The following is a 115,343-nucleotide window of genomic DNA, read 5'->3' on the forward strand; positions in this document are numbered from 1 at the left end:
TTGTAGAGGGTAACCGTGAACGTATTCAGGTGTTCGAAGGTGTCGTAATTAAACGTCAGAATGGTGGCATCAGCGAAACATTCACTGTACGTAAGATCTCTTACGGCGTAGGTGTTGAGCGTACATTCCCGATGCACTCTCCACGAATTGCTAAAATAGAGCGTTCCCGTCGCGGTAAAGTTCGTCGCGCGAAGCTTTATTATCTACGTAATCTGCGTGGTAAAGCAGCACGTATTAAAGAAATCATTTAATTACAGTGAGAAAGGAGCTTGCATTTGCAAAGCTCCTTTTTTTCTAACGACGAAGGGGACACTAGCATGAAAAAGCAATGGGTAGAATGGATAAAGGCTTTTGCGATCGCAGCTGTATTAGCTATCATTGTTCGTGTATTTCTTTTCGCACCTGTTGTGGTGGAAGGGCCTTCCATGTTACCGACCTTACATAATGGGGATCATTTAATTGTCAGTAAAATCAACTATACGTTGGGCTCGCCTGAGCGATTTGATATTGTCGTTTTTCACGCAACAGAGAGGAAAGATTATATAAAACGCGTAATCGGATTGCCGGGGGACAAAGTGGCTGTTAAAGACGATCAGCTGTATATTAATGGTGAACCAGTTGATGAACCCTTTTTAAATGAGGAAATTAGTCGGCTGCCAGGCGGCGAGAAGCTGACGCAAGATTTCACGATCAGTCAGCTCCCAGGAGGTTATGAAGAAGTACCTGAAGGGTATTTACTTGTGTTGGGAGATAATCGTGACAATTCTACAGACAGCCGAACGATTGGAATGGTTTCGAAAGATGAGCTCGTAGGAGAAGCGGTGTTTATTTATTGGCCATTTGATCGAATTGGCTTCGTGTAGTAAGGGAGGATTCTAGATGACGATACAATGGTATCCTGGTCACATGGCGAAAGCGAAACGAGAAGCGGAAGAGAAGCTTAAACTAGTCGATTTTGTAATTGAATTAGTCGATGCTAGAGCTCCGATATCCTCGGAAAATCCAGTCCTCCATGGTTTATTGCAAAATAAACCTAAAATGGTGGTGCTTATGAAGAAGGATTTAGCAGATCCCGCCATTACAAAAGCTTGGCTCGATGACTATAAGCGTAAGGGTATTCATGCCCTGGCCATTGAAGCGAACCAAAAGAAAGATATACAACTGATTGTTCAGATGGCGAAAGATCTTGCTCAGGATAAAATGGACAAGCTCCGTGCAAAGGGAGTTCGCCCTCGGGCGGCCCGTGCCATGATCCTTGGTATCCCCAATGTAGGAAAGTCAACCCTTATCAATCGACTTGCGAATAAAAAAGCTGCCAATACCGGAGACCGACCGGGAGTTACCCAAAAACAGCAGTGGATTAAAGTAAAGAAAGACTTTGAGTTGCTTGACACTCCTGGGATACTCTGGCCGAAATTTGAAGAAGAGGAAATTGGATATAAGCTGGCCGCTATTGGTACGATCAAAGATCAGATTTTACCAAAAGAAGATGTAGCAGCTTACATCTTGGATTTTATGAGTACGAATTATCCAGATTTCTTAGAGCAACGTTATGGATTTGCAGGGTACGACGACATCATGGGGGCTTTCGAACAAATAGGTCAGAAGCGAGGCTGTCTTGAAAGTGGCGGCCATGTGAACTTTGACAAAACTTCTGATGTGATTCTCCAAGACTTGCGAAGTGGAAAGCTTGGTTTGATTAGCTTCGATCAACCGGAATAGGGACAAGGAGAACGCAATCAGGGGCTTTGACTCCTGATTGCGTTCTTTCTTATAAACAGTGAATCCGAATTGTTCTAAAATTGTACATAATGAGCCCAAACGACCGATATACCAATTATAGAAGGAAGTCATATATGCGTGAATTAACGATAAAAGACATTAAATATAAATTAGACTCGAACCAATTCTCTAAGTCTGAACGTGATTTATTAAGAAAAGATCAGCGCAGAGGTGTACATAAACTTTTAAAGCAATATGATGTTAAGCAGCAAAGAAAGTTAGAATTAAAGAATCAATATGAGCGGATGCTTTCGATGGAAAACGAGGCTCGAACTTCGGGGAAAGTATGGATTGCAGGGATTGATGAAGCCGGGAGAGGTCCGCTCGCGGGCCCTGTTGTGGCGGCTGCCGTCATTTTACCAGCATCGTTTTATTTAGAAGGGCTAAATGACTCCAAGCAATTGTCCGCATTCCAAAGAGAGCAATTTTTTGAAAAAATAAAGATACAAGCAGATTATGGAATAGGTACGGCAAGTAACGAAGAAATTGATCAGTGGAATATTTATCAGGCAACAAAATTGGCTATGAAGCGGGCAGTGGAGCAGTTGCCACATGCACCTGATCATTTGTTAATTGATGCGATGACGCTAGAGAGGATGCCATGCACACAGCAATCGCTTGTGAAAGGTGACCAGCGAAGTGTGTCGATTGCAGCTGCGAGTATTATGGCAAAAGTTACACGTGATCGCGTTATGAAAAAGATAGGTGAACAGTATCCTGCCTATGACTTTGCTTCTAATCAAGGGTATGGCACGAAACATCATTTACATGCCCTGGAGACATATGGTCACACTCCTTATCATCGGAAAAGTTTCGCGCCGGTGAAGGACCTTATTCACTCTTAAAAGGAGGAAACTTCAATGAGCTTAAGTTCTTCCCCTCTGTTTAAAGGACTTCATCAGACTGCTGCGTTAAAATCAGAGCAGCCGCCTAAAGTTGGACAAATTATAGCGGGCAAAATGGTAAAACCGCTTCCTGACCAGCGTGCACTCGTACAAGTGGGGAAGCGCCAGTTTCCCGTACAACTCGAAGCCTCGTTACAACAAGGGAAGAGATATTTGTTTCAAGTAACAGCAGTCGGTGATGTATTAACATTGAAAGTACTCTCTAAACAGACAGCAGAATATAAGCCGCAGGCAATTGCAAGTTTGTTAAAGCAGCTAGGGGTAAAAGAAACTAAAGGCAATGCGGACTTCATGCTGCAGCTGATGCAGCATGGAGTCTCATTTACCAAAAAAGATCTTTCCTTTGCTTTTCAGGCGTTACAACACCACAGGGGCAACAGAGCAGCTGCTGAAACGTTGCTGCACATGTTTCAGAGACAATTACCGATCAAACAAGAAGTATTTGCTGCGCTGATTACGCACCAGACCACATCATTGACAGATCAGTTTGTGCAAATCTATGATCAACTCCGCCAATCAAAAGAACCCGTCCAGCGTCGCCTTCCTGATTTAATTGGATTATTAGCAGGAAAGCACCCCGGACGCACCTTCAAGGAAGAAGCGTTTACAAGACTTATATCTGACATGGAAAAAGGAAACAGAACGACCTTTCTCTTATTTAAACAATCCGGTATTGTGAACAAGCAAGTAAGCTTCGAACAATTTCAGCATAGTCTCAAGCATTTGATTCAACCACACATGGGGGCTGCTCAGAGTACAGAGACCCTCGTGAAAAACTTAATCAGTTCAGGTAAGTCTATCCCATTTACAGGTTCAGGGCCACAGGCTGAAGCTGCTTTACAAAAGCTGTTTGCTCAGCAGCTGCCACTGACATCAAAAGAATTGACTTTAGTAAGGGAGTGGAGCAAGCAGCTACATACAGTATATCTAAAGGAACAACTGCCAGGCGGTTCAACGCAAAGCAGGTTACAAACACAGTTTCAAACGCTTTCTTCAGCCGGGATATTAGAGAAACTGCTTCCTTTTATAGGGCAGCAGTTGTTGGATACCCTTACTGAAGCTTCGCAGCATCCATCTCCAAATTCGGATAGGACGCTGCCTGCTTTAGCAGCCCTTGAGAGTACACTGTCTAAACAGGTTCCTGACTTAGCTAAAACTGCTTTACTGGAGTGGATGGTTCGTCTTCAAACACTGCAGGCTAATATGGGTGGAAAAGAAGTGATGCTTGCTAAAATCAAGTTGATGCATTTGCTTTCAGGAATCAATCATGAAGCCCAAGTAAAAGCTGGTCTGCAAGGAGAAAATCAGCTGGCTAAAGAGGAAACCGTGAAATCTATGCTGCTGCAGCATGTGCAGGAAAATCCGACGAAAAGTCATGATTCAATCAGACAGCTTATCCAGCTTCTCAGCGGTATTCAACTAGTATCCCAGCAGGAAACCGGTCAAATGCTTCAACTCGCCTTTACTTTTCCAGGAGATGTGCTGAAAGTCGATCAAGATATCCATATAAACATGGAGGGAAAGAAGAATAAAGATGGTGAGATTGACCCGGATTCCTGTCATATTATGTTTTTCTTACGATTAGAGCATTTAAGGGATACAGTCATTGATTTGTCGATTGTTGAACGCCGGGTAGCAGTCACGATTTTTAATCAATTGGAGGTAGCTGAATCGATTGCCAACCATTATAAGAAAATGTTAAAAGACGGATTGGAAAAGTTAGGTTATGAATTGTCCTCACTTAGAGTACAGCAAACAAGTGAACAGCAGCAAGTCCAACAAATTTCTGCATCACGCCGGGATTATAGGGGAGTCGATATCCGTATATGAAGGATAAACGAAAAGAAGCGATCGCACTTGGTTATCAGGCAGAAAAGGACCAGGCGCCACAAGTACTGGCAAAGGGGAAAGGTATTGTAGCGGAAAATATATTGGAAAAAGCAAGAGAAAATGAGGTGCCAATTCAGGAGGATGCCACCTTAGTCGAACTGTTGTCCGAATTAAATATTAATGAACATATACCGGAAGAACTTTACCATGTCGTCGCAGAGGTATTTGCATTTATTTACCGTACAGATCAGGAATTGGAAAGAAACTAAGTCTACATAACCTGTTGAAGGTAAACTAATGAACGACTTTCGACATAAAAAGAGGTTACTGTGGACAATTGACAGCGTTTTTTTATACAATGGGAATGCAGTGAAATTTGATGGGAGGATGAAACATGAACATTCACGAGTATCAAGGAAAACAAATTATGCGCGATTTTGGCGTGTCAGTGCCAAATGGCCATGTGGCTTATACCGTAGATGAAGCTGTAGATGCAGCTAAGAAGCTGGGGAGCGATGTCACAGTCGTAAAAGCACAAATCCACGCAGGCGGACGCGGAAAAGCCGGCGGTGTTAAGATTGCTAAAAATCTTGATGAAGTGCGTACATACGCAAATGAAATCTTAGGTAAGAATCTAGTAACCCATCAGACCGGACCAGAAGGAAAAGAAGTAAAGCGTTTGCTAATCGAAGAAGGCTGCGACATTAAGAGCGAGTATTATGTCGGACTTGTTTTAGACCGTGCTACGAGCAAAGTAACGATGATGGCTTCGGAAGAGGGCGGAACTGAAATTGAAGAAGTAGCAGAGAAAACACCTGAGAAGATCTTTAAAGAGGTCATTGATCCTGTTACGGGTTTAACGCCATTCCAGGCACGTCGTCTGGCGTTTAATATTAATATTCCTAAAGAGTCTCTAGGCAAAGCTGTCAAATTCATGCTGGGTCTTTATGATGTTTTTGTTAAAAAGGACTGCTCCATTGCCGAAATTAACCCGCTTGTAACGACTGGAGACGGGGACGTATTGGCGCTTGACTCTAAACTGAACTTTGATGATAATGCCTTGTTCCGTCAGAAAGACGTAGCGGAACTTCGCGACCTTGAAGAAGAAGATCCAAAAGAAGTAGAAGCATCTAAGTATGACCTCAGCTACATCGCTTTAGATGGAAATATCGGCTGTATGGTTAATGGTGCCGGACTAGCTATGGCAACGATGGATACGATTAAGCATTACAGCGGCGATCCTGCTAACTTCCTTGATGTAGGCGGCGGAGCTACTACGGAAAAAGTTACCGAAGCATTTAAGATCATTCTGTCTGATGACAATGTAAAAGGTATCTTCGTTAACATTTTCGGTGGAATTATGAAGTGTGACATTATCGCTGAAGGAGTTGTCGAAGCGACGAAACAGATCGGATTAACATTGCCGCTTGTCGTACGTCTTGAAGGAACGAATGTTGAAGCTGGTAAGAAAATCCTAGAAGAGTCTGGATTAAATATTACGTCTGCTGATTCCATGGCAGATGGCGCTCAAAAAATCGTAGAACTAGTTAAGTAGGAAAGGCGGGGAATCTGATGAGTGTATATATTAATAAAAATACAAAAGTTATTGTGCAAGGGATTACAGGCTCTACAGCTTTATTCCATACAAAACAGATGGTTGAATACGGTACACAAATCGTTGGTGGAGTAACGCCTGGTAAAGGCGGTACCGAAGTGGAAGGAATTCCAGTATTTAATACGGTTTCTGAAGCTGTTGAAAAAACAGGTGCCAATGCGTCTGTCATTTACGTACCAGCTCCATTTGCTGCTGACGCGATCATGGAAGCAACAGATGCTGATATGGATCTAGCGATTTGCATCACGGAACATATTCCAGTTATGGACATGGTAAAAGTGAAACGTTATATGGAAGGAAAGAGAACTCGTCTGGTTGGTCCAAACTGCCCGGGAGTAATTACTCCTGATGAGTGTAAGATTGGTATCATGCCTGGCTATATCCATAATAAAGGTCATGTAGGTGTAGTTTCTCGTTCTGGTACGCTTACGTATGAAGCGGTTCATCAATTATCTGAAGCTGGAGTAGGTCAATCTACTGCTGTGGGAATCGGCGGCGACCCAGTAAATGGGACAGATTTCATTGACGTGCTGAAAGCCTTTAATGAAGATGAAGATACGGAAGCTGTCATTATGATTGGTGAAATCGGAGGTACAGCAGAAGAAGAAGCTGCTGAATGGGTTAAAGAAAATATGGATAAGCCAGTTGTCGGCTTTATTGGCGGACGTACTGCACCTCCAGGAAAACGCATGGGCCACGCTGGTGCGATTATTTCTGGCGGTAAAGGAACTGCTGATGAAAAGATCCGAGTTATGAATGATTGTGGCATCGCAGTTGCGGAAACACCATCCGTTATGGGTGAAACACTGATTAATGTTTTGAAAAAAGAAAACTTGTATGAAAAATGTAAAACACATTAATCATCCAATATTGGGGAGGACTGCGCTCATACGGCGCAGTTCTTCTTTATCCTATTAACATAAGAAAGAGGCTGATCGATGAACACGTTTAGGCAGCGCTTAATCCATTTACATGACTGTCCGTATGTATCACGTACATTACTAAGGGCCTGGTTGAAGAAAGACCCCAGCCTTTCATATCTCCCGAATATTTCCCCTAAAGAAATAGCCACTTCATTTCATCTATCACACGAAACAGCCCGTTCGATTTACAATCACATTCATGATTCAACTATAATGAAGAAACTCGACATAAATGAACAAACATACAATTGTGTGACGTATTTTGACGAAGCGTATCCTGCTTTATTAAAAATTATTCCTGACCCCCCGCTTGTCCTTTATATAAGGGGCGACTTGGCGCTGCTGCACCATCCATTAACTCTCAGTGTAGTCGGGACGCGAACCCCATCGAAATATGCCTTTCCAGCCATGGAGCAAATCCTGCTTCCACTCATCCAATCTAATTTCTGTATCGTAAGCGGAATGGCAGTTGGGGTAGACCAACATGCTCATCGTTTAGCCCTCCAGCATAAGGGCAGCACTATAGCTGTGATGGGCTCTGGTTTTGAACATCCCTACCCTCGAAACAATCCAGCATTATTTACTCATTTGTGCGAACGCCAGCTGGTTATTAGCGAATATCCTCCTTCTCAACCACCCAGAAAGTTTCATTTTCCTGAACGAAATCGAATTATCTCCGGACTATCTGAGGCGACGCTTGTGATTGAAGCAAGATTAAAAAGCGGGTCACTTATTACTGTAGATCAGGCTCTTGAACAAGGGCGGGAAGTTTTGTCACTGCCGGGACCGATCGGAAGCAAAACAAGTGAAGGTTGCCACGCGATCATTAAAGAAGGAGCGCGGTTGGTCCAAAGCCATCAGGATGTTCTGTCAGCATATAGGGAAAATTTTAATTAATTTCCTGATAATTGCATTTTGACAAAGGTTCACTCCCCTTGAAAAAGTAAAAATTAAAACGATGAAGTTTGACAAACGGTTTCATTGTATTTAATAATAGGGAAGATTTATAAAACGAAAAGCAAACAGAAATACACCTCTATGGGAGGAACCTAAATGGCAGACTATCTTGTAATTGTTGAATCACCCGCAAAAGCAAAAACAATTGAACGTTATCTCGGAAAAAAATATAAAGTAAAGGCTTCACTTGGACACGTACGTGACCTTCCCAGAAGTCAGATGGGTGTAAATGTAGAAGAAGAATTTGAACCTAAATATATTACGATTCGCGGCAAAGGGCCTGTATTAAAAGAATTAAAAGCAGCAGCTAAGAAAGCCAAACGCGTATATCTGGCAGCCGACCCCGATCGTGAAGGGGAAGCTATCGCCTGGCATCTCGCACATAGCTTGGACATTGATGATCAATCAAAATGCCGTGTCGTATTTAATGAAATCACAAAGGAAGCAATTAAAGACTCGTTTAAACAACCGCGATCGATTGATTCTGATTTAGTTGATGCCCAGCAGGCAAGGCGTATTTTAGACCGGCTCGTCGGGTACAACATCAGTCCTATTTTGTGGAAAAAAGTTAAAAAAGGCCTGAGTGCAGGACGTGTGCAATCCGTAGCTGTGAAGATTATTATCGATCGTGAGAATGAAATTAAACAATTCAAACCCGAAGAGTACTGGACGATCGAAGCGGATTTCCTTAAAGGCAAAGAAACCTTTGAAGGAGCATTTTACGGGGTAGACGGTAAAAAGAAAGAATTGAAAACGAAAGAGGATGTAGAAGCGATCCAGAAGAAGCTCAACGGTGATGAGTACTCGATTGAGAAAGTCAATAAGCGGGAACGTAAACGAAATCCTTCCTTACCCTTCACTACATCATCTCTCCAACAGGAAGCAGCGAGAAAGCTGAATTTTAGAGCTAAAAAGACTATGATGCTTGCTCAGCAGCTTTATGAAGGGATTGATCTTGGCGGCAAGCAAGGTACAGCAGGTTTAATTACCTACATGCGTACAGACTCAACCAGGCTATCAAATACAGCGAAGGAAGAAGCAAAGGATTACATTGAATCCACTTTTGGCAAAGAATTTTTAGGAAAAGGGAAAGCTTCTAAAAAACAGGAAGGGGCACAGGATGCTCACGAAGCAATTCGTCCTACAAGTGCTTCCCGAGACCCTAAATCAATGAAGAGTGCATTATCAAGAGACCAGCATCGTCTCTATAAACTCATTTGGGATCGGTTTATCTCAAGTCAAATGGCGCCGGCTATTCTTGACACTATGACCGTTCATTTGCTGAATCAAGGGGTCGAATTCAGAGCGACTGGCTCAAAAGTTAAATTCAAAGGATTTATGAAAGTCTATATTGAAGGCAATGATGATAATAAAAAAGAGAAAGATAAAATGCTTCCGGACCTGGAAGAAGGAATGACGGTAAAAGCGAAAGAAATTAAACCGAACCAGCACTTCACTCAGCCGCCGCCGCGGTATACAGAAGCTCGTTTAGTAAAGACCTTAGAGGAGCTTGGTATTGGCCGTCCATCCACTTACGCTCCGACGCTTGATGTCATCCAGCGGCGCGGTTATGTGGCCCTTGATAATAAACGATTCATTCCTACAGAACTCGGCGAGATTGTTTTGGAACAGCTCAAACAATATTTCCCGGAAATAATTGATGCCGGTTTTACGAAAGAAATGGAAGATGATCTTGACTCCATCGAAGAAGGAAAAAATAATTGGGTGTCGGTCATCGCCGAGTTTTACCAAGGTTTTGAACCAAGATTGGAAAAGGCAGAAAAAGAGATGGAAGAGATTGAGATTAAAGACGAACCTGCAGGAATAGATTGTGAGAAGTGCGGGCATGAAATGGTTTATAAAATGGGCCGGTACGGAAAGTTTTTAGCCTGCTCTAACTTTCCGGATTGCCGAAATACGAAGCCAATTCTTAAGACGGTTGGCGTTACTTGTCCTAAATGTAACGAAGGAGAGGTCGTAGAAAGAAAGAGCAAGAAGAATCGTAAATTTTATGGATGTGATCGGTACCCAGAATGCGACTTTATTTCCTGGGATAAGCCGATTTCAAGACCTTGTCCGCGATGTGAATCTTTACTCGTTGAAAAACGCTCTAAAAAAGGAACACAAATTCAATGTACGGAATGTGACTACAAAGAGCAGCCACAATCTTAACTTAATGACCCGCTTTTCGTTCAAATAAGAGCCAGCAGCTGGAATTCCAGCTGCTGGCTTTGTTTTTTTTAGGTTATGAATTGACACAAGCATTAGAGACAGCTATAATTACGGTTTGGTAAGTATGTTTACTTGACAGCTTAATGGGTTATTTTAATAAGTAGGCTTACATAAAATGATTCCTTGGTATGGCCGTTAAAATAAAAATGTTGGAAACAATTCAGAATTTTGTTACAGTTTTATTAAAGCCATTGAGATTCATAGGATAGTTGTGGTAAAATTTAAGCGCCTTTGCGGGGGTGAATCATGGCAGAACTGACTAGATTTAAACAATTATTTTTAGAATATCTCCAAATTGAAAAGAATGCATCGCCATTGACAGTAAGACATTATGGTGATGATATAACAGCTTTTTTTGTTTTTATGGAGTCAGAATCAATCAAGTCTTTAGAGGAAGTGGATTACTCGGTGATTCGGGTGTATCTTACAAAGCTTTTTGAGGAAAATATGGCGCGGAAAAGTATGGCAAGGAAAATTTCTTCGCTCCGCAGTTTTTGTCGGTTTTTAGAACGGGAAGAGATTATGAAACATAATCCATTTATAAACGTACGGTTACCTAAGAGTGAACAGCGGATCCCGGAGTTTTTCTATGAAGAAGAACTAAATCAGTTGTTTTCAGTAAGTGACTGCTCAACACCTTTGGGGCAGAGAAACCAGGCTATTCTTGAGCTGCTATATGGTACAGGAATCCGGGTAAGCGAATGTGTGCAGCTAGAAGAGTCTCATATCGACTTCTCGCTCTCCACTTTGCTCGTGTATGGAAAAGGCAGAAAAGAAAGGTATGTACCATTTGGTCAATTTGCAGAGAGAGCTTTGCGAAACTACCTTGACCATGCCCGGCCTCAGCTACTTAAAAAACAATCCCAGCCGGTGCAGAAGTTGTTCGTAAACGCAAAAGGCGGACCTCTTACCGCACGGGGGGTACGCTTAATTCTGGATAAGATGGTAAAAAAGGCAGCTTTAACTGTAGAGATCCATCCCCATAAGTTAAGACACTCCTTCGCGACTCATTTATTAAATGCAGGAGCTGACTTACGCTCCGTTCAGGAGTTGCTAGGGCATGAGCACTTATCGTCAACACAGATTTACACTCATGTAACGAAAGATAGGCTTCGGCAGGTGTATATGAACAGCCATCCCCGGGCCAATAAGTAACGAGGTGATGTTAGTGGACCAACAATTTCATGCGACGACAATTTTTGCTGTACAGCACAACGGAACATGTGCTATGAGTGGCGACGGTCAAGTGACGCTTGGGAATCAGGTTGTGATGAAGCATAAAGCTGTCAAAGTCCGCAAACTTTTTAATGACCAAGTCTTAGCAGGGTTTGCAGGATCTGTTGCGGACGCCTTTACTCTATTTGAAAAGTTTGAAGCAAAGCTCGAAACCTACGATGGAAATTTGGCGCGTGCGTCCGTCGAACTAGCAAAAGAATGGCGCAGTGACAAAGTGCTAAGAAAACTTGAAGCAATGCTGATTGTAATGGATAAAGGTAAAATGTTTCTCGTATCAGGAACAGGGGAAGTAATAGAACCGGATGACGGCATATTGGCAATTGGCTCAGGCGGTAATTTTGCTTTAAGTGCCGGCCGTGCTTTAAAAAGGTATGCACCAGATCAATCTGCTAGGCAAATTGCGCAGGCGGCTCTTGAAATCGCTGGTGAAATCTGTGTGTTTACGAATGATCAGATAACCCTTGAAGTTTTGGAATAGGAGGCTGATGAAATGTCTTTAGATTTAACGCCTAAACAAATTGTGGAGCGGCTCGATCAATATATCATCGGTCAAACGAATGCGAAGAAATCTGTAGCTGTTGCATTGCGAAACCGTTACAGAAGGATGAAGTTAACCGATGACATAAAAGAAGAGGTTGTACCTAAAAACATCCTTATGATGGGCCCTACCGGTGTCGGGAAAACAGAGGTTGCCCGCCGTCTGGCAAAGCTTGTCGGAGCCCCGTTTGTAAAAGTTGAAGCGACGAAGTTTACGGAGGTAGGCTACGTGGGACGTGATGTAGAATCCATGGTTCGGGACTTAGTGGAAATGGCTGTTCGGATGGTGAAAGAGGAAAAGATTGAATCAGTTCGGGAAACGGCAGAAGAACAGGCGAATAAGCGGCTGATCAAGCTGCTGGTCCCGTCTAAAGAAAAACAGTCATCCAATTTTAAAAATCCTTTAGAAATGTTGTTTCAGCAAGGTAATCAGCAGCAAACCGATTCCACTTCTGATCAGGAAGAAACAGAAATCAAAAACAAACGCAAGCGGATTAAGCATCAACTTGAACTGGGCGAACTTGAAGATCATATGGTGACGATTGAAGTCGAAGAATCTCAATCGTCCATGTTTGACATGCTGCAAGGTTCGGGAATGGAACAGATGGGTATGAACATGCAGGATGCTTTCAGCCAGTTCATGCCGAAGAAGAAAAAGAAACGTAAGCTTCCAGTAAGTGAAGCGCGAAAAGTACTTACTCAAGAAGAAGCCCAAAAACTCGTTGATATGGACGAAGTTGGACAGATGGCTGTGGAGAAAGTTGAGCAGTCAGGCATTATTTTTATTGACGAAATTGATAAAGTGGCGGCCAAAGGGGATAACCAGGCGAATGTATCGCGAGAAGGCGTACAGCGGGATATCCTTCCCATCGTTGAAGGTTCTACCATCGTTACAAAGTACGGTCCTGTGTCTACAGACCACATTTTGTTTGTAGCAGCCGGCGCTTTTCATATGGCAAAACCTTCAGATTTAATCCCGGAACTGCAGGGGCGCTTTCCGATCCGGGTGGAATTAAATAAACTAACAATAGAAGATTTTCGAAGCATCTTAGTAGAACCTTCCAATGCTCTGTTAAAGCAATATAAGGCACTTTTAGAAACTGAAGGTATAAAGGTCGAATTTTCTGACGATGCTATTACTAGAATTGCTGAAATTGCCTATGAAGTGAATCAGGAAACGGACAATATCGGAGCCAGACGCCTGCATACGATCTTAGAGAAGTTATTAGAAGATTTATCATTTGAAGCGCCTGATGTCACACTGGAAACCATAGACATAACCCCTCAATATGTAGACAGCAAACTATCTACTATTGTTAAAAATAAAGATTTAAGCAGGTTTATACTGTAATGAATTTACTCAAGGAGGAACAATAATGGAATTATTAAATCGTGCAAGAAGAATTAATGCAATGCTGCAAAAAACAACAGGGAAATCGGTGGACTTTAATGATATGTCTGCTACATTAAGAGATGTTATCGAGGCGAACACTTTTGTTGTCAGCCGACGAGGTAAACTGCTTGGATTTGCCATTAAGCAAGAAATAGAAAATGAGCGTATGCAGGCGATGTTGACTGAACGTCAATTTCCTCAGGAATACACACAAAATCTTTTTAATGTCCAGGAAACGACTCCTAACCTTGACATGAATAGCGAATACACAGCTTTCCCTGTGGAGAACAGAGAGTTATTTGAAGATGGCCTTACTACAATTGTACCGATCATTGGCGGTGGTCAACGCTTAGGAACATTGATTTTAAGCCGTCTCAACAGCAGTTTTGAGGAAGATGATCTTTTATTAGCCGAATATGGAGCTACTGTAGTTGGTATGGAAATTCTTCACGAGAAAACAGAAGAAATTGAGCAGGAAGCACGTAGCAAAGCCGTAGTACAAATGGCGATCAGTTCATTGTCCTACAGTGAACTTGAAGCTATCGAGCACATTTTTGAAGAGTTAGAAGGTAATGAAGGATTACTAGTAGCCAGTAAGATTGCAGACCGTGTTGGTATTACCCGTTCTGTTATCGTTAACGCTTTGCGTAAACTCGAAAGTGCAGGTGTAATTGAATCACGTTCACTGGGAATGAAAGGTACGTACATTAAAGTTCTTAATAACAATTTCTTAGTAGAACTTCAAAAACTTCGCTCAAATTAATAGAAACTTAGAAAAAGCCGCTGCCATTAAATTGGCAGCGGCTTTTTTTGTGTGAGGTTTAAGGCCTATAATAATTACAATTTATAACAAAAAGTATACACAAAAGTTATAGAAAGTGCTCCTTTTGTAGGCATTTTTTAAAGGAATTATAAATGTAATTTATTTTATCAATTAAATGTGTAATAATGTTCATTATAGTAGATTATTCGACAAGTGGTAACAATTACCGCAGAATTCGATCATATGTAATAAGAGAGAAGAACTATTTATGTTCATGATCAAAAGGGTTCGGGTTCAAAATGTACTAATATTTATATTGTATATAGAACCTATCCATGCCATTAGTATTGATAGGAGGTCATAAAGATTGAAACTGTTTAGTGAAACATTTACCCTTCTTGAAAACTCTCTAAACTACACAACTGAAAAAAATAGAGCGATTTCTAACAATATCGCTAATGTGGACACACCTGGCTATAAAGCGAAGGATGTTGTCTTTAAGCATGTGTTAGAAGGGGAAATGAACAGCTTAGAGGCAAAACGGACAAACTCCCGCCACATCCCATTTTCTAATGAGGGAAACAGTCCGTACAAAACGGTGATGAAGCAGGGCACTACGTATAATCACAACGGAAATAATGTGGATATTGATAAAGAAATGAATGAACTTGTGAAAAATCAAATTCTCTATCAAGCTCTAGTTGACCGCATGGGTGGAAAGTTTAGGAGTCTTGAAAATGTGCTTAAAGGAGGAAATTAATCCATGAGTATTTTTCATGCGATAAATACGAGCGCGAGTGCATTAACAGCTCAGCGATTAAGGATGGATATTTCTTCTTCGAACATAGCCAATGCGAATTCGACAAGAGCGACCATCAATGAAAATGGCGAGTGGGAACCTTACAGAAGAAAAATGGTTGTATTCGAACCGAAAGACAATTCGTTTCAATCCTATTTAAATACAGCGGCTAATCGTTCGAGCTCACCCGGAGAAGGCGTTAAAGTATCCGCAATCGCAGAGGATGAGGAACCATTTAAACGAATGTATAACCCGTCACACCCAGATGCAAATGAGAATGGCTATGTTCTGCTTCCGAATGTGGATCCTTTACAGGAAATGGTCGATCTTATGAGCGCAACACGTTCATACGAAGCTAATGTGACAGCAATTAACGCCACCAAAGGCATGTTAATGAAAGCCCTGGAAATTGGTAAGTAACAAGGAGGAATACATATGGTAAACGGTGTGCCCGTTACTAATGATCCATTCATTAAACCGATACAGTCTCAAACTTCAAAACCAGTCTCCACTGGTGAAGCGCATGAGGCATTCGCTAGCAGCTTGAAACAAGCTATTAATACAGTGAATGAGGCTCAAATTGCCTCAGATGCGAAGACAAAGGCCCTGGCACGCGGGGAAGTAAACGATTTGCATGACGTCATGATCGCCTCACAAAAAGCGAGTATTACGATGCAGACTACCATTGAAATTCGCAATAAAGTTATTGATGCTTATAAAGAAATGATGAGAATGCAAGTCTGATTGTACTCTCACCATTCGTTATCATACATATTCTCTTAACTTGTTCGTTTTATGGGGGCAATTATGAAAGAAAAAATAATAGTTTTTAAGAATAAAATAACTGCCTATTGGAGGGAAAGATCTTCGAAGCAAAAAGGGTTGTTTATTGGGGCAGCAGCAGGAATTATTCTGTTGCTGAGTATAGCCAGCTTTCTAGCGGCGCAGACCAATATGGTGCCACTCTATCGGGATTTGTCACTTCAGGAAGTAGGCCAAGTAAAAGCGGAGCTGGATACACGCGGCGTTCCTTATGAACTGGATCAAGGGGGAACAACGATCTCTGTTCCTGCAGAGCAGGCTGATTCATTGCTGGTAGATCTGGCAGCTGCAGGCTTGCCTGACAGCGGTAATATTGACTACAGCTTTTTCAGCGGAAATGTCTCGTGGGGCATGACAGATAATGAGTTTGATGTTATCAAACTTGATGCGATGCAAACAGAGCTCGCCAACTTAATGACAGAGATCACGGGAATTGAAGATGCCAAAGTGATGATTAATATACCGGAGGAACAAGTGTTTTTGTCTGAATCCACTCAGGATGCCTCTGCATCTGTAGTGCTTAACGTACAGCCAGGTTATGAACTCCAGCCGAACCAGGTGGAAGCCTTGTATAACTTAGCATCAAAATCGGTGCCCAATCTCTCTAAAGATAATATCGTCATTATGGATCAGAACTTTAATTATTTTGACTTGAATGAAAATCAAATGGATAGCGGCGCAGATACCTATACATATCAACAAACGATTAAAGAGGATATTGAGCGGGATATTCAGCAGCGCGTGCAAAAGATGCTCGGTATGATGATCGGGCACAATAAAGTGGTAGCCACAGTCACAGCAGATATTGATTTCACAAAAGAGAATCGAGTGGAAGAGTTAGTAGAGCCCGTTGATCCTGAAAGTATGGAAGGTTTGCCTGTCAGTGTGGAGCGAATTGAAGAAACTTACACTGGGGGTGCTCCTGCAGGTGGTGTTCCAGGAGCTGGTGAAGGCGAGGTTCCTAATTATCCAGCTGGAACCGAAGGAGATAGCGGCGACTACGAAATGACGAAAGAAACGATCAACAATGAGTTCAATCGAATTCGACGGGAAGTCGTTGAAAGTCCATACAAAGTTCGTGATTTAGGCATACAGGTCGCCATTGATAATACGAAGGATGCAAACGATGACGGTGAAGTACAGCAGCTTACTCAACAGGAACAGCAAACAGTACAAGAGAGTGTTCAGTCGATTCTGAGCTCCATGATTACCACGTCTATTAACGGAAGTTATGGCGAAGTCAATCCTGAGGAAAAAGTATCGATTGTCTTCCAGGAGTTTAGCGGTGAACCAGAATTTCCTGCAGAAACTACAGGAATTCCTCTTTGGATGTATCTCGTTGGAGGTGGACTTCTTCTTGTGATTCTTGTGCTGATTTTGATGCTGTTCAAGCGTAAGCGTAAGGTTGTAGAGGAAGAAGAAACAGTATTTGAAGAACCGGCTGTCCAACAGCCAGTCAGCATACCAGACATAGAAGAAAATGAAACGGAGTCGTCGGTCAGACGCAAACAGCTTGAACGTATGGCTAAAGAAAAGCCTGAGGAGTTTGCCAAGCTGCTTCGTTCATGGATTGCTGAAGATTAAGGAGGTCCTAATATGGCCTATCAGGCATCAAGGTTAACAGGAAAGCAAAAAGCAGCAGTGCTGTTAATCTCTCTCGGTCCAGATGTTGCTGCACAAATCTATAAACATTTGACAGAAGAAGAAATGGAAAAACTAACATTGGAGATTTCCTCTGTTCAGAAAGTAGATACAGCTCAAAAGGAAGAGGTGCTGGATCAATTCCACCAGATCGCCCTGGCACAGGATTATATTTCCCAAGGGGGAATTGGTTATGCGAAAACGGTCCTGGAGAAGGCGCTCGGCGAACAGGAGGCCTCCAATATAATCGGTCGTCTGACATCTTCATTGCAGGTCAAGCCTTTTGATTTCGCGAGACGAGCCGATCCTAATCAGATTTTAAATTTTATTCAAAATGAGCATCCGCAAACGATTGCACTTATTTTATCGTACTTGGATGCAGCACAGTCAGGACAAATTCTGTCAGAACTGCCTCAAGAGTTACAAGCGGACGTGGCACGAAGGATTGCAACAATGGATTCGACTTCGCCGGAAATCATCAACCAAATTGAAAGTATTCTTGAGAAGAAGCTTTCCGCAACTGTGACACAGGACTATACAGAAACTGGTGGAGTCCAGGCGGTAGTAGAAGTGTTAAATGGAGTGGATCGCAGTACTGAACGAACGATTCTTGATGCGCTGGAAATCCAAGATCCTGAGTTGGCAGAAGAAATCAAGAAACGAATGTTTGTCTTTGAAGATATTGTGACATTGGATAACCGTGCTATACAGCGTGTTATACGCGAAGTGGACAATGATGATCTGCGCTTGTCCTTGAAAGTATCCAGTGATGAAGTAAAAGCACTCGTGTTTACGAACATGTCTGAACGGATGGCTGAGACTTTTAAAGAAGAAATGGAAATTATGGGGCCAGTGCGGCTGCGTGATGTAGAAGAGGCACAAACACGTGTAGTCGGCACCATTAGGCGTCTTGAGGAAGTAGGAGAGATCGTGGTGGCACGCGGTGGGGGAGATGACATTATTGTCTAATCAGAATTCATGGCAAAAGCGTGTCATTGGGTTAAAGCCCGTAACGATTCAAAAACGCCAGCACGAAAAGGAAGCTTCCGAGCAACAGAGTAATGACGAAGCAAATCGGTTCTTAGCGGAAGCAGAACAAGAGCTGGCTATGGCAAAGCAGGAGGCGCAAAGCCAATTAAAAGCAGTCGAACAAGAGATTTCAGCGCAGCGAAATGCCTGGCAGGAGGAAAAGGAATCATTAGTTCAGGAAGCCTATCAGGAAGGTTTTGATAAAGGGGTTCGTGACGGACAATCACAAGGGTATCAGGAGTTTTCAGAACAGCTCACTCAGATCAATCACATTCTGACTCTGGCGCAAAAGGACTATGCGAGTACAGTCTCGGCTAGTGAAGAAATGATTTTAGAGCTTGCCGTCAACAGTACTGAAAAAATTATCAATCAACAGTTAAAGGATGATCCTGAAAGCTTTTTACCGGTCGTTAAGAAGGCGATTGAGGAAGTTCAAGATCATCCGGAAATTTTCGTGTACGTCCACCCGAATGATTATGAACTGATTCATTCCCAAAAAAGTGAATTAGTGTCTATAACTAGCTTTAAGGCCACATTGACTATTTATATTGATGAGTCGCTGGAACGGTTTAGCTGTATGGTTGAATCACCATTTGGCCGGGTGGAAGCAGGGATTGACCATCAGCTCACCCAGCTTCGTGAAAAGCTTCATCAGCTTGTGCAAGAGGAGAAGAATGATGAATAAACAGGTATATCTTGATGCGATCAAACGGATGGATACATACAAACGATATGGAAAAGTTCATCGGGTAATCGGATTGATGATTGAATCGAAAGGTCCGGAAGCTTCGATTGGCGATCTTTGTTATATTCATACATCTTCCTTTGATTCTAAAAAAATAGCAGCAGAAGTTGTAGGGTTTAATCATGAAAAAGTATTGCTGATGCCTTTTCGTGAAATTCGTGAAATTGGTCCAGGGAGCTTAGTAGAAGCAACAGGAGAGCCGCTTCAAATTAAAGCAGGTCTTGGGCTGATCGGAAACGTTCTGGATGCGATGGGACATCCGTTAGATCAGACGATGTTACCAAAAGGGTTAAAAACTTACCCAACCGAACAACACCCGCCAAACCCGTTGTCACGTCCGACGATCAAAGAGCCGATTCAAGTAGGTGTAAGGGCGATCGATTCGCTCCTGACGGTAGGGAAAGGCCAGAGGGTTGGTATTTTTGCCGGCAGCGGGGTAGGTAAGAGTACACTGCTCGGGATGATATCAAGGAATAGTGCTGCTGATATTAATGTAATTGCCCTAATTGGCGAACGTGGCCGAGAAGTACGTGAATTTATTGAGAACGACCTTGGAGAAGAAGGCTTGAAGCGATCGGTTGTCATTGTAGCTACGTCTGATCAGCCGGCGCTGATGCGGGTGAAGGGAGCCTATACTGCAACGGCGATCAGCGAATACTTCCGGGACCTTGGCTATAACGTTAACTTAATGATGGATTCCGTTACACGTTTTGCGATGGCGCAGCGGGAGATTGGTTTAGCTACTGGCGAGCCACCCACGACGAAGGGGTACACACCTTCTGTTTTCGCTATGCTGCCAAAGCTTCTGGAGCGCACGGGGACAAGCAGTCTAGGAACAATTACGGCTTTTTACACCGTACTCGTCGATGGAGATGACCTCAATGAACCGATTTCAGATACAGTTCGAGGGATTCTGGATGGTCACTTTGTGCTGGATAGGAAGCTGGCAGAACAGGGTCAGTTTCCTGCGATTAATATACTAAAATCTATCAGCCGGGTCATGAATCAAATTGCTTCCCCTTCCCATAAGCAAGCGGCTGAACGATTGCGGGCGCTGCTGGCAACGTATGAGGAAAATAACGAACTGATTCAAATTGGTGCTTATAAAAAAGGAAGCAGCCGTGAAGTTGATGAAGCCATCCATTACCATCCCTCTCTCATTCGTTTCTTAAAGCAAGGGGTTCATGAGCGATCGAGTTTTGAACAGTCCATTGAATCACTTGAAAAGCTGTTTACATAGGAGTGTAGATGAATGACAAACGTTCAAGCCTTTCATAAGATCAAGCAGTTACGCGAACGAGACAAAAAGGAAAAGCAAAAGTTGTATCAGGAGCAAATGGATGCCTTTGAATCCGTAGCTACCAGATTATATGAGAAATTGAAAAAACGGGAAGCAGCTGAGCAAAGTTTTCATGAAAGTCTTACTCATTCTAAGGTTAAGGCACATTCCTTCATATACCACCGACGCTATATTGACCAGCTTGACAGTGAAATCATGCAGCTCCAACCGCAAGTGCAGCAAGCAAGAACGCAAATGGAGAATGCTCAAGCACACCTTTCCTCAGCCCACATTGAAGTGAAAAAATTTGAGAAGCTGATCGATAACAAACTGGCACGACACGGACAATGGCTGAAGGAAGAAGAAACGAAGCAAATGGATGAATTATCAACCAGGCAATATTTAAATGAGAAAAACAGGTGATTACATGGCAAACAAAATGAAGCATGATCAGGAGAAAGGCAGTAAACTCCAATGGTTTTTCTTCGTTCTCGTTGTCCCTGCACTATTTGCATTAACCCTTACCGTTGTTGTGTTAACCATCATGGGTGTCAATGTAGTGGAAAAGGCAGAAAGCTATGCCAATCAAATCCCAGGATTGTCAACGTTCGTATCGACGGCGGATGAGAGTCAGAATACGAGACAAACGGAACAGTTTGAAACGGTTATTGCTGAGCACAATGAGAAAATCGACCAGCTTCAGCAGCAGGTCGAGGACAAGCAGCTAACGATTGATGAATTACATCAACAAATTGAACAACTTGAGACAGATCTTGAGTCGGCATTAGCTGCTTCTGATGAACAACAAACAGAAGATTCCTCCGCTGGCTCTGACCCAATGAAAGAAATGGCCGTTTCCTTTGAGGAAATGGATGAAGAGAAAGCAGCTCCCATTATTGAAAATATGGATCAGGATTTAGCTGTCCAGCTCCTGGCAGAGGTGGCAAGCAGCCAGCGAGGAGCGATTCTTGGGGCGATGACACCGGAAGCAGCCGCTAAGATTGCAAGTTTACTAACTGGTGCAGCTGCCAATTAACTAGTGATCGAATCTGAAAGGAGGTGAAAGAATGTGAACAGTATGGCGCTTTTTTCTTCTTTGTCTAAACCGTCTGTACAGCAAACAGGCATGACTGCCAACCATCCTGGTAAAAACCAAAATTCGATGCAAAACTTTCAATTATTGCTCTCAAAGGTTGCCAGCCAGCAATCAACAAGCAACATGACGAAACTGGAACAGCTGGTAACGGAGTTGAAAAAGTTGTTACACCAAATGGGAGGATCTTCAAGTTCAGCGGGGCAGCCCAGTACAAGTTCTATACATGGGGAACAAGTTATCGCAGCTCTAGAAAAATTAATCGGAAACCAGCTAACCGAAAAATGGCCAGAAGAAATCAAGAAATTACTGAATGCTAAAGTAGATGACTTACGTCAACTCTCCAGTCAGGATCAAACAATTCTCATTGAACAGTTGAGTGCGTTGCTAGAACAGGTGAATTCAGAGGATCTTCCACCTGTCACAATGATTAACGTTCAAGTCACTCCACAAGTAGACACAGTGAAGCAACCTGCCCAATCTGACGGTGTTTCACTTCATGCGGCTCCTTCCAAACAACTTGCTGACTTATGGAATCGTTTTGAACAAATCATGGGTAAACTGAATGATCAAATCCCGTTTAGCCAATCTGTTAAACCAGAACAGCTTGACCCAGCTCTCATGGTCAAATTGAAACAAGTGCTGCAACAATTAGCTGATTTACAAGCAGGATCAAGTCAAAAGGATGCTTTTCAACGAACGTTGACTCGCCTTAGTGACCAAAGTCCAGGCCTTCAGCAATTGCTGACAAACTTGCTGAATAATTTTACACGTAAGCAGTCTCTTCCAGCACCTTATCAACAACAAGCGGCCGTAACCAGTAAGGATGTGGCCAGATGGGCAGCACCATTACTCCATAAGCAGTATCAGGTTGAGTCTGCGCAAGGACAAGGTTTTACCCAGGTCATGACCAAAGTGGAACAGTATGTAATCCATATGAATCCAAATCAATCGTCCCACGGCATGCAGAAGCAGCTTATGGAACAGTTTGAACAACTCATCAAATCAAATCGCGTATTTTTAAACAATGCAGGCCATATGGAAATTAATATCCGGTTAAAGCCTCAACAGCTCGGAGACATGACCGTAAGGCTCGCTCAGCTGAATGGTGAAATGACGGTTAAGATTTTAGTCAGTACTCAGGCTGCTAAAGAGATGCTCGAAGGTAACATTCAACAGCTTAGACATATGTTTTCTCCTCAGCAGGTGGTCATTGAAAAGCATGATCCCTCAGCTCCGAGTCCATTTCTAAGTGAAGATGATCAACAAGCCGGAGAGTTTAATGAACGAGATCATGGTTCTGATCAGTCGCAAGACCAGCAGCAGAATGAGCATTCAGAGGAAGAGGTTTCATTTCATGAATTGTTAATGAATGAGAAAGTATAGGGGGTTACTATGACGAAAATTGATCCATCCTTATATTTGAACAACCAGCAATCCACAACAGGTCCTGGAAGTAATACGCTTGGAAAAGACGCTTTTCTAAAGATATTAATGGCTCAAATTCAAAACCAAAGTCCTTTAGATCCGATGAAAGACAAAGAATTTATTGCCCAGATGACACAGTTTTCAAGTTTGGAACAAATGACGAACTTATCTCAATCAATGCAGGAGTTTATGAGGTCTCAACAAATGACACCTGTTGTTAAGTACAGTGGTCTGATCGGTAAGGAAGTCACCTATCCTGTCCGTAATGAGGAGACTGGGTTTACTGAGGAATATAGGACAGGCACCGTGCAGGCTGTAAGCCAGAAAAATGGAGAAACAAAACTTGTACTTAAAAATGGTCAGTCAGTGAATGTGTATGACATTACAAAAGTTAGTCAGAAAATGACAGAAGAATAGAAGGTAGGTACGGTTATGGAACCTCGAATTCATCACATGCATCAGCCGCTGCCTTTACCGAAGACAAAAAAGGTGCAGGACCAGCCAACTCAGTCATTTCGAGATGTATTTCAGGAAACTAAAAGTCTTCAAGTTAGTAAACATGCACAACAACGATTGCAAGAGCGCAATATTTCGATTGATGACAGCAAATGGCAGATGATTTCTCATAAAATGACCGAAGCCAAATCTAAAGGCATTACAGATTCATTGGTCGTAATGAATGAGGCTGCTCTTGTCGTAAGTACGAAAAATCACACTGTTGTCACAGCGATGGCGCGTGAAGAGTCAAGTTCACATATATTCACTAATATTAACGGAACCATCATAATCGATGAATAAGGCTGGACCCAATAGTCAGGGAAGCCAAAACAAGCTTACGGACTGATAGAAGTAAGCAGATAATTAAATGGAAGGAATGGTAGCGATATGCTTCGTTCAATGTATGCAGGAATTTCTGGTATGAAAGGTTTTCAGGCAAAGTTAGATACAATCGGGAACAATATTGCCAATGTAAATACGTACGGATTTAAAAAAGGCCGGGTAACTTTCCAGGACATGATGAGTCAGACGGTATCTGGAGCTCAAGGACCGATCCAGGGAGCAGGCGGGGACAATGTCCGGGGTGGAGTGAACCCTTCTCAAGTTGGACTTGGCTCACAAATTGGTTCCATTGATACTATCCATACGCAAGGTAATCGCCAGACAACGAATCGTCCGCTTGATTTAGCCATTGAAGGAGATGGCATGTTTATCCTGGCTGAGGGAACGGCAGCGTCAGGAATCGATACAGCTGCTAAAACCGTTGCTCTTGAGGATGTAAACTTAAGTTTTACGCGAGCGGGAAACTTCTACTTAGATGATGACGGTGCCATCGTGAATGCGGAAGGAAAATATGTGATCGGGGAAACGGATACGGGGACTGCTGGAGTGATTACCATTCCTGAAGATGCCCAAAGCTTCAGCATTCAGTCAGATGGAACCGTAAACTATGTAAACAACCAAGGGGAACTTGCTGTAGCGGGACAAATTAGACTTGCTCAGTTTTCGAACCCAAGCGGGCTTCAAAAAATTGGCGGCAACAGCTTCCAGCTGACGGAGAATGCCGGCGTGTTCACAGCAAATGATGATGGAGAGCTGGCCACCCTTCAAGATCTTCTCGTAGCTGGCCAAGGCGGCACAGGTCAAATGGTGTCCGGGGCACTGGAAATGTCGAACGTGGATTTAGCCGAATCATTTACGGAAATGATCGTGGCTCAACGAGGTTTTCAAGCAAACACAAGAATTATTACGACCTCAGATGAAATCTTACAAGAATTAGTAAACTTAAAACGTTAGTAAAGGGGGGAGGAGGCTGGGACATAATTAAACTTATTAAGTAAAAAGACGAACGATATGCACCAATCATAGTTTCTATAGTTCGGACTTCCATTTGATAAAACACTTTTGTCCCAGCCTCGTTCAATTAGATGATTTCATTAACGAGGTTGAATGGAGAGGGATTTTGGTTTAACGCGATATACATAGAAAGGATCCAATCAAATCCTGATACAGCGATCACAACAACGCATGGAAAACGGTTTGTCGTAAAAGAGCCGGAAGCAGTCGTTATTAAAAAAATGAAACACTTCTATCGGGAAATCGGGCTGTTGCGAGTAGTGGATAAGGCGGGTGACAGCATTGAAGAGTAACTTGTTTAAAACCGTCATGATTATAGTAAGTACTCTCACTGTCGCAGGTGTGGCAGCACTGATTGTTGTTTTAAACTTAGATCACAGCGAAGCGAGCGGAGAACGTTCGATTGATGAGATAAGAGAAACCTCGCTGCTGACCGAAGACATAACTACTGATACTGTCGACGGTCATTTTGTTCGAATCAGCTTCAGGATTGTAACAGATGGTGAGAAAGCTCTGGAAGAATTGAAGAAACGAGATTTCCAGATGAAGAACATTTTGATCAAAGAACTTGCAACAATGAAAGCTGAATCTTTCCAGAGCGGACTAAGCGGACTGGAAGAAGAAGTGAAATTACGGCTCAACGAGTTAATGAAGAATGGAATTATCACTGAAGTTTATACGGTTGAGAAAGTTCTTCAGTAATTTTAATGGCTGTTCTCTACAAAAGATTTTTTATTAACGTAATAACTATAAACTGTATCCTTAACAAACGGCTTCGGAAATACACTACGCATTCCGAGGAGCTGAGCCTCCTCGCTCACAAAGAATGCTCATTGTGATGTCTTATCTTCTTTGCTTTCCAAGCAGGAGTTACGATGTATTTCCTTCGCTGGCATGGCGGTTGATTGAAGCGTAGTTCAGTCGACTCCTGCGGGAAAAGCAACAGCTGAAGATCCCGCAGGAAGCGGTTTTTGCTTCTGAGGAAGCTGAAGCGTTGCCCGCGGAAAGCGACTGTCGAAGAGAAAATCAACCTCGCTTCGAAAACGAAAGTTTATTTTAGCAACAAAATTTAGTAAAAGATCCATTTAGAGGGGGTGGTGTTTTTGGCAGATGAGGTACTTTCACAAAGTGAGATTGACTCACTTCTCTCAGCATTATCCACAGGGGAAATGGATGCTGAAGAGCTGAAATCTGAGGAAAAAGAAAAAAAGGTTCGTGTCTATGACTTTAAACGGGCTTTACGTTTTTCTAAAGATCAGATTAGAAGTCTTTCCCGCATTCATGAAAACTTCGCCAGGTTATTGACAACCTATTTTTCAGCGCAGTTAAGAACGTATGTAAATATAAGTGTGGCATCGGTTGATCAACTTCCTTATGAAGAATTTATCCGTTCGATCCCAACGATGACGATCTTGAATATTTTCAGTGTTCCTCCGCTTGACGGACGAATCTTGCTTGAAACCAATCCGAACATAGCTTATGCCATGTTGGATCGCGTTCTCGGCGGAAAAGGGACGAGCGGGAATAAAGTGGACAACCTGACTGAAATCGAAACCATGATTATGTCACAGCTTTTTGAGCATTCCCTGGAAAACTACCAGGAAGCCTGGGGGTCAATCGCTGAAATTGAACCGGTTTTAGAGGAACTGGAGGTAAACCCTCAGTTTCTGCAAATGGTTTCTCCAAATGAAACTGTGGTCGTTGTTTCCCTTAATACATCTATCGGGGAAACGAGCGGGATGATTAATATTTGCATTCCGCATGTAGTTCTTGAACCAATCATTCCGAAACTGTCTGTTCACTACTGGATGCAGAACCGGCAGACAAAGGAAAATAATTCTGACGAGTTCGCAGCCTTGGCGAAAACGATTCAAAGTGCCCAAGTTGATGTACGAGCTATCTTAGGTGAAGCTGATATGTCGATAGAGGAATTTTTGAAACTTAATAAAAATGATGTGATTCGACTAGATCAACTTATTGAAGAACCGATGAAACTCAAAGTGGACGAGGAAGAGAAGTTTTTCATCCAGCCAGGCAAAAGAAAGAACAGACTAGCCGTACAAGTGTTAGATGAATACCAGAGGAGGGCCAAACAGTATGAATGACGATATGCTGTCACAAGATGAAATAGATGCACTTTTAAATGGAACTGGAGAGGAAGAGGGAAACAAAGCCCTGGAGTCACAAGAATCTACCAGGGTTGAGGATTTTCTTTCCGGCCTTGAACAGGATGCTCTTGGAGAAATAGGAAATATTTCTTTTGGAAGCTCTGCCACAGCACTATCCTCTCTGCTTAACCAAAAGGTGGATATTACGACTCCTTCTATTTCTGTCGTGAAAAGATCTTCCTTGTCAGAGGAGTTTCCTAAGCCTCACGTGGCGATAAACGTTACATATACAGATGGATTCTCTGGGGAAAACCTCTTAGTGATCAGGGAACCGGATGCAGCAGTCATTGCCGACCTGATGTTGGGTGGAGATGGTACAAATCCTGCTGAAGGTTTGAATGAAATTCATTTGAGTGCTGTTCAAGAAGCAATGAACCAAATGATGGGGTCGGCAGCGACAAGTATGTCCACCGTTTTTAAGAAAAAAGTGGATATATCACCACCGGCCATTAATGTTTTATACCCCGAAGAGAACCAGGGTACCGATCAAATTCCAGCTGATGAAGCACTAATGAAAGTGTCTTTTAACCTTAAAGTTGGGAACTTAATTGATTCAGCTATCATGCAGCTGCTGCCAGTATCGTTTGCTCGTGAATTAGTGGACCAACTGTTAGATCCTCCCGAGGAAAATGCTGATACCACTGTACAAACTAAGGGAAGTGAGCCAGACGCTCAGCAGCCGTCCCGCCAAGCTGCACCAGACCCGCAACCTGCGCAACGAACAGTAGAGGAGGAATCGGAGCCGCAGCTAGTCGGGGGAGCCAGTGGACAGGAACTTCACAATTCAACAATTCAAACGGCAGAATTCTCGGATATGGAGCACGTGCAGTTAAGTAATAATGAGCAGCATAACCTGGATATGTTAATGGATATTCCTTTAAAAGTAACCGTTGAATTAGGAAGAACTAAACGTACGATCAAAGAAATTCTGGAACTTTCACCAGGCTCAGTTGTTGAACTTGATAGACTAGCCGGCGAACCAGTTGATATCCATGTCAACGACAAGCTGATGGCTAAAGGCGAGGTCGTAGTTATTGATGAAAGCTTTGGGGTCCGGGTAACAGATATTCTGAGTCAAAAGGATCGCTTGAAAAAATTAAAATAAAGTCAGGGGAGAATGAGAAATGGCAGAACGTATTTTAATTGTAGATGATGCAGCATTTATGCGAATGATGGTGAAAGATATTTTGACAAAAAATGGGTTTGAAATTGCCGGAGAGGCTGAAGATGGCCAAAAGGCTGTAGAACTTTATAAGGAACATCAGCCTGATTTAGTGACAATGGACATTACGATGCCGGAGATGGACGGCATTACGGCGTTAAAAGAAATAAAACAGTACAATCCCAATGCCAAGGTGATTATGTGTTCAGCCATGGGGCAGCAAGCGATGGTAGTCGATGCGATCCAGGCTGGGGCAAAGGATTTTATTGTCAAGCCATTTCAGGCTGACCGTGTGATTGAAGCGATACAAAAAGCACTTAACTAAAGAGTAGGGATTTAAATGATTACAGGAATAAGAACGGCTTGTGCGATTATCATAGTAACTTTACTTTCGCTGTCATTAGGGTTCCAAGTACACGCGCTGGGGCCCTCTGTCAGTGAGTGTACGAAGAATCCAGGTTTAGAAGGCTGCACGACAGCAGATCCGGGTGGCACAAAAAATGAGGGTACGGACGGTGCTGCCGTTGCAGATGCTGGTTCCGACACCTCCATCGTTTGGAACATGATTAAACTGGTATTTGCGCTATTACTCGTTTTAGCCTTAATTTACGGCTTGTTGAAGTTTTTTAATAAACGAAGTAAAAGTTTTACCAAAAATCGCACAATGGAAAATTTAGGAGGGCTGACCCTGGCTCCCAATAAATCGCTGCAGGCAGTACGAATTGGAGACCAGATTTTTATAGTTGGTGTAGGAGACAGCATAGAGGTCATTACTGAAATTACCGATCAGACTACGAGGGAAAGCCTCCTTCATCAAGAGAATTACGACCTCGTTAATAGAGGAATTAGTCATTTACTTAATCAAAACAAGGAACGGACGGTTGACGCGTCTAAGACAGCCGCTTCTCCTTTCAAGCAGCTGTTTGAACAACAGCTTGGGGAAATGAAGCACAAACGCAAACGTGTAACGGACAAGCAGAAGGGAGAGGGCTCTGATGAATGAATTTATTAATATTTTTTCAGGCTCAGATCCGGAGAACATTGCTACATCGGTGAAGCTCCTATTGCTTTTAACTGTCCTCTCTCTTGCACCAGGGATCTTAATATTGATGACCAGTTTTACTAGAATTCTCATCGTCCTGTCGTTTGTCAGAACATCATTAGCAACCCAGTCGATGCCCCCCAATCAGGTGCTCGTGGGGATCGCACTCTTTTTAACATTTTTTATTATGGCTCCTACCTTCCAGGAGGTTAATGAACAAGCACTTATCCCGTTATTTAATGAAGAAATTTCATTAAATGAAGCGTATGAGGAAGCAAGCATGCCGATGAAGGAATTTATGGCGAAGCACACGAGACAGAAGGATTTAGCCCTGTTTATGGAATATTCGGGGATGGAACGACCGGAGTCCATACAAGAAATACCATTAACTACACTAGTTCCTGCATTTGCGATCAGCGAGCTGAAGACGGCTTTTCAAATGGGATTTATGATCTTTATTCCGTTCTTAGTGATTGATATGGCGGTAGCCAGCGTGCTGATGTCGATGGGAATGATGATGCTGCCACCTGTAATGATTTCATTACCTTTTAAGATTCTATTGTTTGTTCTTGTTGATGGGTGGTATTTAATTTCGAAATCATTACTGGAAGGATTTTAAGAAAAGGAGGTAGCAAGCATGAATAGTGAAATGGTAATTTCTTTTGCTAAAGAAGGAATTTACACAGTATTGATCGTGTCAGGACCCTTGTTAATATTGGCTTTGGCAATCGGACTGCTTGTCAGTATTTTTCAAGCGACAACCCAAATTCAAGAACAAACACTTGCGTTTATTCCTAAAATCGTAGCTGTACTTATCGGTCTAATCTTTTTCGGACCGTGGATGCTGACCAATATGGTACGGTTTACTGCCAGTATATTTGAAAACTTGAACATGCTGGTTGGGTAGTATGCTTGACGTATTAAATTTGATTAATTTGCCAGCTTTTCTATTAATCTTCGTCAGGGTTACTTCCTTTTTCGTTACCTTGCCGATTTTCTCTTATCGAAATGTCCCAACTCAGCATAAAGTAGGTTTCAGCTTTTTCTTGGCCCTGCTTATGTATTTCACGATTGAGATTCCTCCAATCCAGGTAAATGAAATGTTTATTCTGCTGTTGTTTAAGGAGGCGGCCGTCGGACTCGCAATTGGATTGTTAGCTTATATTATTTTAACGGCTATTCAAATTGCGGGAGGGTTTATAGATTTTCAGATGGGATTTGCCATTGCCAATGTCATCGACCCGCGTACAGGGGCCCAAAGTCCATTGATTGGCCAATACTTATATATGATCACCCTGCTGTTTATTCTGGCAGTGAACGGTCATCATCTTATGTTGGACGGAGTGTTTTACAGCTATCATTTAATTCCTATTGATCATTTCCTTCCACTAGACGATGAAGGGTGGATTATGTATATCATCAATGCTTTTAATCAAATGTTTGTGATTGCCTTTCTCATGGCGGTACCCGTAGTCGGTTGCTTGTTTCTCGTCGATGTGGCTCTTGGGATTGTGGCCCGGACAGTTCCGCAGTTGAATGTGTTTGTAGTCGGTCTGCCTTTAAAGATCTTTATTGCGTTCGTTGTATTAATCATTGCGATGACCTTCTATATTATGCTGATCCGCACGTTGTTTGAAACGATGCTGGAAACGATGCGCGGGCTCATGCAAATATTTGGAGGTGCGTGAAGATGAGCTGGCTTAAACTTGACTTACAATACTTTGCTGCTGATGAAAAAACGGAAGAAGCCACACCAAAAAAGAGGGAAGATACCCGGAAGAAGGGACAGGTGCCGAAGAGTCAGGATGTAAACACAGGGTTTCTGTTGATCCTGGTATTCGGAGGTCTCTATTTATTCGGTGGACAAATGAAAGAAGCGATGACGACCATGCTTCGCAAATCATTCAATGAATATATTCATTGGACAGTATCAGAGGACCAGGTATTTACAATGTTTCTTGAGGTGACCATCGAAATAACGAAGATATTGGCTCCGATTATGGGAATCGCCATGGTCGCAGGGATTGTTTCAAATCTTATCCAGGTAGGGGTCATGTTTACAGGGGAACCACTGAAGTTCGATTTAAAGAAACTGGATCCTATTCAGGGAGCTAAGAAAATTTTTTCAGCGAGAGCCCTCGTAGAGTTAGTAAAATCCTTGCTGAAAATAACGATGATTAGTGTCATTACATTTGCCATCATCTGGGTCAATAAGGGGCCGTTAATGATGGCTTCACAAAAGTCTGTAGAGGCTGCGCTTGCCTTTTTCGGTAGAATCACGATCCTGATGGGACTTGCTTCGGGATTAGCTCTTCTTTGTTTGTCCGTTCTTGATTACATCTATCAACGCTATGACCACGAGAAAAACATTCGCATGTCGAAAAAGGACGTGAAGGATGAGCATAAAAATATGGAAGGCGACCCTTTAATTAAGGCAAAAATTAAAGAAAAACAAAGACAGATGTCAGCTTCCCGAATGATGAGTGAAGTACCGGCTGCAGATGTAGTCATTACCAACCCGACCCACTATGCAATTGCTGTCAAATACGATGAGGATAAATCAGATGCTCCCATTGTTGTTGCTAAGGGTGTCGATTTCGTAGCTCAGAAAATTAGAGAAGTGGCTAAGGCCAATGACATTGTCATGGTAGAAAATCGACCGTTAGCAAGAGCATTGTATCAGCAATCTGAAATCGATCAGCCGATTGATGAACAGTTTTATAAAGCGGTAGCAGAAGTTCTCGCCTATGTCTATCGATTAGAGAAAAAAGTGTAAGGCAGCGATTATGCCACCTCTTTCAAATTTTCAACACGTACTAAGCTAAGGAGTGACCCCGATGTCAGCAAAAGATCTATCCGTCTTATTAGGCGTTATCTTAATTATCGTAATGCTCGTTATACCGTTGCCTGGGTGGCTTCTAAGTTTTTTAATCTTAATTAATATTGCACTGGCTTTAATCGTAATTCTCGTCTCCATGAATATGGATCAAGCGTTGAAGTTCGCTGTCTTTCCAACGCTGCTTTTATTGTTAACCCTTTTCCGCCTGGCGTTGAATGTGTCGACAACAAGATCCATTCTGTCTGAGGCGGATGCCGGTGAAGTGGTCGCTACGTTCGGGACTTTCGTTATCGGTGGTAATCCGTTAGTAGGTTTCGTTGTTTTTATTATTTTAGTCATTATTCAATTTCTAGTCATTACAAAAGGGGCGGAACGTGTCTCAGAAGTAGCCGCTCGTTTTACTTTAGATGCAATGCCTGGGAAACAGATGAGTATTGATGCTGACTTGAATGCAGGATTGATTAATGAACAGCAGGCGAAAGAGCGAAGAGAAACGATTGAAAATGAATCAGACTTTTACGGAGCCATGGATGGGGCTAGTAAATTCGTAAAAGGGGATGCCATCGCTGGTATTATCATTGTCCTGATTAATATTGTTTTCGGACTTATTATCGGAATGGTACAGATGGGGATGCCATTTGGAGAAGCGATTGATGTTTACATGCGTCTAACGGTAGGGGATGGCCTTGTAAGTCAAATTCCTGCCCTGCTGATCTCGACTGCGACAGGGATTGTAGTGACACGTGTCGCCTCAGAAGGCAATCTAGGAACAGATGTGACCAACCAATTGTTACGCTATCCAAAATTACTTTATATTGCCGGCGGAACGATTTTACTTCTTGGGTTAACGCCAATTCCTTTCTTTTTAACGGCATTGATTGGATCAATTTTAATTTTCGGTGGCTATTGGCTGTCTCGTGTGGCTCAGGAGCCTGAATTTGTGGAAGATGAGCAGCTCGATGAAGCAGAAAGTGATCAAATGAAATCACCAGAGAATGTCGTGAGTTTGATTAGTATGGATCCAATTGAATTTGAATTTGGGTATGCTCTGATCCCCATTGCCGATACCAACCAAGGAGGGGACTTGCTTGATCGAATTGTCATGATTCGCAGACAGCTTGCCATTGAACTGGGTATTGTAATTCCTGTCGTTAGAATTCGAGATAATATTCAGCTCGGACCCAATGAATACCGTTTAAAGGTAAAAGGAAACCAAGTCGCTCAAGGAGAATTGCTGCTCGATCACTTTTTAGCAATGAGTCCTGGCGGTGACGATGAATCGATTGAAGGAATTGACACATTGGAACCTGCTTTTGGGTTACCGGCAAAATGGATCACAGAAGAACTTAAAGACGAAGCTGAGTTGTCTGGCTATACAGTAGTAGATCCGCCTTCGGTTGTGTCTACACATATTACAGAAGTGATTAAGCAAAATGCCCATGCATTACTTGGACGCCAGGAGACGCAACAGCTCATTACTCACTTGAAAGAGTCGTATCCGATTCTGGTGGAGGAAGTAACGCCAGATCCGTTATCAATCGGTGATGTGCAAAAAGTATTAGCTAAGCTTTTACGAGAAAATGTCTCCGTTAAAAATTTGCCAGTCATTTTCGAAACACTGGCTGATTTTGGAAAAATGACAAATGACAGTGAATTGCTCGCTGAATACGCGAGGCAAGCGTTAGCAACGCAAATTACAACTCAGTACCGTAAAGGAGATAACACGATTCGTGTGATAACAGTGTCGGGAACCGTTGAGAAGCTAATTGCAGATCATATCCAGCAAACAGAACACGGCAGCTTTTTATCGTTAGATCCTGAATCGCAGTCCACGATCGTGCAGTCCATAGGTGCACAGGTCGAACAAGTTTCGCTTCAGGAAGAAACAGCTATTTTACTTTGCTCACCGGCTGTCAGAATGTATATGAAACAACTGCTCGATCGGTTTCTGCCACAAGTTGTTGTCCTGTCTTATAACGAACTCGATCCCAATGTGGAAGTCCAAAGTGTGGGAGTGGTGAATGTCGCATGAAGGTAAAGAAATTTCAGGCTGGAACGATGCCGGAAGTGATGAAGAAGGTAAAACAAGAATTAGGGACAGACGCCGTTATTTTAAATTCCAAGCCCATCCAGGTAGGTGGTTTTCTCGGTTTCTTTAAAAAGACCGAAGTTGAAGTGATCGCAGCGATTGATCCTGCTCCGAGGTCTGTTGCGAGGAAGGTTCCAAATGATGAAACAACCGCTCCTTCCTTAAAGGTGGAATCCAATGTTGAGGTGCTGAAAGAATTGCAGTCACTAAAGATGATGCTTCAAAGGCAAACCAAACAGTCTGCTTCCTCAGAAACTATTGACAAGGTCAATCAGTTGCTGATTGATCAGGAAATTGAACCAGAGCTCGCCAGGGAAACTACAGATCAGCTTCTTAATCTATCAAGTGATGAAGAACAACTCGATGAGCAATGGGACGTCTTGACGAAGAGAGTTCTGCAAGCGAAACTATCGCATCTCTCATTTGGGGAACCTCAGTTTAAGAAAAAATTTATTCACCTGGTTGGACCTACAGGGGTAGGCAAGACGACGACTGCAGCCAAGATGGCTGCCGATGCCGTTTTAAACCGGAAACTGAACGTTGCTTTCATTACAACTGATACATACAGGATTGCAGCAATCGATCAGTTGAAGACATATGCGCAGATTTTAGATGTTCCGTTTGAAGTAGCTTATAGTTTGGAGGACTATAGGCAGGCGAGAGAAAAGTTTTCAGACTATGATTTAGTTTTTATCGATACCGCTGGACGCAATTATCGCGATGAACAATATGTGGAGGAACTAAAGCAGTTGATTCATTTCTCTGAAGATACCGAAACCTATTTAGTTTTATCTCTTACGGCAAAATATCGAGATATGACAGCCATTTATGACCAGTTTACCGGGATTCCGATAGAGAAGCTTATTTATACGAAGGAGGACGAAGCTTCACGTGTAGGTGGTGCCGTCAGTATGGCTGTGAATCATAATATTGGCATTGCTTATGTTACTCATGGTCAAAACGTGCCTGATGATATTAAGCCTGCGAGCAGCGAAGCTCTTATTCGATCAGTCATGGAGGGCAGCATCAATGGCTGATCAAGCGGAACAGCTTCGTTCACGCCTTCTTCATAAAATGAAACCCACCAGTGCTTCTACGATTGCCATTGCTAGTGGCAAGGGCGGAGTAGGAAAAACCAATTTCACGGTAAATTTCGCTTTAAAACTAATAGAAGAAGGGAAAAAAGTATTAATTTTTGATCTGGATATCGGCATGGGAAATGTAGACATTTTACTTGGCGTGACGCCAAGGTACTCAGTTGTAGATTTGCTTCAGCGCCAGGCTTCCTTGGAGAAAATTATCGAGTTCGGTCCGAATAATCTCGCTTATATTGCTGGTGGATCAGGGCTCTCAACACTTTTTCAAATGAATGAAAGTGGTTTTCATTACTTTCAGCAAACATTCGAACATCTTGCTTGTGAGTATGACATTATTTTGTTTGACATGGGGGCTGGAGCTACAGAAGATAGTTTGAAATTTATTAGTTCAGCTGATGAGGCAGTGATTGTCACCACACCCGAACCAACGTCGATTACAGATGGTTATGCGATGATCAAACATCTGACGAAACGAAACGATGCTTTACCTATTCACGTGCTGATCAATCGAACCTTAAGTGAACGGTCAGGCTTGGAGACATTTTTAAGGCTTGAAACAACGGTTAAGAAATTTATCGGTAAGGAACTGTTACACTTAGGTGCAATTCCTGACGACCGTTCTGTAATAAGAGCTGTCATTAATCAGCTTCCTTTTGTTCTGGATGAGCCGAGGAGTCAGGCAAGCAAGGCTGTAGCAAAGATTACTGAACAATATTTGACAGCTAAAGGTTACCAACATGAGAGGAAGACAGAATCCTTCCTTTCCAAACTTCAGCGTCTCGTTGTGAAATAGACTTTCATGTAAATGCAAAGATCCTGATAATAATCAGCCAGGCTTAGCTCTCGTGAAGCAGAAAGGTAGATTGTGATGAAACTTATTAAAGTGTTAGTGGTTGATGATTCAGCCTTTATGCGAAAAATGATCACAGATCTTTTAGAAAAAGACAAGCGTATAAAGGTGGTAGGAACTGCACGAAACGGCAGGGACAGTTTGACAAAAGCGAGGGATCTGCTGCCTGACGTGATTACGATGGATATTGAGATGCCTGAAATGGATGGCCTGACTGCCTTAGAGCATCACATGAAAGAGAACCCGAAACCTGTCGTGATGCTATCCAGCTTAACGAATGAAGGAGCTGACAGTACACTAAAAGCTATCAGTCTCGGTGCGGTAGATTTTGTCCTAAAACCTTCAGGATCGATTTCTTTGGACTTAGAAAAAGTAGAGAAAGAGTTAGTTAGTAAAGTGATTACGGCAAGTAAAGCAAGCTTGCCTCATCTTCTTCCAACAAAGAAGCCTTTCTCCCTTCAAATATCGCGGAAGGAACAAATCAATCGGTCCTCAATCGTTGCTATCGGTACATCTACGGGAGGACCGAGGGCTTTACAGGAAGTGGTCACGCACTTGCCGGCTGATTTTCCTGCCCCGATTTTGATCGTACAGCATATGCCCAAAGGGTTTACAAAGTCTTTAGCCAATCGATTGGACCAGCTGGCTGCCATTCGTGTAAAAGAAGCAGAAGACGGTGAAAAGCTGAGTAATGGTGTAGCATACATTGCTCCGGGTGATTTTCATATGGGTGTAGTGGTGAACAACTGTGATCCTGTGATTAAGCTTACTCAACATGACCCTATCCTGGGACATCGACCAGCAGTGAACTATCTTTACCAGTCATTGGCTCATTTGGACGATTATACGACGATTGCTGTTGTGATGACAGGAATGGGCACAGACGGAATGGGAGGATTGCTAGAGTTGAAAAAACAGTGTCCTCAAACTTACTGCATTGCAGAATCAGCGGACACTTGTATTGTGTACGGCATGCCGAAAGCGGTTATTCTAGCCAATTTAGCTAATGAAATTGCTTCACTTGGCGATATTAATCACAGGATAGGACAGGTCATTTTAAGCAGGGGGAATTGAATTGGATACAAACCAATATTTAGAATTATTTATTGATGAAAGCAAAGAACATTTACAGTCGATTAATGATCGATTATTAGATTTGGAGAATAGTCCTCAGGATCTTGCTATTGTTGGGGAAGTTTTTCGATCAGCTCATACCTTAAAAGGAATGGCTGCTACAATGGGATATCAGGATCTGGCGAATTTAACACATAAAATGGAGAATGTGCTGGATGGGGTCCGCAATCAGAACATACAGGTAGATTCTGCCATACTCGACGTTGTCTTCGACTCTGTCGATGATTTAGAAGCAATGGTAATGGACATTGCTGATGGTGGCACAGGAGAGAGGGATGTAGAAAGAGTTGTTACTCTGTTGCAAGCGATCGAAACTCAGAATAATGAAGAGGATCAGGACGAAGAAAACCCAGCAACTCAGCCATCAAATCCTGCCTATGAGCTTGACATTGATGAATTCGCCGCAACCGTTCTGGAACAGTCCCGTGAACAAGGGTTGAACAATTATGTGGTAAGCGTGTCCATTAGAGAAGACTGTTTATTGAAGGCGGCACGTGTGTATATGGTTTTTGAAGTGTTCGAGACAGCTGGAGAAGTCGTACAATCCTCGCCATCTGTAGAAGAACTTGAAAACGAACAATTTGATACAACCTTTCAAGTGTTATTCGTTACAAGTGCAGAGGCGGACGATTTAAAAAATAAAATCCTGAACATTTCGGAAATTGACGATGTCAGCATAGCTACATTTAATATTCAAGACTACATACAAGCTCAATCGGCCAATGAATCTGCTTCAACTTTAGAACATGAAGAACCCCCGGCGTCATTGCCCAAGGAGACTAGCAAGTCACAGCTTCCTGTGGAAAATCATGATAAAAAAGGCAAACAAGTTGCCAACAAGACTATTCGCGTCAACATTGACCGACTCGATGTACTCATGAATCTGTTTGAAGAACTAGTGATTGATCGAGGAAGGTTAGAGCAAATCTCAAACGAGCTGAACCATAATGATTTAAAAGACACTGTAGAAAGAATGGCCCGGGTTTCAGGAGATTTGCAATCTATTATTTTAACGATGCGGATGGTTCCAATTGAGCAAGTGTTCAACCGGTTCCCGAGAATGGTCAGGCAGCTTTCCCGTGATCTTCATAAAGAGATCGACCTGCAGATCGTCGGGGCGGAGACAGAGCTTGATCGCACCGTAATCGATGAAATCGGAGACCCGCTTGTGCATCTTATTCGTAACGCTTTGGACCATGGGATCGAAAGTCCCGAAGAACGTGTAGAGCAGGGAAAGCCTGCTCAGGGGACGCTGCAATTAAAAGCCTATCATAGTGGGAATTCAGTATTTATCGAAATTTCTGATGATGGAGCTGGTATTCACCGGGAAAGGGTCATTCAAAAGGCCATATCTAATGATGTGATCTCCGAGGAACAGGCTGCGAACTTATCGGACAAACAAGTTTATGAGTTAATCATGGAAAGCGGGTTTTCGACGGCTGAAACGATTTCAGATGTGTCAGGGCGCGGTGTAGGTCTCGACGTAGTTAAAAACACGATTGAATCATTAGGGGGAAGGATCGGAATTGATTCTGAACTGAATCGAGGCAGTGTGTTCTCGATTCAGCTCCCGCTCACTCTATCGATTATTTCTGTCATGCTAGTTGAAGTACAGGATGAAAAGTATGCCATTCCGCTTTCTTCAATTATTGAAACAGCGATTGTGAAAAAAGAAGATATCATGCATGCCCATAATAAGAAAGTCATTGACTTTAGAGGAAAGGTAGTTCCGCTGGTGTTCTTAAAAGAAGTGTTTGAAACACCGCAAACATTAGAAGAGCAACCCTATTATTCAGTTGTAATCGCGCGTAAGGGAGAAAAGATGGCTGGGTTTGTGGTAGACTCCTTTATTGGCCAGCAGGAAGTAGTGCTAAAGTCACTAGGTGATTATTTATCGGGTGTCTTTGCGATTTCAGGTGCTACGATTTTAGGGGACGGTCAAGTCGCCTTAATTGTGGATGCAAACTCATTAATCAAGTAAGGGGGAGGGATCGATCATGTCAGAAGAATCTATGAAACCTATGAAGCTTATCGTATTTCAAATTAAAAATGAGGAATATGCTGTGCCTGTGCAGCAAGTGGGCTCAATCGAACGTGTGATGCCTATTACTCGTGTACCTAAAACAGCTCCATTTGTAGAAGGGGTAATCAACTTAAGAGGTGTGGTGACCCCCATAATCGATTTGCGCAAACGTTTTGGCCTAGAAGGGTCAAAACTCGATGATACGACTAGAATCATTATTGTATCCATGGAGGGAATGGATGTGGGGCTGATCGTTGATGGAGCCAATGATGTACTTGATATAGCAGAAGAGGACATTCAGCCTCCGCCGGAAGTGGTAGGTATGGTGAAAGAGGAATATATTCGCGGAGTAATCAATAGTAATCAACGGTTGCTTATCCTCCTTAACTTAGAGAATGTGTTATCTCAAGATGAAGTGAAAGTATTGCATGAAGTTGAGCGGTGATCAGGTGAATTTTAGCGATGAATTCTCCCCCTTTCATTTGGATGTACTGAAGGAAATTGCCAATATCGGAGCGGGGCATGCGGCCACATCACTATCGAAGCTTCTAGATAATAAAATCGATATGTGTGTTCCTTCCGTTAAATTAGCAGGATTTAATGAGGTCATGGAACTTGCTGGAGGAGCGGAGACAGAGGTGGTTAGTGTGATGTTTCGTCTTGAAGGAGATGCTCCAGGGTTGATGTTCTTTATCCTGTCCCCGCAGCAAGCGGATCAATTTGTTACCCGAATGACGGGGCGGAAGAGCTATGGACAAAATCTTAACGGTCGCGATGAGATCGGTGAGTCAGCATTGCGGGAACTAGGGAATATCGTAGTCGGCTCCTACTTATCTGCTTTGTCGGACCTTACTCATGTAGAGGTTCAGCTCTCAGTTCCGTTCCTGACGATTGATATGGCAGGGGCCATCTTAAGTTCAGCCCTGGTTGAGCTCGCATGCGATAGTGATCGAGCACTTGTCATCGAAACATCTTTAGTAGAAACAGGCCCTGCAAATTCTTCAATTGATGGGTGCTTTTTCTTTTTGCCTGATGCTGACTCCTCCGCTATATTACTGAAGTCTCTGGGGGTATTAGGTTCGAGATGAACAACATAGCAGAGGTTGTAAAAGTCGGGATCGCGGATTTAAATATCGTCAAAAGGGAAGGGGTATTACGTACATCGGGACTGGGGTCTTGTGTTGGCGTCGTCCTATATGAGCCAAATAGTAAATTTGCAGGAATGGTTCATATTATGCTGCCTGACTCCTCGCTTGGTAAACAAGGTGTGATTAACCCGAGGAAGTATGCAGACACAGCTGTCGATGAGTTAGTGAATCTATTAGTTCAATATGGGGCGAGAAAATCACGATTGCGAGCCAAGATTGCTGGAGGCGCACAGATGTTTCAGTTTTCAAAAGCCAATGATATGATGAGAATAGGTCCAAGAAACGTAAAAGCAGTGAAGAAGAAATTGTGTCAGCATAAAATTCCGATTTACTCAGAAGATGTAGGTGGAACAAACGGTCGCACGATCGAATTTCACCCAGATACCGGCCAGTTACATATACGCACGGTGAACAAGGGAGAATCAGTGATTTAACTACATGACTCAATGGATAATCATTTTTGACCAAAACTGAGGAGGGATGATCATGACCAGCTCTATATCTCCTCAAGAACAAGAGCTATGGGGTCTTTGGATAAATGAACAAGACATGGAAGCAGCCAATCAATTGGTGCAGCACTATGCATACTTAGTCAATTTCCATGTGCAGCGAATTTCAGCACATTTGCCAAGAAGTGTTAGTAAAGATGATGTGCACAGCCTGGGGTTTCTAGGATTGTACGACGCTTTGAAAAAATTTGACACGACACGCGACTTGAAATTTGATACATATGCTTCCTTTCGCATTCGGGGCACGATTATGGATGGGCTTCGCAAAGAAGATTGGCTGCCGCGGTCCGTTCGTGACAAAGTAAAGAAGATTGAACAAGCAGCTGAGCGTATCGAACAGAAGTATCACCGTATTGCGACATCCTCTGAAATTGCTGACGAACTTAATCTTTCGAAAAGTGATGTCGAAGAAATTATGAAGGATTCACTGTTTGCTCATGTTCTGTCAATGGAAGAAAAAACGAATGACGGCCAGGACGAGCATAAAGAGGGTATCGGCTATTCCATCCCTGATAAGGACACACTCTCGCCGACGGAATCTCTTATCAAGGAAGAAGACTATAAAGAGTTGGCGGATCAAATTAAACGCTTAAATGAGAAGGAACAGTTAGTCGTCAGTTTATTCTATACAGAAGAGTTGACGTTAACAGAAATAGGAGAAATTATGGAACTGACTACCTCTAGAATCTCGCAAATTCATGCTAAGGCTATTTTTAAATTACGCCAATCATTAATGGAGGTTGTTAGCTAAGCCATTCTTCAATATGAAAGTTGTCGTCCCTGCAGCCCATATATGGGTGGGAAGACAGCTCCTGAGCAGGTGAGTGAAGCAGAATGATTTATTTTTTACTAACAATCAGTTTTATTTTACATGGTGTCTTAATTCTTATCATTATGGCATTGTTTAAGAAAGTAAAGCACGCAGAAGAATTAGAATTGCGTCAGAAACAAGTCGCAAGCGAAATTGAAGAAGTATTTAATCAGTACCTTATGGACATAAGAGAAGAGAATAAAAAAATGGATAAGTGGCTGGATCGCACTACTGCAAGCAACCCAGAACCCCGGCCGCAGGAGCCTGATCATACAGAGACGGCGGGGGATCAAACCAACGAAGTCTACAGCCCGCCTTTACCTGTGCAGGAAGAAGATGAATATGTACCATCCCTTCAATCCCAGGTGATGGCTATGTATAACAATGGTGTGAACATTGAAGAGATCGCCCGCAAATTGAATATCGGAAAAACAGAAGCTGAATTGCTCGTTAAGTTTCAACATACAAAATAATGAAATATACTTGAATGAATAGTGTCGTTATGGTATATTTACTGTCGGTGTCAATACACACGTCTTCTAATTTTATGACTGGTTGCTCTTCAAAGAAGAGTTAGTGATGAGAGATGATGAAGGCGGAGGATACTAAAAAACCAAACAGGAGGAATAAACATGTCTGTTATTTCAATGAAACAGTTGCTAGAAGCTGGTGTTCATTTTGGACACCAAACCCGTCGCTGGAATCCGAAGATGAAGAAATACATCTTCACAGAGCGTAACGGAATTTACATCATCGACCTGCAAAAAACGGTTAAGAAGGTAGATGAAGCATTTAACTACGTTAGACAAGTTGCAGAAGACGGAGGCAACATCCTTTTCGTAGGTACGAAAAAACAAGCACAAGACACAGTGCGCGATGAAGCGACACGCTGTGGGATGTATTACATTAACCAGCGCTGGTTAGGTGGTACACTAACAAACTTCCAAACCATTCGTAAGCGTATTAATCGTCTGATTGATATCGAGCGTATGGAAGAAGATGGAACATTTGACGTACTTCCGAAGAAAGAAGTCGTTGATATGCTTAAAGAAAAAGATCGCCTTGTTAAGTTCTTAGGCGGAATTAAAGAAATGACTTCAATTCCGGATGCAATGTTTGTTATTGATCCTCGTAAAGAGCGCATTGCTATCGCGGAAGCTCATAAATTAAATATCCCGGTAATCGGTATTGTAGATACAAACTGTGACCCGGATGAAATTGATTATGTCATCCCAGCGAACGATGACGCAATCCGTGCCGTTAAATTGCTGACTTCAAAAATGGCAGATGCTGTTCTTGAAGCCAAGCAAGGTGAAGAAACTGAAGTACCAGAAGAAGCTGAAGAAGCGGAAGCTGTACAAGAGTAGGTTACGGTTCAATAGGTGATAAGGGGGCAGACCTTTTATCACCTTTTTTAAGAGTAAAATAATAAAAACTTTCAATAGTAGTAAGGTCCAGATTACAAAGGAGGCTAACTCATGGCGGTTAATGCTAAGATGGTAAAAGAACTTCGTGAAAAAACAGGTGCTGGAATGATGGATTGTAAAAAGGCCCTGACTGAAAATGATGGTGACATGAATAAAGCAATGGAATGGCTTCGTGAAAAAGGGATTTCTAAAGCCCAGAAGAAAGCGGACCGCATTGCTGCAGAAGGTGCTGCTCATGTAGTAGTAGAAGGCAATACAGCAGCGCTTTTTGAAGTGAACTGTGAAACTGACTTCGTTACAAAAAATGACCAATTTAAAACACTTTTACAAGAGCTTGGTAAGCATCTTGTCAGCCAGAAGCCAGAAACAGTAGAAGAAGCACTTGAGCAAAAACTTCATGGTGACGGCGATAAAATCAATGACTATATCACAGATATGGTAGCTAAAATCGGCGAGAAGATCTCTCTTCGTCGCTTTGTGATCAAAGAAAAGACAGACAACGATGCTTTTGGTGCTTATATGCACATGGGTGGAAACATCGGTGTACTGACTGTTCTTGAAGGTTCAACTGATGAGGCTGTAGCAAAAGATGTAGCGATGCACGTTGCAGCAGTTAACCCTCGTTACGTTTCTCGTGATGAGATCTCTGAAGAAGAAGTGAACAGTGAGCGCGAAGTGTTGAAAACACAGGCTTTAAACGAAGGTAAGCCTGAGAAGATCGTAGAGAAAATGGTGGAAGGCCGTCTGAATAAATTCTTTGAAGAGATTTGCCTGCTTGAGCAGAGCTTCGTTAAAGATCCAGACCAGAAAGTGAAGAAATATGTAGCTTCCTCCGGCGGTGAAATTAAAGGCTTTACTCGTTTCGAGGTTGGCGAAGGCATGGAAAAACGTGAAGAAAACTTTGCTGATGAAGTTATGAGTCAAGTTAAAAAATAAGCCAGACTTTAAAATAGGGGACACAATGTGTTCCCTATTTTAAAACATGTTACATAGGAATAGATACAACATGATCAACAGGAAAAGATCAGGAATAAATGGAGGTTGCTATGACTACAGCTCGCTATCGACGTATCGTATTAAAACTAAGTGGGGAAGCTCTAAGCGGTAAAGAAGGTTTCGGTCTTGAACCAACTATTATACAATCTATCTCCCAACAAGTTAAAGAGGTTGCTGAATTAGGTGTGGAAGTTGCTGTTGTTGTTGGCGGGGGAAACATTTGGCGAGGCAAGGTCGGAAGTGAGATGGGCATGGACCGTGCAAATGCCGATTACATGGGGATGCTTGCGACAGTTATGAACTCTCTCGCCCTGCAGGACAGTTTGGAAAATATAGGGATTCAGACACGTGTGCAAACCTCAATTGAAATGAGACAGGTAGCTGAACCTTATATACGTAGAAAAGCAATCCGTCATCTGGAGAAAAAGCGAGTTGTTATTTTTGCTGCCGGGACAGGTAATCCTTACTTTTCCACAGATACTACTGCAGCATTACGTGCAGCAGAGATTGAGGCTGACGTGATCTTAATGGCTAAGAATAATGTGGATGGCGTGTATTCTGATGACCCTAAAGTAAATGTTGAAGCGAAGAAATATGATAAAATATCCTATTTGGACGTTTTGAATGAAGGTTTAGGTGTAATGGATTCTACGGCTTCGTCTTTATGTATGGACAACGATATCGATTTACTGGTATTCTCTATTACAGAAGAGGGTAATATTAAGAAAGCCGTAATGGGCGAAAATATTGGAACGATTGTAAGGGGGAAATAATCATGTCAGATGCCGTGATTAAAGAAACAAAACAACAAATGGAACAAGCGGTGCAGGCCTATTCTCGTCAATTGGCTACCGTCAGAGCAGGAAGAGCGAACCCTTCTATATTAGATAGTGTTTATGTAGATTATTACGGTGCTGCTACTCCGTTGAACCAGTTGGCCCAGGTAGGTGCGCCTGAACCGCGTTTACTTGTCATCACACCTTATGATAAATCTGCTATCTCAGAAATCGAAAAAGCGATCCAGAAAGCTGATCTTGGTTTATCACCTTCCAGTGACGGTAATGTAGTCCGTATTAATATTCCGGCACTTACAGAAGAACGCCGTAAGGACTTAGCAAAAGTGGTCGGTAAGTACTCAGAAGAAGCTAAAGTTCAAGTTCGTAATATTCGTCGTGATTCCAATGATCGTTTAAAGAAAATGGAAAAAGACGGTGAACTGACTGAAGATGATCTTCGTGAATATCAGGATGATGTTCAGAAAGTAACCGATGAAAATATTGCCTCCATTGATAAACTAGCTAAGTCTAAAGAAGACGAAATTATGGAAGTTTGATCTATTAGGCCAATAGGTGTATAAAACCGCACTGTCGCTGTTTGGCAGTGCGGTTTTTATTTTGCAATAGTAAGCTTGTTACCTGTCAAACACTCTAGAATATCATGTCATATAATGAAACCTAATTACAAATGCTGTACACTGGTTATGATTTAAATTTCCAGGGGCTCTTTATGTGAAGAGCGGCATGATGTAGGATAATAGTATATAATAGAAAGAGTGGAACCAACGGACTGGGGGATGATGGCATGCCAATCAAGATTCCATTTACTAAAAATAAGAAAAAAAATACGCAGCAATCTCAAAGTCTTGATGCTGATCATATTCCAAAGCATGTAGCAATTATTATGGATGGAAATGGTCGTTGGGCTAAGAAGCGAGGTTTGCCAAGGATAGCAGGCCACAAAGAAGGAATGAGTGTAGTCAAGAAAATTGTTCGTCATGCATCTGATGTAGGCGTCAGTGTACTCACACTCTATGCGTTCTCAACAGAAAATTGGAAACGGCCGAAAAATGAAGTGGATTTCCTAATGAAATTACCCATTGATTTTTTAAATACATATTTGCCGGAACTTATTGAAAGAAACGTGCAAGTACAAACCATTGGGGACACAGAATTTCTCCCGGAGCATACTCGAAAGGCTGTCGAAGAAGCTATTGAACGAACTTCTGATAACAATGGACTTATCTTAAATTTTGCTCTTAATTATGGAAGTCGTTTTGAAATGGTCCAGGCCGTCAAGCAAATTACAGCACGAGTAGAAAATGGAGAGCTTTCCACTTCGGACATAAACGAACAATTGTTCTCTTCTCATTTATATACAGCAGATCTATTTGAACCCGACTTGCTCATTCGTACCAGTGGAGAGCAGCGTTTGAGTAACTTTCTGTTATGGCAGCTTGCTTATGCAGAGTTCTGGTTTACAGAAGTATTATGGCCGGATTTTGATGAACAATTATTTGAACAAGCCCTACACGACTATCAAAATCGCAAACGTCGTTATGGCGGAATATAAGGTGTGACGTACTATGAAACAACGAACAATTACAGCAGTGGTTGCTGCATTAATCTTTCTACCTATCGTTATGCTTGGCGATGTTATATTTCAAGCCTTCGTTTATCTTATTGCAAGCATAGCCATATATGAGCTTATGCGTATGAAAAAAATAGCCAGGTATTCAATTGCTTCTGTTATCACGTTATTGCTCATGTGGACGTTGATGTATAATCAGGGAATGTTTGGAGGCTATAATGTACCGATAACAAAGTCTGAATTGACCCTGTTAGCAGTACTGATCCTATTAAGTTACACTGTTCTTGTTAAAAATCGCTTTACGTTTGACGATGTTGGATTCCTGTTGCTGTCAGCCATTTATATAGGCATGGGTTTCTACTATTTGATCGTTACGAGAGAGGAAGGCCTGCAATTTATTTTCTATGCATTGTTTGTGGTTTGGGCTACAGATACAGGTGCTTACATCTTTGGGCGGTTATTCGGCAAACACAAATTGTGGCCGCAAATTAGTCCTAAGAAAACAATTGAAGGATCAATTGGCGGTGTTGTGCTAGCGTGTGTGGTGGCTTATGTCTTTCATACCATTGAGCCGTTCTCCCATTCATTGTTTATTGTGTTAATCGTGACCATTATTATCTCTATCGCGGGTCAAATCGGTGATTTAGTGGAATCTGCCTTAAAACGACATTATGCTGTAAAGGATTCAGGGAAGATCCTTCCTGGGCACGGCGGTGTATTGGATCGCTTTGACAGTCTTATCTTCATGCTGCCTATTCTCCATCTAATTGGATTTATTCCAGAAGAGGAGTCGGCGCTTATTAATTTGCAAACGATGGAATGGGTACTGTCTATAGTAAGTTACATTGGCTGAATAATTTTTAGTAGTGAAAGGGGAATTCCCTGGTGAAACAAATTGCATTACTTGGGGCAACGGGTTCTATAGGAATTCAAACATTAGAAGTGCTGCGGCTGCATAAAGAAGAATTTTCTTTATATGCTATGGCATTTGGTAAAAATATAGATAAGGCCCTGCCGCTCATTCAAGAATTTCAACCTTCTTTAGTTGTGGTTCAAGATGAGAGAACGAAGCAGGAACTGGAAAAGCAATGGCAAGGCGGTCCGGTTTTATTTGGAAATGATGGACTGGTGGAAGCAAGCGTTGCGGATCCAGTAGATGTAGTCGTGAATGCCGTCATGGGCAGCATTGGTCTGCAAGCTACACTTCAAGCTATTGAAGCCAGGAAAACGATTGCGATTGCCAACAAAGAAACGCTGGTGACTGCCGGGCATTTAGTTATGGAAGCCTCACGAAAAAATAATGTGCCGCTCTTACCAGTAGATAGTGAACATTCAGCCATCTACCAATCCTTAAATGGGGAGCGGCAGAAAGATATCCATAAACTTATGATCACAGCTTCTGGCGGAAGTTTTCGCGACAAAAAAAGAAAAGAACTTGTAGGTGTGACGGTTGAAGATGCTCTTAATCATCCAAACTGGAGTATGGGAGCGAAAATCACGATTGATTCAGCTTCTATGATGAATAAAGGATTGGAAGTAATCGAGGCTCATTGGCTTTTTGATGTGCCTTATGAACGAATTCATGTTATTCTGCATAGAGAAAGTGTCATTCATTCGATGGTTGAGTTTGTAGATAGGAGTGTTATGGCACAGTTAGGCACACCGGATATGAAAGTACCGATTCAATATGCCTTAACCTATCCGCAGCGTTACCCGTTAGAACATACGAAACGACTTGACCTTGAAGAAATCGCTGCACTTCATTTTGAAAAGATGGACCTGGAACGGTTTCCTTGTTTAAGAATGGCCTTTGAAGCCGGTCGTGAAGGCGGCTCCATGACAACAGTATTAAATGCCGCCAATGAAGAAGCTGTTCAGTTATTCCTAGAAGGACAAATTTCCTTCCTTGATATCGAACAATTGATTCAACAAGAACTGACCCAGCATAAAACAATTCATAAGCCAGACTTGTCTACCATATTATCTATCGATGAGGAAACGAGAAAAAGAGTCCGTCTTCAATTAAAATAACCGTACGCGATTGAACAACCTCTAAAAGGAAGGTGCTTCATTTGACAACAGTAATTGCGTTTATACTCATGTTTGGCCTGCTAGTGTTTGTACATGAGTGGGGGCATCTCATTTTTGCAAAACGAGCTGGAATGCTAGCTCGTGAATTCGCGATCGGATTCGGTCCGAAGATATTTGCATTTACGAAAAACGAAACGTTGTATACCATTCGTTTGCTGCCTATCGGCGGTTACGTAAGGGTAGCAGGTGAGGATCCCGAAATTGTTGAACTAAAAGCGGGCCATCATATTGGACTTGAGTTCAACCAGCAGGGTAAAGTAAGCCGGATTATTGTTAACAATAAGTCTAAACATCCCCATGCACGAGTAATCGAAGTAGAGCGAGCTGATCTCGATCATCGTCTCATCATTGAAGGGTACGAAATCGACGAAGATGAGAAACTATCCTTTGAAGTTGATCCAAAAGCAATGTTTGTGATGGATGAAAAAGAAACACAAATTGCTCCATATGACCGGCAATTTGCTTCAAAATCAGTCCCTAAACGCGCGATGCAGCTTTTTGCAGGGCCGATGATGAACTTTGTGCTTGCCATCATTTTATTTATGATTCTAGGCTTTGTGCAGGGAGTGCCTGCTAATAATGCATTGATTGGCGATATTCAACCTGATTCACCAGCTGAAGAAGCTGGATTGCAGGCAGGCGATGAAGTAGTAGGTATAGACGGTGAGCCTCTTGATACTTGGGAGGAATTCACTCAAATAGTGAGGGACCACCCTGAAGAACAAGTCACGTTAACTGTAGAACGCGATGGACAAACTGTACAAATCGATGTAACTCCAGCACAAATCCAGCAAGGGGAATTAACGATTGGTCAAGTAGGTGTGGCCAGAGCTTTCGAGGAATCCTTTACTAAGAAACTGACCTATGGTTTTACGCAGACTTATGAATGGGGAACGTTAATTTTAACGAACCTCGGTAAGCTTGTAACTGGTCAGTTCTCACTGGATATGTTGTCAGGACCCGTGGGCATCTATGATGCTACAGACCGTGTCGTGCAAACGGGCTTTATGAATTTCCTTATGTGGACGGCGATCCTTAGTGTAAACCTTGGAATTGTGAACCTTCTACCGCTTCCTGCACTAGATGGCGGGCGATTACTGTTTGTCGGGCTTGAAGGGGTACGGGGCAAGCCAATTGACCCGCAAAAAGAAGGTGTTGTTCACTTTATTGGTTTTGCCTTGCTCATGTTATTGATGTTAGTAGTTACATGGAATGATATCCAACGTTTATTCTTGTAAATGGCCAGCTGGAAGCAGAGAGGGTACAGGTCTCTCTTTCGCTTCCAGCTTCTATTTTTAAATGAAAAAGAAGAGGTGGAATGTATGAAACAAAGTCAAATGTTAATCCCAACATTAAAAGAAGTTCCAGCAGATGCCGAAATTAAAAGCCATCAGCTTCTCGTACGTGCTGGTTACATACGTCAGATAGCATCAGGTATTTACAGTTTTCTGCCCATCGGTCGTCGGGTCTTACGTAAAGTAGAGGATATCGTCCGTGAGGAAATGGAGAAGATCGGGGCTCATGAAATGATGATGGCAGCCCTTCAGCCTGCAGAGTTGTGGAAGGAAAGCGGACGTTGGTTTACGTATGGCTCTGAGCTCATGCGCCTTCATGATCGTCATGAACGAGACTTTGCTTTAGGAGCCACCCATGAAGAAGTGATCACAAGTATCGTTCGGGATGAAATAAAAAGCTATAAGCGCTTGCCGTTAACGGTTTTTCAAATTCAGAATAAATTCCGTGATGAAAAGCGTCCCCGCTTTGGACTGCTGCGCGGACGTGAATTCTTAATGAAAGATGCTTATTCGTTTAATGAATCTTTCGAGAGTCTGGATGAGAGCTACAACCAAATGTTCCAGGCCTATTCAAATATTTTCAAACGCCTTGGGCTAAACTTTCGCGCAGTTATTGCAGATTCAGGCCAGATGGGTGGAAAGGATACCCACGAATTTATGGTGCTTTCAGATGTGGGGGAAGATGTGATTGCTTATTCAGACACATCAGACTATGCCGCCAATATCGAAATGGCTCCGGTAATCATGACTTATGAAAAGTCCCAAGACGCCCCTAAGCAGATGGAAAAGGTCTCTACCCCGGACCAGAAAACAATGCAGGATGTTGCGGATTATCTAGGGCATGGATTAGAAGCGGGCTTAAAGTCCATTATGTTTAAAGTAGATGACCGTTATGTCATGGTGGTAACACGCGGAGATCATGAAGTGAACGATATTAAATTAAAGAACCTTTACGATGCAGATATCGTGGAACTTGCCAGTGAAGAAAAGACAAAAGAATTGCTCGGTACAGGGTTTGGATCACTAGGACCTGTTGGCGTCTCTGAAGAGGTTGAAGTCGTAGCAGATTATGCAGTAGAAGCTTTAGCAAATGTCTCCTGTGGTGCAAATGAAGCGGGGTACCATTTTGTCAATGTCACTCCTCAACAGGATTTTAAAGTAAGCCAGTATGCTGACCTCCGTTTTATAAAAGAAGGAGATCCTTCCCCGGATGGACAAGGCCATATTCAATTTGCTCGTGGAATTGAAGTGGGCCATGTATTTAAACTGGGTACGTTTTATGCTGATAACTTGAATGCGAGTTATTTAGACGACCAAGGTAAGGCTCAGACGATGGTTATGGGATCATACGGAATTGGTGTCTCAAGGACAGTAGCGGCCATTGTTGAACAGTACAATGACGAGCGCGGCATTACATGGCCGGCTCATATTGCGCCTTTCCAGGTTCATCTGCTTTCTTTAAATCCTAAAAAAGAGGAGCAGAAACAGCTGGCAGACCAATTATATGAACAACTTAAGACAGCGGGAATTGAAGTACTTTATGATGATCGCAAAGAAAGAGCCGGTGTAAAGTTTGCTGATAGTGACTTGTTTGGCATCCCGCTGCGATTAACCGTAGGAAAACGGGCGGGAGAAGGCATCATTGAAATGAAAGAGCGTACAACCGGAGAACAGTCCGAAGTTGATCAATCCGACGTGCTGTCTACTGTGAATGAGTGGTTTAAACAGTAAGGTTTATCCTCTTTCAAACATGCTTATGCAACCAAGATCGTATCCATGAATACCCGCCTATAGGGAGGAATCACATTGGGTGTAACCAACCAGGAGAAAATGCATTATTTATTGGAGCAAATTCAGTTTCCTCAAGATCTGATACAGCCTCACTTTACAGACAGCTCACTTGAAAAACTGATTGTATATAAAGCAGAGAAGAAATGGCATTTTTATTTTTCGCTTCCCCGTGTACTGCCGCCTTCTGTGTATCAGCTTTTTACAAGTAAGTTACAGGCAGCGTTCAGGTCCATTGCTGCAATCGATTGGACGATCAATACGTCCGATCCATCCCTCCCGCCTGAAACGATGGGGGAGTATTGGCGGGGGTTCATCCAATCTATGACCAATTTGTCACCAGGGTATAAAGATTTGTTAATGGAACAGCACCCTGAAATTAACGGTAATAAGATTACGTTAACTTGCAGAAACCTGGCGGAAAGTCATGCCGTGAAAAAGAAACTAGAAACACCGCTGCAGAGTTTCTGCGGACAGTCCGGCTTACCGGCGCTTATGTTGACAACACGTGTAAAAGAAGAACATGAGGAATTGAAGAAGTTCCAGGAAGAACGTCAGAAAGAAGATAAACAGCTTGTTCAAAAGGCCGTTAAAGAACAAGAAGAGCGTGCTAAAGAGAAAGAAGTTAGCAAACCTAAGGGTCCAATTGAAATCGGTTATAAAATTCAAGAGGACTCTGAATCAATGGCAAGCATTGAAGAGGAAGAGCGTCGTAAGGTCATCGAAGGATATGTGTTCGATGCAGAGATTAAAGAGTTGCGGTCCGGCCGCCATTTATTGCTGATAAAAGCTACCGATTATACTGATTCATTTTCCATTAAAATGTTCTCCCGTGGAGATGACCACGCGGAAATGTTTAAACAAGTGAACCAAGGGATTTGGATTAAGGCAAGGGGAAGCATCCAGACAGATAATTTCACAAATGAATTAACGATGATGGCCAATGATATTAACGAAATTACTCCCAAATTACGCAAGGATGAAGCGGCTGAGGGAGCAAAGCGAATTGAATTGCATGCTCATACTACGATGAGTCAAATGGATGCCCCTGTATCTGCTACCCGGCTGATTGCTCAGGCTGCGAATTGGGGTCATGAAGCGATAGCGATTACCGACCATGCGGTTGCTCAAGCTTATCCAGAAGCACATGCTGCTGGAGAGAAGCAAGGTGTAAAGGTGATTTATGGCATGGAAGCTAATTTAGTTGATGACGGGGTGCCCATCGCTTACGAGCCCCAGGATCGTGACCTTGAAACAGATACGTATGTTGTTTTTGACGTAGAAACAACTGGATTGTCTGCTGTCTATGACAAAATTATTGAACTCGCTGCTGTCAAAGTAAAAGGTGGAGAAATTATTGACCGCTTTGAATCGTTTGCCAACCCTCATCATCCGCTTTCCCAAACGACAATTGATCTCACGGGCATTACGGATGATATGGTAAAAGATGCTCCGGAAATCGGCGACGTGTTAAAAGATTTCCATCAATGGATGGCCGATGACATTTTAGTTGCTCATAACGCCAGCTTTGACATGGGCTTTCTTAATGCTGGGTTCCAGCGGATCGATTATCCGAAATCGTCAAACCCTGTGATTGACACCCTTGAGCTTGCTAGATTTCTTGTACCAGAGTTGAAGAATCACAGATTAAATACCCTTTGTAAACATTTCGATATTGAATTGACCCAACACCATAGGGCGATTTATGATGCGGAAGCAACAGGGTATTTACTATGGAAATTGGTCAAGAAGGCAATCGAACGTGAAATAACGAATCATAGCAATCTCAATGACTACATGGGGGAAGGAAAGGCTTATCAGCGCTCCCGTCCTTCCCACGTCACTTTGCTTGCTGTCAATAGCACAGGGTTAAAGAATATGTACCGCCTCGTGTCAGAAGCTCATGTAAATTATTATTATCGAGTCCCTCGTGTGCCAAGGTCCCGTCTCGCTAAGCTGAGAGAGGGGCTGCTCATAGGGTCTGGCTGTGATAAAGGGGAAGTCTTTGAGACAATGATGCAGAAATCAGCGGAAGAAGCTGAGAAAGTGGCAGAATTCTATGATTTTCTGGAAATCCAGCCGCCTGGGAACTATGCCCATTTGATCGAAAAGGACCTTGTTCAGAATGAAGCGCAAATCTATGATATCTTGAAAAAAATCGTACAAATGGGCGAACGTTTAGGTAAGACGGTTGCAGCTACAGGCAACACGCATTATTTAGAACCCCATGATAAAATGTACCGGCAAATTCTCATTTCTTCTCAAAGCGGAAATCCGCTCAATCGTCAAACACTGCCTGACGTTCACTTTAAAACGACCAATGAGATGATAGAAGAATTCTCCTTTTTAGGAAAGGAGAAAGCAGAAGAAGTCGTTGTAGCCAACACACATGCCATTAATGATCGCATTGAAGTGATTAATCCGGTTAAAGAGGATTTGTACACCCCTAACATTGAGGGTGCTGATCAGGAAATTAGGGAAATGTCCTACAACAAAGCCAGGAGTCTTTACGGTGATTCTATACCAGAGCTCGTGGAAAAGAGATTAGAAAAAGAGCTTGAGAGTATTATAGGTAATGGATTCGCCGTTATTTACCTAATCTCTCAAAAACTGGTGACCAAGTCACTTGAAGATGGATATTTAGTAGGGTCACGCGGATCTGTCGGTTCTTCGCTCGTTGCCACGATGACCGAGATTTCTGAAGTAAATCCGCTGCCGCCTCATTATGTGTGTCCGAATTGCCGTCATCATGAGTTTTTTACTGATGGTTCGATCGGGAGTGGTTTTGACCTTCCCGAAAAAGATTGCCCTGAGTGCGGAACGGCTTATAAAAAAGATGGCCAGGATATTCCATTCGAAACGTTCTTGGGCTTTAAAGGAGATAAGGTCCCAGATATTGACTTGAACTTTTCTGGTGAGTATCAGCCACATGCCCACAACTACACAAAAGTGTTGTTTGGTGAAGACAATGTATATCGTGCCGGCACCATTGGAACGATTGCAGAGAAGACGGCCTATGGGTATGTGAAAGGATATGCCGGCGATAACCAGCTGCAGTATAAAAATGCTGAAATCGATAGACTGGTACAAGGATGTACGGGTGTCAAACGGACAACTGGTCAGCATCCAGGGGGAATCATTGTCGTTCCGGATGATATGGACATCTTTGATTTTTCACCGATTCAATTTCCGGCCGATGATACTAAATCGGAATGGAAGACCACGCACTTTGACTTCCATTCGATTCACGATAACTTGCTCAAGCTTGATATTCTAGGACACGATGATCCGACAGTAATTCGTATGCTGCAGGATTTAAGCGGGATTGATCAGAAAGAAATTCCCGTTGATGATCCGGAAGTGATGAGAATTTTCAGTGGTCCTGAGGCATTGGGTGTAACGGCCGAGCAAATCATGTGTAAAACAGGCACGCTAGGTGTCCCTGAATTTGGTACACGTTTTGTAAGACAAATGCTTGAGGACACAAAACCGAAGACATTTGCTGAACTCGTCATTATTTCCGGACTTTCGCATGGAACTGATGTGTGGCTCGGAAATGCTGAACAGCTGATTAATGATGGGATTTGTACACTGCCTGAAGTAATTGGCTGCCGGGATGATATTATGGTATATCTCATGCACAAGGGGCTTGAACCATCGCTGGCCTTTAAGATCATGGAATTTGTGCGAAAAGGCCGTGGTCTTCAGGATGAATGGATCGAAGAGATGAAAAAGCATGGTGTCCCTGATTGGTATATTGATTCCTGTAAAAAAATTAAGTATATGTTCCCGAAAGCTCACGCCGCAGCCTACGTGTTGATGGCCGTTCGAATCGCTTACTTTAAAGTTCATTACCCTATTTATTTTTATGCGGCGTACTTTACCGTTAGAGCAAGTGACTTTGAACTAGAGACGATGATTAAAGGATCTGATGCTATTCGTAAACGGATTGAAGAGATCCAAACGAAAGGTTTAGATGCAACACCTAAAGAGAAAAGCTTAATGACTGTGCTCGAATTGGCGCTGGAAATGTGTGAACGAGGGTATGGCTTTAAGAGTGTCGATTTGTATGAATCAAGTGCAACGGACTTTCTGGTTGAGGATAATCAATTAATTCCGCCATTTAATGCTGTTGATGGTTTAGGTACAAATGCTGCGATTAATATTGTTAACGCGAGAGGGGAAGGAGAATTTCTCTCCAAGCAGGATTTACGTGAACGCAGTCGTATTTCAAAGACAGTCCTTGAGTATTTAGATCAGCAAGGTTGTTTAGCTGGGATGCCAGAAGAAAATCAACTTTCGCTTTTTTAAATCAAGTATTGGAGCTCATGCCCCACACGACGTGGGGCAGTTCGACGTTGGCTCTTTAGGTTAGGACAAAAGGGTTTCATCAAATAGAAATTCGAACTAAGCAGAAACTATGGTTGGTGTATATAACCCGCTACGAAAATATACTTCGCTTTCCGCGCGGCTGTTGAGTCTCCTCGTGCTGGCGCACTGTGGGGGCTCACCTAGGCCTTTCCTCCCGCAGGAGTCTCCGTATATTTTCTTCGCTAAAATAGCACATCGTAAGTTTTGTTGCTTAAGAAGTTTAATTTTACCCTAGCCTTAGTTTGGCGTTGAAATATCCCTACACGATGTGATGTCGTTCGGTGTTGGGTCCAGGACGTGCTGGTCTTAGTCGAACTTCCTTAATTCGTGTCTACCCGGGAGCTTTCGCCTTCATGGTTTGCATAAATGTAGTATCTATGGTATATTTTTTATGGTGATTAGAACGATAGAGTCGGGCGAAAGAGTGGGGAAACCCACTCTTTCGTTTATATTTACGGCTCTTCTTTACTTAGAAGGACTCGTATCATTGTGCAAGAAAGCCGCTATGAACTTATTCATAGCGGTTTCCTTTCGAACGATAATAAGGAAGATGAAAAGTATAGAATCACACCAAATCGTCAATAAACAGGAGTAAAAGGAGGGATTCCATGAGTAAAAATGTAACCGAAATTGCTGAAGAACTCGTTATTCCCATTGCTAAAGACATGAATCTTGAACTTGTAGATATCGAATTTAAGAAAGAAGGCAAGAATTGGTTTCTGCGCGTCTTTCTTGATAAACCTGAAGGTATAGATATTGAAGAATGCGGGCAAGTATCTGAAAAGCTAAGTGAAAAATTAGATGAAATTGATCCTATCGACATGCCATACTTTTTGGAGGTTTCCTCTCCTGGTGCAGAACGGCCTCTGAAAACAAAAGAAGATTTCATCAAACAAACAGGCAAACATATTTATGTGAAGTTATACGAACCAATGGAGAATGAAAAAGAATTTGAAGGTACATTAGTGCAATTTGAAGATGATATAGCAACGATTGAAATACGTATTAAATCGCGTAAAAAGCAACTAGAGGTACCTTTTGACAAAATTGCCAAAGCAAATTTGGCTGTCACTTTTAACTAAGGGGGAGAAAGCTGTTGAGTAGTGAACTTTTTGATGCCATGAATTATTTAGAAAAGGAAAAGGGCATTGACAAAAATTTATTGCTGGAAGCGCTGGAAGCTGCGCTAATCTCGGCTTATAAGAAGAATTTTAACTCGGCAACAAACGTTCGTGTTGATATTAATGAAGACGAGGGTTCCATGAAGGTTTTTGCAAGAAAAACCATCGTTGAAGAGTCTATGGATCCTCAACAGGAGATTTCATTGGAAGAAGCTAAAGACATTGACCCGAATTACGACTTGGAGGATGTCATTGAAGTAGAAGTGACTCCGGCAGATTTTGGAAGAATTGCGGCCCAGGCTGCTAAACAAGTTGTGACTCAGCGTGTCCGTGAAGCAGAACGCGGCATCATTTACGGTGAATATGTGGACCGCGAAGAAGATGTTATGACAGGTATTATTCAACGAAAAGACCCAAGGTTCGTTTATGTCAATTTGGGCAAGATTGAAGCCAGGTTGCCTGAAGGTGAACAGATGCCGACTGAAACGTATGATGTTCATGATCGTTTGAAGGTTTTTGTCACTAAAGTAGAAAATAGTAATAAAGGACCTCATATTTATGTATCTAGAACCCACCCTGGCCTGTTGAAACGCTTATTCGAGATGGAAGTTCCTGAGATATATGATGGAACGGTAGAAGTGAAGTCTGTTGCCCGGGAAGCGGGAGACCGTTCAAAGATCTCTGTTCATGCAGGGGATCCGGAAGTAGACCCGGTTGGTTCGTGTGTAGGTCAGCGAGGCCAGCGTGTTCAAGCTATCGTGAATGAGTTAAAGGGTGAGAAAATTGATATTGTTCAATGGTCCGAGGACCCAATTGAATATGTGTCAAATGCGCTTAGCCCATCAAAGGTAGTAGAAGTACTCGTAGATGAAGAGGAAAAAGCAACCACGGTCATAGTACCGGATTATCAATTATCTTTAGCCATTGGTAAACGAGGACAAAATGCTCGTCTCGCAGCTAAATTGACAGGTTGGAAAATTGATATAAAGAGTGAAAGTGAAGCGGTTGAGCAGGGTGTGCTAACCGAACAACCAGCTTCAGATGAAGAAGAAATAGACGAAATAACAGAAGAATAAGGGGGCGAATCAGATGGCCCAACCTAAACAAAGGAAAATACCACTGCGTAAATGCGTAGTTACGCAGGAGATGAAGCCAAAGAAACAGCTGATCCGAGTTGTGCGTAATAAGGACGGAGAAGTATTTGTCGACCAGACAGGGAAGAAAAATGGGCGAGGAGCTTATATTTCAAAAAGCCTTGATGTCATCGAGCAGGCAGAAAAGCAGCAAGTACTTAACCGTCACTTAAACGCCAAGGTAGAAGCTGACATCTATGACGAACTAAGAGCCATCGTAGAGGTTCAAGACTAATGGCTGGCTCTTACTTAAATATCATTGGACTGGCATTAAGGGCAGGGAAGCTGACGCTTGGCGAGGAACATATTGTAAAAGATATCCAGAAGCGCCGGGCAAAATTGGTCCTTATTGCCAATGATACTGGAAAACAAACGATGAAGAAGCTTACAGATAAATGTAGCTCTTATCAAATACCCTGCTATGTGGTGGATGATCGTGAAACTCTTTCACAAGCCATGGGGAAGTCAGGGAGAGTTGCGATCGCAGTTCTTGACCAAGGATTTGCGAAAAAGTTGCAATCGCTGCTCGATGAATCTATTCGGGGGTGACAGAATGAGTAAAATGCGTGTTTATGAATATGCGAAAGCAAATGAACTATCAAGCAAACAAGTAATTGATAAATTGAAAGAAATGAAAGTAGAAGTTTCTAACCATATGTCTATGGTAGAAGATGATGTAAAAGGGAAACTGGATCACGCGTTTGGCAAAGGACAGCAAAAAGAGAGTAAGCCTGTCAGCAATAAGCCGAACAATAATAACAAGAAGAACCAAAAACCCAACCAAAATCGTGATCAGAGAAACAATAAGAAATCAAAAAACAATCATCGTCCACAAAATAAAAAGCAGCAAAAGCCTCAGCACAATCAAAAGCAACAGCCTAAGAAGAACCAGGCGCCAGAGAAAATTACCTATTCCGGTTCTTTAACAGTAGGAGAACTTGCTGAAAAGCTGAAAAAAGATTCATCTGAGATCATTAAGAAGTTAATGGGCTTAGGGGTTATGGCTACGAAAAACCAGGATCTTGATAGTGACTCAATCGAATTGATTTGTGCGGAATTCAATGTAGAGGTTGAAGAGGAAGTCGTGGTAGACGAAACTGATATCGAGAACATCATTTTTGATGATGCCGAAGAAGACCTGCAGGAGCGACCTGCAGTCGTTACGATTATGGGACACGTTGATCACGGGAAAACTACGTTGCTTGATTCAATTCGTGATACGAAGGTTACGGAAGGAGAAGCAGGCGGGATCACCCAGCATATTGGTGCTTATCAAGTAGAAGAAAACGATAAGAAGATTACATTTCTCGATACACCTGGCCACGCTGCTTTTACAAGCATGCGTTCCCGCGGTGCGCAAATTACTGATATCGCTATCTTAGTTGTAGCAGCAGACGACGGGGTTATGCCGCAGACTCGTGAAGCCATTAACCATGCGAAAGCTGCTGAGGTACCAATTATCGTCGCTGTTAATAAAATGGATAAAGAAGGGGCAAACCCTGACCGAGTTATGCAGGAATTAATGGAATATGAGTTAATCTCTGAAGACTTTGGCGGAGATACCATTTTCGTTAAAATGTCTGCGGTTAAGGGAGAAGGGATCGATGAACTTCTGGAAATGATTCTTCTTGTAGCTGAAATGGAAGAATTCAAAGCGAACCCGGATCGCCTTGCGAATGGAACTGTTGTCGAGGCCGAGCTTGATAAAGGGCGTGGGCCGGTCGCCACTCTTCTAGTTCAAAATGGAACATTGAAAGTTAGTGACGCTGTTGTGGTGGGTAACACACATGGTCGTGTTCGTGCTATGGTGAACGAAATTGGCAGAAGGGTTAAGGTGGCTGGACCTTCTACACCGGTAGAGATTACCGGATTAAACAACGTACCGCAAGCAGGGGATCGTTTTCTTGCCTTTGAAGACGAGAAGAAAGCTCGTTCTATTGGGGAAGCGCGTCAGCAGAAACAAATTGAAGCTGAACGAAGCTCCACGGCTAAAGTAAGTCTTGATGATTTGTTTGAACAAATCAAACATGGGGACATTAAGGATATCAATCTCATCTTAAAAGCTGATGTTCAAGGGTCTCTAGGGGCTTTGGCTGGTTCACTGCAGAAGATTGAAGTGGAAGGGGTCAAGGTAAAGATCATTCACACAGGTGTTGGAGCCATTACAGAATCAGATATCTCACTTGCTTCTGCTTCCAATGCAATTGTTATCGGATTTAATGTACGACCAGATGGAAATGCTAGAAAAGCTGCTGAATCAGAAGACGTACAAATTCGTCTGCACAACGTTATTTATAAGGTTATAGAAGAAATTGAAGCAGCTATGAAAGGTATGCTGGATCCAGAATATGAAGAGAAAATCATCGGGCAAGTGGAAGTTCGCGAAATCTTTAAAGTATCAAAAGTGGGTACAATTGCAGGTTCCTATGTAACCGATGGCAAAATTACCAGAGATTCAGGTATTCGTGTGATTCGTGATGGTGTCGTCATTTATGAAGGGGAGATAGATGCCCTTAAACGCTATAAAGATGACGCAAAAGAAGTGGCACAGGGTTATGAGTGCGGCATTACTGTAAAGAACTTTAATGACGTAAAAGTCGGTGACGTCATCGAACCTTATGTCATGCAGGAGATTGAACGTACATGATTTTAAGTGCTGAGCTGCAAGCGATCGTTTATGATGCTCAGTCCTTGAAAGAAAAGCGTTCCGTTATTAAAAGAGTACAAACAAGGCTAAAGAATGAATTTAATGTAGCTGTCAGTGAACTGGATCATCAGAATCTCTGGCAGCGGACATGTATAGGGATCGTAACCGTATCAAGCAATAAAGTCATCGCAGAGCAAACGATTCAGCAAGCTTTAGCCTTCGTGGATTCTTTTCCTGAATTAGAACGAACAGAAACAGTCCAAGAATGGTTGTAGACGTTTAGTTTTTGAAGAGGTGAAGAAAGAATGAATGACTTACGAGCTAACCGTGTCGGTGAGCAGATGAAGAAAGAAATGAGCGATATTATCAGCAAGAAGATTAAAGATCCCCGAGTGGGATTTGTTACAGTTACGGAAGTGAAAGTAACTGGTGATCTTCAACAGGCTAAGGTCTATATCTCTGTGCTAGGAGATGACAAACAAAAACATGATACACTCGTGGGATTGGCTAAAGCAAAAGGCTTTATACGCTCTGAAATTGGGCAGAGAATCCGATTGCGCAAAACGCCGGAAATCATGTTTGAATTTGATGAAGCCATTGAAAGAGGAAATCGTATCGAAACGATTTTAAAAGATTTAAATGATACCGATAGCTAACGAAAAATACTGAATTGCTTAGGAAACACTTAAGTATTCAAGTAGATGTGCACAAAAGAATCCGTGCTGTGATAGGCACGGATTCTCTCTGTATAAATAATGACTGTGGGGTGGAATTCATGCATGGTATTCTCCCATTATGGAAAGAGAAAGGTTTTACTTCTCACGATTGTGTCAGTAAAGCGCGTGGTATGTTACATACTCGAAAAATCGGGCATACAGGTACCCTGGATCCTGATGTGGAAGGTGTGCTGCCGCTCTGTGTAGGGAAAGCTACGAAAATCGTGCCTTTTTTAACAGATACGGAAAAAGTCTATGAAGCGACTGTGACGCTCGGCACTTCTACGGAAACTGAGGATGCAAGTGGTGATGTGGTCGAACATAAGCCCGTGGCCGAAGCGATTCCTCTTGAACAAGTAAAGAGAGTTCTAGAACGATTTACTGGTGAAATCAACCAAATTCCTCCGATGTATTCAGCCGTAAAAGTAAAAGGAAAGCGTCTGTATCAATACGCACGTGAAGGAATAGAAGTAGAAAGGCCACAGCGGAAAGTATGTATTTCAGACATTGAGCTGCTTGATCATGAGGGATCCGTCTCAGACGCTCAATTCTCCTTTTCCATTCGCGTCGTTTGTTCAAAAGGGACATATATTCGCACGCTTTGTGTAGATATTGGCAAAGCGCTAGGTTTTCCAGCACACATGTCTGCACTTGTGAGGTTAAAAACGGGTGCGATCGCCAAAGAGGATTGTCTAACTTTTGATCAGGTTCAAGAAGCCATTGATCATGGCAATGGGGAAAAATTACTGCTGCCCCTTTCGAAAGGGCTGGAACACGTTGACGCCTATCATATAACAGAAGATCAAAGACAAGCGATTAAGCACGGTCAAGTGCTGTCGAAGCCAAACGGGCTTACGGCCTCTATTTTCAGCGTGATGTGTGAGCAAGAAGTGTTAGCTATTTATCAAATACACCCAACAAAACCGGATCGCATTAAACCCGTTCGAGTATTTTAAACTTTACTCAAATAAAGCAGGTGAGTAATATGAAAACAATTGAATTATCTGAGTCATTACCGAAACACGATCTCCACTTAGAACAAAGTTCTGTTGCGGTCGGTTTTTTTGATGGAGTCCATAAGGGTCATCAAGAAGTTATCAGAACCGCCCAGGATAAGGCGAAAGAGCTTGGTTTACAAACGGCTGTGATGACGTTTGATCCTCATCCTTCTGTTGTTTTAAATAAAAAAATCCAGCATGCCCGCTACATTACTCCACTGCCTGAAAAGCAGGAAATCTTGGAGGCCATGGGAATACATTACTTATTCATCGTTCGATTTGATCAGTCGTTAGCAGCCCTTCCACCAGAGCAATTTGTCGATGACTACTTTGTTCAATTAAACATTAAACACGTTGTGGCTGGCTTTGACTTTAGTTATGGCCATAAAGGCAAAGGCTCTATGGAGACACTTCCACAGCACGCTAAAGGGAGACTGACCTACACTGTAGTTGATCGAGTAGACCAAGAGCATACTAAGGTAAGTTCCACGAGGATAAGAGACTTATTGAAGGAAGGAAACGTATCATCCGTCAATGAATTACTGGGGCGTGAGTTTAATATTGAAGGCACAGTAGTTTCTGGTGATGAAAGAGGACGAACGATTGGCTACCCGACTGCGAACATCACTGACATGGAGGAACAATATTTACCAAAGGTTGGTGTTTATGCCGTTACTGTTGAGTATCAAGGGGAGAGATACTTTGGAATGGCCAACCTTGGAATGAAACCAACGTTTCATTCGGAAAGTACCAGCCCAAGCTTGGAAGTACATGTGTTTGATTTTGAAGAGGATTTATATGGCACTCGATTAAAAGTCTTTTTTCATCATTTCATACGAGATGAGCAGAAATTTAATGGGGTTGAGGAAATTACGGCCCAGATTAATAGAGACGAAAGGGAGATTCGCCGCTATTTTAAGCTGTAATATAGTTTCCTCTTGCATTTTTGTCATAAAAATTGTACGCTTTAATATGGAACCTTCGCTTGGCGGCACGTAACTCCGACGTCCGCTCGGGGAAAGGGAATTCTATAAATTATAGGAGGTGTAGCTATAATGGCTATCACACAGGAACGTAAACAAGAACTGATCAATGAGTATAAAACTCATGATAATGACACAGGTTCTGCCGAAGTACAAATTGCTGTACTTACTGAACAAATCACGAATTTGAACGACCACCTGCGTACACACAAGCAGGATCATCATTCTCGTCGTGGCTTGCTTAAAATGGTAGGTAAACGCCGTAACTTGCTTAACTACCTACGTAATAAAGATATTACACGTTACCGTGAGTTAATTAAGAGCCTTGGCTTGCGTCGTTAATGTAGTAAGATTGAAAAAGCGGGAGTTATTCCCGCTTTTTCTGTATGTTTACATACAGTAGGGTGTAAACTCTAAAGAGTAGGCACTATTTTTAATTTATTGTTTTGAGAGGAGTAAAGTGCTTTATGGCAGATGAAAAGCAAGTATTTTCAATTGAAGTAGCAGGCCGTACATTCTCTGTGGAAGTAGGAGAGCTGGCTAAACAAGCTAATGGAGCTGCTATGATTCGTTATGGCGATACATCCGTTCTTTCAACCGCAACTGGTTCTAAAGAACCGAAGGACTTGCCATTTTTCCCGCTAACTGTTAACTATGAAGAGCGCTTATACGCTGTTGGAAAGATTCCGGGAGGATTTATCAAACGAGAGGGACGTCCAAGCGAAAAAGCTATCCTGGCTTCACGCCTTATTGACCGCCCGATCCGTCCTATGTTCCCTGATGGCTTTCGAAATGATGTACAAGTTATCAGTACGGTCATGAGCGTAGATCAGAATTGTTCATCAGAAATGGCCGCAATGCTTGGATCTTCCCTTGCTTTAGGGATCTCAGATATCCCATTCGGCGGTCCGATTGCTGGAGTTATTATTGGAAGAATCGATGGCGAGTTAATCATTAACCCGACAGTAGAACAACAGGAGAAAAGTGATATCGACTTGACGGTCGCCGGAACGAAAGATGCGATCAACATGGTTGAAGCAGGGGCCCAGGAAGTTCCTGAAGAAGACATGTTGGAAGCGATCATGTTCGGCCACGAAGAAATCAAGCGTTTAGTTGCTTTTCAGGAAGAAGTTATTGAAGCGGTTGGAAAAGAAAAAATGGACGTACAGCTGTTTGATCTTGATCAGGAGCTTAAGGATAAAGTTGAAGCAGAGGCGACAGATTCACTAGTAGCTGCGATTAAAACGGAAGAAAAGAAAGCGCGTGAAGAAGCGATTGACGAAGCGAAACAGGCTGTCGTTGAAGCGTACGAAGAAATGGAAGCCGATGAAGAAACAATGAAGCAGGTTAAAACCATTTTAGAGAACATCGTGAAAGAAGAAGTGCGCCGTTTAATTACGAAAGATAAAATTCGCCCTGATGGCCGCGGTGTTGATGAGATTCGTCCATTATCCTCTAAAGTAGGCGTGCTGCCGCGTACCCACGGTTCCGGACTGTTTACGAGAGGACAAACGCAGGCTCTTAGCATTTGTACACTAGGCGCTCTAGGAGATGTGCAAATATTAGATGGACTGGATCTTGAGGAATCCAAACGTTTCATGCACCATTATAACTTCCCTAAATTCTCAGTAGGGGAAACAGGCCCAATCCGTGGACCAGGACGTCGTGAAATTGGTCACGGTGCATTAGGGGAGCGTGCTTTGGAAGTCGTTATTCCATCTGAGAAAGAATTCCCTTATACGATGCGTCTTGTTTCTGAGGTTCTGGAATCAAACGGCTCTACATCACAAGCTAGTATTTGTGCAAGTACATTGGCGATGATGGATGCTGGTGTTCCTATTAAAGCCCCAGTAGCCGGTATTGCCATGGGTCTTGTTAAGTCCGGGGAGGATTATACAATTCTTACGGATATTCAAGGTATGGAAGATTTCCTCGGAGACATGGACTTTAAAGTAGCGGGGACTGAAAAAGGTGTTACCGCATTACAAATGGATATTAAAATTGACGGATTGTCCCGTGAGATCTTAGAAGAAGCCCTTACACAAGCGAAGAAAGGCCGCAAAGAGATCTTGAGTTCAATGCTTGCGACCATTCCGGAAACGAGAAGTGAACTTTCTCAATATGCTCCTAAGATCATGACCATGAAGATTAATCCTGACAAAATTCGTGATGTAATAGGACCAAGCGGTAAACAAATTAATCAAATCATTGATGATACCGGTGTAAAAATTGACATTGAACAGGACGGTACTGTGTTTATTTCTTCCACAGATGCGGAAATGAACAAAGTCGCTAAGAAGATCATTGAAGATATCGTCAGAGAAGTAGAAGCTGGCGAAGTGTACGATGGGAAAGTAAAACGGATTGAGAAATTTGGAGCATTCGTTGAACTGTTTAAAGGAAAAGAGGGACTCGTTCACATTTCTGAATTGGCTGAAGAGCGTATTGGAAAAGTGGAAGATGTCGTTTCACTAGGAGATACCATCAAAGTTAAAGTCAAAGAAATCGATAAGCAAGGAAGAATTAATCTTTCACGAAAAGCGATTTTAATTGACGAGAAAAAAGAACAAGAAACAGAGGATTAAAAAGAAACTGGCTTGCCAGTCTCTTTTTTTTGGCCTGAAATTCTAGACAACCCCTTTTAAGCATATCCTGCTTAAGAAGGGGGACTTTCCATGAACAAGTACATAAAGCCTGCCGTTATCGTTTTTCTACTGATCAGCTGTTTGGCTGTTTATATGTCATTGAACCAGAGCAATCCTGTTTCTTCCTCCAATCCTTTATACGAAAGGATTAAAAGTAAGCAGCAGGATTATTTTATAGAGCCTCAAAATGCGTACATTGATCAAGTTTGGAAAAAGATGCCCGGTTTAAATGGAAGAAAAGTGAATATAGAGAAGTCTTATAACAAGATGAAAAAAGATGGAAAATTTAATGAAGACAAACTTGTGTTTGAACAAATACCTCCAGAAGTGTCGTTGGAAGAGCTGCCCGTTTCGCCGATTTACCGCGGTCATCCCGACAAAGAAATGGTTGCGCTGCTGATTAATGTTTCGTGGGGAGCTGAATTTATCCCGGAAATGGTGGAGGCGTTATCGAAACACCGAGTCAAAGCAAATTTTTTCATCGATGGAGCGTTTGCGGCTGAACATAAAGATTTAGTCCAGATGATTGAAGAAGAAGGTCATCTGATTGGCAGTCATGGTTATGGTCACAAGGATTTTGCCAAATTATCTAAACCTCAAGCCATGACTAACTTAGATAAGGCGAACAGTATCATATCAAGCTTGATCGAAAGTGATATCGAATGGTTTGCTCCCCCGGCAGGAAGTTTTACGATGTCGGCAGTCGAAGCAGCGCAGAATTTAGATATGCAGACAATCCTCTGGACTGTAGATTCCATCGATTGGAAGAAACCTACCAAAGATGTTTTTCTGCATCGAATTACCAGTAAGCTGCATAATGGCGCAACCGTCCTGATGCATCCAACCGCAGTTACAGCGTCCAGCTTGGATGAATTAATTCCCATCATTCAAGAACAGTATAGAATTGGCACATTAACAGAATTAATGAGTGAAAAACGAGGAGGCTGATTAGCGTTGAGGTTGAAGGAATTGTCCCAGAAGGAAGTCATTGATGTCGATGAAGGGAAAAAACTCGGGATCCTCGGTAAAGCAGATTTAATCGTGGATCCTGACAATGGCTTGATTCAATCGTTAATCATTTTAAATGAAGGACTGTTTAAAAGTCGGGATCACATCGAGATTGAGTGGAAGCAAATTTCAATTATTGGTGAAGATACAATATTATTAAAGAAAGATTGAGCTACAACAAATTGTTGTAGCTTTTTTTTATGCCCGTGCTTAGGCTTTTAGGAAATCACTAACGATCTGTTTCTGCATACGATAAAAGGAGATTACACCACTTATAAAGGAGACTTCCGGCATGCTTACAGAATATCATGTAGCAGTCATAGGGGGCGATGCCCGACAAATTGAAATCATAAGAAGATTAAATGAGTGGGGTGCACATGTTTATTTAGCCGGATTCGATCAATTGAACGGGAGCTATACCGAAGCGGTGGAACTTGAATTTGACAGTGATCAGGTCGAGAAGCTTGATGCTGTCATTCTTCCTGTTTCAGGTACAGATGAAAATGGTTGTATAGATGGTATCTTTACGAATCGTTCGATCCCTTTGAGAGAAGAGTGGCTAAAGCGCACCCCGGAACATTGTCAAGTTTTTACAGGAATTACGAATGAAACGTTAACTCAAATGGTTCATAACGCCAAACGAACATTGGTCCCGCTCATGGATCGCGATGATGTAGCCATTTATAATTCGATCCCAACTGTGGAAGGTACGATTATGATGGCCATTCAGCATACAGACGTTACGATTCATGATTCGCGGGTGTTGCTTATCGGCTTAGGAAGAGTAGGAATGAGCTTAGCCAGTACGTTTCATCAATTAGGGGCGAAGGTGAGCGTGGCTGTTCGTTCTTCAAAGGATGTAGCACGCGTCTATGCAATGGGATTGACTCCGCTTTATATTGAGTCATTGCCCGAACAAGATCTCACGTTTGATTTAGTCCTCAATACTGTTCCTGCTCCAATCCTTGATGCCAAAGTCATAAAAAAACTGCCAACACATGCCTTAATCCTGGATATTGCATCCAAACCAGGCGGAACGGATTTTCGTTATGCAGAAAAAAGAGGCGTCAAAGCAATACTAGTGCCTGGTCTGCCTGGAATAGTCGCTCCGAAAACAGCAGGGCGGATTATTGCCAATGTTATATCACAGCAATTGAGAAAGAGTAAATAGAAAGGTGGATAAAGAATGGTTCAATTAAAGGGAAAAAGAATAGGATTCGGCTTAACGGGTTCACATTGTACGTATCATGAAGTGTTCCCTGTTCTCCAGAAGCTTATGGATCTTGGAGCAGATGTCATTCCTATCTTATCTCACACAGTTCAAAAAACAGATACAAAGTTTGGAGAAGCCGCTGAACACGTGAAGACAATTGAGTCAATTACAGGCAAAGAAGCAATCATGACAATTCCAGATGCAGAACCTTTGGGTCCGAAACTGCCGCTTGATTGTATGGTCATCGCTCCGATGACAGGAAATTCTACGAGTAAGTTCGCAAATGCTCTTACGGATTCACCAGTATTAATGGCTGCAAAAGCAACACTGCGAAACGAGAACCCGGTCGTCCTCGCGATTTCCACAAACGATGCGTTAGGATTGAATGGGGTTAACATTATGAGGCTGATGGCCACCAAAAATATATACTTTGTACCTTTAGGGCAGGACCATCCTTACAAGAAACCTAACTCGCTCGTAGCAGATATGACATTAATTCCCGAGACAATTGAAGCAGCTATTTCTGGGAAACAGCGTCAACCTGTGCTGATTGAAAGATACTCAGAGTAATTCCCTTTTTGATAACAGATGTGACAAGAAGTATGATAAAATAACACAATAGTGGCTCACGTAGCAAAAATATAAAGATTTATATGTGAAAGGGGATCTGATTATGAGTCAAACAAAAACGTACACTATCGCAGTAGTAGGTGCAACTGGTGCTGTCGGACAAAAAATGTTGGAGACACTCGAAGATCGAAACTTTCCTATTAAAGAATTGAAACTATTGTCATCCAGCCGCTCAGCCGGCAAAAAAATGGTATTTAAAGGAACTGAATATACGTTGGAAGAAGCAACACCTGATAGTTTTGAAAACGTTGATATCGCTCTGTTTTCTGCAGGCGGATCAGTTTCTAAAAAGCTTGCTCCTGAAGCAGTGAAACGTGGAGCATTAGTCATCGACAATACGAGTGCTTACCGCATGGATGAAAGTGTGCCGCTCGTTGTCCCGGAAGTCAATGAAGAAGATATTAAAAATCACAATGGGATCATTGCCAACCCAAATTGTTCAACTATTCAAATGGTGGCCGCTCTCGAGCCAATAAAGCAGCACCTTGGCATGAAGCGTGTTATTGTCTCTACGTATCAGGCTGTTTCTGGTGCAGGTAATGAGGCAGCGGAAGAACTGCGGGAGCAATCACAGTCGTTCCTTAATGGAGAAGAATTAGAAGCTAGCATTCTACCTGTTAGTGGGGATGAAAAACATTTTCCAATAGCTTTTAACGCGTTGCCTCAGATTGATAAATTTCAAGATAATGGCTATACCTTCGAAGAAATGAAAATGATTAATGAAACGAAGAAAATTATGCACACTCCCGCGCTTCAAATTTCAGCTACATGTGTTCGTTTGCCGATTTTTACTTCACATGCTGAGAGTGTTTATGTTGAAGTTGAACAGGAAGATGTTTCAGTTCAACAATTGAAAGAGCTTGTAGGCAATGCACCTGGGGTCGTGCTGGAAGACGATCCAGATGTTCAGTCCTATCCAACACCATTAAGTGCTGCTGGGAAACGTGATGTATTTGTAGGCCGTATACGTAAAGATCTCGACCATAAGAATGGATTTCATCTTTGGGTAGTTTCTGATAATCTATTAAAGGGAGCTGCCTGGAATTCAGTTCAAATTGCAGAACGAGTCGTCGCCAATCAATGGCTGTAAATCTAATAGGTTGAGGTGTATACATTGAAATTACTCGTGCAAAAATTTGGGGGAACCTCCGTCCGTGATCAAGAAAGCAGATCACGGGCAATCTCCCATATTAAAAATGCTTTAAGTGAAGGATACAAAGTCGTCGTTACCGTTTCAGCAATGGGGCGTAAAGGCGAGCCATATGCAACAGATACATTACTTGATTTAATCCAGTTTCCCGAATCAAACGTATCAGATCGAGAACAGGATCTGATTATGTCTTGCGGAGAAACAATTTCATCCGTGGTTTTTTCAAACGAATTAACTCGGGAAGGGATATCTGCAGCAGCTTTAACAGGTGCTCAGGCTGGTTTTTTAACAACAGATGATTTTACTCGTGCTAAAATTTTACGCATGGACCCAACTCGCATTTTAGCAGAACTTGAGAAAAATGATGTTGTAGTTGTAGCTGGATTCCAAGGAAAGACGGAGTCAGGTGATACGACAACGATAGGTCGTGGAGGCAGTGATACAAGTGCTGCTGCCTTAGGTGCGGCTTTAAGTGCGGATTACATTGATATTTTTACAGATGTGGAAGGAATTATGACAGCCGATCCGAGACTTGTAGAATCTGCGCGGGCACTCCATGTAGTCACATATAATGAAATTTGCAATCTTGCTTATCAAGGGGCCAAAGTGATTCACCCGCGTGCAGTTGAAATTGCCATGCATGCAAAGGTACCTATCCGCGTCCGTTCAACTTATTCAGACTCGACGGGCACGTTAGTAGCTGCTTCGAAAGAAGGGGAAGCAGGGAATGATCTGCCGGATCGACTCGTGACAGGAATCGCTCATATGTCCGGATTAACTCAAATTAAAGTTCAATCCAAAGAGGATCCATCGAGGCTTCAATCCGAAGTGTTTAAATCCATGGCCGAGGCGAATATTTCTGTTGATTTTATTAACATTTCTCCAAGTGGGGTAACCTATACGATTGATGGAATGTTTACAGAAAGAGCAGTCGGTATCTTGAATGATCTCGGTTACGAGCCGGAAATTAAAGCAGGCTGTGCAAAAGTATCAACGGTCGGGGCTGGGATTACCGGTGTACCAGGGGTTACAGCTCAGATTGTGCAAACACTGATTGAGCGTGGCGTACAAATTTTGCAGTCAGCCGATTCCCATACGACAATTTGGGTCCTGATCAAGGAAGAGGATTTAATTGACGCGGTCAATGCCCTCCACGATATCTTTCAATTGAATAAAGAATAATGAAAGGGGATATAGACGTGGATTTTGGTAAAGTATTAACAGCCATGGTGACACCTTTTGACATCAATGGGAACCTTGATCTTGCTAAAACGTCGACACTGGTAGAATATTTAATAGATCATGGGACAGAAGGGTTAGTTGTGGCTGGAACAACCGGAGAATCACCAACACTTACTTCAGAAGAAAAAGTGGCTCTTTGGGAGCATGTAGTAAAAGTAGTCAACGGCAGAATCCCGGTTATTGCAGGCAGCGGCAGCAATAATACGCAAGCTTCCATTGAGCTCTCAAAGAAAGCTGAACAAACTGGAGTAGATGCCATAATGCTCGTTGCCCCTTATTACAATAAGCCGAATCAACGTGGTCTTTATGAACATTTTAAAGCCATTGCTAAATCCATTACGAAACCTGTAATGCTGTATAATGTTCCAGGTCGAACAGCTGTCCGAATGAATGCTGATACGGTCATTAAACTATCGGAAGTTGACAATATTGTCTCTGTCAAGGAAGCGACAGGAGATCTCGATGCGGTAGCCGAGATTGTAGAAAAAACAGATGACTCGTTCTCCCTGTATAGTGGTGATGATAATTTGACTCTTCCGATTTATGCAGTGGGCGGAAATGGAATTGTATCTGTATCCGCTCATGTCGTCGGTGAGGAACTAGGTGAGATGCTTAGATTGTTTGACGCTGGAAAAGGAAAAGAAGCCGCTGCCATTCACAGGCGCATCCTCCCTGTGTTAAAAGGTATGTTTAGTGCGCCTTCTCCAACGCCAATTAAAACAGCTCTGCAAATGAAAGGGCTTGATACAGGAGGAGTCAGACTACCGCTCGTTCCCCTCACTTCTGAAGAACGCCACACGATTCAGCAATTAGTCGACACGATTTAAGTGTACAGCAGCGTGCAAAAAACGCTGCTGTATTTTTTTTGCCCACAGGATGTGGGTAGTTCAGTGTTGGCACATGCCCCACAGGATGTGGGGTAGTTCGGTGTTGGCACAGGACGTGCCGCTCTTAACCGAACTTCCTTGATGCCGAACTTAGTCGAACTTCCATTAATCCCGCTCTTAACCGAACTTCCTTAACCACCAAACTTGTTCTTTCGCTTTTTCTTGTATGACGTTAGTTACTCTGTCTCATACTAAGAAAAAGTGTGAAAGGGGCAGGTAAAGATGAAAGACAAACAAGAAGAGAATGATCAGTCCAAGCAACAATCATCGCTTGTAGATAAAATACAGCAGCTGGGCCAAAATAATGTACCACAGCCAGGAGATTCAAACATTCATGTTCTCCCGATTATTGGGCAGGTAGAAGGGCATGTCCAATTGCCTGCACAAAATAAGACGACAAAATATGAACATTTGATTCCGCAGCTGATTGCCATCGAACAAAATCCTAAAATTGAGGGTCTCGTCGTGTTATTAAACACGGTAGGCGGTGATGTGGAAGCAGGACTAGCGATATCAGAGATGATCGCCTCGCTGTCTAAGCCATCCGTATCTATTGTTCTCGGAGGCGGTCATTCTATAGGTGTTCCGATTGCCGTAGCGTCAAACTATTCCTTTATAGCTCCGACGGCTACGATGACGATCCACCCAATCAGATTAAATGGGTTAGTGATCGGCGTCCCTCAGACATTTGAATACATGGATAAAATGCAGGATCGGGTTATTAATTTTGTGACAAATCACTCCAATATTGAGGAAGAAAAATTTAAGGAACTTATGTTTGCCAAAGGTAACCTGACACGTGATATCGGTACGAACGTTGTTGGACAGAAAGCAGTTGAAAGTGGGTTAATTGATGATGTCGGCGGCGTCCATGAAGCGATGAGCAAACTTAATGAACTCATTGATATTCAAAAAGGTAAACAAGAGCAGGTGATTCAATGACCCTGTATACACCACTAAGTGAACATGATATATTTCCTCAGCCATACAAAGACGGAAATATTGTATTTGAAAATCACAAAAACTGTCAGGTGAAGTGTTTAGATCAAGGCAATGGAAAAAAACAAATTCTTCAAGTATTATCGACCAATCCAACTGATTACATGGACCCGACTTTACAACCAGGACAATGGCTGGACTCGTAACACGCTGCGCCCTATGCTATAATAAAGGAAGATAGAACTGGAAATGTGGATGTCGCTTACACTACTCTTGGTAGCAGGCGACATCTTGTTCTTTCCTAAGGCATAGGAGGTGGAACTTTTTATGGGAAAAAAAAGAAAAAAGAAAGGTAAGTCTAGAAAAAAACGATCAGCCCTTAAAGAACAGCTGCAACTTGAGTTGATTGGTTTATTGTTTTTATTTATAGCTGTTTTCGGCAGTGGTGCTTCCATCATAAGCGATGGAGCCATCCCAGGAGGCCTTGAACATTTTTGGCAATTTATTTTTGGTGTCTGGTATTTTGCTGCTTCTCTGTTTTTCTTAATAACTGGTATTTATTTGATGGTAAAACGGAAATGGCCGCAGCTTTTACATAAACGGATGATCGGTATCTATTTCATTTTCACTTCCCTGCTTCTGTTTACACACGTTGAAACGTTGGCAGATGAGCTGCAAAATGAGAGCGGCTCAGTATTTGGCCTGACGTGGGACCGCTTGATAAGTATGATGTCAGGAGAAGCTCCTGTTTCTGCAATTGGCGGCGGTTTAACAGGTGCCTTTCTACTGTTGATTACCTACTACTTGTTTTCTTCAATAGGAGCCATCATCGTTTCCATATTCTTGTTCCTTGTCGGAGTCATGTTTGTGACAGAACGATCTATGGGAGACCTGTTAGCAAAAAGCTGGGAAAAGACGAAAGAGTTTTTTACTATTGCGCGGGAACAATCAGAAACGAGACGAGAATCGAAGAAGTTGGCTGAGCCTCGTCCTAAAAAAGAGGCCGCCAGCACCATCGATGTCATTGATGATCCTCGAACAGAAGTTGAGGAGGACCATCCTGAGCCTATTATTCAGGATTTTACAGAACAGGCATACCAGAAGCCGAAAAACAGTGAGACAACACCTGAGGAGCAAAAAGAAGATCAAGTTCTTGAGAAATCAGTATCAACTGCTGAACTTGAGAATCCCGATTACAAACTGCCGGGTATGGATTTATTGGATGAACCAACCTCGAGCACTCAAAGTCAGGCGCGATCTCATATTCAGGCAACGGTGAGGAAACTTGAAAAAACCTTTCATAGCTTTGGAGTCAAGGCAAAAGTCACAAAAGTCCATGTAGGGCCTGCTGTAACTAAATATGAAGTATATCCTGACGTAGGGGTGAAGGTGAGCAAAATTGTCAACCTAAACGACGATCTTGCCTTGGCACTGGCGGCAAAGGATATTCGTATTGAAGCACCGATACCAGGCAAGTCTGCTGTAGGGATTGAAGTGCCAAACACTGAAGTATCGATGGTATCATTGCGTGAAGTACTGGAAACAGGCAAAACGAAACCAGATGCGAAGCTTAGCTTTGCCTTGGGGCGGGATATTTCCGGAGAAGCAGTGATGGCAGAGCTTAATAAAATGCCCCACTTGCTTGTCGCCGGGGCAACAGGGAGCGGAAAAAGTGTCTGTATTAACGGTATTATCACGAGTGTTCTGATGCGAGCGAAGCCTCACGAAGTCAAGATGATGATGATTGATCCAAAAAAAGTTGAACTCAACGTCTATAATGGCATTCCTCATTTATTGGCACCGGTAGTGACGGATCCTAAGAAGGCTTCCCGTGCCCTCATGAAAGTCGTTTCGGAAATGGAAAGAAGGTATGATCTGTTTTCTGATTCCGGAACGAGAAATATCGAAGGGTACAACGAATATATCAAGAAACATAACAAAGAAAACGATGACGACCAGCCGTTTTTACCGTACATTGTTGTGCTGGTTGATGAATTAGCTGACCTAATGATGGTAGCTTCAAATGATGTAGAAGATGCGATTACCCGTCTAGCACAGATGGCAAGGGCTGCCGGTATTCATTTAATCATTGCTACCCAGCGGCCATCCGTTGATGTCATCACAGGGGTCATCAAAGCTAATATTCCTTCCCGAATTGCCTTTAGCGTTTCCTCTCAAACTGACTCGAGAACGATTTTAGACTCAGGCGGTGCAGAGAAATTGCTTGGACGAGGTGATATGTTGTTCACTCCTGTAGGTTCCGGGAAACCAACACGTGTCCAGGGCGCTTTTTTATCAGATGAAGAAGTTGAACGGGTTGTCAATTTCTGTGTGGAACAGCAAAAGGCTCAATACCAGGAAGAGATGATTCCAGAAGAAGAAAGTGAAGTGAAACAGGAAGTTGATGATGATTTGTACCCAGATGCAGTACAAATGGTTATTGAGATGCAAAGTGCCAGTGTCTCCATGATTCAACGCCGTTTCAGAGTGGGCTATACAAGAGCTGCCCGTTTAATCGATGCCATGGAAGACAACGGGATTGTAGGTCCTTATGAAGGAAGTAAGCCGAGAAATGTACTTGTCTCGGAAATGCAAGAAGAACAATCCAGCTAAACTGTCGTACTCGTACGACAGTTTTTTTTACGGGGTTCGTTTGATTAATGAGAAGAATTTAAACATTCTAATTAAACAAACATGTCCAATATTCGATAAAAATGTCCTAATTCTATTTATTTATTTCTAGAAAAGTGTTATATTAATTTCGAATATGATGTGTCGAACGTCAGATGTCAGATCTCTTACCTATAGGCAAATAGACTTGGAGTGAACGTTATGTCGATCAGACAGGATACTCGCCACCTGTACTTACAGGTAATCGAGCAAATAAAACGAGATATAGAAAACGGCATTTTTTTAGAAAAGGAAAAACTGCCCTCAGAGTTTGAACTCTCTAAATCATTGGGTGTTTCACGAGCTACATTAAGGGAAGCCCTGAGAATTCTGGAGGAGGAGAGTATTGTAACTAGAAGGCACGGGGTAGGTACTTTCGTAAACCCAAAGCCTGTTTTCACTTCCGGAATTGAAGAACTGGATAGTGTCACAGGAATGATTAGAAAATCCGGCATGACACCTGGATCACAGTATTTATCAGCTGAACTAGTCGAGCCGACAGAAGATGATCGGAGTCGGTTTGCCCCTGTTGAGATACATAATTTAGCTAGAGTAGAACGGGTTCGAACTGCTGATCAGCAGCCGGTTGTTTACTGTACAGATAGGATTCCAGAAGGGCTTATCCCCTTAGAACAGGTTCGAGAAGCGGATTCTATGTTTGGGATTCTTGAGAGATACACAGGGAAAACGATCAGCTATGCTGTCACCAACATCGAGCCGATCGGTTATCATGAAAAAATCTCGCCGATCTTGAACAGTGAACCTGATCAGGCACTGCTGTTATTGAAACAGATGCACTACACGAAAGATGATGAGCCCGTTTTGCTTTCATCCAATTATTTCAGGGCAGATAAGTTTAGTTTTCACGTACTGCGTAAAAGGGTGTAAGGGTTTTCAATAGTGTGACATATTTACAAAAGATTAGGGAGGTGAGGCAGCCTGATTAAAGGAGGCTAAAAATTTTTGTCTTAATTTTCATAATACTTAACAAATTAGGGGGTATTTATGTTGAAAAATCGTCGTTTTCTACTTGTTTTTGCACTATTATTGTCTTTGGGTTTAGTTCTCGCAGCTTGTGGGGGTTCTTCTAATGAAACGAGTTCAGAGGGAGAAAGTGGCGGCAGTGAAGGTGGAGAGTCAGGAAGCTCAGACTTCTCTGTAGCGATGGTAACAGATATTGGCGGGGTAGATGACAAATCATTTAACCAGTCAGCCTGGGAAGGATTGCAAGCATTTGGAGAAGAGCATGGTCTCAAAGAAGGAGAAGGGTTTGATTATGCTCAATCCGAAAGCGATGCCGATTATACAACAAACTTAAATCGTCTTGTACGTCAAAAGTATGACCTTATTTTTGGAATCGGCTATTTATTGCAGCCTGCCATTGAAGAAGTAGCAGGACAATATCCAGAAACGAATTTTGCGATTGTTGATGCAGTAGCTGAAGGAGATAATATTGCGAGTATCACGTTCAAAGAGCATCAAGGGTCTTTCTTAGCAGGGGTTGCAGCTGCAAAGAAAACAGAATCTGACAAAATTGGTTTCGTAGGTGGCGTGGATGGAGATTTAATCAATAAATTTGAAGCTGGCTATGTTGCTGGTGCTAAAGCTATCAACCCTGACATCGAAGTCGATGTGCAGTATGCGGAGAGTTTTGCAGCAGCAGATAAAGGAAAGCTGATTGCTGCGAATATGTATTCTAAAGGTATCGATGTGATCTACCATGCCTCTGGTGCAACCGGTAACGGTGTGTTCGCACAAGCGAAAGATATTAAGAAAAACAACCCTGAAAAAGATGTCTGGGTAATTGGTGTTGACCGTGACCAATATGAAGAAGGCCAAATTGGGGAAAACAATGTAACCCTTACTTCAATGGTCAAACGTGTAGACATTGCTGTTCAAGACGTAGCTACACAAGCTATGAACGGTGAATTTCCTGGCGGAGAAGTCATTGAGTACGGCTTAAAAGATGATGCAATCAGCATTGCCCGTACAAATGAAGAAGCTCTTACAGAAGAAATTATTACAGCCATCGAAGAGTGGAAGGGTAAGATTGTTAACGGTGAAGTAGAAGTACCAAGTACACGTGATGAATTAAAAACATATGTAGAAGGACTATAGGTCCCGAATCTAAAACTTTATATTTTCTTTCTGATTAAGAAAGGTTGGCTCTTGGGTTGATGGAACATCAATCCAAGAGTCGAATATGTGAAAATCATCAAGTGAAGAGTATGTTCCGGCCCTCTTCATTTGATGATTTTTTCAAGGCTAGAGGTCTGGAGATTGAATGAATAGAGAAAAGAAGTGGGGGAGAAACATGGAATACGTGATAGAGATGCTTGATATTCGTAAAGAATTTCCCGGTGTAGTAGCCAATGATAAGATTAACCTCCAAGTGAAAAAAGGTGAAATACATGCTTTACTTGGTGAAAATGGGGCAGGAAAATCTACGTTAATGAATGTTTTATTTGGCCTCTACCAGCCGGAAAGAGGCGAAATTCGTGTTAAAGGGGAGAAAGTTCATATTACAGACCCTAATATCGCTAACAGTTTAGGGATTGGAATGGTTCACCAGCACTTTATGTTAGTCGATACGTTTACAGTGACTGAAAATATCGTACTTGGCAGTGAACCGCGTAAGGGGGCTTCCGTAGATATTAAAAAGGCGGAGCAACAAGTTAAAGAACTATCGGAGCGCTACGGTCTAAATGTCGATCCTAAAGCCAAAATTCGTGATATTTCAGTGGGAATGCAGCAGCGTGTGGAAATTTTGAAAACGCTTTATCGGGGAGCAGATATTCTTATCCTTGATGAACCTACGGCTGTGCTCACACCACAGGAAATTAATGAACTAATTGCGATTATGAATAGCTTAGTAGCTGAAGGCAAATCCATTATTTTGATTACTCATAAATTAAAAGAAATTATGGAAGTTTGTGATCGCTGTACGGTAATTAGAAAAGGGGAAGGCATAGGTACCGTTGAGGTAAAAGATACCAACCCAACCGACTTAGCTTCCTTAATGGTTGGCCGTGAAGTGAGCTTCACAACCGAAAAAACGAAAGCAATTCCTAAGGAAACATATCTGTCTGTTAAAGATTTAGTTGTTAAGGATGTTCGCGGCGTTGAGATGGTTAAAGGCTTAAATCTTACTGTGAGGGCCGGAGAGATCGTGGGGATTGCAGGGGTAGACGGGAATGGTCAATCCGAATTGATTGAAGCAATTACCGGCCTTCGCAAAAGTACTTCAGGAGAAGTTAAGTTGCATGACAAAGTAATCAGCAATTTAACACCTCGAAAAGTCACTCAGTCGGGTATCTCTCACATTCCTCAAGACCGCCACAAGTTTGGGCTCGTCTTGGATTTTCCAATTGGAGAAAACATGGTGCTGCAAACCTATTATCAGGAGCCTTTTTCTAAAAAAGGTGTTATGAATTATAAAAACATTTATCAGAAGGCTCAAGCACTTATTGAAGAATATGACGTACGTACACCAGATGAACATACGAAAGCGCGGGCTCTTTCGGGCGGTAACCAACAGAAGGCAATCATTGGACGTGAAGTCGATCGCTCACCGGATTTAATTATTGCTGCCCAGCCGACTCGTGGATTGGATGTAGGAGCTATTGAATTTATTCATAAGAAATTAATTGAAGAACGTGACAAAGGCCGAGGGGTGCTGCTTCTTTCTTTTGAACTGGATGAAATCATGAACTTGAGTGATCGGATTGCCGTTATGTTCGACGGCAAAGTTGTGGCCGAAGTGGAGCCTGAAGAAACGGATGAACAGCAGCTCGGTCTTTTAATGGCGGGGAATGCAGTGAAGAAAGCAGGTGTCGAATAGATGTTTTCGAATCGCACAATAAATATTTTAATTCCTATCATTTCGGTTCTATTAGGCTTGCTCTCTGGAGCGATCATCATGCTTTTCTTCGGATATAACCCGGTTAAAGGGTATGCGGCTCTCTGGAACGGTGCTTTTGGTGATGCTTACTTTTTTGGTGAAACGTTGAGACAGGTAACACCTTATATTCTTTCAGGACTTGCTGTCGCCTTCGCCTTGAGGACAGGGTTACTAAATATCGGGGTGGAAGGACAAGTGTTTGTCGGTTGGCTTGCGTCTGTGTGGGTAGGGGTGGCTTTTGAGCTTCCAGCTATTATCCACTTACCGTTAGCCATCTTTGCTGCAGCGTTAGCAGGCGCTTTCTGGGGTTTTATCCCTGGGATTTTAAAAGCGAAGCTCGGTGTTCACGAAGTTATCGTAACGATTATGATGAACTATATTGCGCTCTATGTTACGAACGAAATCGTGCGAAACGTCATAACGGATGGAGAAGATAAAACTGAGCAAATTGCAGAGACAGCTTCGCTCGCTTCTCCATGGCTTGCGGAGATCACCTTTTATTCCCGGCTTCACTATGGATTGCTCATTGCTTTGTTTGTCGCTTTTATTATGTGGTTCCTATTAAATAAAACAACGACGGGCTTTGAATTGCGGGCCGTCGGTTATAATCAGCATGCCTCACAGTATGCAGGGATGAATGTTAGTCGAAATATTGTGTTGGCTATGGTTATTTCGGGTGCTTTTGCAGGCCTTGCCGGAGCGATGGAAGGTTTAGGTACGTTCGGATACCTTTCCGTAAAATCAGGCTTTACCAATATTGGATTCGATGGAATTGCCGTGGCCTTACTGGGAGCCAACACGGCGATAGGTGTCGTTTTAGCTGCCTTCTTATTCGGTACTTTAAAAATTGGTGCTTTGAATATGCCTACAGCATCAGGTGTTCCAACAGAGCTTGTTGAAATTGTCATTGCTTTAATCATATTTTTTGTGGCATCAAGCTATATGATTCGTTGGATCATTTTACGATTTAAGAAGGAGGGGAAATAAATGAACTTTTTTGAAATATTACAATCGATTATTCCGCAAGCTGTTTTCTTTGCGGCCCCTCTTATCTTTACAGCTTTAGGCGGGGTATTTAGTGAACGTTCAGGAATCATTAACATTGGTCTCGAAGGATTAATGGTGATGGGAGCATTCGTAGGAATCGTGTTTAACCTGGCTTTTGTCGATGTGTTTGGGAACTGGACCCCCTGGGTATCGATTCTAGTCGCAATGGTCGTCTCCGCTATTTTTGCACTAGTTCATGCGGTCGCTTCCATTACATTTAGAGCAGATCAGGTTGTTAGTGGTGTAGCCATTAACTTCCTTGCCTTAGGTATTGGTCTGTTTTTAACGAAGCAATGGTATGGAAAAGGACAAACAGATATGGTTGAACGTCCTTTTTATACAACCGATATCCCTGTGTTAAGTAAAATCCCGATTATTGGCGACTTATTTTTCTCAGGCATGTATTTGACGTCTTATTTAGCTATTCTATTAGCATTTGTTGCCTGGTACATCCTATTTAAAACTCCGTTCGGGTTACGTTTACGTTCCGTTGGGGAACATCCGATGGCGGCTGATACGAATGGAATTAATGTGTATGGCATGCGTTATGTTGCGGTCATGATCTCTGGAGCCCTCGGGGGTCTGGGCGGATCAGTGTTTGCTTTAACCATTGCTTTAAACTTCTCCCATGCTACAATTGTCGGACAAGGGTTTATGTCTCTGGCAGCTGTTATTTTTGGAAAATGGCATCCACTGGGTGCCTTAGGAGCTGCGTTGTTCTTCGGATTTGCTCAGAGTTTAAGTATCGTAGGATCTGGTATCCCGTTATTAAGTGAAGTTCCGCAGATCTTTCTGCTGATTGCCCCTTATGTCTTGACGATTCTCGCCTTAGCTGGATTTATTGGCAGGGCTGAGGCGCCAAAAGCTTTAGGAGAATCTTATATTAAAGGTAATCGCTAATTTAGATTTGCCCGGTACGATGGTGCCGGGCTTTAATTTTTTACTTTTTCAATTATTTATCTTAGCATTAGAGTTGACCTCATATGGATGAATACATGGAAGTACGTTCATAATATAAAGGAAACGATGAGGAGGATGTTAGAAATGAAAATAACGAAAGAAACAGTACGGGGTAAGCAAGGGTACAGACTACATATTTTACCAACTACAAAGTATAAAACGGTTTCTGTTATTGCCAAATTTAAGGCACCACTGAAAAGGGAAGGGATCACCGAACGTGCTCTGCTTCCTCATGTTCTTCATAAAGCTACCAACAACCATCCAAACGTGCGATTACTGCAATCTGCTTTGGAAGACCTGTATGGAACAGGATTCTCAAGCGATGGCTCTAAAAAAGGGGAGAATCATGTACTTTCCTTTCGGATGGAGGTCGTCAATGAATCCTATTTAAACGAAAGTGAACCGATTTTAGAAAAAGCGTTAAACATATTCCATGATGTTTTATTCAATCCAAAAGTTGAAGGAAACGGCTTTGATGAAGCAATTGTAAAAAGGGAAATACAAACGCTTGAGCAAAAAATCACTTCCATTAAAGACGATAAAATGAGCTATGCTAATCTACGTTTAATCGACCATATGTGTGAAGGGGAGCCGTACTCTTTACATGTTCACGGCTATTTAGACGACCTAAAGAAAATTACGGCAAAGTCTTTATATCAACACTACCTCGAAATGATTGAAAACGATGTACTTGATGTATACGTTATTGGAGGCATAGACGAATCTGAGATTGAAACATTAATGGATCGAACATTTACTCGTGCCAAAAGTGACAATCAAGGGGAGCACTTGGAATCAGAACCAATTCATCCAGCGGAATCTAAAGAAATTGTCGAGCAGGAAGAAGTAAAGCAGGGTAAGCTTCACATCGGCTATCGTACCCACATTAAATTTGGGGACGAGGATTATTATGCCTTGCAAATTTTCAATGGACTTTTCGGCGGGTTTCCTAGTTCTAAACTGTTTGTGAATGTAAGAGAAAAACATAGCCTGGCTTATTATGCCGCATCACGATTCGAAAGCCACAAAGGGCTGCTCCTCGTCTTTAGCGGAGTTGACCCGAAAGATTATGACCAGGCAAAATCGATTATTTTAGAACAAATGGAAGCGATGAAGCAAGGTGATTTCTCTGATGACCAAGTAACTGACGCAAAAGAACAAGTTGTGAATCAACTACAGGAAACAATGGATAATGCCAACGGATTAATTGAGGTCTTGTATCATCAAATGCTTTCCGGCTCCACCATTCAGTCAGATGAACTTATGGAAAACATCCGTAATGTGACGAAAGAAGATGTGGTGAAGGTCGCGGAGAAAATAGAACTTGATACGATTTACTTTTTAACAAGTCAAGAGGGAGGGGAAGCGTGATGGAAGCATTAACGTATAAACAGCTAAATGAGACCGTATATTCAGAAACGATGGAAAATGGGTTAAAAGTGTTTTTACTGGCAAAGCCGGAGATGGCCAAGACATTTGGTATTTTCACAACAAATTATGGATCCATTGATCAAACCTTTACCCCGATTGGAAAGGATGAGCAAGTGACTGTGCCGGAAGGGATTGCTCATTTCCTTGAACATAAGCTATTTGAAAAAGAAGACCGTGATGTGTTTCAGGATTTCACCAAGCAGGGGGCGTCTGCTAACGCTTTTACGTCGTTTACGAAGACGGCATACTTATTTTCCGCAACTAGTCAGATTGAAAAAAATGTGGAAACCTTATTAGATTTCGTTCAGGATCCTTATTTTTCCAAGGAATCCGTTGAGAAAGAAAAAGGGATCATCGCTCAGGAAATACGTATGTATGATGACCAGCCGGACTGGCGTTCTTTCTTTGGAACAATACAAAGTCTTTATCATAAACATCCTGTCAGGGTAGACATTGCCGGAACGGTTGATTCGATTGAGGATATTACAAAGGATGACCTATATACTTGTTACGAAACGTTCTACCACCCATCCAATATGGTGTTGTTTGTAGCTGGTAATATTGATCCGGAAAAAATGATGGATCAAATTCGCAGTAACCAGAACAAGAAAGAATTTAAGGAGATTCCAACGATTGATCGTTTTTATCCGGAGGAGCCTGCTGAAGTAGCTAACCCCGACGGTTCCATTACAATGCCAGTCACCACAGCAAAAGCAATGGTAGGTGTGAAAGAGGATGTTTCGTCTCTTGATGGTGCTGAACTTGTAAGGGCTGAACTGCTGTCTGGCATGATCCTTGATTATTATTTCTCTAAAAGCGGGGAATTCTACGAGCAGCTTTATAAAGAAGATTTAATTGATTCCAGCTTTCAATATGAAACCGAATTAGATAGACAGTTTGGTTTCACTATTCTTGGCGGTGATTCAAGGAAACCTGACGAATTAGCGGCTCGTATAAAAGAAATGCTTCACAAGCTTAAAGAGAACCGTATTTCAGAAGAAGATTTTAAACGTATGAAACGTAAGAAGATCGGCCAGTTCATGAGGGCTTTGAATTCTATGGAATTTATCGCTAATCAATTTACGCATTATCATATGCTTGGCGTTGACTTATTCGATGTTTTGCCTACCATTGAATCACTTACGACAAGTGATGCCGATCAGTATGTCGAAAATTGGATAAAGGAAGAAAGCATTTCGGTCTTCCAGGTGAAACCACAGACCCATGCCTAAGCGTTGTTTAATTATTGGAGCCAGCGGTGAAATTGGCATGCAAACTACGGAGTTACTCGCTGCGGAAGGGTATGAAGTGGCGGTTCATTATCACACTAATCAGCAACGGATAAGCGAGCTTAAGCAGCGAATCCCGAACCAGCAATGGGCGGGGGCTTATCAAGGAGACTTATCTACTGCCGCCGGGCTTGACTCTTTGATTGGCAAACTCCCTTCAGATGTCGACGCTATTGTGTTTGCACAAGGGAACCACTCTAACCAACTGCTTCAAGAAATGAGTTCCGCTGAAATGGACACGATGTATTATGTTCACGTTAAATCATTATGGCTCATTACTCACAAATTGCTTCCATCCATGATTTCAAATAAGTCCGGAGAAATCGTCGTGGTGTCATCGGTTTGGGGAGAAGAAGGTGCCAGTACAGAAGTAGTTTACAGTTCTGTTAAAGGAGCCCAAATTAGTTTCGTAAAAGGATTAGCCAAGGAAACTGCTCCAAGTAACATTCGTGTGAATGGAGTAACACCGGGGGTCATCGACACAAAAATGAACGGCCACTTATCTGCAGAAGAACTGGCTATATTAGAAAGTGAAATCCCGCTAGGCCGTTTAGGAACGGGTTCTGAAGTAGCACAGGCGATCTTGTTTTTATTAAGTAAACGATCCAGTTATATTTCCGGTCATATCCTTCGCGTCAACGGCGGCTGGTATTAAAATTGTGATGTATAAAAACGTTCTGGCTACCTCATACTAAACATGAAAAACATTACAGTAGGAGGTAACATGAATGTCTGTACTTGACAACTTTGAATCTTTCAAATCTTTCCTTGGTGATCGTATGAACCAAGCGGAAGGAAAAGGGATGAACCATAGTGCTGTAAACGAAGTCGCTTACGAGATTGGTGATTATTTATCCAAAAATGTTGAGGCCAAGAATCAGGAAGAAGCCGTTCTTCGCGAGTTATGGAACGTTGCTGATGATAAAGAGCAGCATGCTATTGCAAACATGATGGTTAAATTGGTTCAGAATGACAAGCCACAATCATAAAATGACAAAAACCGCGCAGAAATTCATGCGCGGTTTTTTTCGATCAATATTCGGAAGAAGTCTGTTTCAGTCTTTCTAATTAAGGGAAAATCATTTATGATATATAGTAGAGTGTGTTATTCTGTTTTTACAAAAAGCGACATTTTTTCCAGAGGAGATGTGTCATGGAGAAAAAAGAATGGTATTTAGAATATGAAATCCAGTATAACCGTCCTGGGTTGCTTGGAGATATTTCGTCACTTCTTGGGATGATGGCGATTAATATAGTTACGATAAATGGGGTAGAGAATTCTCATCGAGGAATGCTCTTGCTTTGCAAAGAGGAAGATCAAATTACTCGGCTTCGGTCGATATTAAATACAATGGATACCATTAAAATAACCAAATTACGCAGACCAAAACTGAGAGATCGGTTAGCTGTAAGGCATGGCCGGTACATACATAGTGATATTGATGATCGAAAGACCTTCCGATTTAACCGGGAGGACCTTGGGCTGCTTGTAGACTTTATGGCTGAGTTATATATGAAAGAGGGCCATAAGCTGATTGGTATCCGTGGTATGCCGCGCGTAGGCAAAACTGAATCTGTTGTAGCTGCAAGTGTATGTGCAAATAAACGCTGGTTATTTGTGTCGAGCACATTACTTAAGCAAACGGTCAGGAATCAGCTGATTGAGGAAGAGTATAATGAGGATAATTTATATATTATAGATGGAATCGTCTCTGCGAAAAGGGCAAGCGAGAAGCATTGGCAGCTTGTGAGAGAAATTATGCGCCTTCCCGCTGTGAAGGTGATTGAACATCCAGACATTTTTGTACAAGAGACAGAGTATAAAATGGAGGACTTCGATTATATTATTGAACTCAGAAGCAATGAGGATGAAGAAATCACGTATGAACCTGTGGAGAAGCAAGGAATGAACAACGACGGCTTTTCTATGTTTGATTTTTAAAAATGGATGGTGTTACAAATGGAGATTGGATCTCGATTAAGAGAAGCGAGAGAAGCAAAGCAATTAACACTTGAAGAAGTACAGAGTACCACGAAAATTCAAAAAAGATACCTTCAAGCGATTGAAAATAACGAGTTTGGCACCCTTCCAGGGAAGTTTTACACTCGGGCGTTTATTCGGGAATATGCCTCCGCCGTCGGCTTGAATCCGGAGCAGGTGATGGAAGAACACAGCAGTGAACTCCCGACTACAGAAGAAGAGCCTGTAGTGACGTATAGCCGAGTGCAAAAGGCTAAAAGTGAATCGACTTCTAACAAAGCCGGGGGTTTTGCTAAATCCTTTCCGAGAATATTGTCAATTCTTTTAGCTGTTATTGTGGCTATTGTGGCCTACTACTTTGTTATAGAAGGAACAGATTCGAACGAAGGGGCCAATCAACCGAAAAATGAAGATCAGGTAGACGTTCCAACGACCACAAATCCTGAAGAGAATACTTCAGAAGGAAATCAATCACAGGATGACTCTTCCAATGAATCAGCTGGTGATAAACAGCAGAAAGAGCAGGCTGAAGATAAGAAAGAATCTGTTGAGGAAGAACCGTCTCTTGAAGCGAGCTTAGTTGAAACAGGCTCAGGCTCATTCCCTATGCATACCTATGAAGTTACAGGAGCTGAGGAGAGGGAGCTAACGCTTGAGTTTTCTGCTGACACTTATGTCGCTGTTCAAGCTCCTCAAGGCGGAGAAGATCTAATAGCGCCTGAGGTTTACACCTCTGACGACGAAGCGGTAAATGTTGATATTTCTGAATATGAACAGGTGTATATTAAAACAGGTTCAGCTCCTGGTTTGACTGTGAAAATTAATGATAAAGTCATGGAATTTCAAGGAGATAGACTGACTCAAAAGCTATTAATTAATTTTAAATAATTTTGATGAACAATGATGCTGTCCTTTAGATGACTGGAATCAATAAGCATGGTAAAATGACTTGTTGACTTCAGTAAGGACAGCATTCTGTTTTTAAAACGATAGGAGTGGAAGTTAAGGTGAATTTACCAAATAAGATTACGTTATCAAGAATTTTTCTTATTCCGATTTTTATTGTGTTGATGAGTGTACCTTTTCAGTGGGGGAGCCTCCAAATCGGCAATGCAGTACTGCCTATTTCCCATTTAGCAGGGGCTTTGTTATTTATTATTGCTTCTACCACGGATTGGATAGACGGATATATTGCTCGTAAACATAATCTTGTCACTAACTTAGGGAAGTTTCTCGATCCTTTAGCTGATAAGCTGTTAGTTAGTGCGGCATTGATATTGTTAGTGGAAATCGGGCTAGCTCCAGCGTGGATTGTGATTGTAATCATCAGTCGTGAATTTGCTGTAACAGGTCTCCGTCTGGTCGCAGCAGGCGAAGGCAGTGTGCTGGCGGCCAGTCAGATGGGTAAACTTAAGACGTGGATTCAAATTGTTTCGATTTCCCTTCTTCTCTTGCACAATTGGCCTTTCGCCTATATTGGATTCCCAATGGGAACCATTGCCCTATACGCGGCGCTAATTATTACCTTCATATCAGGCTATGACTACTTCGTGAAAAATTGGCACGTGATGAGGAATTCCAAATGAGGACGGAGATCATAGCTGTCGGGACAGAACTCTTATTAGGCCAAATCGCTAATACGAATGCCCAATGGATTTCCAGGAAGTTAGCTCAATATGGTGCTTCAGTTTATTTTCATGGCGTTGTTGGAGATAACATGGAACGAGCTGTTAAAACCATCAAAGTGGCGAGTGAACGTTCAGATGTGATTATTGTTACCGGAGGATTGGGTCCAACAGAGGACGATTTAACGCGTGATGCCGTTAAGCCTTTGCTAAAACAAAACTTAGTCATCCATGAGGAAACACTCAAAAAAATTGAGGCGGTTTATAAAAAAAATAACCGTCAGATGACTGCTAATAATCGCAAGCAGGCATTAGTATTCGAACATGCTAAAGTCCTGCTTAACCCAGAAGGAATGGCACCTGGGCAGATAGTGGAACACGAACAGACTTTATTTGTGTTCTTGCCGGGTGTACCTTCAGAAATGAAAAGTTTAATGGAGAACAGGGTTCTCCCATATTTAATAGAGACTTTTTCATTAGAATCTGAAATCGTTTCTGAAATGCTGAGGTTTATCGGAATTGGTGAGTCGACGCTAGAGTATAAACTCGAGGATATGATCAGCCAGCAGGTTAACCCGACCATTGCGCCGCTTGCGTCTGAAGGCGAAGTTGGGTTAAGGCTCACTTCTTCAGGTGCAGAATCCAAATCAAAAATAGCAGCGTTAAAAGCGGAAATTTTGCAGCGTGTGGGTGAATTTTATTATGGAAGTGATGATCTTACCATTGAAGAAAAGGTTAGGGATTTACTTAAGGAAAACAGGTTGACCTTAGGTTCTGCTGAAAGTCTGACAGGAGGGAAGTTTATTGAACGCCTTATTTCCCTGCCTGGAGCGTCAGAAGTTTGTGAAGGCGGTCTTGTTGCTTATACCCCTTCTGCTAAAGAAAAGGTCATTGGTGTGCCGCCCGATCTCATTTCACAACACGGCACAATTAGTGAAGAGTGTGCCAAGGTCATGGCGATTCAGTCTCAAAAACGCTTACATGTGGACGCAGCTATTAGTTTTACAGGGGTTGCCGGACCAGACAAAAGCGAAGGTCAGGAGCCAGGAGTAGTTTTTATTGCACTTCAAATCGGCAGTGGAGCTCCTCTTGTAAAAAGGTATCATTTTGAGGGCGGGCGTGATAAAGTGCGGTTGCGAGCCGTCAAAAAAGGCTATGAACTGGTCTTTCATTATTTAAAAGATCTATAAATCTTTAATTATTGTAATTTCTTATTAAATATTTCATTTTTTGTTTGGAGGAAAAATGAAAACTGAGTAAATTCCGGTCATAAAAAAAGGGAACATTTATTCGCTTTTTAGTTGGCAAATGATCAAAAACAAGTTATGATTAGAGTAGCAATTTTGAAAGGGGAATATTATGAGTGACCGTAAACAAGCATTAGATATGGCATTAAGACAAATTGAGAAACAATTTGGTAAAGGGTCTATTATGAAATTAGGTGAACAAGCTGAACAGAGAGTCAGTACGGTATCCAGCGGGTCTCTCGCCCTCGATGTGGCTTTAGGTGTGGGCGGGTACCCCCGCGGAAGAATTGTTGAGATATATGGACCGGAATCCTCCGGTAAAACAACAGTAGCTCTTCATGCTATTGCTGAAGCCCAGCGACAGGGTGGACAAGCGGCTTTCATAGATGCAGAACATGCACTTGATCCTGTTTATGCTCGCGCTTTAGGAGTAAACATTGAGGAACTATTGCTATCACAGCCTGATACGGGAGAGCAAGCTTTGGAAATTGCTGAAGCTCTTGTACGAAGCGGCGCTGTAGATATGGTAGTAGTGGACTCAGTAGCTGCACTTGTACCAAAGGCAGAAATTGAAGGGGAAATGGGAGATGCTCACGTAGGTCTTCAGGCACGTTTAATGTCTCAAGCATTGAGAAAACTGTCCGGTGCCATAAATAAATCAAAAACGACAGCGATCTTTATTAACCAGATTCGTGAAAAAGTCGGTGTAATGTTTGGGAACCCTGAAACAACACCTGGTGGTCGTGCCCTTAAATTCTATTCATCTGTAAGGCTGGAAGTACGTCGAGCTGAAACCTTGAAACAAGGCGATGAAATGGTGGGGAACAAAACCAGATTGAAAGTCGTTAAAAACAAAGTAGCCCCTCCATTCAAGAAAGCTGAAGTTGACATTATGTACGGAGAAGGAATTTCAAGAGAAGGTGAATTACTAGATATCGGTACGGATCTAGACTTAGTTCAAAAGAGTGGTTCCTGGTATTCTTACAATAATGAAAGAATGGGGCAAGGACGAGAAAATGCCAAGAAATACTTGAAGGAAAATGAAGAGGTATATCAAGAAATTAAAGGATTAGTTCGTGCACATTATGATATGGACGACGCCTCTTCTGCAGAAAAGAATGAAAAGGTTTCTGAGAGTCAGGAATCTCTTGATGTATAACTAAAAGATGTAGTCCCTTTCTTCAGATGCGTGCCACTCGCACTCGTTTGAAGAGAGGGGCTATTTTTAAAGCGAACTTAGTTGAAGCTTCCTTAAAAGTCTTGCGCATGGAGCACTGTTTCCTAAATAATAGACAGACTGTTTGTAATATTTCGATTTGTGGGGGCTTAGATTTGACGATTCCTTGACATTCTACATTCTAAAAGCATAAAATGAATGTGTATCATTTTCATATTTATACCTTATATAAAATGTAATGAAACTGAAAATGAATCGTTTGTACATGCCGACAAACGGACCAAGTTTATAGCAAGAGGAGGTGAACCTATGGATATGTTATCCATCGCCTTCATTTTGCTTGCCCTTATCGTCGGTTCTGTTGTTGGTTATCTCATTCGGAAATCTATTGCGGAAGCTAAAATCTCAAGTGCCGAGGACCTTGCTAAACAAATTGTTGAAGAAGGCCGACGCAATGCTGAATCTGCGAAGAAAGAAGCACTTCTTGAAGCGAAAGAAGAAAATCAAACCTTTCGTCAGGAAGCAGAGAACGAGATCCGCGAGCGCCGCATGGAGCTGCAGAAAACTGAAAATCGATTAACACAGAAAGAAGAGAATCTTGATCGTAAGAGTGGAACTTTAGATCAACGTGAATTATCACTCGAAAAGAAAGAGGGGACTCTTGCCGAAAGACAACAACAAATTGAAGAAACGGAAAGCAAAGTGGAAGCGATGCTTCAAGAGCAGCAAACAGAGCTTGAACGAATCTCCGGTCTTACATCAGACCAAGCGAAACAGGTTATTCTCGAACGCGTGGAACAAGAAGTATCTCATGAATCAGCACTGATGGTTAAGGAAGCCGAAAACCGTGCAAAAGAAGAAGCTGATAAGAAAGCGAAAAGCATTCTTTCACTTGCCCTTCAGCGCTGTGCTGCCGATCACGTTGCAGAGACTACAGTATCAGTAGTAAACTTGCCAAACGACGAAATGAAAGGACGGATTATCGGTCGTGAAGGACGAAATATCCGCACCCTGGAGACACTTACTGGCATTGATCTTATTATTGATGATACTCCTGAAGCCGTTATCCTTTCAGGGTTTGACCCTATTCGTCGGGAAACAGCACGTATGGCTTTAGAAAAACTTGTTCAGGATGGCAGGATACATCCAGCACGTATTGAAGAGATGGTTGATAAATCACGACGTGAAGTGGATGATTACATTCGAGAGGTTGGAGAGGAAACGACCTTTGAAATCGGGGTGCATGGCTTGCATCCAGACCTGATTAAAATTCTCGGTCGTCTGAAATATCGTACAAGCTACGGTCAAAATGTTCTTAAGCATTCTACTGAAGTGGCGTATTTATCCGGCCTTCTGGCTGCAGAGCTGGGAGAAGATGAAACGTTGGCACGCCGTGCAGGACTATTGCATGACATAGGTAAAGCAATTGATCATGAGGTGGAAGGAAGTCACGTGGAAATTGGTAAGGAATTAGCTTCCAAATATAAAGAGAACGATGTCGTGATCAACGCGATTGCTTCTCACCACGGTGACGAAGAACCAACTTCTATCATTGCTGTACTTGTTGCTGCAGCTGATGCTCTGTCAGCCGCACGTCCAGGTGCACGCAGTGAAACACTTGAGAACTACATTAAACGTCTTGAGAAACTTGAAGAGATTTGCGAATCTTACGGCGGTGTAGAAAAGTCATTTGCCATTCAAGCAGGACGTGAAGTACGGATCATTGTTCGACCGGACGAAATTGACGATTTAACAGCGACTAGTCTGGCAAGGGATATTCGTAATCAAATTGAGAATGAACTTGATTATCCAGGCCATATTAAAGTAACAGTCATTCGTGAAACACGTTCAGTGGAATATGCGAAATAATAAATGAAGCGGTCTTTACGGGCCGCTTCATTTTCATGTTATTCATTTACAATTTTTTAGAGAAGGGAATCGATCATGAAAATATTATTTATAGGTGATGTTGTAGGATCCCCAGGGCGCACGATGGTTGATGAATATCTTCCTAAATTAAAACAGAAGTACCAGCCAACGATTACGATCATCAACGGTGAAAATGCAGCAGCGGGAAAAGGCATTACAGAGAAGATTTATCGGAGGTTCCTTGAAGTAGGCGCACAGGCCGTTACGCTGGGAAATCATTCGTGGGATAAGCGTGAAGTATTTGAATTTATTGACCATGCCGACTATTTAGTTCGACCAGCAAATTTCCCCGAGGGAACACCCGGGAAAGGGATTACGTACGTAAAGACACCTAAAGCTGAAGTAGCGGTAATCAACTTACAAGGCCGCACGTTCCTAGCACCAAACGATGATCCATTTCGGAAAATTGATGAGTTAATTGAGGAAGCCAAAAAGCGAACACCGATTATCTTTCTCGACTTTCATGCTGAAGCAACGAGTGAAAAACAAGCGATGGGCTGGTACGTAGACGGAAGGGTCAGCGTGAATGTCGGAACTCATACTCATATACAAACGGCTGATGAGCGCATTTTACCCAATGGAACTGCCTATATTTCTGATGTAGGCATGACGGGACCCTATGACGGAATTCTTGGTATGGAGCGTGAAGCCGTATTAAAAAGATTTTTAACAAATTTGCCGGTACGTTTTGAAGTTCCTAAGACGGGAAGAACACAATTAAGTGGTTTTTTGGTAGATGTGGATGAAACAAACGGCCGTGCAACAAAGGTGAAACGGATTCAAATTAACGAGGACCATCCGTTTTTCGGTTGATTGTTTGAATTTTGCGAAAAGTTCCTGCATAATGAAAAGGGAATATTCTACATCTCCCAAGAATATAGTGGTTATGGAACAACTATAGTGAATGAAGGAGGAGCTAGTAATGGAAATATTAAAAGTATCAGCTAAATCCGTACCTAATTCAGTAGCAGGAGCCCTGGCAAATGTCATTCGGGAACGTGGAACAGCAGAGATTCAAGCCATTGGTGCAGGAGCGCTAAACCAGGCCGTGAAAGCGGTTGCGATTGCACGAGGGTTTGTTGCGCCTAGTGGTGTTGACCTCATTTGTATTCCCGCCTTTACCGATATCATGATTGATGAGGAGGAACGTACGGCAATCAAGTTAATTGTCGAGCCTCGTTAAATTCGTCTTTTTTATATGTATTATATGACATGAAACCGCACGCTCAATTGAGAGCAGGTGCGGTTTTTTTGTGTTGAAGGATGAAAAGTAATTTTCTGAATACATAAGATCGGGATTAGGCCATGATGCTGGCAAATCAGGAAAGCGCTTTATCAGATAATCAAATGTACATTCACAGAGGACAGATATGATTTGACGTATTTGTTATTCATGATACTATTATGAATATAAAAGGGATTAACCCTTATTCAAGTAGACAGGAGTGTTTTCTGTGGATGGAACAATGAAAGCAATTGTAAAACATCATCGTGGAAAAGGTGCGGAACTTCGTGAAGTTTCTATACCAACTATCCAAGCTGATGAAGTACTTATTCGAGTAAAAGCAACCTCAATCTGTGGGACAGATGTTCATATTTATAATTGGGATGAATGGTCAGCAAGCAGAGTTCAGCCGCCATATGTGTTTGGGCATGAATTTGCCGGTGAAATTGTTGAAGTGGGAGATGCAGTGGACAATTTTTCCGTTGGAGATTATGTGAGTGCGGAGACCCATCTAGTGTGTGGTCATTGTCCTCAATGTCTGACGGGAAAATACCATATATGTGAAAATACTCAAATCATCGGAGTTGACACACAAGGGTGTTTTGCAGAATATGTCGCCCTACCTGCTAGTAATCTATGGCGCAATCCAGAAGGTCTGCCTAATGATATTGCTTCTATTCAGGAGCCGATGGGGAATGCCGTTCACACCGTGCTAAACGGTGACGTGGCTGGTAAATCGGTGGCAATTATCGGCTGTGGTCCAATTGGCTTAATGGCCGTTGGGGTCGCTAAAGCTGCCGGAGCCTCTCAAGTGCTCGCATTTGATTTAAATTCTTATCGATTGGAATTAGCTAAAGAAATGGGGGCTACCGTCGCTATCAATTCCGGGGAGACGGACCCGGTAGGAGAAGCTAAGAAATTAACCGATCAACATGGTGTAGATGTCGTTTGTGAAATGAGCGGTCATCCTGTGGCTATGGACCAGGGCTTTAAGATGATCACAAATGGAGGAAGAGTTTCAATTTTAAGTCTTCCCACTACTCCCGTCACCCTTGATATTACTAATGACGTTGTGTTTAAGGGAGTTGAAGTTCAAGGGATAACAGGGCGTAAGATGTATGAAACGTGGCAGCAAGTTTCCCGTTTGTTACACTCTGGACAAGTGGATGTGAAGCCGATTATCACTCATCATTTTGACCTTGAAGAATTTGAACAAGGATTCCAGTTAATGAATGAAGGAAAATGCGGTAAAGTAGTATTACACCCATAACTTTTTAAGGAGGATGGTCATGAAAGGATTTGAATATTTACAGGAACAATTAGATGACATGAAAAAGGAAGGGACGTTTAGAAAACTGATCCCGCTTGAATCGGCTCAAGGTTCGAAGGTAGTTATTAAAGGAAAAGAGGTCATTCAGCTTTCCTCGAATAACTATTTAGGGTTAACATCCCATCCGCGAATGAAAAAAGCTGCCGACGAAGCAAATGAAAAATACGGGGTAGGAACAGGTTCTGTTCGGACTATTGCAGGTACCTTGCAAATGCATGAAGATTTTGAAGAGAAACTTGCCAAATTTAAGCATACTGAAGCGGCTCTTGTGTTCCAATCTGGTTTTACGACAAACCAGGGCGTGCTTTCCTCGATTTTAACAGATCAGGATGTCGTGATCTCGGATGAACTAAACCATGCTTCGATCATCGATGGCATTCGTCTGACGAAGGCTTCGCGTAAAATTTATAAACACGTGGACATGGATTCATTGGAGCAAGCGCTTATAGAAAGTTCGGATTTCCGTACACGTCTTGTCGTAACAGACGGAGTATTCTCTATGGACGGAAACATTGCCCCTCTTCCAAAGATCGTTGAACTCGCTGAAAAGTATGATGCCTTAATTATGGTTGATGATGCGCATGCAAGTGGTGTATTGGGCGATAACGGACGCGGAACCGTTAACCATTTCAATTTAGATGGCCGTGTTCATATTCAAGTCGGAACGTTAAGTAAAGCGATTGGTGTCCTGGGTGGATATGTAGCAAGTACGAAAACCTTACGTGAATACTTGATTCATAAAGGACGCCCATTCCTATTCAGCACCTCTCATCCACCAGCAGTAACAGCAGCCAACGATGCTGCCATTGATGTGCTGCTGGAGGAACCGGAACTGATTGAGAAGCTTTGGGACAATACGAAATTCTTTAAAGACGGGTTGCAGAAGCTTGGCTTTGATACAGGAATTAGTGAAACGCCTGTTACTCCGGTCATGATCGGTGACGACGCGCTGACACATAAATTCTCTGATGAGCTGTTTGAAGAAGGTGTGTTTGCACAAGGCATTGTCTTCCCGACTGTACAACGCGGAAAAGGACGAATCCGCACCATTGTGACAGCTGAACACTCAAAAGAAGAGCTTCAAGAAGCTTTGACTGCTTTTGAAAAAGTTGGCAAAAAACTTAATATATTATAGGATTGTATAGAGCCACTATGAAACTTTTCATAGTGGCTTTCCTCATCATGAAAATAAAAAAATCTGCAATTTACGGTTAGCTCTTAATATTTTTATGTAGAATTGATATAATGAGACAGTTAGAGCTCTGCTTGAAAGGAGATTGACATGAACGAACAACAACGCAAAGAATCGTCACAAATTCGACAGGGAACTCCAGCGGACGTAAAATCCGACCAGGATAACCTTAATCGAATTAAAGACAAAAGCAGTGAAGACTTTATGAAGTATTTCGAAACGACCTATCAACCGCCTTCTCTCAGAAAAGCGCAGCGTCGCCGAAAAGAGGATGTAAAGGTTCACTATGATTTCACGATACCAGAAGATTTGGATAACATAGGGCAGGATCGTAAATACATGATTCGCACGTATGGCTGCCAAATGAACGAGCATGATACAGAAGTGATGGCCGGGATTTTTGAAGAGATGGGATATGAGTCCACGAATGATACGAAGGAAGCCGATATCATTCTCTTGAACACTTGTGCTATTCGAGAAAATGCAGAGAACAAAGTGTTTGGGGAAATTGGCCATCTGAAGCCATTGAAGCTTGAGAATCCTAACTTGATCATTGGTGTATGTGGATGTATGTCCCAGGAAGAATCCGTCGTAAACAGGATTTTGAAAAAACATCCATTCATTGACTTGATCTTTGGAACGCATAATATCCACCGCCTGCCTCAACTTGTGAAAGAAGCAATGTTTGGGAAAGAGATGGTGATCGATGTATGGTCCAAAGAAGGCGACATTATCGAAAACCTTCCGCGTTCCCGTAAAGGGAAAATTAAAGGATGGGTCAACATTATGTACGGGTGTGACAAGTTCTGTACATATTGTATTGTACCTTATACTAGAGGAAAAGAACGGAGCCGTTTGCCGGAGGACATCATTCAGGAAGTCCGTCACTTAGCTGCTCAAGGCTATAAAGAGATTACTCTCCTTGGACAAAACGTAAATGCATACGGGAAAGACCTCGAAATGAATTACGGTCTGGGCGACTTAATGGATGAACTTCGTGATATTGATATCCCAAGAATTCGGTTTACAACCTCACATCCGCGTGACTTTGACGATCGCTTAATTGAGGTTCTTGCAAAAGGCGGAAATATGCTTGACCACATTCACCTTCCTGTACAATCTGGAAACTCAGACATTCTCAAAATTATGGGACGTAAATATTCTCGCGAAGAGTATTTAGAGCTGGTACGCAAGATTCGCAAGGCTATGCCAGATGCAACGTTAACCACTGATATTATCGTTGGGTTCCCAAATGAAACGAAAGAACAATTTGAGGACACTATGTCTCTTGTCGAAGAAGTTGGTTTCGAAGCGGCCTATACGTTTATTTATTCAGCTCGTGACGGTACACCTGCTGCTCGCATGACAGATAATATATCTATGGAAGAGAAAAAAGATCGCCTGCAGCGTCTGAATAAACTTGTGAATGATCAGGCGGCCGAAGCTATGAAACAATATGAAGGCGAAGTTGTTGAAGTGCTTGTAGAAGGCGAAAGTAAGAAAAATAGTGAAGTGTTAGCAGGTTATACGAAGCGCAATAAAATGGTAAATTTTACAGGTCCGCGTTCATCCATAGGGACCATCGTGAAAGTGAAAATTAATAAAGCGAAGACCTGGTCCTTAGATGGGGTTATGGTCGAAGAGACTATAGAGGTGAAATAAATGGCACAGTATACCAGAAAACAAGTGGTGGATGAAGCACATAAGCTTGCAAAAATGATGGCAGACATCGAAGAAATTGACCGCTTTAAACAGCTTGAAGCGAAGCTTAATGATAACAAGAAAGTTCAAGACCACATTAAGAAAATAAAAGCGTTGCAAAAACAGGCTGTTAACTTTCAAGCTTATGGCAAAACTGAAGCACTTGAAAAAGTAGAAAAAGAAATTGACCGCCTGCAGGACGAACTGGATAGCATCCCAGTTGTAGCAGAATTCAAAGAGTCACAGCTGGTTATTAATGATATTTTGCAGATGATTTCCAGTACGATCTCCCGCGAAGTGACAAATGAAGTGATCCGCTCAACAGGTGGAGATTTACTAAGTGGAGAGACAGGCTCTAAGCAAAAAGATGAAGCATGTGGCCACTAATCTAATAGAAACCGCCGGATATTTTTCTCCGGCGGTTTTTTATTGTATCAAGATATTTTTAAAGAAGTGAGCTATTGTTGCAAGAGGAGAGCTTTTCTCTAGTAGAATGGAGCGTTCTCTTAATGAATCCGAGCTAAATATTTAAAATCGGAGCGTATTTGATCATAACCTGATCGCAAGCCCTATGAGAATGTTTTTCTGTAGTGCTTCGCTTATGCTATTCGAGTCTGACCAAGGCACTTTCGCTTTTCTTGGTACAATTTCTTGGGCGTTTGCATAGGATGGGAGTACAAACGATTTGAAGTCATCGATTCTTTTTTTGTATTCACCATTCGCCCATGACTTGCATAGAATGGGCTGTAGATTAAGGAGGAGTGTTGCTATGTCATTCTTTGAGCGGGAGTACCGTGAAATTATTACGAAGGCTGTATGTGGAAAAGGGAAGAAGTTTACCGAAGCAACAAACACGATTAGCCCATCTCATCGTCCATCCAGTATTTTAGGTTGCTGGGTTATCAATCATATCTACAATGCCAAGAAGAAAGGCGACCATGTAGAGGTTTCAGGAAGTTACGACATAAACGTTTGGTACTCTTACAATGATAATACAAAGACAGAAGTTGTAACCGAACGTGTAAACTATTGTGATCATGTTCGCCTAGCAGTAAAAGATGAGAATTGTATCAATGATCATTTAGAAGTGGTAGCAAAAGCAGTTCAGCAGCCTAATTGTTTAGAATGCAAGATTACCGCACAAGGACAGAAAATTTGTGTTGAAGTAGAAAGAGAGTTTATCGTTGATGTGATTGGTGAAACAAAGCTGTGTGTTAAGGTTAATCCTCATGGCTGTGAGAGAGATGATGATTACGAATTTGAATTATCATCCGATGACTTCTCAGATATTGAAACAGATTTTCTTCCTAGCAGCAGTAGTGAAGAGTAATCGTAAATGTCCTTGCTGACTCAGCGGGGCATTTTTTTTTGCATTTTTTAGCACGATTCTTTCATTAAAAGGCCGGCAAAATATGTGATATAATGACGGTATATTGAATTTCGTACGCTTTGGAGGACTATAAGAATGGCACAATACACACCCATGATGCAACAATATTTGAAAATAAAAGCAGACTATAAGGATGCTTTTTTATTTTTTAGATTAGGTGACTTTTATGAAATGTTTTTTAATGATGCACTAAGTGCATCGAAAGAGCTTGAGATCACGCTGACGAGTCGCGATGGAGGAGATAAGGATCGCATTCCGATGTGTGGTGTCCCATACCACTCAGCTGAAAGTTACATAGGGCAGCTAATTGATAAAGGATTCAAGGTAGCAATATGTGAGCAAGTTGAAGATCCCAAATCCGCAAAAGGCGTCGTCAAACGGGAAGTCGTTCAGCTCATTACACCAGGTACTGTGATGGAAGGGAGTATGCTTGATGAAAAGGAAAACAATTATCTCGCTTCTGTAACAGCATTCAAGGATGGAACATTCACAGTTAGTTACAACGATCTCACGACAGGTGAGAACAGCATCGCCCTGATTTCAACTGGTTTCGATGCTGTGTTGAGTGAGCTTTTTAATCGACCGGTTAAAGAAGTGGTGATTGCCAGTGACTTCGATGAGGAGCGCCAACAATTGCTGAAAGAGCGATTAGGCTATACGATCTCTTATTGCGACCAATTTGACATCCAAGAAGGATTTAGTCATCTGATAGAATCCGTTCATCAGGATAAATTCATAGAAGGGTTCGGACGTTTGCTTCATTATATTGAACACACTCAGAAGCGTGCCCTTGACCATTTGCGCCCGGTTCAACCCATTGAATTAAATGAATATATGTCATTGGATATGTATTCGAAACGAAATTTAGAACTCGTGGAAACGTTAAGAAAACAAGGGAAGAAAGGCAGTTTGCTGTCTGTGCTTGATTATACGATTACCTCCATGGGTGCCCGGATGTTGAAGAAGTGGCTTGAACGTCCACTTCTTTCTCAGGAGCAGATTAAGACAAGGCATGATCAAGTTGAAGGGTTGCTGCAGCAATTTTTCGAACGGGAAGCACTCCGTGAACAGCTGACATCTGTGTATGATCTAGAGCGATTAGCAGGCAGGGTAGCTTTTGGCAATGTCAATGCAAGAGACTTGATTCAGCTGCGTAATTCACTGACCAAAATCCCTGATATATTAGAGACGCTTGAGCAATTCAACCATCCTTCTCTTGCAAAACTTTATCAGGAAATTGATCCGCTTACTTCTTTAAAAGAACTGTTAGAAGCTAGTTTAGCAGATGATCCGCCGATTACGATAAAAGAGGGGGGCATGATTCGAGATGGTTATCATGCTCAGCTTGATGAATATCGGGATGCCTCCAAAAACGGAAGAAAGTGGATCGCTGAGCTTGAAGGGAAAGAACGGCAGGAAACGGGAATTAAATCATTAAAAATAGGATACAACCGTGTATTTGGCTATTATATTGAAGTAACGAAAGCCAACCTTTCTCATCTTCCAGAAGGCCGTTACGAACGTAAGCAAACGTTAACGAATGCAGAGCGATATATTACCCCTGAGTTAAAAGAAAAAGAAACACTTATTTTAGAAGCCCAGGAGAAAAGCGTAGAGCTCGAATATCAGCTTTTCGTCGAAGTGCGTGAACGTGTTAAAGATTTTGTTCAATCTTTGCAAAATCTGGCTGAGCAGATTAGCTGTATCGATGTTCTTCAAGGGTTTGCCGAGAGTGCAGATCAGAACGATTACCATCGGCCAACTTTTGGTCATGACCGAGTGATTGATGTTAAACAGGGAAGACACCCCGTAGTAGAGCAAGTTATGAAGGGAGAATCGTTTGTTCCGAACGATATCTATATGGATGATACGACAGACATGTTGCTGATAACGGGACCGAATATGTCTGGAAAAAGCACGTATATGAGGCAGCTTGCTTTGACAGCCATTATGGCTCAAATGGGAAGTTTTGTTCCATGTGAATCAGCCGAATTACCTGTGTTTGATCAAATCTTCACGAGGATTGGTGCCGCAGACGACCTTGTGTCAGGACAAAGTACCTTTATGGTGGAAATGCTTGAAGCGAATCATGCTCTCAGCCATGCGACCGAACAAAGCATGATTTTGCTCGATGAGATTGGACGAGGGACAAGCACGTATGATGGAATGGCTCTGGCGCAGGCTATAGTAGAACATATACACGAAAAAGTTCGAGCCAAGACTTTATTTTCCACCCATTATCATGAATTAACGTCACTCTCCGATCAGCTGGATCGATTGAAAAACATTCACGTGCGCGCAGAAGAATACGAAGGAAATGTCGTTTTCCTTCACCAAATTCAAGAAGGCGCAGCCGATCAGAGCTATGGCATTCATGTGGCCAAGCTGGCAGATTTGCCGGATTCACTTATTGAACGAGCTACGTTCTTACTAGATCACTTAGAAAATGCAAATCCGGAAGTTGCAGCTTCAAGCGAAGAAGAGCAATTAAGTTTATTTGTAGAAGAAACTAATCCTTCAAAGCAGCCACAGTCCTCAGCGATTGAGAAACAACTTAAGAAGTTAAACTTGATGCAAATGACTCCAATGGACGCGATGAATGAGCTCCATCGCCTGCAAAACCAGATCAAGTCGTAACAAGGAGGGTCATACGTGGGCCGAATTCAATTAATGCCTGACCATTTAGCAAACAAAATTGCCGCGGGGGAAGTCGTTGAGCGGCCAGCTTCCGTCGTAAAAGAGCTCGTAGAAAACAGTATTGATGCCGGCAGCACCTGGATAACTATTGAGCTTATTGAAGCAGGCTTACAGTCGATTCGCATAAGCGATAACGGGTATGGGATGGAACAGGATGATGCTAAAAGGGCTTTTCATCGTCATGCAACGAGTAAGATCCTCGATGAAAACGACCTGTTCCACGTTCGTACGCTAGGCTTCCGCGGCGAGGCTCTTGCCAGTATAGCCGCGGTCAGCCGCCTGACTTTACAAACGTCAACGGGTTCTGAAGCGGGCACGAAGATGAAGTTCGAAGGCGGCAAGATCATAGAAGAAGCAAAAAGTGATGCCAGGCAGGGAACCGAGATTTTAGTAGAGGAGCTTTTCTATAATACACCCGCCCGATTAAAATATATGAAAACGATCCATACCGAACTTGGTCATATTACCGATGTGTTGAACCGCATGGCTTTAGCCCATCCTGATATTAAGTTTACATGCATTCATAATGAAAAAGAATTATTCAGAACAAATGGGCGTGGTGACCTTCTGCAAGTGATCGCCCAAGTATATGGCATGAAAGTAGCCAGGCAGATGATTCCGATTGAAGCAGAAACACTGGATTTTAAAATCACAGGTTACATTGCAAAACCAGAGGTATACCGGGCCTCAAGGAACTATATGTCTACCATCATCAACGATAGATTTATACGTAATATCCCTCTTAATAAAGCCATTCAGCAAGGTTATCATACGCTGCTGCCAATCGGAAAAAGCCCGATTGTTATTTTAAAAATAGAAATGGACCCGATTCTAGTTGATGTGAACGTTCATCCGGCGAAGTTAGAAGTGCGTTTTAGTAAAGAAAAAGAACTCTACGAGACTGTTGAATCAACGATCCGTGAGTCTTTCCGGAAACAAACATTAATTCCTCAGGTAAAACACCAAGAGGAAAAGAAACCGGTGAAACCTTACAGTAATCAGGCTAGTTTTGATTTTTCTGAAGCAAGGCACCCAGAGCAAGAGCAAAGGCCGAGGCCTGATGAACCTTCAGAATCAATCCCAGAATCGAACTCCTTTATGGAGGAACAGCACGCGGTTATAAGGGAAATGCAGCCAGAACAGGAACTAGCACGTGAATCTCAGAAGACAGAAACCAATCCTTCTGTTAGTGATGAAAGCAATAAGGAGCAGCACAGAGTACCCACTATGTATCCGATCGGGCAGCTTCATGGAACATATATTCTCGCTCAAAATGAAGAAGGGATGTATATTGTCGATCAGCATGCAGCTCAGGAACGCATAAAGTATGAGTTCTTTCGGGATCGAATTGGAGAGGTCTCACAAGAAGTACAAGAGCTGCTTGTGCCTATGACGTTTGAGTTTCAAAGACATGAAGCTTTGCGAATCGAGGAATATAAAGAAGACTTAGAGAAGGTGGGGCTTTTTTTTGAACCTTTCGGCGAAAACAGCTATATAATCCGCTCACACCCCCAATGGTTTCCGAAGGGTTTTGAGGAAGAAGTGATTCACGAAATGGTGGAACAATTAATGAGTGAAGAGCGTATTCACGTCGGTAAGCTGCGTGAAGAAGCAGCGATCCTCATGTCATGCAAACGATCAATTAAAGCCAATCATTATTTAAATCAGTCGGATATGTTTCGGTTACTTGAAGATTTACGCACTTCAACTGATCCATTTACGTGTCCTCACGGCCGTCCGATTATTGTATTTTTCTCAGAATATGAAATGGAGAAAATGTTTAAACGAGTGATGTAAGAAACTTTATGCGCTAACCCCTCATTTAATAGGAGTTAGCGCTTATTTCTTTTATAACTGACCACAATTTGACCACATTTATTGCAAATGGATGTTTTTGAACGCCTCATCAAATCTTATTGCTGAATCTTTTTGCATGTTAGGAGTAACATGACTATATAAGTTTAGTGTAGTCTGTACATCGGCGTGGCCTAACCTTTCAGAAACAACTTTAGCGTGTTCTCCTAACTGAAGCATAATTGTTGCATGAGTATGACGGAGATCATGGAATCTAATCCGTGGTACTTCAGACCGCTTTATATCATATAAAAAGAATTTGTGAACCGTTTGTGGGTTAATAGGAGAGCTCCCATTATCAGAAATCACATAACAGGAAGGCGTAAGTTTCATTCCGGCACGGAAAAGTTGTGCCTTTTTCTCTTTTCGGTATTGACTTAATGCTATAATGACTGATTCAGACAGAGCGATGGTTCTCATACCTGAATCGGTTTTAGGGTGTTGCTGAGTAATTCCCTTGCCACTTATATAATATAAGGATTTGGTAATAGAAATAACATGGTTTTCAAAATTAATATCTGACCATTGAAGACCAAGGATTTCACCTCGACGCATCCCGGTAAAAATAGCAAGGTAATAAAGCATGTACCGATGTATTTTGTTATGTTTTTTTTGAAGCCTAAGGAACTTTTGACACTCTTCTATTGACCAAGTGTTCACTTTTTTTCTTCTTCTTGAAGGGGGAGATACATTAGTCATAGGATTTTGCTTAACATATTGCCATTTTACTGCAAAACTTAATGAGTGTTTTAAAATAACATGAATATACTGAATGTACTCTTCACTAATACCTTCTTCAATTAATTCATTATAATACCTTAAGAACATGGTTGGTTTAAGGTCCTTAATCCTTGCATTACCAAATTTAGGGATAATTCTAGATTGAATGGCGCTCCTGTACCCATTTAATGTAGAAGATTTTACGGTTTGCTTCGCTGATACTTCTAGCCACTCCAGGATAAATTCCTTAAGGTATATTTTTTTCTCCGTAAAGTATTCTTCATTTTCCAGTTTGTTAAGGATATTTGCTACTTCATTTTCAGCCTCTTTTCTAGTTTTAAAACCTCGCCTAGTGATTTGTTTTCTTTTACCTGTTTCGGGATTGATTCCTGCTTCAATCGAAACCTTCCATGTATAGCCCTTCTTATTTTTAGCTCTTACCTTTGTATAAGAAGCCATTATTTAAACACCTCCATTGGTACCTTAATTTATTTCAGCTACTGTTTCGGTACAATTTCAAATGAACTCATTATGCATGCGTTCTTTGATGATTTGGTTTTCGTAGTGCCGAAGTCTCCTCAAAGCAAAGTGAGGTGTGACATTGAATGCCCTCTTAACAATATGCGTTGCTTCATAAATATCATAAGGTAATTCAATTTGTTGTAGCATAAATGTAGGAATGCAAAATTGTAAAGCAAAGTTATTCGCCTGAGACTCTTGCATCCTAAAAAGGTCTATTGGCATGAATAGTTGATTTCCAGCATGTCTTAGTACGTGACAAAGTTCATGAGCAAATTCTCTCCAAAGCTCTTCTCTGCTTAGATATACATTAAGCATGATCGCATTTCCTTGGTAATGACTAGGTTGATCAGTGAAAGTAAGATCAACACCCAGCCGTTTGGCAATTATGAAGATATCTAAATCTTTTGGTTGTAGAATGTGGATGCTTTCTAATAATTTCTTTATATCGTCTTCTAGATGTGTCATTTGGTATTTCATATATGTGCCCCCTGCTCATAGGAACGTATGTTCGTTTTTAGTTTAAAATAATTAGCGTGACTATGCACGCCTAAAATTATTTTGCCTATAAAACATAATTTTTCAGTTTAGATAGATTTTTCGACACAGACACTATTATAATAAATTTAATTCCTAATAGCTTCAATCCTTGTCTTCAATTTCTCTCTCTTCAGCTCTTTGGACAACCCACCTAAAATGTCTTTTAATCTCTTCAACATCTTGACGTGAGAGTTTTTTCCATTTTTTAATGTCATAAAAACCAAAATCAATATCTTGCATATTGTTTTCAACCATGAATTGTTTGAGTTCTTCCATTGGATCGAAATTCTTATCTGAGTTTGCTCCGCTTGGATCTTCAGATCTTCCTAGTAAGTAATCGATGGTTACTTCGAAGTAATCTGCAATTTTTTGAAGCGTTTCGTAATCAGGTTGCCTGAATTCACGCTCGTAGTTAGAGAGGTTTTGATGAGGGATATTTAACTTTGCTGCTAATGATTTTTGGGTTAATTTTTCTTGTTTTCTAAGTGTACTAATTCTATTTCCCAAAGACATGATTTTCACTCCCCTCTACTACGAATTGTACATTATTCTTCAATGTGAATAAATGAGTTATACGAAAAGTATATTTTTGTGTTGACATATACGAATTGGAGAATTATTATATAAGTATATTCTTCGTTTTGTTTATTTTTGGAGGTTATTATATGAAAGTGAACCAAGCAATTAGATGTATTAGAAAGTCAAAAGGTTTTACACAAGTTCATGTAGCTAAAAATCTTGGTATGTCAGTACAGACATACAATGGATATGAACTTGGTAGAAGGCAGGTGAAAGCAGATTTTGTAAAAGAGATTTCTTTTGTTTTAGAAGTACCTGTAGAATATCTTTTTAACTATAAATTATACGAATCGAAGAATAAGTCCGATTAAAAGAGGTGATTTAAATGTTAGAAGCCACATTTGACCAAGAACTTTTCCAAAGGATGGTTAATAAAGCTGTTGACGCGGCAATTGAACGACATGCCCTTAAAGATCAACTTCCACCTATCCTTACACGCAAGGAGTTTATGAATCTTATGCAGATTGGCGATACCAAGTGCGCTGAATTATTTAACCGAAAGGACTTCCCCGTTAATCGTGAATTCGGAAATCCAAGAGTTCCAACCAAGTTACTCTTGAAATGGATTGACGAACACACAGAATGGGTTCGGAAAAATGCAAACCCTCAAAAATTATCAATAGTTTAACTCGCTTTAATCGTAACAATACAGTGATTAAATCTTGGTACAAACTATGGTGCAAAGGAGTGAGATAAATTAAGAAAGGTAGGTCAGCTCGGATATTTAAAGGGATGAGAAAAGAGTTAGGTAAGTCACAACAACAACTATCGATAGATATGTACCAATCCAGAGAATACATTTCGAAACAAGAGAATGGAGAGCGTAAGATACCTCCTGCAGCAACCAAACATTTTATTGGAAAATATAACGACCCGTGGCTAGCACTTGAGGCAGCTAATGAATATATTGGGTGGGGTATTTTACAATTGAATGGACCTGCTGCTGATAACCATAGAAGTAGTGTTCGACTAAAATTAGAAGAAGAGTTAAATGAAGCGCTTGAATCAATTATGAAGGTCAAAGTGGCTAAGAATCCAGAATATGTACAGTCCATGGAATTTCAAGATATTCGTCGGTCGGCTATGGAAGTCACTGATGTAATTCATGCTTCAGTCATCTACTTAGCCACCGTATGTGAAACATACAATGTTAGCTGGTTACAGTTATGGGAAGAGCATCATACTAAATTGAGATCAAAAAAATATGTTACATGAGTGATGCTAGATAGGAAATAATTAATCAAATTATTTCAGAGGTTGTTTAACCAAGAAAATTATCTACTTCCTTTTTAAGGGTTTATGAAATGACAGTAGAGATTAGAAGATTTTTTTCATAATTCCTATTTTTATTTTACCCCGTAGGATGGTTGAAAAACTAAAGAACTCTGAAGGAGTGATACAAATGCAGGGATGGGTAAAGCTTCATCGTAAGATCCTTCATAGCGAAATTTTTGAAAATGAAAAAATGTTGAAGGTTTTTATTTACTGCTTAACAAAATCATGTCATAAACAAACTCAATCTAGAATAGGGAGACAAAAGGTTAAGCTGGAACCAGGTCAATTTATATTTGGAAGAAAAAAGGCCGCATCTGAATTAAACATGAAAGAATCAACTGTTCGAGATTACCTAGAAATCTTACAGGAAGATGGTGTGGTTACTATTCAGTCCACCAACAAATATAGTGTTATAACAGTTGATAACTGGGCAATCTATCAATCTAACGAAGAAGATTATGACAACAAATCCACACCAAAAAAACACCAAGAGGACAGCACATTACCATCAGGAGAACAGCAAAAAGACACATACAAGAATGACCAAGAACTTAAAGAAGTTAAGAATGTAAAAGAATTTATTACTACTTCTACAACTGGACATGCGCAGGGGGACGTCATTCAATTTTACCAAAATAACTTTGGCATGATCCGTCCTCAAATCTCTGAGGAGCTCTTAGCTTGGAGTGAGGATCTTGGAGAACAAATGGTCATTGAAGCAATGAAACGTTCTCTAGACCGTAATAAACCAACTTGGGGTTATGTGAAAAGCATTCTTCAGTCATGGGTGAACAAAGGGGTGAAAAGCCTAGACCAGGCTCAAGTAGAAGAAGTTGAGTATAGAAATCACCAAAATAACCGAACTTCTTTTTCAAAACGATCACCTAACCAAGAGGTCTTGCCAGAATGGTTTAAGACACGTGAACAGCAACAAATAGAGGAAGAAAAACCGAAGAAACAACCAAGTCTTGAGAGCACGGCCCTAAAAATTGATCTAGGTATAAGGTTAAAAAGATCTCTGGAGGATATCCTGGAAGCCATTGATTACAGATACGATCTATCAAATGAGGATATTATCAATATTCGTGAAGGGAAAAGATCAGCCATAAAAATTCTACAATCCAAATCAAATCTGAAGGCCGTAGGTGACCCCTAAATCTAATTCAGCAATTCCTAAACGAATATGAGGAGGGGAATTTTATGGGGAAATGGAAAAAACATTTCGCATTTTATGACATTTCATCTCAAGCCGATAACATCAAAACCTTTGAGGGAAAGGTATATGATGTACATGGCCTGTGGGCCGTTGATAACGAGGGCCATTATGAAAAATTGGCGAATATTTATTATCGCATCCGAACCGTAAAGGATAAAAAGTTTAGAACGATTGCAAAACGTCGAAACCCTAAAAGTGACCTGAAACAAGTCTTATAATATATAACATTTTAACACGTGCTTAAATTAGAGCACACTTTGACCTTTGAAAACTACATATCTATGCTAGGGATGGAACGGTCACGGGACATCCTAGCAGTTGGATGATTGTTCGGTGCGTGGTACGTGAAATGCATCTAGTGACTTAGTATGCGTTGTATTGATGATGTTGGCTCTTAGAAGAGGAGGTGAAATTCCGACGAAATCTTCAAAGAGTAAACCTAAATACATAAAGTTCTTCGTATATGCTAGAAACGTTGTGCATTGCAGAGCCTCTTGAAATATTCATGATGCAGTCTGCATAGGGTTTGATTGTATCCAGCCATAAACAATCACTTATCATGAAAAAACAGGTTCAATAAATCCTGAAAGTCTGGTGATTGATCTAGCTTTTATGCTTTAGAATGAATGAAAGGATGGTTCCACGTTTTTTCCATAACGTGGATTTTTATTTGAGTAGGTGTTAGAATCGTTATACGAACCACTCAAGAAGGGATTGATCTGATGAAAAGACGTTGGATCGGTGGTTTGGCTGGATTAATATTGGCCTTTATCCTTGCAGGTTGTGGAGCCACAGGTCAAGTCGAGTCTTTATCACCAGAGGAAATGAAAGATTATATCAAACAAAATGATACAGCTTATGTGTTAATTAACAGTACTGAAGATGAAGAAGAAAGAAGAGCTAATATTGAGCTTGTCGAACAACATATTGAATCTATCAATGTGAAGGAAATTAATTCTCAGTCATCTAAGATGATAGAAAGTAATTTAAAGTTGAAGGATCTGGGTTTAAAAAATATCCAATTTGGAACACTAGGTTTTTATAAAGAAGGGACATTGAAAGAGTATGTTTCTCTACGAAATGCAGATCATCCTTCGGAAGCAGAAAAGGAAAAAGCACTTAAAAAATTTATAGATGAAACATCATCCCAAGGGTGAAAAGAAGTGATCTTTTATAGATCGCTTCTTTTTTTATGCTTAAATTCTTTGAAGGAGGTGATAGAGAATGGGTGCAACGAACCGCGAAGTTAAACAATCGAAAGATCTTGTTCAAACACTCTTACAAGTTCAAGACCTTTCTTACAACGACTGGATTCATGAGAAACATCAGGAATACATTCGGGAGAATCAAGATGTTGTGATGGAGTCTTTGATGCAGTACAAGGAATTGAAGAATGAGAGAGACTACAAAAATTCATATTAAAATGAAGAGGGGAGAGTTATAGCATGAATATGCTTATGAATAACATTGTGTTTTCTGCGATCAGTAACTTACAGGCTACCGGAGCTTCCATTCTTACAGCAATGCAGCTACTCGGAATTATTTCTGCGGCCATTGCTTTTGGAATTGGGGCTTATCACTTGATATGGGGTGGCGTTCGAGGGAGACAAAGTTCCCTTGTATGGTTTATTGGCGGTTCAGTTGGTTTGGTGGTCTTGATGGGGGCCACTGCGATCGCCGAATATATTGATAGTCAGGTCGTCTTTTAAAGGAGGAAATACAAATGCGAGTGTTATTTACCTCTAAGTTAGAAGGTGAAATTATTAGCTTTCAACCCTATCTGTTTCAAGAAATGGTTGAAAAAACAGAGAAGTTGGACACAAAATGGAAAAAGAAAAATGCTGAGCCGGTCCCCCTCAATTTCATGATCTCTAATGATGAGGGGGACAAATTGTATAGTGGAACCTATGTGGTAGGGAGCGAAGACACAACAAATATTTACGATCATGTATGCAGGAAGCTTATTCAGATGCCTTTGAACCATAAACAACAAGAAACGGAACGTGACATTTTTTTGCAGCATTTAACATCTCATACGCCTACGACTTATCAGCTTGATGTTACGGAACTACTAAAAGAAGAATCATTGAATCAACCGGGTTGGAAAACCTTAAGTAAACGACAAAAAGTCATGACTGGTTCCTTTTTGAGCCTAGTCATTGTAACGGTAGTCATCTCGGTGGTTCTAGTTGTTATGTTGCGAAGTCAGTCGCAAGCTACGGAACAGTTGGATCAAAAGCTCACTGAAGTAAGGGCTACTAAAGGCGTTTATGAAATGGCTGTAACGGGTGATATAACGGAGGCTATTAACAAGCTGCAAGCTCAAGAAAAGCTTAGTGATGGCGAACAAGAAGCGCTTATTTACTTTCTTTTGTCAAAAAAGAACTATAAAGAAGCTGTCAAAGAGGCAGGGAAAGAACAAATTTCATTCTTAGCAAGCAAAATTATGCAACTCCATGGGGTGGAGGGACTCCAAACCTTTCAAGAGTCATATCCAAGTCCAGTAGGAACATTTGAAATCGCGTACCATAAAGAGGATTACGAAGAAGCAATATCTGTTGAAAACGTTCCGATGACACCAGAACGCTATAAGAAAAAGGGGATGGCGTATTTAAAGCTTGATCAACTAGAAGAAGCCAAAAAGATGGCCAGCGAGGCAAAAAGCAACAAACTTAATGAAAAAATCAACACATATGAACAGCTTGAACAACAAATAGCACATCTTAATAATCAAATCGAAACGGAGAAGCAATCAGATAAAAAGGATGAGAATAAAATTAAAGAATGGAAAGAACAAAAGACCGAAATACAAAACAAACAAAATCATTTATAGGGGGCGATCATCTTGAAATCGTTCATCGCTAAAAGGCAGGTGCTTATTCCACTAAGCATCTGTTTTTTTATAACGATCATGATAGGATCCACATTTATTTTGAACGTGGGATTTGCCATGTGGGCCACTGTTCAGACATTCCCGCAGTTTAGCCAACCACTCGTAATTAAGACAATTTATCTAACAGATTTTCATATTCAAGAATATCCGTGGTTTTACGCTATAACAGCTCTGATTGGTTTGTTGAGCATTGCGTATATCATCTATAAACTACGCAGTAATTTTCAACCCATTGGAACGGATGAAAAAGGATCTCAGCGTTTTGCAACACGAAAGGAAATCAAACAACAATACAAGGCAATTCCCGACAGAGGGCAAACTTACCCGGGTCAAGGAGGTCCTGTGTTAGCCCGGAAAAAGAATAGGGCTTACATTGATCCATCGTCCGTTAATAACTTGATTATCGGAACAACGCGAAGTGGTAAAGGGCAAACCTATGTGATTCCCACGATTGATGCGTATTCCCGTGCCGAAGACCAGCCTTCCTTAGTCATCAATGATCCCAAAGGGGAACTATTCGCCTCAAGTCGGAAAACACTGGAGAATCGAGGCTATGAAGTGGAAGTGCTCAATTTGATGAATCCGATGCAAAGCATGAGCTTTAACCTTTTGGAACTCGTTAAACAATCTTACCAGGATGGGGATTATTCAACAGCCCAAACGCTCTGTGAAACGATCACCCATATGTTGTATCACAATCCTCAAGCAAAAGAACCTATGTGGGATGATTCTGCCAAGTCACTTGTGAATGCGATGATCCTCGCAATTACCGAAAAAAGTATCACCGAAGGAACCGAGGAAAAAATCACCATGTACACGGTGGCCAACATGCTGTCTGAACTGGGGACGCAAAATGAAGTTGATGAAAATGGCCAGGAAGTTAATGCGCTCGATCAATACTTTCAAAAGTTGCCGCAGGCGCATGTTGCCAAAGAACAATATGCAACGAGTAATTTTTCCAAAGGGAATACACGTTCCAGCATCTTTACAACGGCCATGAATGGCTTGACGAAGTTTACTATGAGTGAAACAGCTAAGATGACAGCGAAGAACTCATTAGATCTGAAAAAGGTAGGCTTTGGTCAATCGATAAAAGGCCGTGGGACACCGTTTTCCAAAGTGTATGTTACTTTCCCCGACGGTGCAACTGAAGTCAATCAATCGGGGGAGAGTGGCACCTGGACGATTAATTTCTCCTCCAGGTTGAAACCAGGAGACACCCTTACGATATCGCAAGATGATGAGCCGTTAACCACGAAACAAAAACGAAAAAGAACTAAAGGGCAATATGAAGAAAAAGAATGGAGACAGCTCAAGGTTCAAGTAAAAGAAATGGATGAGAAGTCTGGGGAGGTTTACATTGCCTTCCCATCTGGTTCCATTCCAAACCTAACAGTCGATCAAATTAGTTATTTTACTAAACCGATCGCCCTTTTCATGGTCACACCGGACTATGATACATCGACACACGCAATCCCATCGATTTTCGTGAGTCAGTTATATTATGTGTTATCGAAAAATGCAGCGATTGCCAAAGGACAAAAGTGCTTGCGAGAAGTCGTGTTTGTATTGGACGAGTTTGGTAATATGCCAGCTATTGCGGATATGGGCAATAAGGTTACAGTTTGCCTGGGGCGAAACATTCGTTTTCACCTCGTTGTTCAGTCCTACGCGCAATTAAAAGAATTGTATGGAGAAGATGGACAGGCAACCATCCGTGGAAACTGTGGGAATGAGATTTATATTTTGAGTGCGGATTATGATTCCGCATCTTATTTTTCTTCCAAACTTGGTAAGCAGACCCTAAATACGCAAACGCGGTCGGGCTCAACCTTTTCGCTCGATAAATCAAAAACCGAAAGTACCGAAGGGCGAGATCTCTTAACCGCCAATGAACTGCAAGAGTTAGAAGAAGGAGACACTGTAGTACGTCGTGTATTAAAACGTCGAGATATGAGAGGACGGAAAATAAGAGCTTTTCCCATTTACAATACGGGCAAACACAGTATGAAATATGCACATACGTATTTGAGTCAGGATTTTGATACAACTAAGGCAATTACGGAAGAGGAGATTGATACACCTCATCGTAACGTTCAACCACAAGATTTAGTGATCGATTTTACTTCGACATCAATAGCTGAAAAGGAAAGACGATGGAAGGCTTCCAAAGAGGATAATAGCGAACATCAACCATTTCATAAAGAAGCATGGAAGCAACAAAAGGTTGGTCAGTTTTTCGATGCTGTTACGCTTCACATGATTCAAGAGCATATTGCTCCTCAGCTGGAGCACAGTGAGGAAGAGATGAATGAAGAGCTGTTGGAGGTTTTTATATACAATTTGAAAATGCTAGGGGAAGGACAGGAAATCAGTCGGCAAGTTTATGGCCATATTCGTAAACAAATCGATAAATTAAGTCAGGAACAAGAAACGCTAGATATGGAGAAAAGGAAGAAGCCGAATTATAACTTATAAATAAGGGGATTTGAATATGACAGAAACGCTAGGGAAGGTGATGGATACGTATAAAGAAAATATCAAGGATGGAGAAGAGGTGATTATTACCTTACATGATGCGGTGATTAAATTATTTGAAGGCCAAGAAACACCAGTTGTTGTGGTGATTGAACCGACGACAGATCATGTGAACACCACTCTTGTTGCCTTCTTAGATCAATAAGATAGGAGTGAGCCAATGTCAGATGAAGAACTATTAGAGAAACTGCTTCAATTTTCGGAGGTCCTCCATACAAACAATATATTCAGTTCTGGACTCCGACTCATGGGATGGGTGATTATTCTTTTCCTAAAAAAGATTGTGGATGGTTTAGAAGGTATGGTCAATAATGTGTTAATATTGACGGATTTCTTTAGAAGCGAACCTGTTCAATCGTTTCTAAATACGATTCAACCAGTCCTGTATATATTACTAGCTTTTTCATTAGCTATGATTGGGTTTAGATTGATTTTCAATAAAGAAAAAAATCGGGCAGAAATCCCCATGAACATTTTTATATCAGTTATGACCATAACTCTCTTGACATTTGGGATGGGAAAAGTCGATGAATTTACTGAGAATGCGATCGATGTTGCCCAGGTTAATCAAGACTCCTTTACGACCTCAGATCGCGTCATTATGGATTATATTACAGATGTTGCCATATATGACGAAACAGGGTGGCAAACTCCAAAGGTGGAGGAATCCATCCTCATAAATCCGGATAACATTGATAAAATTTCAATTAATGAAACTATTACTAAAGAGTTTGAAAAGGCAAACGGGGAGCAATTATCAGAACAAGGGAAAAAAATAGTTATGAACAAAGTTGGTTTAGAATCAAACGGAGAAGAAGGTCTAGTCGCATTGGGTAAAAGTAGTCTATTTGACTTTTTGCCTGAACATTATTATCGCTGGGATGTAGAATGGGTTTCGGCGATTGTGACACTTGGGGTTATGGCTTTTACAATGGTTCTCATTTCGATTAAGGTGGCGAAACTTTGTTTCGAACTTGGATTTAATCATATTGTTGCGCTTATTATGGCGTATGCTGACATTTCTACCGGTCAGAG

Annotated in this window: 116 protein-coding genes and 2 pseudogenes (2 of these 118 only partly in view); 115 read left to right on the forward strand and 3 right to left on the reverse strand. The window is 41.9% G+C overall.

Features of this window, described 5'->3' with window-relative positions; all coding sequences use genetic code 11:
- The 102 genes from rplS to mutL form a co-directional block, all read left to right on the forward strand.
- Positions 1-251: the 3' portion of a 50S ribosomal protein L19 gene (gene rplS / locus B5354_RS16130; RefSeq protein ID WP_079529826.1), read on the forward strand. 94 nt of this gene lie to the left of the window's left edge; 251 of the gene's 345 nt are visible here — the last part of the coding sequence; its start codon lies beyond the left edge, outside the window; it ends in the stop codon at positions 249-251.
- Positions 252-317: 66 nt separating this feature from the next.
- Positions 318-863: a signal peptidase I gene (lepB, locus tag B5354_RS16135; RefSeq protein WP_079529827.1), complete on the forward strand. Its 546-nt coding sequence runs from the start codon at positions 318-320 to the stop codon at positions 861-863.
- Between the two features lie 16 nt (positions 864-879).
- The gene (ylqF, locus tag B5354_RS16140) at positions 880-1,722 is read left to right on the forward strand and encodes a ribosome biogenesis GTPase YlqF (RefSeq protein WP_079529828.1); all 843 of its coding nucleotides are present in this window, start codon (positions 880-882) and stop codon (positions 1,720-1,722) included.
- A gap of 134 nt (positions 1,723-1,856) precedes the next feature.
- A complete protein-coding gene (locus tag B5354_RS16145; protein ID WP_079529829.1) occupies positions 1,857-2,627 on the forward strand; it encodes a ribonuclease HII in 771 nt (256 codons plus the stop codon).
- A 15-nt stretch (positions 2,628-2,642) separates the two neighbouring features.
- Positions 2,643-4,517 (forward strand): hypothetical protein, encoded by a 1,875-nt coding sequence (locus B5354_RS16150; RefSeq protein WP_079529830.1) that lies wholly within the window; start codon positions 2,643-2,645, stop codon positions 4,515-4,517.
- A complete protein-coding gene (locus B5354_RS16155; protein ID WP_079529831.1) occupies positions 4,514-4,786 on the forward strand; it encodes an EscU/YscU/HrcU family type III secretion system export apparatus switch protein in 273 nt (90 codons plus the stop codon). The genes B5354_RS16150 and B5354_RS16155 overlap by 4 nt, the downstream gene beginning before the upstream one ends.
- A 125-nt stretch (positions 4,787-4,911) precedes the next feature.
- Positions 4,912-6,072, forward strand: coding sequence for an ADP-forming succinate--CoA ligase subunit beta (gene sucC / locus B5354_RS16160; protein ID WP_079529832.1), 1,161 nt, complete (start codon positions 4,912-4,914; stop codon positions 6,070-6,072).
- 17 nt (positions 6,073-6,089) lie between these two features.
- Positions 6,090-6,992 (forward strand): succinate--CoA ligase subunit alpha, encoded by a 903-nt coding sequence (gene sucD, locus B5354_RS16165; RefSeq protein ID WP_079529833.1) that lies wholly within the window; start codon positions 6,090-6,092, stop codon positions 6,990-6,992.
- Positions 6,993-7,070: 78 nt separating this feature from the next.
- Complete coding sequence (gene dprA, locus B5354_RS16170; RefSeq protein WP_079529834.1) at positions 7,071-7,952, forward strand: DNA-processing protein DprA; 882 nt, start codon at positions 7,071-7,073, stop codon at positions 7,950-7,952.
- Positions 7,953-8,108: 156 nt separating this feature from the next.
- Positions 8,109-10,184 carry a type I DNA topoisomerase gene (topA, locus tag B5354_RS16175; RefSeq protein ID WP_079529835.1) on the forward strand — a complete coding sequence of 692 codons (2,076 nt, stop codon included), beginning with the start codon at positions 8,109-8,111 and terminating at the stop codon, positions 10,182-10,184.
- 306 nt (positions 10,185-10,490) lie between these two features.
- Positions 10,491-11,399 carry a tyrosine recombinase XerC gene (gene xerC, locus B5354_RS16180; protein WP_079529836.1) on the forward strand — a complete coding sequence of 303 codons (909 nt, stop codon included), beginning with the start codon at positions 10,491-10,493 and terminating at the stop codon, positions 11,397-11,399.
- 13 nt (positions 11,400-11,412) lie between these two features.
- On the forward strand, positions 11,413-11,958 hold the full coding sequence (hslV, locus tag B5354_RS16185; protein ID WP_079529837.1) for an ATP-dependent protease subunit HslV: 546 nt from the start codon (positions 11,413-11,415) through the stop codon (positions 11,956-11,958).
- A gap of 12 nt (positions 11,959-11,970) precedes the next feature.
- Positions 11,971-13,368: an ATP-dependent protease ATPase subunit HslU gene (gene hslU, locus B5354_RS16190; RefSeq protein ID WP_079529838.1), complete on the forward strand. Its 1,398-nt coding sequence runs from the start codon at positions 11,971-11,973 to the stop codon at positions 13,366-13,368.
- Positions 13,369-13,393: 25 nt separating this feature from the next.
- Positions 13,394-14,173, forward strand: a complete 780-nt coding sequence (codY, locus tag B5354_RS16195; RefSeq protein ID WP_079529839.1) for a GTP-sensing pleiotropic transcriptional regulator CodY — start codon at positions 13,394-13,396, stop codon at positions 14,171-14,173.
- A gap of 367 nt (positions 14,174-14,540) precedes the next feature.
- The gene (gene flgB, locus B5354_RS16200) at positions 14,541-14,933 is read left to right on the forward strand and encodes a flagellar basal body rod protein FlgB (RefSeq protein WP_079529840.1); all 393 of its coding nucleotides are present in this window, start codon (positions 14,541-14,543) and stop codon (positions 14,931-14,933) included.
- 3 nt (positions 14,934-14,936) lie between these two features.
- Entirely contained in the window at positions 14,937-15,392 is a 456-nt protein-coding gene (flgC, locus tag B5354_RS16205; protein WP_079529841.1) for a flagellar basal body rod protein FlgC, read from the forward strand.
- Positions 15,393-15,407: 15 nt separating this feature from the next.
- A complete protein-coding gene (fliE, locus tag B5354_RS16210; RefSeq protein WP_079529842.1) occupies positions 15,408-15,716 on the forward strand; it encodes a flagellar hook-basal body complex protein FliE in 309 nt (102 codons plus the stop codon).
- Between the two features lie 63 nt (positions 15,717-15,779).
- Positions 15,780-17,378, forward strand: coding sequence for a flagellar basal-body MS-ring/collar protein FliF (fliF, locus tag B5354_RS16215; protein ID WP_079529843.1), 1,599 nt, complete (start codon positions 15,780-15,782; stop codon positions 17,376-17,378).
- A 12-nt stretch (positions 17,379-17,390) separates the two neighbouring features.
- Positions 17,391-18,404 carry a flagellar motor switch protein FliG gene (gene fliG, locus B5354_RS16220; protein ID WP_079529844.1) on the forward strand — a complete coding sequence of 338 codons (1,014 nt, stop codon included), beginning with the start codon at positions 17,391-17,393 and terminating at the stop codon, positions 18,402-18,404.
- The gene (gene fliH, locus B5354_RS16225) at positions 18,397-19,149 is read left to right on the forward strand and encodes a flagellar assembly protein FliH (RefSeq protein WP_176142515.1); all 753 of its coding nucleotides are present in this window, start codon (positions 18,397-18,399) and stop codon (positions 19,147-19,149) included. The genes fliG and fliH overlap by 8 nt, the downstream gene beginning before the upstream one ends.
- Positions 19,142-20,449, forward strand: coding sequence for a flagellar protein export ATPase FliI (gene fliI, locus B5354_RS16230; RefSeq protein ID WP_176142516.1), 1,308 nt, complete (start codon positions 19,142-19,144; stop codon positions 20,447-20,449). The genes fliH and fliI overlap by 8 nt, the downstream gene beginning before the upstream one ends.
- Before the next feature lie 12 nt (positions 20,450-20,461).
- A complete protein-coding gene (fliJ, locus tag B5354_RS16235; RefSeq protein WP_079529847.1) occupies positions 20,462-20,911 on the forward strand; it encodes a flagellar export protein FliJ in 450 nt (149 codons plus the stop codon).
- A gap of 4 nt (positions 20,912-20,915) precedes the next feature.
- Positions 20,916-21,524 carry a MotE family protein gene (locus B5354_RS16240; RefSeq protein WP_176142517.1) on the forward strand — a complete coding sequence of 203 codons (609 nt, stop codon included), beginning with the start codon at positions 20,916-20,918 and terminating at the stop codon, positions 21,522-21,524.
- Positions 21,525-21,566: 42 nt separating this feature from the next.
- On the forward strand, positions 21,567-22,967 hold the full coding sequence (locus B5354_RS16245) for a flagellar hook-length control protein FliK (RefSeq protein WP_245804840.1): 1,401 nt from the start codon (positions 21,567-21,569) through the stop codon (positions 22,965-22,967).
- Positions 22,968-22,976: 9 nt separating this feature from the next.
- On the forward strand, positions 22,977-23,426 hold the full coding sequence (flgD, locus tag B5354_RS16250) for a flagellar hook assembly protein FlgD (protein WP_079529850.1): 450 nt from the start codon (positions 22,977-22,979) through the stop codon (positions 23,424-23,426).
- Between the two features lie 15 nt (positions 23,427-23,441).
- Positions 23,442-23,807, forward strand: coding sequence for a TIGR02530 family flagellar biosynthesis protein (locus B5354_RS16255; RefSeq protein WP_079529851.1), 366 nt, complete (start codon positions 23,442-23,444; stop codon positions 23,805-23,807).
- Positions 23,808-23,894: 87 nt separating this feature from the next.
- A complete protein-coding gene (gene flgG, locus B5354_RS16260) occupies positions 23,895-24,803 on the forward strand; it encodes a flagellar basal body rod protein FlgG (protein ID WP_079529852.1) in 909 nt (302 codons plus the stop codon).
- 131 nt (positions 24,804-24,934) lie between these two features.
- Entirely contained in the window at positions 24,935-25,156 is a 222-nt protein-coding gene (locus tag B5354_RS16265) for a flagellar FlbD family protein (protein WP_079529853.1), read from the forward strand.
- The gene (locus B5354_RS16270) at positions 25,137-25,565 is read left to right on the forward strand and encodes a flagellar basal body-associated FliL family protein (protein ID WP_342743020.1); all 429 of its coding nucleotides are present in this window, start codon (positions 25,137-25,139) and stop codon (positions 25,563-25,565) included. The genes B5354_RS16265 and B5354_RS16270 overlap by 20 nt, the downstream gene beginning before the upstream one ends.
- A gap of 401 nt (positions 25,566-25,966) precedes the next feature.
- Positions 25,967-26,968: a flagellar motor switch protein FliM gene (gene fliM / locus B5354_RS16275; RefSeq protein ID WP_079529854.1), complete on the forward strand. Its 1,002-nt coding sequence runs from the start codon at positions 25,967-25,969 to the stop codon at positions 26,966-26,968.
- Entirely contained in the window at positions 26,961-28,136 is a 1,176-nt protein-coding gene (fliY, locus tag B5354_RS16280; protein ID WP_176142518.1) for a flagellar motor switch phosphatase FliY, read from the forward strand. The genes fliM and fliY overlap by 8 nt, the downstream gene beginning before the upstream one ends.
- Positions 28,137-28,155: 19 nt before the next feature.
- The gene (locus B5354_RS16285; protein WP_079529856.1) at positions 28,156-28,518 is read left to right on the forward strand and encodes a response regulator; all 363 of its coding nucleotides are present in this window, start codon (positions 28,156-28,158) and stop codon (positions 28,516-28,518) included.
- A 15-nt stretch (positions 28,519-28,533) separates the two neighbouring features.
- The gene (locus B5354_RS16290; protein WP_079529857.1) at positions 28,534-29,196 is read left to right on the forward strand and encodes a flagellar biosynthetic protein FliO; all 663 of its coding nucleotides are present in this window, start codon (positions 28,534-28,536) and stop codon (positions 29,194-29,196) included.
- Positions 29,189-29,854 (forward strand): flagellar type III secretion system pore protein FliP, encoded by a 666-nt coding sequence (fliP, locus tag B5354_RS16295; RefSeq protein WP_079529858.1) that lies wholly within the window; start codon positions 29,189-29,191, stop codon positions 29,852-29,854. The genes B5354_RS16290 and fliP overlap by 8 nt, the downstream gene beginning before the upstream one ends.
- An 18-nt stretch (positions 29,855-29,872) precedes the next feature.
- On the forward strand, positions 29,873-30,142 hold the full coding sequence (gene fliQ / locus B5354_RS16300; protein ID WP_079529859.1) for a flagellar biosynthesis protein FliQ: 270 nt from the start codon (positions 29,873-29,875) through the stop codon (positions 30,140-30,142).
- A 1-nt stretch (position 30,143) separates the two neighbouring features.
- Positions 30,144-30,923 carry a flagellar biosynthetic protein FliR gene (gene fliR / locus B5354_RS16305; protein WP_079529860.1) on the forward strand — a complete coding sequence of 260 codons (780 nt, stop codon included), beginning with the start codon at positions 30,144-30,146 and terminating at the stop codon, positions 30,921-30,923.
- A gap of 2 nt (positions 30,924-30,925) precedes the next feature.
- A complete protein-coding gene (gene flhB / locus B5354_RS16310) occupies positions 30,926-32,011 on the forward strand; it encodes a flagellar biosynthesis protein FlhB (RefSeq protein ID WP_079529861.1) in 1,086 nt (361 codons plus the stop codon).
- A 61-nt stretch (positions 32,012-32,072) separates the two neighbouring features.
- Entirely contained in the window at positions 32,073-34,106 is a 2,034-nt protein-coding gene (gene flhA / locus B5354_RS16315; protein WP_079529862.1) for a flagellar biosynthesis protein FlhA, read from the forward strand.
- Entirely contained in the window at positions 34,103-35,200 is a 1,098-nt protein-coding gene (flhF, locus tag B5354_RS16320; RefSeq protein WP_079529863.1) for a flagellar biosynthesis GTPase FlhF, read from the forward strand. Before flhA ends, flhF begins: the two co-directional genes overlap by 4 nt.
- The gene (locus tag B5354_RS16325) at positions 35,193-36,053 is read left to right on the forward strand and encodes a MinD/ParA family protein (protein ID WP_176142519.1); all 861 of its coding nucleotides are present in this window, start codon (positions 35,193-35,195) and stop codon (positions 36,051-36,053) included. The genes flhF and B5354_RS16325 overlap by 8 nt, the downstream gene beginning before the upstream one ends.
- Before the next feature lie 75 nt (positions 36,054-36,128).
- Positions 36,129-37,184 (forward strand): protein-glutamate methylesterase/protein-glutamine glutaminase, encoded by a 1,056-nt coding sequence (locus B5354_RS16330; RefSeq protein WP_079529865.1) that lies wholly within the window; start codon positions 36,129-36,131, stop codon positions 37,182-37,184.
- Position 37,185: 1 nt separating this feature from the next.
- Positions 37,186-39,225, forward strand: a complete 2,040-nt coding sequence (locus tag B5354_RS16335) for a chemotaxis protein CheA (protein ID WP_079529866.1) — start codon at positions 37,186-37,188, stop codon at positions 39,223-39,225.
- A gap of 16 nt (positions 39,226-39,241) precedes the next feature.
- Complete coding sequence (locus B5354_RS16340) at positions 39,242-39,712, forward strand: chemotaxis protein CheW (protein ID WP_245804811.1); 471 nt, start codon at positions 39,242-39,244, stop codon at positions 39,710-39,712.
- Positions 39,696-40,355 (forward strand): chemotaxis protein CheC, encoded by a 660-nt coding sequence (locus B5354_RS16345; RefSeq protein ID WP_079529867.1) that lies wholly within the window; start codon positions 39,696-39,698, stop codon positions 40,353-40,355. The genes B5354_RS16340 and B5354_RS16345 overlap by 17 nt, the downstream gene beginning before the upstream one ends.
- A complete protein-coding gene (locus tag B5354_RS16350; protein ID WP_079529868.1) occupies positions 40,352-40,849 on the forward strand; it encodes a chemotaxis protein CheD in 498 nt (165 codons plus the stop codon). The genes B5354_RS16345 and B5354_RS16350 overlap by 4 nt, the downstream gene beginning before the upstream one ends.
- A gap of 52 nt (positions 40,850-40,901) precedes the next feature.
- Positions 40,902-41,675, forward strand: a complete 774-nt coding sequence (locus B5354_RS16355) for a FliA/WhiG family RNA polymerase sigma factor (protein ID WP_079529869.1) — start codon at positions 40,902-40,904, stop codon at positions 41,673-41,675.
- A gap of 83 nt (positions 41,676-41,758) precedes the next feature.
- A complete protein-coding gene (locus B5354_RS16360) occupies positions 41,759-42,208 on the forward strand; it encodes a DUF6115 domain-containing protein (RefSeq protein WP_079529870.1) in 450 nt (149 codons plus the stop codon).
- Between the two features lie 159 nt (positions 42,209-42,367).
- Positions 42,368-43,102, forward strand: coding sequence for a 30S ribosomal protein S2 (gene rpsB, locus B5354_RS16365; RefSeq protein ID WP_079529871.1), 735 nt, complete (start codon positions 42,368-42,370; stop codon positions 43,100-43,102).
- A 111-nt stretch (positions 43,103-43,213) separates the two neighbouring features.
- Positions 43,214-44,098, forward strand: coding sequence for a translation elongation factor Ts (gene tsf / locus B5354_RS16370; RefSeq protein ID WP_079529872.1), 885 nt, complete (start codon positions 43,214-43,216; stop codon positions 44,096-44,098).
- Between the two features lie 110 nt (positions 44,099-44,208).
- Entirely contained in the window at positions 44,209-44,931 is a 723-nt protein-coding gene (gene pyrH / locus B5354_RS16375; protein WP_079529873.1) for a UMP kinase, read from the forward strand.
- 2 nt (positions 44,932-44,933) lie between these two features.
- Positions 44,934-45,491 (forward strand): ribosome recycling factor, encoded by a 558-nt coding sequence (gene frr / locus B5354_RS16380; protein WP_079529874.1) that lies wholly within the window; start codon positions 44,934-44,936, stop codon positions 45,489-45,491.
- A gap of 248 nt (positions 45,492-45,739) precedes the next feature.
- Complete coding sequence (locus B5354_RS16385) at positions 45,740-46,507, forward strand: undecaprenyl pyrophosphate synthase (RefSeq protein WP_079529875.1); 768 nt, start codon at positions 45,740-45,742, stop codon at positions 46,505-46,507.
- Positions 46,508-46,520: 13 nt separating this feature from the next.
- Positions 46,521-47,378, forward strand: coding sequence for a phosphatidate cytidylyltransferase (locus tag B5354_RS16390; RefSeq protein WP_079529876.1), 858 nt, complete (start codon positions 46,521-46,523; stop codon positions 47,376-47,378).
- A 32-nt stretch (positions 47,379-47,410) separates the two neighbouring features.
- Complete coding sequence (dxr, locus tag B5354_RS16395) at positions 47,411-48,556, forward strand: 1-deoxy-D-xylulose-5-phosphate reductoisomerase (RefSeq protein ID WP_079529877.1); 1,146 nt, start codon at positions 47,411-47,413, stop codon at positions 48,554-48,556.
- Positions 48,557-48,597: 41 nt separating this feature from the next.
- Complete coding sequence (gene rseP / locus B5354_RS16400; protein WP_079529878.1) at positions 48,598-49,854, forward strand: RIP metalloprotease RseP; 1,257 nt, start codon at positions 48,598-48,600, stop codon at positions 49,852-49,854.
- 84 nt (positions 49,855-49,938) lie between these two features.
- Positions 49,939-51,642, forward strand: a complete 1,704-nt coding sequence (locus tag B5354_RS16405; RefSeq protein WP_079529879.1) for a proline--tRNA ligase — start codon at positions 49,939-49,941, stop codon at positions 51,640-51,642.
- 75 nt (positions 51,643-51,717) lie between these two features.
- Complete coding sequence (locus B5354_RS16410) at positions 51,718-56,010, forward strand: PolC-type DNA polymerase III (RefSeq protein WP_079529880.1); 4,293 nt, start codon at positions 51,718-51,720, stop codon at positions 56,008-56,010.
- Positions 56,011-56,678: 668 nt separating this feature from the next.
- Positions 56,679-57,152 carry a ribosome maturation factor RimP gene (gene rimP, locus B5354_RS16415; RefSeq protein ID WP_079529881.1) on the forward strand — a complete coding sequence of 158 codons (474 nt, stop codon included), beginning with the start codon at positions 56,679-56,681 and terminating at the stop codon, positions 57,150-57,152.
- A 14-nt stretch (positions 57,153-57,166) separates the two neighbouring features.
- The gene (gene nusA / locus B5354_RS16420; RefSeq protein ID WP_079529882.1) at positions 57,167-58,267 is read left to right on the forward strand and encodes a transcription termination factor NusA; all 1,101 of its coding nucleotides are present in this window, start codon (positions 57,167-57,169) and stop codon (positions 58,265-58,267) included.
- Positions 58,268-58,280: 13 nt separating this feature from the next.
- Positions 58,281-58,559, forward strand: a complete 279-nt coding sequence (rnpM, locus tag B5354_RS16425; RefSeq protein WP_079529883.1) for an RNase P modulator RnpM — start codon at positions 58,281-58,283, stop codon at positions 58,557-58,559.
- Positions 58,559-58,873, forward strand: a complete 315-nt coding sequence (locus B5354_RS16430) for a YlxQ family RNA-binding protein (protein WP_079529884.1) — start codon at positions 58,559-58,561, stop codon at positions 58,871-58,873. Before rnpM ends, B5354_RS16430 begins: the two co-directional genes overlap by 1 nt.
- Before the next feature lie 4 nt (positions 58,874-58,877).
- Positions 58,878-60,971 carry a translation initiation factor IF-2 gene (gene infB / locus B5354_RS16435; protein WP_079529885.1) on the forward strand — a complete coding sequence of 698 codons (2,094 nt, stop codon included), beginning with the start codon at positions 58,878-58,880 and terminating at the stop codon, positions 60,969-60,971.
- Complete coding sequence (locus B5354_RS16440) at positions 60,968-61,246, forward strand: DUF503 domain-containing protein (RefSeq protein WP_079529886.1); 279 nt, start codon at positions 60,968-60,970, stop codon at positions 61,244-61,246. Before infB ends, B5354_RS16440 begins: the two co-directional genes overlap by 4 nt.
- Before the next feature lie 30 nt (positions 61,247-61,276).
- A complete protein-coding gene (gene rbfA / locus B5354_RS16445) occupies positions 61,277-61,627 on the forward strand; it encodes a 30S ribosome-binding factor RbfA (RefSeq protein ID WP_079529887.1) in 351 nt (116 codons plus the stop codon).
- Positions 61,628-61,746: 119 nt separating this feature from the next.
- Positions 61,747-62,643, forward strand: coding sequence for a tRNA pseudouridine(55) synthase TruB (truB, locus tag B5354_RS16450; RefSeq protein WP_079529888.1), 897 nt, complete (start codon positions 61,747-61,749; stop codon positions 62,641-62,643).
- Between the two features lie 29 nt (positions 62,644-62,672).
- Entirely contained in the window at positions 62,673-63,611 is a 939-nt protein-coding gene (locus B5354_RS16455) for a bifunctional riboflavin kinase/FAD synthetase (RefSeq protein WP_079529889.1), read from the forward strand.
- Between the two features lie 129 nt (positions 63,612-63,740).
- Positions 63,741-64,010 carry a 30S ribosomal protein S15 gene (rpsO, locus tag B5354_RS16460; protein WP_079529890.1) on the forward strand — a complete coding sequence of 90 codons (270 nt, stop codon included), beginning with the start codon at positions 63,741-63,743 and terminating at the stop codon, positions 64,008-64,010.
- Positions 64,011-64,135: 125 nt separating this feature from the next.
- Positions 64,136-66,253, forward strand: a complete 2,118-nt coding sequence (pnp, locus tag B5354_RS16465) for a polyribonucleotide nucleotidyltransferase (protein ID WP_079529891.1) — start codon at positions 64,136-64,138, stop codon at positions 66,251-66,253.
- 90 nt (positions 66,254-66,343) lie between these two features.
- Positions 66,344-67,261 carry a polysaccharide deacetylase family protein gene (locus B5354_RS16470; protein WP_079529892.1) on the forward strand — a complete coding sequence of 306 codons (918 nt, stop codon included), beginning with the start codon at positions 66,344-66,346 and terminating at the stop codon, positions 67,259-67,261.
- Between the two features lie 6 nt (positions 67,262-67,267).
- Positions 67,268-67,492 (forward strand): YlmC/YmxH family sporulation protein, encoded by a 225-nt coding sequence (locus tag B5354_RS16475; RefSeq protein WP_079529893.1) that lies wholly within the window; start codon positions 67,268-67,270, stop codon positions 67,490-67,492.
- 121 nt (positions 67,493-67,613) lie between these two features.
- The gene (dpaA, locus tag B5354_RS16480) at positions 67,614-68,492 is read left to right on the forward strand and encodes a dipicolinic acid synthetase subunit A (protein WP_079529894.1); all 879 of its coding nucleotides are present in this window, start codon (positions 67,614-67,616) and stop codon (positions 68,490-68,492) included.
- Positions 68,493-68,507: 15 nt separating this feature from the next.
- Entirely contained in the window at positions 68,508-69,104 is a 597-nt protein-coding gene (locus tag B5354_RS16485) for a dipicolinate synthase subunit B (protein ID WP_079529895.1), read from the forward strand.
- 103 nt (positions 69,105-69,207) lie between these two features.
- A complete protein-coding gene (asd, locus tag B5354_RS16490) occupies positions 69,208-70,254 on the forward strand; it encodes an aspartate-semialdehyde dehydrogenase (RefSeq protein ID WP_079529896.1) in 1,047 nt (348 codons plus the stop codon).
- 24 nt (positions 70,255-70,278) lie between these two features.
- A complete protein-coding gene (dapG, locus tag B5354_RS16495) occupies positions 70,279-71,496 on the forward strand; it encodes an aspartate kinase (RefSeq protein ID WP_079529897.1) in 1,218 nt (405 codons plus the stop codon).
- The gene (gene dapA / locus B5354_RS16500; RefSeq protein WP_079529898.1) at positions 71,496-72,383 is read left to right on the forward strand and encodes a 4-hydroxy-tetrahydrodipicolinate synthase; all 888 of its coding nucleotides are present in this window, start codon (positions 71,496-71,498) and stop codon (positions 72,381-72,383) included. Before dapG ends, dapA begins: the two co-directional genes overlap by 1 nt.
- Before the next feature lie 282 nt (positions 72,384-72,665).
- Entirely contained in the window at positions 72,666-73,385 is a 720-nt protein-coding gene (locus tag B5354_RS16505) for a ClpP family protease (RefSeq protein ID WP_079529899.1), read from the forward strand.
- Positions 73,382-73,588 carry a YlzJ-like family protein gene (locus tag B5354_RS16510; RefSeq protein ID WP_079529900.1) on the forward strand — a complete coding sequence of 69 codons (207 nt, stop codon included), beginning with the start codon at positions 73,382-73,384 and terminating at the stop codon, positions 73,586-73,588. The genes B5354_RS16505 and B5354_RS16510 overlap by 4 nt, the downstream gene beginning before the upstream one ends.
- Positions 73,589-73,709: 121 nt before the next feature.
- The gene (locus B5354_RS16515) at positions 73,710-75,995 is read left to right on the forward strand and encodes an FtsK/SpoIIIE family DNA translocase (RefSeq protein WP_079529901.1); all 2,286 of its coding nucleotides are present in this window, start codon (positions 73,710-73,712) and stop codon (positions 75,993-75,995) included.
- Positions 75,996-76,214: 219 nt separating this feature from the next.
- Entirely contained in the window at positions 76,215-76,940 is a 726-nt protein-coding gene (locus tag B5354_RS16520; protein ID WP_079529902.1) for a GntR family transcriptional regulator, read from the forward strand.
- A gap of 120 nt (positions 76,941-77,060) precedes the next feature.
- A complete protein-coding gene (locus tag B5354_RS16525; RefSeq protein WP_079530616.1) occupies positions 77,061-78,170 on the forward strand; it encodes a BMP family lipoprotein in 1,110 nt (369 codons plus the stop codon).
- 196 nt (positions 78,171-78,366) lie between these two features.
- Positions 78,367-79,893: an ABC transporter ATP-binding protein gene (locus tag B5354_RS16530; protein WP_079529903.1), complete on the forward strand. Its 1,527-nt coding sequence runs from the start codon at positions 78,367-78,369 to the stop codon at positions 79,891-79,893.
- On the forward strand, positions 79,894-80,940 hold the full coding sequence (locus B5354_RS16535; protein WP_079529904.1) for an ABC transporter permease: 1,047 nt from the start codon (positions 79,894-79,896) through the stop codon (positions 80,938-80,940). It begins immediately after the preceding gene.
- On the forward strand, positions 80,941-81,900 hold the full coding sequence (locus B5354_RS16540; protein ID WP_079529905.1) for an ABC transporter permease: 960 nt from the start codon (positions 80,941-80,943) through the stop codon (positions 81,898-81,900).
- A gap of 144 nt (positions 81,901-82,044) precedes the next feature.
- Positions 82,045-83,331 (forward strand): EF-P 5-aminopentanol modification-associated protein YfmF, encoded by a 1,287-nt coding sequence (gene yfmF / locus B5354_RS16545; protein ID WP_079529906.1) that lies wholly within the window; start codon positions 82,045-82,047, stop codon positions 83,329-83,331.
- Positions 83,331-84,623: an EF-P 5-aminopentanol modification-associated protein YfmH gene (gene yfmH / locus B5354_RS16550; RefSeq protein WP_079529907.1), complete on the forward strand. Its 1,293-nt coding sequence runs from the start codon at positions 83,331-83,333 to the stop codon at positions 84,621-84,623. The genes yfmF and yfmH overlap by 1 nt, the downstream gene beginning before the upstream one ends.
- Complete coding sequence (gene ymfI, locus B5354_RS16555) at positions 84,616-85,335, forward strand: elongation factor P 5-aminopentanone reductase (protein ID WP_079529908.1); 720 nt, start codon at positions 84,616-84,618, stop codon at positions 85,333-85,335. Before yfmH ends, ymfI begins: the two co-directional genes overlap by 8 nt.
- A gap of 73 nt (positions 85,336-85,408) precedes the next feature.
- A complete protein-coding gene (locus B5354_RS16560; protein WP_079529909.1) occupies positions 85,409-85,669 on the forward strand; it encodes a DUF3243 domain-containing protein in 261 nt (86 codons plus the stop codon).
- Between the two features lie 164 nt (positions 85,670-85,833).
- Complete coding sequence (locus B5354_RS16565; RefSeq protein WP_079529910.1) at positions 85,834-86,622, forward strand: DUF3388 domain-containing protein; 789 nt, start codon at positions 85,834-85,836, stop codon at positions 86,620-86,622.
- 18 nt (positions 86,623-86,640) lie between these two features.
- The gene (locus B5354_RS16570; RefSeq protein WP_176142521.1) at positions 86,641-87,549 is read left to right on the forward strand and encodes a helix-turn-helix domain-containing protein; all 909 of its coding nucleotides are present in this window, start codon (positions 86,641-86,643) and stop codon (positions 87,547-87,549) included.
- 119 nt (positions 87,550-87,668) lie between these two features.
- Positions 87,669-88,247, forward strand: a complete 579-nt coding sequence (pgsA, locus tag B5354_RS16575; RefSeq protein ID WP_079529912.1) for a CDP-diacylglycerol--glycerol-3-phosphate 3-phosphatidyltransferase — start codon at positions 87,669-87,671, stop codon at positions 88,245-88,247.
- On the forward strand, positions 88,244-89,476 hold the full coding sequence (locus B5354_RS16580) for a competence/damage-inducible protein A (RefSeq protein WP_079529913.1): 1,233 nt from the start codon (positions 88,244-88,246) through the stop codon (positions 89,474-89,476). The genes pgsA and B5354_RS16580 overlap by 4 nt, the downstream gene beginning before the upstream one ends.
- A gap of 169 nt (positions 89,477-89,645) precedes the next feature.
- The gene (gene recA / locus B5354_RS16585; RefSeq protein ID WP_079529914.1) at positions 89,646-90,692 is read left to right on the forward strand and encodes a recombinase RecA; all 1,047 of its coding nucleotides are present in this window, start codon (positions 89,646-89,648) and stop codon (positions 90,690-90,692) included.
- 327 nt (positions 90,693-91,019) lie between these two features.
- Entirely contained in the window at positions 91,020-92,579 is a 1,560-nt protein-coding gene (rny, locus tag B5354_RS16590; RefSeq protein WP_079529915.1) for a ribonuclease Y, read from the forward strand.
- 75 nt (positions 92,580-92,654) lie between these two features.
- Positions 92,655-93,452: a TIGR00282 family metallophosphoesterase gene (locus tag B5354_RS16595; protein WP_079529916.1), complete on the forward strand. Its 798-nt coding sequence runs from the start codon at positions 92,655-92,657 to the stop codon at positions 93,450-93,452.
- Positions 93,453-93,561: 109 nt separating this feature from the next.
- Complete coding sequence (gene spoVS, locus B5354_RS16600; protein ID WP_079529917.1) at positions 93,562-93,822, forward strand: stage V sporulation protein SpoVS; 261 nt, start codon at positions 93,562-93,564, stop codon at positions 93,820-93,822.
- A gap of 271 nt (positions 93,823-94,093) precedes the next feature.
- Positions 94,094-95,134, forward strand: coding sequence for an L-threonine 3-dehydrogenase (gene tdh / locus B5354_RS16605; RefSeq protein WP_176142522.1), 1,041 nt, complete (start codon positions 94,094-94,096; stop codon positions 95,132-95,134).
- Between the two features lie 19 nt (positions 95,135-95,153).
- Complete coding sequence (locus tag B5354_RS16610) at positions 95,154-96,329, forward strand: glycine C-acetyltransferase (protein ID WP_079529918.1); 1,176 nt, start codon at positions 95,154-95,156, stop codon at positions 96,327-96,329.
- 147 nt (positions 96,330-96,476) lie between these two features.
- On the forward strand, positions 96,477-98,048 hold the full coding sequence (gene miaB, locus B5354_RS16615) for a tRNA (N6-isopentenyl adenosine(37)-C2)-methylthiotransferase MiaB (protein ID WP_079529919.1): 1,572 nt from the start codon (positions 96,477-96,479) through the stop codon (positions 98,046-98,048).
- Complete coding sequence (locus B5354_RS16620; RefSeq protein WP_079529920.1) at positions 98,049-98,474, forward strand: YlbF/YmcA family competence regulator; 426 nt, start codon at positions 98,049-98,051, stop codon at positions 98,472-98,474.
- A gap of 382 nt (positions 98,475-98,856) precedes the next feature.
- Positions 98,857-99,417 carry an outer spore coat protein CotE gene (locus B5354_RS16625; protein WP_079529921.1) on the forward strand — a complete coding sequence of 187 codons (561 nt, stop codon included), beginning with the start codon at positions 98,857-98,859 and terminating at the stop codon, positions 99,415-99,417.
- 135 nt (positions 99,418-99,552) lie between these two features.
- Positions 99,553-102,114, forward strand: coding sequence for a DNA mismatch repair protein MutS (mutS, locus tag B5354_RS16630; protein WP_079529922.1), 2,562 nt, complete (start codon positions 99,553-99,555; stop codon positions 102,112-102,114).
- 33 nt (positions 102,115-102,147) lie between these two features.
- Positions 102,148-103,971 (forward strand): DNA mismatch repair endonuclease MutL, encoded by a 1,824-nt coding sequence (gene mutL / locus B5354_RS16635; protein WP_079530618.1) that lies wholly within the window; start codon positions 102,148-102,150, stop codon positions 103,969-103,971.
- Between the two features lie 78 nt (positions 103,972-104,049).
- Here the strand turns inward: mutL and B5354_RS16640 are convergent, their stop codons facing one another.
- The 3 genes from B5354_RS16640 to B5354_RS16650 all read right to left on the reverse strand — a co-directional run bounded on the left by B5354_RS16640 (position 104,050) and on the right by B5354_RS16650 (position 106,320).
- Positions 104,050-105,207 carry a site-specific integrase gene (locus B5354_RS16640; protein ID WP_079529923.1) on the reverse strand — a complete coding sequence of 386 codons (1,158 nt, stop codon included), beginning with the start codon at positions 105,205-105,207 and terminating at the stop codon, positions 104,050-104,052.
- Between the two features lie 57 nt (positions 105,208-105,264).
- Positions 105,265-105,747, reverse strand: coding sequence for an ImmA/IrrE family metallo-endopeptidase (locus B5354_RS16645; protein ID WP_079529924.1), 483 nt, complete (start codon positions 105,745-105,747; stop codon positions 105,265-105,267).
- Positions 105,748-105,909: 162 nt separating this feature from the next.
- Entirely contained in the window at positions 105,910-106,320 is a 411-nt protein-coding gene (locus tag B5354_RS16650) for a helix-turn-helix domain-containing protein (RefSeq protein ID WP_079529925.1), read from the reverse strand.
- A 152-nt stretch (positions 106,321-106,472) separates the two neighbouring features.
- Between B5354_RS16650 and B5354_RS16655 the strand changes: the two genes are divergently transcribed.
- The 13 genes and pseudogenes from B5354_RS16655 to B5354_RS16710 all read left to right on the forward strand — a co-directional run.
- A complete protein-coding gene (locus B5354_RS16655) occupies positions 106,473-106,697 on the forward strand; it encodes a helix-turn-helix transcriptional regulator (RefSeq protein WP_079529926.1) in 225 nt (74 codons plus the stop codon).
- 14 nt (positions 106,698-106,711) lie between these two features.
- The gene (locus B5354_RS16660) at positions 106,712-107,014 is read left to right on the forward strand and encodes a hypothetical protein (protein WP_079529927.1); all 303 of its coding nucleotides are present in this window, start codon (positions 106,712-106,714) and stop codon (positions 107,012-107,014) included.
- A gap of 104 nt (positions 107,015-107,118) precedes the next feature.
- Positions 107,119-107,601, forward strand: a complete 483-nt coding sequence (locus tag B5354_RS16665; protein ID WP_176142523.1) for a helix-turn-helix domain-containing protein — start codon at positions 107,119-107,121, stop codon at positions 107,599-107,601.
- 187 nt (positions 107,602-107,788) lie between these two features.
- Positions 107,789-108,817 (forward strand): DnaD domain-containing protein, encoded by a 1,029-nt coding sequence (locus B5354_RS16670; RefSeq protein ID WP_079529929.1) that lies wholly within the window; start codon positions 107,789-107,791, stop codon positions 108,815-108,817.
- A 44-nt stretch (positions 108,818-108,861) separates the two neighbouring features.
- Positions 108,862-109,095, forward strand: coding sequence for a hypothetical protein (locus tag B5354_RS16675; RefSeq protein WP_079529930.1), 234 nt, complete (start codon positions 108,862-108,864; stop codon positions 109,093-109,095).
- 504 nt (positions 109,096-109,599) lie between these two features.
- Complete coding sequence (locus B5354_RS16680; RefSeq protein ID WP_079529931.1) at positions 109,600-110,034, forward strand: LptM family lipoprotein; 435 nt, start codon at positions 109,600-109,602, stop codon at positions 110,032-110,034.
- A gap of 67 nt (positions 110,035-110,101) precedes the next feature.
- Positions 110,102-110,299: a hypothetical protein gene (locus tag B5354_RS16685; RefSeq protein ID WP_079529932.1), complete on the forward strand. Its 198-nt coding sequence runs from the start codon at positions 110,102-110,104 to the stop codon at positions 110,297-110,299.
- Between the two features lie 23 nt (positions 110,300-110,322).
- Positions 110,323-110,586: a hypothetical protein gene (locus tag B5354_RS16690; RefSeq protein ID WP_079529933.1), complete on the forward strand. Its 264-nt coding sequence runs from the start codon at positions 110,323-110,325 to the stop codon at positions 110,584-110,586.
- Positions 110,587-110,600: 14 nt separating this feature from the next.
- Complete coding sequence (locus B5354_RS16695; RefSeq protein ID WP_240339786.1) at positions 110,601-111,710, forward strand: hypothetical protein; 1,110 nt, start codon at positions 110,601-110,603, stop codon at positions 111,708-111,710.
- A gap of 12 nt (positions 111,711-111,722) precedes the next feature.
- A pseudogene (locus B5354_RS16700) lies at positions 111,723-113,898 on the forward strand (VirD4-like conjugal transfer protein, CD1115 family); the annotation flags it as partial.
- Between the two features lie 83 nt (positions 113,899-113,981).
- Positions 113,982-114,248 (forward strand): annotated as a pseudogene (locus tag B5354_RS21120) (hypothetical protein); the annotation flags it as partial.
- 16 nt (positions 114,249-114,264) lie between these two features.
- The gene (locus B5354_RS16705) at positions 114,265-114,453 is read left to right on the forward strand and encodes a hypothetical protein (RefSeq protein ID WP_079529936.1); all 189 of its coding nucleotides are present in this window, start codon (positions 114,265-114,267) and stop codon (positions 114,451-114,453) included.
- Positions 114,454-114,468: 15 nt separating this feature from the next.
- Positions 114,469-115,343, forward strand: the 5' end (the start) of a protein-coding gene (locus tag B5354_RS16710; protein ID WP_079529937.1) for a pLS20_p028 family conjugation system transmembrane protein. The gene runs 1,018 nt beyond the window's last position; the window shows 875 of its 1,893 coding nt (coding positions 1-875); the start codon lies at positions 114,469-114,471; its stop codon lies beyond the right edge, outside the window.

The organism is Halobacillus hunanensis, assembly GCF_900166655.1.
Classification (GTDB): domain Bacteria; phylum Bacillota; class Bacilli; order Bacillales; family Halobacillaceae; genus Halobacillus_A; species Halobacillus_A hunanensis.

What these genes read in the sequence shown, in the direction of transcription:
- lepB (WP_079529827.1), top strand. Translation starts at nt 318, where the DNA reads ATGAAAAAGCAATGGGTAGAATGGATAAAGGCTTTTGCGATCGCAGCT.
- ylqF (WP_079529828.1), top strand. Translation starts at nt 880, where the DNA reads ATGACGATACAATGGTATCCTGGTCACATGGCGAAAGCGAAACGAGAA.
- B5354_RS16145 (WP_079529829.1), top strand. Translation starts at nt 1,857, where the DNA reads ATGCGTGAATTAACGATAAAAGACATTAAATATAAATTAGACTCGAAC.
- B5354_RS16150 (WP_079529830.1), top strand. Translation starts at nt 2,643, where the DNA reads ATGAGCTTAAGTTCTTCCCCTCTGTTTAAAGGACTTCATCAGACTGCT.
- B5354_RS16155 (WP_079529831.1), top strand. Translation starts at nt 4,514, where the DNA reads ATGAAGGATAAACGAAAAGAAGCGATCGCACTTGGTTATCAGGCAGAA.
- sucC (WP_079529832.1), top strand. Translation starts at nt 4,912, where the DNA reads ATGAACATTCACGAGTATCAAGGAAAACAAATTATGCGCGATTTTGGC.
- sucD (WP_079529833.1), top strand. Translation starts at nt 6,090, where the DNA reads ATGAGTGTATATATTAATAAAAATACAAAAGTTATTGTGCAAGGGATT.
- dprA (WP_079529834.1), top strand. Translation starts at nt 7,071, where the DNA reads ATGAACACGTTTAGGCAGCGCTTAATCCATTTACATGACTGTCCGTAT.
- topA (WP_079529835.1), top strand. Translation starts at nt 8,109, where the DNA reads ATGGCAGACTATCTTGTAATTGTTGAATCACCCGCAAAAGCAAAAACA.
- xerC (WP_079529836.1), top strand. Translation starts at nt 10,491, where the DNA reads ATGGCAGAACTGACTAGATTTAAACAATTATTTTTAGAATATCTCCAA.
- hslU (WP_079529838.1), top strand. Translation starts at nt 11,971, where the DNA reads ATGTCTTTAGATTTAACGCCTAAACAAATTGTGGAGCGGCTCGATCAA.
- codY (WP_079529839.1), top strand. Translation starts at nt 13,394, where the DNA reads ATGGAATTATTAAATCGTGCAAGAAGAATTAATGCAATGCTGCAAAAA.
- flgC (WP_079529841.1), top strand. Translation starts at nt 14,937, where the DNA reads ATGAGTATTTTTCATGCGATAAATACGAGCGCGAGTGCATTAACAGCT.
- fliE (WP_079529842.1), top strand. Translation starts at nt 15,408, where the DNA reads ATGGTAAACGGTGTGCCCGTTACTAATGATCCATTCATTAAACCGATA.
- fliF (WP_079529843.1), top strand. Translation starts at nt 15,780, where the DNA reads ATGAAAGAAAAAATAATAGTTTTTAAGAATAAAATAACTGCCTATTGG.
- fliG (WP_079529844.1), top strand. Translation starts at nt 17,391, where the DNA reads ATGGCCTATCAGGCATCAAGGTTAACAGGAAAGCAAAAAGCAGCAGTG.
- fliI (WP_176142516.1), top strand. Translation starts at nt 19,142, where the DNA reads ATGAATAAACAGGTATATCTTGATGCGATCAAACGGATGGATACATAC.
- fliJ (WP_079529847.1), top strand. Translation starts at nt 20,462, where the DNA reads ATGACAAACGTTCAAGCCTTTCATAAGATCAAGCAGTTACGCGAACGA.
- B5354_RS16240 (WP_176142517.1), top strand. Translation starts at nt 20,916, where the DNA reads ATGGCAAACAAAATGAAGCATGATCAGGAGAAAGGCAGTAAACTCCAA.
- B5354_RS16245 (WP_245804840.1), top strand. Translation starts at nt 21,567, where the DNA reads ATGGCGCTTTTTTCTTCTTTGTCTAAACCGTCTGTACAGCAAACAGGC.
- flgD (WP_079529850.1), top strand. Translation starts at nt 22,977, where the DNA reads ATGACGAAAATTGATCCATCCTTATATTTGAACAACCAGCAATCCACA.
- B5354_RS16255 (WP_079529851.1), top strand. Translation starts at nt 23,442, where the DNA reads ATGGAACCTCGAATTCATCACATGCATCAGCCGCTGCCTTTACCGAAG.
- flgG (WP_079529852.1), top strand. Translation starts at nt 23,895, where the DNA reads ATGCTTCGTTCAATGTATGCAGGAATTTCTGGTATGAAAGGTTTTCAG.
- B5354_RS16265 (WP_079529853.1), top strand. Translation starts at nt 24,935, where the DNA reads ATGATTTCATTAACGAGGTTGAATGGAGAGGGATTTTGGTTTAACGCG.
- fliY (WP_176142518.1), top strand. Translation starts at nt 26,961, where the DNA reads ATGAATGACGATATGCTGTCACAAGATGAAATAGATGCACTTTTAAAT.
- B5354_RS16285 (WP_079529856.1), top strand. Translation starts at nt 28,156, where the DNA reads ATGGCAGAACGTATTTTAATTGTAGATGATGCAGCATTTATGCGAATG.
- B5354_RS16290 (WP_079529857.1), top strand. Translation starts at nt 28,534, where the DNA reads ATGATTACAGGAATAAGAACGGCTTGTGCGATTATCATAGTAACTTTA.
- fliP (WP_079529858.1), top strand. Translation starts at nt 29,189, where the DNA reads ATGAATGAATTTATTAATATTTTTTCAGGCTCAGATCCGGAGAACATT.
- fliQ (WP_079529859.1), top strand. Translation starts at nt 29,873, where the DNA reads ATGAATAGTGAAATGGTAATTTCTTTTGCTAAAGAAGGAATTTACACA.
- fliR (WP_079529860.1), top strand. Translation starts at nt 30,144, where the DNA reads ATGCTTGACGTATTAAATTTGATTAATTTGCCAGCTTTTCTATTAATC.
- flhB (WP_079529861.1), top strand. Translation starts at nt 30,926, where the DNA reads ATGAGCTGGCTTAAACTTGACTTACAATACTTTGCTGCTGATGAAAAA.
- flhA (WP_079529862.1), top strand. Translation starts at nt 32,073, where the DNA reads ATGTCAGCAAAAGATCTATCCGTCTTATTAGGCGTTATCTTAATTATC.
- flhF (WP_079529863.1), top strand. Translation starts at nt 34,103, where the DNA reads ATGAAGGTAAAGAAATTTCAGGCTGGAACGATGCCGGAAGTGATGAAG.
- B5354_RS16325 (WP_176142519.1), top strand. Translation starts at nt 35,193, where the DNA reads ATGGCTGATCAAGCGGAACAGCTTCGTTCACGCCTTCTTCATAAAATG.
- B5354_RS16330 (WP_079529865.1), top strand. Translation starts at nt 36,129, where the DNA reads ATGAAACTTATTAAAGTGTTAGTGGTTGATGATTCAGCCTTTATGCGA.
- B5354_RS16340 (WP_245804811.1), top strand. Translation starts at nt 39,242, where the DNA reads ATGTCAGAAGAATCTATGAAACCTATGAAGCTTATCGTATTTCAAATT.
- B5354_RS16345 (WP_079529867.1), top strand. Translation starts at nt 39,696, where the DNA reads ATGAAGTTGAGCGGTGATCAGGTGAATTTTAGCGATGAATTCTCCCCC.
- B5354_RS16350 (WP_079529868.1), top strand. Translation starts at nt 40,352, where the DNA reads ATGAACAACATAGCAGAGGTTGTAAAAGTCGGGATCGCGGATTTAAAT.
- B5354_RS16355 (WP_079529869.1), top strand. Translation starts at nt 40,902, where the DNA reads ATGACCAGCTCTATATCTCCTCAAGAACAAGAGCTATGGGGTCTTTGG.
- B5354_RS16360 (WP_079529870.1), top strand. Translation starts at nt 41,759, where the DNA reads ATGATTTATTTTTTACTAACAATCAGTTTTATTTTACATGGTGTCTTA.
- rpsB (WP_079529871.1), top strand. Translation starts at nt 42,368, where the DNA reads ATGTCTGTTATTTCAATGAAACAGTTGCTAGAAGCTGGTGTTCATTTT.
- tsf (WP_079529872.1), top strand. Translation starts at nt 43,214, where the DNA reads ATGGCGGTTAATGCTAAGATGGTAAAAGAACTTCGTGAAAAAACAGGT.
- pyrH (WP_079529873.1), top strand. Translation starts at nt 44,209, where the DNA reads ATGACTACAGCTCGCTATCGACGTATCGTATTAAAACTAAGTGGGGAA.
- frr (WP_079529874.1), top strand. Translation starts at nt 44,934, where the DNA reads ATGTCAGATGCCGTGATTAAAGAAACAAAACAACAAATGGAACAAGCG.
- B5354_RS16385 (WP_079529875.1), top strand. Translation starts at nt 45,740, where the DNA reads ATGCCAATCAAGATTCCATTTACTAAAAATAAGAAAAAAAATACGCAG.
- B5354_RS16390 (WP_079529876.1), top strand. Translation starts at nt 46,521, where the DNA reads ATGAAACAACGAACAATTACAGCAGTGGTTGCTGCATTAATCTTTCTA.
- B5354_RS16405 (WP_079529879.1), top strand. Translation starts at nt 49,939, where the DNA reads ATGAAACAAAGTCAAATGTTAATCCCAACATTAAAAGAAGTTCCAGCA.
- rimP (WP_079529881.1), top strand. Translation starts at nt 56,679, where the DNA reads ATGAGTAAAAATGTAACCGAAATTGCTGAAGAACTCGTTATTCCCATT.
- rnpM (WP_079529883.1), top strand. Translation starts at nt 58,281, where the DNA reads ATGGCCCAACCTAAACAAAGGAAAATACCACTGCGTAAATGCGTAGTT.
- B5354_RS16430 (WP_079529884.1), top strand. Translation starts at nt 58,559, where the DNA reads ATGGCTGGCTCTTACTTAAATATCATTGGACTGGCATTAAGGGCAGGG.
- infB (WP_079529885.1), top strand. Translation starts at nt 58,878, where the DNA reads ATGAGTAAAATGCGTGTTTATGAATATGCGAAAGCAAATGAACTATCA.
- B5354_RS16440 (WP_079529886.1), top strand. Translation starts at nt 60,968, where the DNA reads ATGATTTTAAGTGCTGAGCTGCAAGCGATCGTTTATGATGCTCAGTCC.
- rbfA (WP_079529887.1), top strand. Translation starts at nt 61,277, where the DNA reads ATGAATGACTTACGAGCTAACCGTGTCGGTGAGCAGATGAAGAAAGAA.
- truB (WP_079529888.1), top strand. Translation starts at nt 61,747, where the DNA reads ATGCATGGTATTCTCCCATTATGGAAAGAGAAAGGTTTTACTTCTCAC.
- B5354_RS16455 (WP_079529889.1), top strand. Translation starts at nt 62,673, where the DNA reads ATGAAAACAATTGAATTATCTGAGTCATTACCGAAACACGATCTCCAC.
- rpsO (WP_079529890.1), top strand. Translation starts at nt 63,741, where the DNA reads ATGGCTATCACACAGGAACGTAAACAAGAACTGATCAATGAGTATAAA.
- pnp (WP_079529891.1), top strand. Translation starts at nt 64,136, where the DNA reads ATGGCAGATGAAAAGCAAGTATTTTCAATTGAAGTAGCAGGCCGTACA.
- B5354_RS16470 (WP_079529892.1), top strand. Translation starts at nt 66,344, where the DNA reads ATGAACAAGTACATAAAGCCTGCCGTTATCGTTTTTCTACTGATCAGC.
- dpaA (WP_079529894.1), top strand. Translation starts at nt 67,614, where the DNA reads ATGCTTACAGAATATCATGTAGCAGTCATAGGGGGCGATGCCCGACAA.
- B5354_RS16485 (WP_079529895.1), top strand. Translation starts at nt 68,508, where the DNA reads ATGGTTCAATTAAAGGGAAAAAGAATAGGATTCGGCTTAACGGGTTCA.
- asd (WP_079529896.1), top strand. Translation starts at nt 69,208, where the DNA reads ATGAGTCAAACAAAAACGTACACTATCGCAGTAGTAGGTGCAACTGGT.
- dapA (WP_079529898.1), top strand. Translation starts at nt 71,496, where the DNA reads ATGAAAGGGGATATAGACGTGGATTTTGGTAAAGTATTAACAGCCATG.
- B5354_RS16505 (WP_079529899.1), top strand. Translation starts at nt 72,666, where the DNA reads ATGAAAGACAAACAAGAAGAGAATGATCAGTCCAAGCAACAATCATCG.
- B5354_RS16510 (WP_079529900.1), top strand. Translation starts at nt 73,382, where the DNA reads ATGACCCTGTATACACCACTAAGTGAACATGATATATTTCCTCAGCCA.
- B5354_RS16515 (WP_079529901.1), top strand. Translation starts at nt 73,710, where the DNA reads ATGGGAAAAAAAAGAAAAAAGAAAGGTAAGTCTAGAAAAAAACGATCA.
- B5354_RS16520 (WP_079529902.1), top strand. Translation starts at nt 76,215, where the DNA reads ATGTCGATCAGACAGGATACTCGCCACCTGTACTTACAGGTAATCGAG.
- B5354_RS16530 (WP_079529903.1), top strand. Translation starts at nt 78,367, where the DNA reads ATGGAATACGTGATAGAGATGCTTGATATTCGTAAAGAATTTCCCGGT.
- B5354_RS16535 (WP_079529904.1), top strand. Translation starts at nt 79,894, where the DNA reads ATGTTTTCGAATCGCACAATAAATATTTTAATTCCTATCATTTCGGTT.
- B5354_RS16540 (WP_079529905.1), top strand. Translation starts at nt 80,941, where the DNA reads ATGAACTTTTTTGAAATATTACAATCGATTATTCCGCAAGCTGTTTTC.
- yfmF (WP_079529906.1), top strand. Translation starts at nt 82,045, where the DNA reads ATGAAAATAACGAAAGAAACAGTACGGGGTAAGCAAGGGTACAGACTA.
- yfmH (WP_079529907.1), top strand. Translation starts at nt 83,331, where the DNA reads ATGGAAGCATTAACGTATAAACAGCTAAATGAGACCGTATATTCAGAA.
- ymfI (WP_079529908.1), top strand. Translation starts at nt 84,616, where the DNA reads ATGCCTAAGCGTTGTTTAATTATTGGAGCCAGCGGTGAAATTGGCATG.
- B5354_RS16560 (WP_079529909.1), top strand. Translation starts at nt 85,409, where the DNA reads ATGTCTGTACTTGACAACTTTGAATCTTTCAAATCTTTCCTTGGTGAT.
- B5354_RS16565 (WP_079529910.1), top strand. Translation starts at nt 85,834, where the DNA reads ATGGAGAAAAAAGAATGGTATTTAGAATATGAAATCCAGTATAACCGT.
- B5354_RS16570 (WP_176142521.1), top strand. Translation starts at nt 86,641, where the DNA reads ATGGAGATTGGATCTCGATTAAGAGAAGCGAGAGAAGCAAAGCAATTA.
- B5354_RS16580 (WP_079529913.1), top strand. Translation starts at nt 88,244, where the DNA reads ATGAGGACGGAGATCATAGCTGTCGGGACAGAACTCTTATTAGGCCAA.
- recA (WP_079529914.1), top strand. Translation starts at nt 89,646, where the DNA reads ATGAGTGACCGTAAACAAGCATTAGATATGGCATTAAGACAAATTGAG.
- rny (WP_079529915.1), top strand. Translation starts at nt 91,020, where the DNA reads ATGGATATGTTATCCATCGCCTTCATTTTGCTTGCCCTTATCGTCGGT.
- B5354_RS16595 (WP_079529916.1), top strand. Translation starts at nt 92,655, where the DNA reads ATGAAAATATTATTTATAGGTGATGTTGTAGGATCCCCAGGGCGCACG.
- spoVS (WP_079529917.1), top strand. Translation starts at nt 93,562, where the DNA reads ATGGAAATATTAAAAGTATCAGCTAAATCCGTACCTAATTCAGTAGCA.
- B5354_RS16610 (WP_079529918.1), top strand. Translation starts at nt 95,154, where the DNA reads ATGAAAGGATTTGAATATTTACAGGAACAATTAGATGACATGAAAAAG.
- miaB (WP_079529919.1), top strand. Translation starts at nt 96,477, where the DNA reads ATGAACGAACAACAACGCAAAGAATCGTCACAAATTCGACAGGGAACT.
- B5354_RS16620 (WP_079529920.1), top strand. Translation starts at nt 98,049, where the DNA reads ATGGCACAGTATACCAGAAAACAAGTGGTGGATGAAGCACATAAGCTT.
- B5354_RS16625 (WP_079529921.1), top strand. Translation starts at nt 98,857, where the DNA reads ATGTCATTCTTTGAGCGGGAGTACCGTGAAATTATTACGAAGGCTGTA.
- mutS (WP_079529922.1), top strand. Translation starts at nt 99,553, where the DNA reads ATGGCACAATACACACCCATGATGCAACAATATTTGAAAATAAAAGCA.
- mutL (WP_079530618.1), top strand. Translation starts at nt 102,148, where the DNA reads ATGCCTGACCATTTAGCAAACAAAATTGCCGCGGGGGAAGTCGTTGAG.
- B5354_RS16640 (WP_079529923.1), bottom strand. Translation starts at nt 105,207, where the DNA reads ATGGCTTCTTATACAAAGGTAAGAGCTAAAAATAAGAAGGGCTATACA.
- B5354_RS16645 (WP_079529924.1), bottom strand. Translation starts at nt 105,747, where the DNA reads ATGAAATACCAAATGACACATCTAGAAGACGATATAAAGAAATTATTA.
- B5354_RS16650 (WP_079529925.1), bottom strand. Translation starts at nt 106,320, where the DNA reads ATGTCTTTGGGAAATAGAATTAGTACACTTAGAAAACAAGAAAAATTA.
- B5354_RS16655 (WP_079529926.1), top strand. Translation starts at nt 106,473, where the DNA reads ATGAAAGTGAACCAAGCAATTAGATGTATTAGAAAGTCAAAAGGTTTT.
- B5354_RS16660 (WP_079529927.1), top strand. Translation starts at nt 106,712, where the DNA reads ATGTTAGAAGCCACATTTGACCAAGAACTTTTCCAAAGGATGGTTAAT.
- B5354_RS16665 (WP_176142523.1), top strand. Translation starts at nt 107,119, where the DNA reads ATGAGAAAAGAGTTAGGTAAGTCACAACAACAACTATCGATAGATATG.
- B5354_RS16670 (WP_079529929.1), top strand. Translation starts at nt 107,789, where the DNA reads ATGCAGGGATGGGTAAAGCTTCATCGTAAGATCCTTCATAGCGAAATT.
- B5354_RS16675 (WP_079529930.1), top strand. Translation starts at nt 108,862, where the DNA reads ATGGGGAAATGGAAAAAACATTTCGCATTTTATGACATTTCATCTCAA.
- B5354_RS16680 (WP_079529931.1), top strand. Translation starts at nt 109,600, where the DNA reads ATGAAAAGACGTTGGATCGGTGGTTTGGCTGGATTAATATTGGCCTTT.
- B5354_RS16685 (WP_079529932.1), top strand. Translation starts at nt 110,102, where the DNA reads ATGGGTGCAACGAACCGCGAAGTTAAACAATCGAAAGATCTTGTTCAA.
- B5354_RS16690 (WP_079529933.1), top strand. Translation starts at nt 110,323, where the DNA reads ATGAATATGCTTATGAATAACATTGTGTTTTCTGCGATCAGTAACTTA.
- B5354_RS16695 (WP_240339786.1), top strand. Translation starts at nt 110,601, where the DNA reads ATGCGAGTGTTATTTACCTCTAAGTTAGAAGGTGAAATTATTAGCTTT.
- B5354_RS16705 (WP_079529936.1), top strand. Translation starts at nt 114,265, where the DNA reads ATGACAGAAACGCTAGGGAAGGTGATGGATACGTATAAAGAAAATATC.